Source organism: Larsenimonas rhizosphaerae (assembly GCF_023700005.1).
Classification (GTDB): domain Bacteria; phylum Pseudomonadota; class Gammaproteobacteria; order Pseudomonadales; family Halomonadaceae; genus Larsenimonas; species Larsenimonas rhizosphaerae.
In genome coordinates this window covers 288,358-403,700 of sequence record NZ_JAMLJK010000001.1, presented here as the reverse complement: position 1 = coordinate 403,700, position 115,343 = coordinate 288,358, and the positions used below count along the sequence as shown (strand labels likewise).

General features: G+C 59.8%; 100 protein-coding genes and 1 pseudogene (1 of these 101 running past the window's edge). 45 read left to right on the top strand and 56 right to left on the bottom strand.

Annotated elements, in window-relative coordinates:
- The first annotated feature begins 47 nt into the window (after positions 1-47).
- From NAT21_RS01790 to NAT21_RS01775, 4 genes and pseudogenes are all read left to right on the top strand, one after another.
- The gene (locus tag NAT21_RS01790) at positions 48-1,796 is read left to right on the top strand and encodes an IlvD/Edd family dehydratase (RefSeq protein WP_250935203.1); all 1,749 of its coding nucleotides are present in this window, start codon (positions 48-50) and stop codon (positions 1,794-1,796) included.
- A gap of 63 nt (positions 1,797-1,859) precedes the next feature.
- Positions 1,860-2,825 (top strand): annotated as a pseudogene (gene araD1, locus NAT21_RS01785) (AraD1 family protein); the annotation flags it as partial.
- Positions 2,826-2,891: 66 nt separating this feature from the next.
- Positions 2,892-4,469, top strand: coding sequence for an aldehyde dehydrogenase (NADP(+)) (locus NAT21_RS01780; RefSeq protein ID WP_250937948.1), 1,578 nt, complete (start codon positions 2,892-2,894; stop codon positions 4,467-4,469).
- 519 nt (positions 4,470-4,988) lie between these two features.
- The gene (locus tag NAT21_RS01775) at positions 4,989-5,930 is read left to right on the top strand and encodes an ATP-grasp fold amidoligase family protein (protein ID WP_250935202.1); all 942 of its coding nucleotides are present in this window, start codon (positions 4,989-4,991) and stop codon (positions 5,928-5,930) included.
- Between the two features lie 552 nt (positions 5,931-6,482).
- Here NAT21_RS01775 and NAT21_RS01770 read toward each other — a convergent pair.
- On the bottom strand, positions 6,483-8,732 hold the full coding sequence (locus NAT21_RS01770; protein WP_284732693.1) for a glycoside hydrolase family 3 N-terminal domain-containing protein: 2,250 nt from the start codon (positions 8,730-8,732) through the stop codon (positions 6,483-6,485).
- Between the two features lie 135 nt (positions 8,733-8,867).
- Here NAT21_RS01770 and NAT21_RS01765 point away from each other — a divergent pair, with 135 nt between their 5' ends.
- Positions 8,868-10,061 carry an L-dopachrome tautomerase-related protein gene (locus NAT21_RS01765; protein ID WP_250935200.1) on the top strand — a complete coding sequence of 398 codons (1,194 nt, stop codon included), beginning with the start codon at positions 8,868-8,870 and terminating at the stop codon, positions 10,059-10,061.
- 66 nt (positions 10,062-10,127) lie between these two features.
- Here the strand turns inward: NAT21_RS01765 and egtD are convergent, their stop codons facing one another.
- Together egtD and egtB are read right to left on the bottom strand one after the other, a co-directional pair.
- The gene (egtD, locus tag NAT21_RS01760) at positions 10,128-11,105 is read right to left on the bottom strand and encodes an L-histidine N(alpha)-methyltransferase (RefSeq protein ID WP_250935199.1); all 978 of its coding nucleotides are present in this window, start codon (positions 11,103-11,105) and stop codon (positions 10,128-10,130) included.
- 48 nt (positions 11,106-11,153) lie between these two features.
- Positions 11,154-12,455, bottom strand: coding sequence for an ergothioneine biosynthesis protein EgtB (gene egtB / locus NAT21_RS01755; RefSeq protein WP_250935198.1), 1,302 nt, complete (start codon positions 12,453-12,455; stop codon positions 11,154-11,156).
- Between the two features lie 209 nt (positions 12,456-12,664).
- On the opposite strand from egtB, the gene NAT21_RS01750 reads away from it, so the two are divergent.
- Together NAT21_RS01750 and NAT21_RS01745 are read left to right on the top strand one after the other, a co-directional pair.
- Complete coding sequence (locus NAT21_RS01750) at positions 12,665-13,879, top strand: CynX/NimT family MFS transporter (protein ID WP_250935197.1); 1,215 nt, start codon at positions 12,665-12,667, stop codon at positions 13,877-13,879.
- 68 nt (positions 13,880-13,947) lie between these two features.
- Complete coding sequence (locus tag NAT21_RS01745) at positions 13,948-14,163, top strand: hypothetical protein (protein WP_250935195.1); 216 nt, start codon at positions 13,948-13,950, stop codon at positions 14,161-14,163.
- 3 nt (positions 14,164-14,166) lie between these two features.
- Here NAT21_RS01745 and NAT21_RS01740 read toward each other — a convergent pair whose 3' ends face one another.
- The 3 genes from NAT21_RS01740 to NAT21_RS01730 form a co-directional block, all read right to left on the bottom strand.
- Positions 14,167-15,546 carry an N-acetylmuramoyl-L-alanine amidase gene (locus tag NAT21_RS01740; RefSeq protein ID WP_250935193.1) on the bottom strand — a complete coding sequence of 460 codons (1,380 nt, stop codon included), beginning with the start codon at positions 15,544-15,546 and terminating at the stop codon, positions 14,167-14,169.
- A 163-nt stretch (positions 15,547-15,709) separates the two neighbouring features.
- Positions 15,710-17,470, bottom strand: coding sequence for a methyl-accepting chemotaxis protein (locus tag NAT21_RS01735; RefSeq protein ID WP_250935191.1), 1,761 nt, complete (start codon positions 17,468-17,470; stop codon positions 15,710-15,712).
- A gap of 123 nt (positions 17,471-17,593) precedes the next feature.
- The gene (locus tag NAT21_RS01730) at positions 17,594-17,845 is read right to left on the bottom strand and encodes a hypothetical protein (protein WP_250935189.1); all 252 of its coding nucleotides are present in this window, start codon (positions 17,843-17,845) and stop codon (positions 17,594-17,596) included.
- 340 nt (positions 17,846-18,185) lie between these two features.
- Between NAT21_RS01730 and NAT21_RS01725 the strand changes: the two genes are divergently transcribed.
- Genes NAT21_RS01725 through NAT21_RS01715 form a run of 3 tightly spaced genes read left to right on the top strand, consistent with a single transcriptional unit; the run spans position 18,186 to position 20,279 of the window.
- Entirely contained in the window at positions 18,186-18,554 is a 369-nt protein-coding gene (locus tag NAT21_RS01725) for an ArsR/SmtB family transcription factor (RefSeq protein ID WP_250935187.1), read from the top strand.
- Entirely contained in the window at positions 18,526-18,936 is a 411-nt protein-coding gene (gene arsC, locus NAT21_RS01720) for an arsenate reductase (glutaredoxin) (RefSeq protein WP_250935184.1), read from the top strand. The genes NAT21_RS01725 and arsC overlap by 29 nt, the downstream gene beginning before the upstream one ends.
- A gap of 38 nt (positions 18,937-18,974) precedes the next feature.
- Positions 18,975-20,279 carry an arsenic transporter gene (locus tag NAT21_RS01715; RefSeq protein ID WP_250935182.1) on the top strand — a complete coding sequence of 435 codons (1,305 nt, stop codon included), beginning with the start codon at positions 18,975-18,977 and terminating at the stop codon, positions 20,277-20,279.
- A gap of 40 nt (positions 20,280-20,319) precedes the next feature.
- Here the strand turns inward: NAT21_RS01715 and NAT21_RS01710 are convergent, their stop codons facing one another.
- The gene (locus tag NAT21_RS01710; protein ID WP_250935180.1) at positions 20,320-22,371 is read right to left on the bottom strand and encodes a sensor domain-containing protein; all 2,052 of its coding nucleotides are present in this window, start codon (positions 22,369-22,371) and stop codon (positions 20,320-20,322) included.
- A 171-nt stretch (positions 22,372-22,542) separates the two neighbouring features.
- Between NAT21_RS01710 and NAT21_RS01705 the strand changes: the two genes are divergently transcribed.
- From NAT21_RS01705 to NAT21_RS01695, 3 genes are all read left to right on the top strand, one after another.
- A complete protein-coding gene (locus NAT21_RS01705; protein WP_250935178.1) occupies positions 22,543-24,687 on the top strand; it encodes a CHASE domain-containing sensor histidine kinase in 2,145 nt (714 codons plus the stop codon).
- Between the two features lie 105 nt (positions 24,688-24,792).
- The gene (locus tag NAT21_RS01700) at positions 24,793-25,614 is read left to right on the top strand and encodes an SDR family oxidoreductase (RefSeq protein ID WP_250935176.1); all 822 of its coding nucleotides are present in this window, start codon (positions 24,793-24,795) and stop codon (positions 25,612-25,614) included.
- 312 nt (positions 25,615-25,926) lie between these two features.
- Positions 25,927-27,102 (top strand): MFS transporter, encoded by a 1,176-nt coding sequence (locus tag NAT21_RS01695; protein ID WP_250935174.1) that lies wholly within the window; start codon positions 25,927-25,929, stop codon positions 27,100-27,102.
- Positions 27,103-27,186: 84 nt separating this feature from the next.
- Here NAT21_RS01695 and polA read toward each other — a convergent pair whose 3' ends face one another.
- Complete coding sequence (gene polA / locus NAT21_RS01690; protein WP_250935172.1) at positions 27,187-29,955, bottom strand: DNA polymerase I; 2,769 nt, start codon at positions 29,953-29,955, stop codon at positions 27,187-27,189.
- Positions 29,956-30,015: 60 nt separating this feature from the next.
- Positions 30,016-30,774 carry a DUF3050 domain-containing protein gene (locus NAT21_RS01685; protein WP_250935171.1) on the bottom strand — a complete coding sequence of 253 codons (759 nt, stop codon included), beginning with the start codon at positions 30,772-30,774 and terminating at the stop codon, positions 30,016-30,018.
- Between the two features lie 171 nt (positions 30,775-30,945).
- On the opposite strand from NAT21_RS01685, the gene NAT21_RS01680 reads away from it, so the two are divergent.
- From NAT21_RS01680 to speA, 7 genes are all read left to right on the top strand, one after another.
- Entirely contained in the window at positions 30,946-31,185 is a 240-nt protein-coding gene (locus NAT21_RS01680; RefSeq protein ID WP_250935170.1) for a DUF2782 domain-containing protein, read from the top strand.
- Positions 31,186-31,313: 128 nt separating this feature from the next.
- A complete protein-coding gene (locus NAT21_RS01675; RefSeq protein WP_250935169.1) occupies positions 31,314-32,261 on the top strand; it encodes a homoserine kinase in 948 nt (315 codons plus the stop codon).
- A 134-nt stretch (positions 32,262-32,395) separates the two neighbouring features.
- Entirely contained in the window at positions 32,396-33,190 is a 795-nt protein-coding gene (locus NAT21_RS01670; protein ID WP_250935168.1) for a glycosyltransferase family 2 protein, read from the top strand.
- A complete protein-coding gene (locus NAT21_RS01665; protein WP_250935167.1) occupies positions 33,187-33,474 on the top strand; it encodes a lipid-A-disaccharide synthase N-terminal domain-containing protein in 288 nt (95 codons plus the stop codon). The genes NAT21_RS01670 and NAT21_RS01665 overlap by 4 nt, the downstream gene beginning before the upstream one ends.
- A gap of 59 nt (positions 33,475-33,533) precedes the next feature.
- Positions 33,534-35,333, top strand: coding sequence for an ArnT family glycosyltransferase (locus NAT21_RS01660; protein WP_250935166.1), 1,800 nt, complete (start codon positions 33,534-33,536; stop codon positions 35,331-35,333).
- Between the two features lie 138 nt (positions 35,334-35,471).
- Entirely contained in the window at positions 35,472-36,095 is a 624-nt protein-coding gene (locus NAT21_RS01655) for a hypothetical protein (protein ID WP_250935165.1), read from the top strand.
- Positions 36,096-36,184: 89 nt separating this feature from the next.
- Positions 36,185-38,101: a biosynthetic arginine decarboxylase gene (gene speA, locus NAT21_RS01650; protein ID WP_250935164.1), complete on the top strand. Its 1,917-nt coding sequence runs from the start codon at positions 36,185-36,187 to the stop codon at positions 38,099-38,101.
- A 15-nt stretch (positions 38,102-38,116) separates the two neighbouring features.
- On the opposite strand, the gene NAT21_RS01645 is transcribed toward speA, so the two are convergent.
- From NAT21_RS01645 to NAT21_RS01635, 3 genes are all read right to left on the bottom strand, one after another.
- Positions 38,117-38,497: a septal ring lytic transglycosylase RlpA family protein gene (locus NAT21_RS01645; protein WP_250935161.1), complete on the bottom strand. Its 381-nt coding sequence runs from the start codon at positions 38,495-38,497 to the stop codon at positions 38,117-38,119.
- A 50-nt stretch (positions 38,498-38,547) separates the two neighbouring features.
- The gene (locus NAT21_RS01640; RefSeq protein ID WP_250935159.1) at positions 38,548-39,213 is read right to left on the bottom strand and encodes a fumarylacetoacetate hydrolase family protein; all 666 of its coding nucleotides are present in this window, start codon (positions 39,211-39,213) and stop codon (positions 38,548-38,550) included.
- A gap of 158 nt (positions 39,214-39,371) precedes the next feature.
- On the bottom strand, positions 39,372-39,764 hold the full coding sequence (locus NAT21_RS01635) for a hypothetical protein (protein ID WP_250935157.1): 393 nt from the start codon (positions 39,762-39,764) through the stop codon (positions 39,372-39,374).
- Positions 39,765-40,026: 262 nt separating this feature from the next.
- On the opposite strand from NAT21_RS01635, the gene NAT21_RS01630 reads away from it, so the two are divergent.
- Both NAT21_RS01630 and NAT21_RS01625 read left to right on the top strand, forming a co-directional pair.
- On the top strand, positions 40,027-40,581 hold the full coding sequence (locus NAT21_RS01630; protein ID WP_250935155.1) for a cytochrome b: 555 nt from the start codon (positions 40,027-40,029) through the stop codon (positions 40,579-40,581).
- A gap of 33 nt (positions 40,582-40,614) precedes the next feature.
- Positions 40,615-41,205 (top strand): YceI family protein, encoded by a 591-nt coding sequence (locus tag NAT21_RS01625; RefSeq protein ID WP_407658245.1) that lies wholly within the window; start codon positions 40,615-40,617, stop codon positions 41,203-41,205.
- Here NAT21_RS01625 and NAT21_RS01620 read toward each other — a convergent pair.
- From NAT21_RS01620 to nikA, 5 genes are read right to left on the bottom strand one after another with little or no spacing between them, the layout of a single operon-like run.
- Positions 41,180-42,007: an ATP-binding cassette domain-containing protein gene (locus NAT21_RS01620; protein ID WP_250935153.1), complete on the bottom strand. Its 828-nt coding sequence runs from the start codon at positions 42,005-42,007 to the stop codon at positions 41,180-41,182. The genes NAT21_RS01625 and NAT21_RS01620 overlap by 26 nt on opposite strands.
- On the bottom strand, positions 42,004-42,747 hold the full coding sequence (locus NAT21_RS01615; protein WP_250935152.1) for an ATP-binding cassette domain-containing protein: 744 nt from the start codon (positions 42,745-42,747) through the stop codon (positions 42,004-42,006). Before NAT21_RS01615 ends, NAT21_RS01620 begins: the two co-directional genes overlap by 4 nt.
- On the bottom strand, positions 42,744-43,631 hold the full coding sequence (nikC, locus tag NAT21_RS01610; RefSeq protein ID WP_250935151.1) for a nickel ABC transporter permease subunit NikC: 888 nt from the start codon (positions 43,629-43,631) through the stop codon (positions 42,744-42,746). The genes NAT21_RS01615 and nikC overlap by 4 nt, the downstream gene beginning before the upstream one ends.
- Positions 43,628-44,614, bottom strand: a complete 987-nt coding sequence (gene nikB / locus NAT21_RS01605) for a nickel ABC transporter permease subunit NikB (protein ID WP_250935150.1) — start codon at positions 44,612-44,614, stop codon at positions 43,628-43,630. Before nikB ends, nikC begins: the two co-directional genes overlap by 4 nt.
- Positions 44,607-46,232 carry a nickel ABC transporter substrate-binding protein gene (gene nikA / locus NAT21_RS01600; RefSeq protein ID WP_250935149.1) on the bottom strand — a complete coding sequence of 542 codons (1,626 nt, stop codon included), beginning with the start codon at positions 46,230-46,232 and terminating at the stop codon, positions 44,607-44,609. The genes nikB and nikA overlap by 8 nt, the downstream gene beginning before the upstream one ends.
- Positions 46,233-46,373: 141 nt before the next feature.
- Between nikA and nikR the strand changes: the two genes are divergently transcribed.
- Positions 46,374-46,847, top strand: coding sequence for a nickel-responsive transcriptional regulator NikR (nikR, locus tag NAT21_RS01595; RefSeq protein ID WP_250935148.1), 474 nt, complete (start codon positions 46,374-46,376; stop codon positions 46,845-46,847).
- A gap of 11 nt (positions 46,848-46,858) precedes the next feature.
- Here nikR and NAT21_RS01590 read toward each other — a convergent pair whose 3' ends face one another.
- The 6 genes from NAT21_RS01590 to amaB form a co-directional block, all read right to left on the bottom strand.
- Positions 46,859-47,239, bottom strand: coding sequence for a hypothetical protein (locus NAT21_RS01590; protein ID WP_250935147.1), 381 nt, complete (start codon positions 47,237-47,239; stop codon positions 46,859-46,861).
- 99 nt (positions 47,240-47,338) lie between these two features.
- A complete protein-coding gene (locus NAT21_RS01585) occupies positions 47,339-47,698 on the bottom strand; it encodes a hypothetical protein (RefSeq protein ID WP_250935145.1) in 360 nt (119 codons plus the stop codon).
- Positions 47,699-47,757: 59 nt separating this feature from the next.
- Positions 47,758-48,078 (bottom strand): hypothetical protein, encoded by a 321-nt coding sequence (locus NAT21_RS01580; protein ID WP_250935143.1) that lies wholly within the window; start codon positions 48,076-48,078, stop codon positions 47,758-47,760.
- Between the two features lie 127 nt (positions 48,079-48,205).
- Positions 48,206-49,486 (bottom strand): L-pipecolate oxidase, encoded by a 1,281-nt coding sequence (amaA, locus tag NAT21_RS01575; RefSeq protein ID WP_250935141.1) that lies wholly within the window; start codon positions 49,484-49,486, stop codon positions 48,206-48,208.
- 69 nt (positions 49,487-49,555) lie between these two features.
- Entirely contained in the window at positions 49,556-51,001 is a 1,446-nt protein-coding gene (nhaC, locus tag NAT21_RS01570; protein WP_250935139.1) for a Na+/H+ antiporter NhaC, read from the bottom strand.
- 97 nt (positions 51,002-51,098) lie between these two features.
- Positions 51,099-52,592 (bottom strand): L-piperidine-6-carboxylate dehydrogenase, encoded by a 1,494-nt coding sequence (gene amaB / locus NAT21_RS01565; RefSeq protein WP_250935137.1) that lies wholly within the window; start codon positions 52,590-52,592, stop codon positions 51,099-51,101.
- 148 nt (positions 52,593-52,740) lie between these two features.
- On the opposite strand from amaB, the gene NAT21_RS01560 reads away from it, so the two are divergent.
- The 3 genes from NAT21_RS01560 (at position 52,741) to hglS (ending at position 56,413) form a co-directional block, all read left to right on the top strand.
- The gene (locus tag NAT21_RS01560; RefSeq protein WP_250935134.1) at positions 52,741-53,655 is read left to right on the top strand and encodes a LysR family transcriptional regulator; all 915 of its coding nucleotides are present in this window, start codon (positions 52,741-52,743) and stop codon (positions 53,653-53,655) included.
- Between the two features lie 118 nt (positions 53,656-53,773).
- On the top strand, positions 53,774-55,045 hold the full coding sequence (locus tag NAT21_RS01555; protein WP_250935132.1) for a 2-aminoadipate transaminase: 1,272 nt from the start codon (positions 53,774-53,776) through the stop codon (positions 55,043-55,045).
- Positions 55,046-55,057: 12 nt separating this feature from the next.
- Positions 55,058-56,413: a 2-oxoadipate dioxygenase/decarboxylase HglS gene (gene hglS / locus NAT21_RS01550; protein ID WP_250935130.1), complete on the top strand. Its 1,356-nt coding sequence runs from the start codon at positions 55,058-55,060 to the stop codon at positions 56,411-56,413.
- Positions 56,414-56,417: 4 nt separating this feature from the next.
- On the opposite strand, the gene NAT21_RS01545 is transcribed toward hglS, so the two are convergent.
- Entirely contained in the window at positions 56,418-56,873 is a 456-nt protein-coding gene (locus tag NAT21_RS01545) for a DUF3237 domain-containing protein (RefSeq protein ID WP_250935128.1), read from the bottom strand.
- 174 nt (positions 56,874-57,047) lie between these two features.
- Between NAT21_RS01545 and NAT21_RS01540 the strand changes: the two genes are divergently transcribed.
- The 3 genes from NAT21_RS01540 (at position 57,048) to NAT21_RS01530 (ending at position 59,628) form a co-directional block, all read left to right on the top strand.
- A complete protein-coding gene (locus NAT21_RS01540) occupies positions 57,048-57,980 on the top strand; it encodes a DNA/RNA non-specific endonuclease (protein ID WP_250935124.1) in 933 nt (310 codons plus the stop codon).
- A gap of 113 nt (positions 57,981-58,093) precedes the next feature.
- Positions 58,094-58,597, top strand: coding sequence for a nodulation efficiency, NfeD-like protein (locus NAT21_RS01535; protein WP_250935121.1), 504 nt, complete (start codon positions 58,094-58,096; stop codon positions 58,595-58,597).
- Positions 58,597-59,628 carry an SPFH domain-containing protein gene (locus tag NAT21_RS01530; protein ID WP_250935119.1) on the top strand — a complete coding sequence of 344 codons (1,032 nt, stop codon included), beginning with the start codon at positions 58,597-58,599 and terminating at the stop codon, positions 59,626-59,628. Before NAT21_RS01535 ends, NAT21_RS01530 begins: the two co-directional genes overlap by 1 nt.
- 7 nt (positions 59,629-59,635) lie before the next feature.
- Here the strand turns inward: NAT21_RS01530 and NAT21_RS01525 are convergent, their stop codons facing one another.
- Positions 59,636-60,430 (bottom strand): transporter substrate-binding domain-containing protein, encoded by a 795-nt coding sequence (locus tag NAT21_RS01525; protein ID WP_250935117.1) that lies wholly within the window; start codon positions 60,428-60,430, stop codon positions 59,636-59,638.
- 124 nt (positions 60,431-60,554) lie between these two features.
- On the opposite strand from NAT21_RS01525, the gene NAT21_RS01520 reads away from it, so the two are divergent.
- Together NAT21_RS01520 and NAT21_RS15460 are read left to right on the top strand one after the other, a co-directional pair.
- On the top strand, positions 60,555-60,881 hold the full coding sequence (locus NAT21_RS01520; RefSeq protein ID WP_250935114.1) for an EthD family reductase: 327 nt from the start codon (positions 60,555-60,557) through the stop codon (positions 60,879-60,881).
- 77 nt (positions 60,882-60,958) lie between these two features.
- On the top strand, positions 60,959-61,093 hold the full coding sequence (locus NAT21_RS15460) for an NUDIX hydrolase (protein ID WP_284732641.1): 135 nt from the start codon (positions 60,959-60,961) through the stop codon (positions 61,091-61,093).
- A 20-nt stretch (positions 61,094-61,113) separates the two neighbouring features.
- On the opposite strand, the gene NAT21_RS01515 is transcribed toward NAT21_RS15460, so the two are convergent.
- From NAT21_RS01515 to NAT21_RS01490, 6 genes are all read right to left on the bottom strand, one after another.
- Positions 61,114-61,842: an amino acid ABC transporter ATP-binding protein gene (locus tag NAT21_RS01515; protein ID WP_250935113.1), complete on the bottom strand. Its 729-nt coding sequence runs from the start codon at positions 61,840-61,842 to the stop codon at positions 61,114-61,116.
- Positions 61,823-62,479, bottom strand: a complete 657-nt coding sequence (locus NAT21_RS01510) for an amino acid ABC transporter permease (RefSeq protein ID WP_250935112.1) — start codon at positions 62,477-62,479, stop codon at positions 61,823-61,825. The genes NAT21_RS01515 and NAT21_RS01510 overlap by 20 nt, the downstream gene beginning before the upstream one ends.
- Positions 62,476-63,156, bottom strand: a complete 681-nt coding sequence (locus NAT21_RS01505) for an amino acid ABC transporter permease (protein ID WP_250935111.1) — start codon at positions 63,154-63,156, stop codon at positions 62,476-62,478. Before NAT21_RS01505 ends, NAT21_RS01510 begins: the two co-directional genes overlap by 4 nt.
- 3 nt (positions 63,157-63,159) lie before the next feature.
- Complete coding sequence (locus NAT21_RS01500) at positions 63,160-64,002, bottom strand: transporter substrate-binding domain-containing protein (protein WP_250935110.1); 843 nt, start codon at positions 64,000-64,002, stop codon at positions 63,160-63,162.
- Positions 64,003-64,359: 357 nt separating this feature from the next.
- A complete protein-coding gene (locus NAT21_RS01495) occupies positions 64,360-65,109 on the bottom strand; it encodes a 2OG-Fe(II) oxygenase family protein (RefSeq protein WP_250935109.1) in 750 nt (249 codons plus the stop codon).
- 44 nt (positions 65,110-65,153) lie between these two features.
- Positions 65,154-65,954 carry a CmcJ/NvfI family oxidoreductase gene (locus tag NAT21_RS01490; RefSeq protein ID WP_250935108.1) on the bottom strand — a complete coding sequence of 267 codons (801 nt, stop codon included), beginning with the start codon at positions 65,952-65,954 and terminating at the stop codon, positions 65,154-65,156.
- Positions 65,955-66,106: 152 nt separating this feature from the next.
- Here NAT21_RS01490 and NAT21_RS01485 point away from each other — a divergent pair, with 152 nt between their 5' ends.
- From NAT21_RS01485 to NAT21_RS01475, 3 genes are read left to right on the top strand one after another with little or no spacing between them, the layout of a single operon-like run.
- Positions 66,107-67,024, top strand: a complete 918-nt coding sequence (locus NAT21_RS01485) for a LysR family transcriptional regulator (protein ID WP_250935107.1) — start codon at positions 66,107-66,109, stop codon at positions 67,022-67,024.
- Between the two features lie 60 nt (positions 67,025-67,084).
- Complete coding sequence (locus tag NAT21_RS01480; RefSeq protein WP_250935105.1) at positions 67,085-67,996, top strand: polysaccharide deacetylase family protein; 912 nt, start codon at positions 67,085-67,087, stop codon at positions 67,994-67,996.
- 51 nt (positions 67,997-68,047) lie between these two features.
- Positions 68,048-68,698, top strand: coding sequence for a DUF1275 family protein (locus NAT21_RS01475; RefSeq protein WP_250935103.1), 651 nt, complete (start codon positions 68,048-68,050; stop codon positions 68,696-68,698).
- A gap of 19 nt (positions 68,699-68,717) precedes the next feature.
- On the opposite strand, the gene treA is transcribed toward NAT21_RS01475, so the two are convergent.
- The 8 genes from treA to NAT21_RS01435 form a co-directional block, all read right to left on the bottom strand.
- Complete coding sequence (treA, locus tag NAT21_RS01470) at positions 68,718-70,433, bottom strand: alpha,alpha-trehalase TreA (protein ID WP_250935101.1); 1,716 nt, start codon at positions 70,431-70,433, stop codon at positions 68,718-68,720.
- Between the two features lie 208 nt (positions 70,434-70,641).
- On the bottom strand, positions 70,642-72,435 hold the full coding sequence (locus NAT21_RS01465) for a GMC family oxidoreductase (RefSeq protein ID WP_250935099.1): 1,794 nt from the start codon (positions 72,433-72,435) through the stop codon (positions 70,642-70,644).
- Entirely contained in the window at positions 72,432-73,838 is a 1,407-nt protein-coding gene (locus tag NAT21_RS01460; protein ID WP_250935096.1) for a c-type cytochrome, read from the bottom strand. Before NAT21_RS01460 ends, NAT21_RS01465 begins: the two co-directional genes overlap by 4 nt.
- Positions 73,839-73,841: 3 nt before the next feature.
- A complete protein-coding gene (locus NAT21_RS01455) occupies positions 73,842-74,570 on the bottom strand; it encodes a gluconate 2-dehydrogenase subunit 3 family protein (RefSeq protein WP_250935093.1) in 729 nt (242 codons plus the stop codon).
- Positions 74,571-74,741: 171 nt separating this feature from the next.
- Complete coding sequence (locus NAT21_RS01450) at positions 74,742-76,526, bottom strand: EAL domain-containing protein (protein ID WP_250935092.1); 1,785 nt, start codon at positions 76,524-76,526, stop codon at positions 74,742-74,744.
- 55 nt (positions 76,527-76,581) lie between these two features.
- On the bottom strand, positions 76,582-78,087 hold the full coding sequence (locus tag NAT21_RS01445) for a YifB family Mg chelatase-like AAA ATPase (RefSeq protein ID WP_250935091.1): 1,506 nt from the start codon (positions 78,085-78,087) through the stop codon (positions 76,582-76,584).
- A 231-nt stretch (positions 78,088-78,318) separates the two neighbouring features.
- The gene (locus tag NAT21_RS01440) at positions 78,319-79,884 is read right to left on the bottom strand and encodes an alkaline phosphatase D family protein (protein ID WP_250935090.1); all 1,566 of its coding nucleotides are present in this window, start codon (positions 79,882-79,884) and stop codon (positions 78,319-78,321) included.
- A gap of 134 nt (positions 79,885-80,018) precedes the next feature.
- Positions 80,019-80,363, bottom strand: coding sequence for an accessory factor UbiK family protein (locus NAT21_RS01435; RefSeq protein WP_250935089.1), 345 nt, complete (start codon positions 80,361-80,363; stop codon positions 80,019-80,021).
- 283 nt (positions 80,364-80,646) lie between these two features.
- Here NAT21_RS01435 and NAT21_RS01430 point away from each other — a divergent pair, with 283 nt between their 5' ends.
- The 5 genes from NAT21_RS01430 (at position 80,647) to glsB (ending at position 84,649) form a co-directional block, all read left to right on the top strand.
- Complete coding sequence (locus NAT21_RS01430) at positions 80,647-80,985, top strand: P-II family nitrogen regulator (RefSeq protein ID WP_250935088.1); 339 nt, start codon at positions 80,647-80,649, stop codon at positions 80,983-80,985.
- A 33-nt stretch (positions 80,986-81,018) separates the two neighbouring features.
- Entirely contained in the window at positions 81,019-82,266 is a 1,248-nt protein-coding gene (locus NAT21_RS01425; RefSeq protein ID WP_250935087.1) for an ammonium transporter, read from the top strand.
- A gap of 151 nt (positions 82,267-82,417) precedes the next feature.
- Positions 82,418-82,756: a P-II family nitrogen regulator gene (locus NAT21_RS01420; RefSeq protein WP_250935086.1), complete on the top strand. Its 339-nt coding sequence runs from the start codon at positions 82,418-82,420 to the stop codon at positions 82,754-82,756.
- A gap of 189 nt (positions 82,757-82,945) precedes the next feature.
- Entirely contained in the window at positions 82,946-83,581 is a 636-nt protein-coding gene (locus NAT21_RS01415) for a peroxiredoxin (RefSeq protein ID WP_250935085.1), read from the top strand.
- 141 nt (positions 83,582-83,722) lie between these two features.
- A complete protein-coding gene (glsB, locus tag NAT21_RS01410; RefSeq protein WP_250937946.1) occupies positions 83,723-84,649 on the top strand; it encodes a glutaminase B in 927 nt (308 codons plus the stop codon).
- Here glsB and NAT21_RS01405 read toward each other — a convergent pair.
- The 3 genes from NAT21_RS01405 to NAT21_RS01395 form a co-directional block, all read right to left on the bottom strand.
- Positions 84,646-85,440, bottom strand: a complete 795-nt coding sequence (locus NAT21_RS01405; RefSeq protein ID WP_250935083.1) for an aspartate dehydrogenase — start codon at positions 85,438-85,440, stop codon at positions 84,646-84,648. The two genes, glsB and NAT21_RS01405, sit on opposite strands and share 4 nt — an antisense overlap.
- A 161-nt stretch (positions 85,441-85,601) precedes the next feature.
- Complete coding sequence (locus tag NAT21_RS01400) at positions 85,602-87,275, bottom strand: BCCT family transporter (RefSeq protein WP_250935081.1); 1,674 nt, start codon at positions 87,273-87,275, stop codon at positions 85,602-85,604.
- Between the two features lie 203 nt (positions 87,276-87,478).
- Positions 87,479-88,816, bottom strand: a complete 1,338-nt coding sequence (locus tag NAT21_RS01395; RefSeq protein ID WP_250935079.1) for a deoxyguanosinetriphosphate triphosphohydrolase — start codon at positions 88,814-88,816, stop codon at positions 87,479-87,481.
- Between the two features lie 147 nt (positions 88,817-88,963).
- Here NAT21_RS01395 and NAT21_RS01390 point away from each other — a divergent pair, with 147 nt between their 5' ends.
- Positions 88,964-89,632: an IclR family transcriptional regulator gene (locus NAT21_RS01390; RefSeq protein ID WP_250935076.1), complete on the top strand. Its 669-nt coding sequence runs from the start codon at positions 88,964-88,966 to the stop codon at positions 89,630-89,632.
- Between the two features lies 1 nt (position 89,633).
- On the opposite strand, the gene ntrC is transcribed toward NAT21_RS01390, so the two are convergent.
- From ntrC to glnA, 4 genes are all read right to left on the bottom strand, one after another.
- Positions 89,634-91,046, bottom strand: a complete 1,413-nt coding sequence (gene ntrC, locus NAT21_RS01385; protein WP_250935074.1) for a nitrogen regulation protein NR(I) — start codon at positions 91,044-91,046, stop codon at positions 89,634-89,636.
- Entirely contained in the window at positions 91,036-92,109 is a 1,074-nt protein-coding gene (glnL, locus tag NAT21_RS01380) for a nitrogen regulation protein NR(II) (protein ID WP_284732640.1), read from the bottom strand. Before glnL ends, ntrC begins: the two co-directional genes overlap by 11 nt.
- A 164-nt stretch (positions 92,110-92,273) precedes the next feature.
- Positions 92,274-92,849, bottom strand: coding sequence for a DUF4124 domain-containing protein (locus tag NAT21_RS01375; protein ID WP_250935073.1), 576 nt, complete (start codon positions 92,847-92,849; stop codon positions 92,274-92,276).
- Positions 92,850-92,947: 98 nt separating this feature from the next.
- Positions 92,948-94,357: a glutamate--ammonia ligase gene (gene glnA / locus NAT21_RS01370; RefSeq protein ID WP_250935072.1), complete on the bottom strand. Its 1,410-nt coding sequence runs from the start codon at positions 94,355-94,357 to the stop codon at positions 92,948-92,950.
- A 610-nt stretch (positions 94,358-94,967) separates the two neighbouring features.
- Between glnA and typA the strand changes: the two genes are divergently transcribed.
- The 3 genes from typA (at position 94,968) to NAT21_RS01355 (ending at position 99,610) form a co-directional block, all read left to right on the top strand.
- Complete coding sequence (gene typA / locus NAT21_RS01365) at positions 94,968-96,797, top strand: translational GTPase TypA (protein WP_250935071.1); 1,830 nt, start codon at positions 94,968-94,970, stop codon at positions 96,795-96,797.
- 150 nt (positions 96,798-96,947) lie between these two features.
- Positions 96,948-98,246, top strand: a complete 1,299-nt coding sequence (locus tag NAT21_RS01360; protein WP_250935070.1) for a diguanylate cyclase domain-containing protein — start codon at positions 96,948-96,950, stop codon at positions 98,244-98,246.
- Positions 98,247-98,359: 113 nt separating this feature from the next.
- Positions 98,360-99,610, top strand: a complete 1,251-nt coding sequence (locus NAT21_RS01355; protein WP_250935069.1) for a dicarboxylate/amino acid:cation symporter — start codon at positions 98,360-98,362, stop codon at positions 99,608-99,610.
- 71 nt (positions 99,611-99,681) lie between these two features.
- On the opposite strand, the gene NAT21_RS01350 is transcribed toward NAT21_RS01355, so the two are convergent.
- The 3 genes from NAT21_RS01350 to NAT21_RS01340 all read right to left on the bottom strand — a co-directional run bounded on the left by NAT21_RS01350 (position 99,682) and on the right by NAT21_RS01340 (position 102,000).
- Positions 99,682-100,293, bottom strand: a complete 612-nt coding sequence (locus NAT21_RS01350; RefSeq protein ID WP_250935068.1) for a glutathione S-transferase family protein — start codon at positions 100,291-100,293, stop codon at positions 99,682-99,684.
- 164 nt (positions 100,294-100,457) lie between these two features.
- On the bottom strand, positions 100,458-101,057 hold the full coding sequence (locus NAT21_RS01345) for an FMN-dependent NADH-azoreductase (protein WP_250935067.1): 600 nt from the start codon (positions 101,055-101,057) through the stop codon (positions 100,458-100,460).
- Between the two features lie 163 nt (positions 101,058-101,220).
- Positions 101,221-102,000, bottom strand: a complete 780-nt coding sequence (locus NAT21_RS01340; protein WP_250935066.1) for a ferredoxin--NADP reductase — start codon at positions 101,998-102,000, stop codon at positions 101,221-101,223.
- Between the two features lie 136 nt (positions 102,001-102,136).
- Between NAT21_RS01340 and NAT21_RS01335 the strand changes: the two genes are divergently transcribed.
- Positions 102,137-103,060, top strand: a complete 924-nt coding sequence (locus tag NAT21_RS01335; protein WP_250935065.1) for a LysR family transcriptional regulator — start codon at positions 102,137-102,139, stop codon at positions 103,058-103,060.
- Between the two features lie 170 nt (positions 103,061-103,230).
- On the opposite strand, the gene NAT21_RS01330 is transcribed toward NAT21_RS01335, so the two are convergent.
- The 4 genes from NAT21_RS01330 to NAT21_RS01315 all read right to left on the bottom strand — a co-directional run bounded on the left by NAT21_RS01330 (position 103,231) and on the right by NAT21_RS01315 (position 112,143).
- Positions 103,231-105,372 carry a methyl-accepting chemotaxis protein gene (locus NAT21_RS01330; RefSeq protein WP_250935064.1) on the bottom strand — a complete coding sequence of 714 codons (2,142 nt, stop codon included), beginning with the start codon at positions 105,370-105,372 and terminating at the stop codon, positions 103,231-103,233.
- Between the two features lie 251 nt (positions 105,373-105,623).
- Positions 105,624-107,780 (bottom strand): methyl-accepting chemotaxis protein, encoded by a 2,157-nt coding sequence (locus tag NAT21_RS01325; RefSeq protein WP_250935063.1) that lies wholly within the window; start codon positions 107,778-107,780, stop codon positions 105,624-105,626.
- The gene (locus tag NAT21_RS01320) at positions 107,758-109,665 is read right to left on the bottom strand and encodes a methyl-accepting chemotaxis protein (protein WP_250935062.1); all 1,908 of its coding nucleotides are present in this window, start codon (positions 109,663-109,665) and stop codon (positions 107,758-107,760) included. The genes NAT21_RS01325 and NAT21_RS01320 overlap by 23 nt, the downstream gene beginning before the upstream one ends.
- A 297-nt stretch (positions 109,666-109,962) precedes the next feature.
- Complete coding sequence (locus NAT21_RS01315) at positions 109,963-112,143, bottom strand: methyl-accepting chemotaxis protein (RefSeq protein WP_250935061.1); 2,181 nt, start codon at positions 112,141-112,143, stop codon at positions 109,963-109,965.
- Between the two features lie 349 nt (positions 112,144-112,492).
- Between NAT21_RS01315 and NAT21_RS01310 the strand changes: the two genes are divergently transcribed.
- Positions 112,493-112,867 (top strand): hypothetical protein, encoded by a 375-nt coding sequence (locus tag NAT21_RS01310; RefSeq protein ID WP_250935060.1) that lies wholly within the window; start codon positions 112,493-112,495, stop codon positions 112,865-112,867.
- Between the two features lie 25 nt (positions 112,868-112,892).
- Here NAT21_RS01310 and NAT21_RS01305 read toward each other — a convergent pair whose 3' ends face one another.
- The 3 genes in view from NAT21_RS01305 to NAT21_RS01295 are tightly spaced (at most 38 nt apart) and all read right to left on the bottom strand, a layout consistent with a single transcriptional unit that may run on beyond the window.
- Positions 112,893-113,657: an amino acid ABC transporter ATP-binding protein gene (locus NAT21_RS01305; protein WP_407658244.1), complete on the bottom strand. Its 765-nt coding sequence runs from the start codon at positions 113,655-113,657 to the stop codon at positions 112,893-112,895.
- A 38-nt stretch (positions 113,658-113,695) separates the two neighbouring features.
- Entirely contained in the window at positions 113,696-114,796 is a 1,101-nt protein-coding gene (locus NAT21_RS01300; protein ID WP_250935059.1) for an amino acid ABC transporter permease, read from the bottom strand.
- A 2-nt stretch (positions 114,797-114,798) separates the two neighbouring features.
- Positions 114,799-115,343, bottom strand: partial view of an amino acid ABC transporter permease gene (locus NAT21_RS01295; protein WP_250935058.1) — the 3' portion only. 646 nt of this gene lie beyond the right edge of the window; the window shows 545 of its 1,191 coding nt (coding positions 647-1,191); its start codon lies beyond the right edge, outside the window — the gene reads right to left on this strand; its stop codon occupies positions 114,799-114,801.

Genomic DNA, 115,343 nt, shown 5'->3' with positions numbered 1-115,343 from the left:
TGATTGCGCCACGTTTTATTTGACCGGGCCCGCCCGAGGAGAGACCAATGAGTCAGGACAATAAACCCCGCCTGCGCAGTGCCGAATGGTTTGGCACCGCTGACAAGAACGGCTTCATGTACCGCAGCTGGATGAAAAACCAGGGCCTGCCAGACCATGAATTTCACGGCAAGCCGGTCATCGGCATCTGCAATACCTATTCCGAGCTGACCCCCTGCAACGCTCACTTCCGCGAGCTGGCCGAACACGTCAAGCGCGGCATCTGGGAAGCCGGCGGCCTGCCTGTCGAGTTCCCGGTCTTTTCCAACGGGGAGTCCAACCTCCGGCCGACGGCCATGCTGACCCGCAACCTGGCCAGCATGGATGTCGAGGAAGCCATTCGCGGCAACCCGATTGATGGCGTGGTGCTGATGGCCGGGTGCGACAAGACCACCCCCGCCCTGCTGATGGGCGCCGCCAGCTGCGATGTGCCGGCACTGGTGGTCTCCGGCGGCCCCATGCTCAACGGCAAGCACAAGGGCAAGGACATTGGCTCGGGCACCATCGTCTGGCAGCTGTCTGAAGAGGTGAAATCCGGCCGGATGAGCCTGGATGAGTTCATGGCCGCCGAAGCCGGCATGTCCCGCTCCGCCGGCACCTGCAATACCATGGGGACCGCCTCCACCATGGCCTGCATGGCAGAATCCCTCGGTGTGTCCCTGCCCCACAACGCTGCCATTCCGGCCGTGGATGCCCGTCGCCAGGTCATGGCGCACCTGTCCGGTAACCGCATTGTCGAAATGGTCAATGAAGGGCTGTGCCTGTCGAAGGTGCTGACCCGCGGTGCGTTTGAAAATGCCATTCGTACCAATGCTGCCATCGGCGGCTCCACCAACGCCGTGATCCACCTGAAGGCCATTGCCGGACGGATCGGTGTGCCGCTTGAAATGGATGACTGGACGCGCATCGGCCGCGACACACCCACCATCGTGGATCTGCAGCCGTCCGGCCGGTTCCTGATGGAGGAGTTCTACTATGCGGGCGGCCTACCGGCCGTGCTGCGCCGGCTGGGGGATGACAACCGCCTGCCGGCCCCGGACGCCCTGACCGTCAACGGCCGGACCCTGTGGGAAAACGTCTGCGACGCGCCGCTTTATAACGAGGACGTTATTCGCCCCCTGGATAACCCGCTGGTCGCCGATGGCGGCATCTGCATTGTCCGCGGCAACCTCGCCCCCAACGGCGCAGTACTGAAACCCTCCGCCGCCACGGCAGAACTCATGACGCACCGGGGACGTGCAGTGGTCTTTGAAAACCTTGAAGACTACAAGGCGCGCATCAACGACCCGGATCTGGATGTCACCGCCGAGGATGTGCTGGTCCTGAAGCACTGTGGCCCACGCGGTTATCCGGGCATGGCCGAGGTAGGCAACATGGGCCTGCCCGCCAAGCTGCTGGCTGAAGGCGTGAAGGACATGGTGCGCATCTCGGATGCCCGCATGAGCGGCACCGCCTACGGCACCGTGGTGCTCCACGTCTCGCCCGAAGCCGGTGCCGGTGGGCCGCTGGCCGCCGTACAGAATGGCGACTGGATCGAACTGGACTGCAAGGCCGGCCGCTTGCACCTCGAGGTCAGCGATGACGACATTGCCAGCCGTCTGGCCGACACCCAGCCCAGGGAAGCCTCACGTCTGCTGGCCAGCACAGGCGGCTATCGCGGCCTTTATATCAACCATGTTCTGCAGGCCGATGAAGGCTGCGACTTCGACTTCCTGCGCGGATGTCGCGGGTCCGATGTCCCCCGCCATTCTCACTGATCGGCACGCCATTTTCTGCCCTGCACGGCGCGCCCGGGCGCGCCCCTGTCGGAGACACCCCTTATGCGATTGATTCAGTTCTCAAGTGCCAACGGCCCCCGCGCTGCGATAGTCGAAGGTCATGCCACGGTCCGCCCGATCGAATTTGAGGGCGGCACGCTGGCCCTTGTTCAGATGGCGATCGACAGCGGCCAGCCCATTGATGCCGTCATCAGCGGGCTGGCAGGTGACCACACCCTGGACTACGACACTCTGATTGAAGGGGGCCAGCTTCTGAGCCCCATTACCCACCCTGATCCGGCCCACTGCTACGTCACCGGTACCGGACTGACGCATCTGGGCAGCGCCGATACCCGGGCCTCCATGCATGGCGCACTGGAAGAAAGCGAGCTGACCGATTCAATGAAAATGTTCAAGCTCGGGGTCGATCACGGTAAACCCGAGACAGGACAGGTCGGCGCACAACCGGAATGGTTCTACAAGGGGGATGGCAGCATCGTGGTATCGCCGGAACAGGCCATCCCGACACCGACCTTCGGGCTCGACAGCGGTGAAGAGCCGGAGCTGGTCGGCATTTACGTCAACGACGAAAAGGGCCAGCCCTGGCGAATCGGCTACGCCATCGGCAACGAATTCTCGGATCACGTTACCGAGCGGCAGAACTACCTGTGGCTGGCCCACTCCAAGCTGCGTCACTGCAGTCTTGGCCCGGAGCTGTTCATTGGTGAGCTGCCGACACATCTGGAAGGCACCAGCCGCATCATTCGCGATGGCAGAACACTGTGGGAAAAGCCGTTTCTGACCGGCGAAGCCAACATGTCCCACAGCCTCGCCAACCTGGAATATCACCATTTCAAGTATGCCCTGTTCCGCCGCCCGGGTGACCTCCACCTGCATTTCTTCGGTACCGCCACCCTGAGCTTTGCCGATCAGATCACGCCGTCTGCCGGCGACCGGTTTGAAATACACCTGCCGGCGCTGGGGCGGCCACTTCGCAACCCACTGACACTGATGGATGACACCCCGCCTCAGCGTATCAAGGCGCTCGTCAGCACGACTTCCTCACTCGACACACTCGCAACAGGAGATACCTCCATGCATGTAGATGGCGTTCAGTTGATCGGCAAGGATCAGCAGCGCGGCAGCCAGTCCGCGATACAGGCCGTCAACCCGGCGACAGGCAACACACTGGAGCCCGAATGGGCCGGCAGTAGCCAGGACGATGTCAAGCGCGCCTGCCAGCTGGCCGACGAGGCCCTGGATACCTACCGGGAAACCTCGCTGGAAGCCCGAGCCTCGTTTCTGGAAACGATTGCAGAGGAAATCGAACGCCTGGGCGACGCATTGATCGAACGTGCCATGGCAGAATCCGGCCTTCCGGAAGCGCGCCTTACCGGTGAGCGAGGCCGTACCTGTAATCAGCTCCGGCTGTTTGCCCGTGTCGTCCGCGATGGCGAATGGCTGGATGTTCGCATCGACCCGGCGCAACCCGAGCGCACGCCCATGCCCCGTGTCGATCTGCGTCAACGCAGCATCGCACTGGGCCCGGTTGCCATCTTCGGCGCCAGCAACTTCCCACTGGCCTTCTCCGTCGCCGGAGGAGACACCGCTTCGGCTCTGGCGGCGGGCTGCCCGGTCATCGTCAAGGCGCACAATGCCCACCCGGGGACCTCCGAGCTGGTCGGCAAGGCCATTCAAAGGGCCGTGGCACGGTGCAATCTGCCGGAAGGTGTATTCTCGCTGCTTTATGATGCCGATACGGCCATCGGCCAGGCACTGGTCACTCACCCATCCATCAAGGCAGCAGGGTTTACCGGCTCTCGCAACGGTGGCATGGCCCTGTGGCAGCTGGCACAGAACCGCCCGGAACCCATTCCCTTCTACGCCGAGATGAGCAGCATCAACCCGGTCTTCCTGCTGGGTAACGCCCTTGAGCAGCGCACGCAGGCCCTGGCAGAAGGGTTCGTCAATTCACTCAACATGGGGGCCGGTCAATTCTGTACCAGCCCAGGGTTGGTCATTGCACGGGAAGGCGAGGCGCTGAACCGCTTCATCGACGCCGCTGCCAGCGCGCTGAAGGCACTGCCCTCCCATACCATGCTGACCCCCGGCATTCATGATGCGTATGAACAGGGGGTGGCTCGCTTGGCGGCTCACTCGCAGGTACGTAGCGTAGCCCGGGCCGACAGCAATGATCAGCCCAATGCCTGCCGGCCACAGCTGTTCTCGACCGATGCGCAGGCCGTGATCGCGGATAAGACCCTGCAGGAAGAAGTCTTCGGAGCCTGCTCCCTGATTGTTGCCTGCAGCAGTGATGAAGAAGTGCGGGACGTGGCGCGCGCGCTGGAAGGCCAGCTGACCGTGACCCTGCACATGGATGAAGGTGACCAGCAGGCGGCCGGCCAGCTGTTGCCGATCCTGGAGCGTCGTGCCGGCCGACTGCTGGCCAATGGCTGGCCTACCGGCGTGGAAGTCAGTGATGCCATGGTCCACGGAGGGCCCTTCCCCTCTACCTCGGACAGCCGTACCACCTCGGTTGGCACCGGGGCCATTGAACGTTTTCTGCGCCCCGTATGCTACCAGGACATACCGGAGCCGCTTCAGCCTGAAGCGCTCAAGGCAGGTAATCCCCTGTCACTGAAGCGTCTGGTGGATGGGCAAAGAGAAGCCTGATCACCTCGCAGATCCAGCCAGGCCCTCCCCATCGGGAGGGCCTTTTTCTGCAACAGGCGTGATACTTCAACTTACATTAAGCTCATCAAAAAACACACTTTGACGGCGTAGGAAGGTAGGAAAAAACAAAAAAATCACCCTGATGGCGTGGCAGACGCAGACTGAAAAACCCTATTAATGCGATTAATTTTTATTTAATGTTTTTTGTTATCTCAGGTTAAGTTTTCGGCAAAATATCCTGAAACAATGCTTTTATCTGGCACTTTATTATCAACCTCAAGAAAGCTAATCCTTTAGTACCAGCCACTAGAGCCATCACTATCCATCTAAAATCACCCTCTTAAACCAAGCCACTCATCACTAACGCTTGTTTACATTTAAACGGCTGATATGTAAGCAATTCGGCACACTACCCTAACCAATCCCCCTATATCGTTTCCTTAAGTAACTAAAAGGTATTTATACATTTCTCGCTTTTGATGCCCAACAGCGCGAAGTGCTTTACAGGGAACGACTATTATGCGCCGGCTTCTTCTCTCCTGTCTGACCGAGAAAATGCGTTATCGGGTGCTCTACCTGCTGAATCATAAACGGCGGTTGAGCTTTTCAACGCCCCGCAGCTTTACAGAAAAACTGTATTGCCGCATGTATCAGCCGCTGCCCGAGTTCTCACGGTTGGCGGACAAGTTTGCCGTTCGCAGTTATGTGCAGGAGAAACTGGGCGAGAGTGCTCTTATTCCCCTGTATAAAAGCACGCGTCATGTCACGCTCGATACCTTTGCCGATCTGCCGGAGTCCTTCGTAATGAAGTCCACTCATGGCGCCGGCCAGGTACGTATTATCCATGACAAGTCGAAGGAAGACCTGGCGAAGCTGGCTGAAGAGGCCAACGGCTGGATGGAAAAGGCCTATTCGCGCTATGAAAAGCATTATCAGCGCATTACGCCCCGCATCATCTTTGAAAAGCTGCTGCTGCGCAGCAACGGGCAGCCACCGGCCGATTACAAGATTCACATCTTCAATAATGGCAAGCGGCAGTTCGAGTTTATCCAGCTGATTGATGGCCGCTTTGCCAAAACGACCCAGGACCTGTTTCTGGCCGACTGGAGCCGCCCGCACTTCAGCCGCAACAACCGGATGCCCGGTAGTGATTTGCCGGAAATCGTCGACCGTCCGGCCGAACTCGATCGCATGATGGAGCAGGCTCGTGAGCTGGCCGCGCCCTTTGGCTACTGCCGCGTCGATTTCTACCTGTTTGAAGGGCGCGTTTATTTCGGCGAGCTGACCTTCACCCCGGGGGGCGGCAACCTGCGCTTTATCGACCCTTACTGGGACATGGTGCTGGGCAGCTACTTTGCATGGCCGGACGAGCCGGAAGATGGCACACCGCTGACGACCCGTTATCGTGTGGGGAAGCGCCTGAGGCAGTTGACCGGCACGTTTCAACAGCACACCAACTAAGGCGTCATCGTTGAAAGCAGCTCTGGCTGCCTGGTCCAGGCGGAAGTGCCGAAAAAAGACCCGCCAAAAAAAAGCCACCCAAAGGGTGGCTGATAAAGACCGTGACTAGCTTGATGAGGAGATGAGCCACAAAACGCCCTGATGCGTCGTGTGTCTCAGCGGTGACGTTGCCGTCATCGCCATCAAAAGATAACCATTCTCATTGAATGACGCAAGCAAAAGAGGACCAGATTAGTCCTCTTTATTGCAACAAAGTGTAATGCCCGCCCATATTCCGCATCACTTTCCGCTTCTCGGCCCTCTCTCCTGTATTGAACCTACACCGGCTACCTCTGGATAACCTGCTCAATGCCGAGAAGGCGTAGCGGACACGGACCGCTGATGGCCAAAAAAAAGCCACCCGAAGGTGGCTGATAAAGACCGTGACTAGCTTGATGAGGAGATGAGCCACAAAACGCCCTGATGCGTCATGTGCCTCGGCAGTGACGTTGCCGCCACCGCCATCAAAAGATAACCATTCTCATTAACTGACGCAAGTAAAACAGGACCAGATCAGTCCTGTTTATTGAAATGAAATGTTATCGCATCAGAGGTATCCGACCGCCCGCCGACGTAGAGATGGTATTCACCGTCATCAAGCCGCTGGTTACCCATCGCATCCTCATACCGCAACGAAGCCGCCTCGATCACGAAGCAGACTGTTTCTGCGCCGCCAGGCACAAGCGTTATACGCTTGAAATCAATCAGTTCACGTACCGGCCGGACCACGTCACCGGCGGGACCTCGCAGATAAAGCTGCACCACTTCCGTGGCCTCATGGGCACCGGTATTGGCGACCGTCACACTCACCACCAATGACTCGGAAGCCCGGATGCAGCGGGACGACAGGGCTCGATGCTGATAGACAATCTGTCCGTAGGTCAGACCATGCCCAAAGGGATAAAGCGGTGTATTGGGCATATCCAGGTATTTCGAGGTGTATTTTTCCTCCGGATCCAGGGGGCGGCCAGTGGAAAAGGCGTTGTAATGGATCGGAATCTGACCTTCATCACGCGGAAAGGTCATGGGCAGGCGTCCACTGGGGCCTGCATCCCCCATCAGGAGTCTCGCCAGCGCATGGCCTGCCTCGATGCCCGGCCACCAGGCATGAAGAATCGCACAGGGCAACTCATCCAGATCGCTCAGCACCAGCGGACGGCCACTGAATGTGACAACGGCACAGGGCGTGCCGGTGGCGATCACCGCACGGGCCAGCGCCATCTGGCGGCCCGGCAGGCCAATACGAGCACGACTGGCCGCCTCGCCGCTCATGCTGTTGTCTTCCCCCAGAGCCAAAACAACCACATCGCTGGTACGAGCCAGTGCCGCGGCTGCTTCGATGTCATCGGCGGAGGAGACATCGCTCTCAAGCGGCACGCCGCAACAGTAGTCCAGAGTCACCGCCTCCCCCAACCGCAGTGCCAGACCATCATGCAACGAGACCGCGTCCTCTGCATGGCCATTGCCATGCCACGGCCCGAGCATGGCCGCGGCATCCTGCGCCAGCGGGCCGATCACGGCCATCCGGCGTATATCGTTGGAAAAGGGCAGCACGCAAGGCTCGTTCCTGAGAAGAACGCAGGCCTTTTCAGCCAGCTCTCGGGCAGCCAGACGGTGGGCCGGGGCCAATAGCAGGGCCTGCTCCCGAGCAGGGTCGCTGTAACGGTAGGGATCATCCAGCAGGCCGAGAGCCGCCTTGACGCGCAGGATCCTGCGCACGGCCATGTCTATCCGCTCAAGAGAAACGGTGCCTGCCTCAACCAGCCCCGCAAGATGCTCCAGAAAGATGCCATCCTGCATCGCCATGTCTACCCCGGCCAGCACGGCCTTTTGCCCTGCCTGACGCGTATCGGCGGCAACACCATGATGCACCAGCTCCATGATGGCGGTGTAATCGGTCACGACCAGCCCTTCGAACCCCCACTCCTGACGCAGAACCTGCTCGAGCAGCCAGCCGTTACAGGAGGCCGGTACGCCGTTGAGGCTGTTGAAGGCGGTCATGAGCGATGCACAGCCTTCATCGATGGCGGCCTGAAACGGTGGAAGGTACACCGAACGCAGCCGCCATTCGGACATGTCCACGGTGTTGTAATCCCGGCCGGCCTCCGCAGCGCCATACCCGGCAAAGTGCTTTACGCAGGCCGCGACGGTATCCACCTCGTCGGGTGCGCTCCCCTGCAGCCCGCGGACCTGCGCCCGCGCCACGCGACAGCCAAGCAGGGTATCCTCGCCGGCACCTTCCATCACCCGGCCCCAGCGCGGATCCCGAGTGATGTCGACCATCGGTGTAAAGGCCCAGTGCAGCCCGGCAGCACTGGCTTCCGCGGCGGCAATGCGGCTGGCGGCTTCGATCGCATCCATGTCAAAACTGGCCGCCTGCGCCAGTGGGATCGGGAAGATGGTGCGAAACCCGTGAATGACGTCATAACCAAACAACAACGGAATACCAAGGCGTGTATGTTCGACGGCCTGCTGTTGAAGCCTGCGAGTGAAGTCGGCATCGAAGGCATTGAATACCGACCCGACCCGGCCGGCCTTGATCTCCTCTTCGACATCCTCCTTGAGCGAAGGGCCGGTGGTATCTCTATCACTGGAAAACTGGGTCATCTGCCCCACTTTTTCCTCGAGCGTCATGCGAGACAGCCACTGTTCGACCTCGCGGTCGATATGCTCGCGGTGCTCGGCGGACAAGTTCATGAAGGTGGATGCCATGACATGCTCCCTGGCCAGAACGGATGAAACAAGGGGCCAACCGGGACGCATCATCATCTCGCCCCTGCCTGTTGACCGGCATGATTCACCCTGGCTCACCAGCGCCGGTCAGGCCAGCGGCCTGACGAAGCAGGATGAGGCGGTCTACACTGCCACGATACCTTCGATACAGGACACCCCCGTTCCATGCGCCTTACCTCTGCATCCCTTTGTCTGGCCTCTGCCCTGCTGACCCTGCCCCTGGCGGCATGGGCAGCTGAACCGGCCACCTCTGACGTGGCGACAGATCGACCCGCAGGGCAGTTGATTCCGGTTTTCGCCTTTCATGACCAAATGCCCACGGGGATCACCGTAACTCGTGATGGTCGCCGCTTTGCAAGCTACCCCCGCTGGGGCGACGGCAACGCCTTTACAGTGGCTGAACTGAAGGATGGCCGGGAAATCCCCTGGCCGAGCAAGGCCATCAATCGCCCGGACATCCAGCATCCGAACGATGCACTGATCAGTGTTCAAAGCGTCGTGGCACCGGGAGATGGCAATGTCTGGCTGCTGGATACCGGCACATTGCCCGACAAGGGCTATGCCGCCAGCGGTCAGGTCAAGGGTGGGCCGAAACTGGTGGCCGTGCGACTGGCGGACAATACGGTCGTGCGAACGCTGCCGGTACCGCCCGAGGCAGCCACCGCGACGACCTACCTGAACGATATGCGTTTTGATTTCAGCAAGGGCAAGGCCGGCGTGGCGTACATGACCGACTCCTCGTTTACCGGCCCTGGCGCCATCATCGTGATGGATCTGGCCAGCGGAGACGCCTGGCGCGTTCTGGACGGTCACCCATCGACCCAGGCGGACCCGGCCATGGTGCCCATCGTCGAAGGCCGGCGCATGACCGCCACAGGCAAGGACGGGCAGCAGGTCGTACGCCGAGTGCCTGCCGATGGCATCGCCCTGTCGCCGGACGGCAGCACCCTCTATTACTCGGCACTGACCGGTCGACACCTTTACAGCGTCCCGACAGCTACCCTGCTGGATCGCCATATCACCGAGGAAGAGGCGGCGCGCACTGTGACTGATCTTGGGGAAAAGGGTGCCTCGGACGGGATGATCATGGATAACAGCGGGCATCTATACGCCACGGATTACGAGCATAATGCCATCCACCGGCTGGACACTCGCACCGGCGACTGGAGCACCATCGCCCATGATCCTCGCCTGCTATGGCCTGACACGCTGTCCATTGGCCCGGATGGGGTATACGTAACCGCCAACCAGCTTCACCGTCAGGCCGCCTTCAATCAGGGCAGGGACCTGCGCCAGCCGCCTTACATGCTCTACCGCCTTGATATGGACGCCGAGCCGGTCGCGCCTGAAAACCGCTGATGCCCCGTTCCTGTCCCCTGCACCGGAACCTCCCGGCGCAGGGGGCAGGACAGCGACACTTACCGGTCAGATAGCTTCCGAGCGAACCAGATAATGCACGCTGAACAACCGATTTTGATCGTGCCACAACGCCCTTGATTCAAACCCGGCCTGCTCGGCCATGCTCAGAAAGCCTTCATCGGAATACTTCCACGAATTTTCCGTATGGATGCTCTCGCCTTCACGGAAGGGAATCCGGCGCCCACCAATCATCACCACCTGATTAAGCTGGCTGACCAGATGCATTTCGATGCGCGAATGCGCCTGGTTCAGAAAGGCGTGATGCGTAAAGCGCTCCGGGTCGATATCGCTGCCCAGCTCATTGGCATAGCGCGTCAGCAGGTTTCGATTGAACGCGGCAGTCACACCGGCGGCATCGTTGTAGGCCGCCTCCAGAATATCCGGGGACTTCATTCGGTCGATTCCGATCAACAGCCCGCCACCCTCAGTGAGCATGGAGCGTAGATTGATCAAAAACTGCAACGCCTCGGCGGGCTCGAAGTTACCGATACTGGAACCGGGGAAAAAGGCCACCGGATGGCCGGCCCCCTTCAGCGCCTCGGGCAATCGCAGCGGTGTGCTGTAATCCGCGCAGGAGGCATGCACATCAAGCCAGGGGTAGTCAGCTGCCAGCCGGCGGGTGCTTTCCAGCAGAAAGGCACGGGAGATATCCACCCCGAGGTAATGGTCCGGGCGGGTCGCCTCCAGCAGCGTGCGCACCTTGCGGCTCGCCCCGCTGCCCAGTTCGACCAGTGTCGCGCCCGGCCCGATGATGCGGGCAATGTCCTCGGCGTGATCCGTCAGAATCTCTTCTTCCGCACGTGTCAGATAGTACTCGGGCTGGCGACATATCCGGTCAAACAGCTCCGAGCCGTGATGATCATAAAAGTACTTGGGGGAGGCCCACTTGGGCGAGTCGGTCAGCCCGGCAATGGCGTCTTCCAGAAAGGTATTGCATGGATCAATCGTGTCCTGCTGATCGTGAAAGCACACTGCGGTTTCCATGGTACAACTCCTGCAAGAGGTCAAGGCCCGCCGGAGGCGGGCCGGCAATTACGTCAGATCCCGCGCCAGCCTGAGACCTGAAAAGGCCCAGCGGGCATCGGGGGGAAAGAAGTTGCGGTAGCTGTCACGAACATGATGCTCAGGTGTCGCGCAGCAGCCACCGCGCAGAACCATCTGGCCGGACATGAACTTGCCGTTGTATTCACCAAGTGTTCCCGGCAGAGGGGCAAACCCCGGATAGGGACGAAAGGCACTGGCTGTCCATTCCCAGATATCGCCGTACATCTGTACCAGGGCCTCATCACTTGCGGCAGCGGCTACCGGTTGATACTGCCCCTGTCCCTGAAAATGCCCGGCGACCGGATACTCCTGCGCGGCGATTTCCCATTCGGCTTCGACAGGCAGTCGGGCACCGGCCCAGCGGGCAAAGGCATCTGCTTCAAAGAAGCTGACATGGCATACCGGAGCGTCCGGGTCGACGGGCTTCAGCCCACCCAGCGTCATGTGGTGCCATACGCCGTCGTGACGCGACCAGTAAAGCGGTGCCGTCCAGCCATGGCTGCGACGAGCCGCCCAGCCATCGGATAGCCAGAGTTCAGTGCGCTCATAACCGCCATCGGCCATGAAGGCCATGTACTCGGCGTTGGTTACCGGACGGCGCGCCAGCGAAAAGGCCGCTTGATATACCCGGTGCCGTGGTGTTTCACAGTCGAAGGTAAAGCCGGTTTCCGGGTCACGCCCGATCTGGCGTACGCCTTCGGGAAAATCCACCCAGCCCTGAGGCCCGGCCGCATCAGCCGAGGGTCTGGCGGCGTCGCTACGGTAGACCGGATGCAGGGGATTCATACCCAGAATGTGCTTGATATCCATCACGAGCAGCTCCTGATGCTGCTGTTCATGATGCAGTCCCAGTTCGACCCGATGCATGATCTCTTCCCGAGCATCTTCCGGCGGTTCACTCAGCAGAGCGGTCATCGCCTGGTCGACGTGCGCACGAAAGGCATGCACCTCCGCCACGGTGGGACGTGACATGGTTCCCCTCAGTGCGCGGGGAAAGGGCGCACCGTGCGTTTCATAATAGGAATTGAACAGGTAATCGAAGGCCGGGTCGATCGGGGTATACCCGGGCAGGAAAGGCTTGAGCAGGAAGGCTTCAAAAAACCAGCTGACATGGGCCAGATGCCATTTGGGCGGACTAACATCCGGCATGCTCTGAATCACATAATCTTCGCACGCCAGCGGTCGGCATATCGCCTCGGACGCCTCGCGCACCTGCCGATAGCGCGTCAGCCATGTGTCCACGCAGGGCGTTTCATCGGGAACAGACGTCCGTGAACCTGATTGCGACATCACTTCCTCCAGACCAGCATTTCATTTGCGCACCGTGACGCTGCACGACGCCATCCCTTCAGCGTAGCCAGGCCCGGAATTTTGGATGTAGTGTTTCGTAACCATCCCGGTGTCCTTCCACCAAAGAACAATCCCATGACGGCTCCGGGCGCCTCGCGGCAAGGAACCACATGCTAGAATGCGCCGGTCCCTTCGTTCATCGAGCTGTCATGTCTGCGTCAACATCACGTTCCATGCCCTCCTCACTGTGGCTGGTTGCCTTCGTACTGATTGCCCTTAATCTGCGGGCGCCGATTGTGGTCATCGGCCCCATCCTGGAACCCATCATGTCGACGTTGTCGATCGGTACCAGCACCGCCAGCCTGCTCACGACCCTGATGATTCTGTGCTTCGGCCTGCTTTCTCCGTTGGCACCGATGGTGGCCGGTCGACTGGGGCTCGACCGCGCGCTGGCCCTGGCGATGATCGCCGTGGCAGTAGGGGGGCTGTTTCGAAGCGTGCCAAGCATCAGCCTCATGATGGCGGGAACGATACTGGCGGGCTTTGGCATTGCCTGCGGCAACGTATTCATGCCAGGGCTGGTAAAGCGCGATAGACCGGAACGCATCGGACCAACCATGGGGATTTATACCGTCGTGCTGGGCATCGGCGCTACGCTGGGTTCCGGCACCGCGGTCATGCTGACCCATGCCTTCGGCACCTGGACGGCCCCGATCCGGCTGTGGGCCCTGCTCGCCCTGCCGGCCTTTGCCATCTGGGCATGGTTTGGAAGCGCCAGACAAGGGCGTGACAACGCGGAAACACCGGTCCCGATTACCGCTCTGCTCAAAAGTCGAGTGGCCTGGACACTGACCTGCTTCATGGGACTGCAATCGCTGGGGTTTTATACGATGCAGACCTGGCTTGCCAAGGTCGTGATCGATGCCGGCGTCAGTGCTGACAGGGCCGCGCTGATGGTCTCCACCATCAATCTGGTCAGCATGCCGGTGAGCTACATCGTGGCCCGCACGGCCGCGCGCAGAGCGCGCCACAGCCTGTTCATTCTGATACTGACCGCCCTGATCGGCACAGCGCTGGCAGGCCTGCTGCTGGCCCCCACGGCACAGCCCCTGCTGTGGGCGGTACTGCTGGGCACCGGTCAGGGGGGCTGTTTTGCCATTTCCCTGACGCTGATCGTACTGCGGGTTCGTCATGCCGAGCATACCGCAGCGCTGTCCGGCATGGCACAAAGTGTGGGCTATCTCATGGCGGCCTGCGGGCCGCTGCTGTTCGGCATGCTGCACAGCCTGACCGGCCGGTGGCAGGCATCGCTGGTCATGATGATCGTGTTCCTGATCGGGCAAAGCGTGGCGGGCGTTCTGATCGGTCGCCCTCACCTGGTGGAGGTCAAGGCATCAAGCCCAGCCGATCGAGGCCGTAAATAGCCTCGTGGCCTGACCGACAGCGGACGCTCCCTGTTGCCCCGGCCCGCGTTCACCCGGGAGACACCACCATGAACACTATCACTCATGCCGCCTTCACCGGCGCGATGGTGCTGCTGATGGGATACCTGACCAGCAGCGTCATCCTCGATAATTTCTTCTTTTATGACTGGCCTCTGGCCCTGCGATGGCAGGTTGCCGGCCTGGGTCTGTGTGCCTGGTTCAGTACCACTGCCGTACTGGGCATCACCGCGCTTCGCCGCAGCAGATCAGGCCAGCGTCACTGAGATTCAGGCACTGGGAATGATCAGCGTATCGCCTGGCTGAATGGCCCGGCCACCGGCAAGGTGGTTGGCCTGCTTCAGCGTGCGAGTGCTGACGTCATGGCGTGCGGCAATCACTGACAGGGAATCCCCCGGGCGCACGGTATAGCGATTCCTTCCTCCGCCAGGCACCGGTTCGCCAGGATGCTCCTTCTGCCAGGCCAGCAGGGAGCCCATAGGTGGCAGGTGCGTGAAGTGATCCTCGATGCCATCGGCAATTGCACGCCCCATATTGTGCTGAAAACTGCTCGAAGCCAGCAGGCGCTCCCCCGCCGCATTCGACAGAAAATCGGTTTCCACCAGCAGGGACGGAATATCCGGTGAGCGCAGTACGGCGAAGTTGGCCTGCTCCACACTGGACTTGAAGATGCGGTTGACCTTGCCGATCTGTTTGAGCAGATCCCGACCGGCTGACAGCGAATCACTGATCTTGCTTTCAAGACTCAGATCCACCAGCGTCTGACGAATCTCCTTGCTGCGCCCCTTCAATGACAACGGCGTGCCGTTGCCTCCGACCATGCTCGAATGGTTTTCCCGTGCGGCCATCCAGCTGGCCATGGTAGACGATGCGCCGTGCGGCGACAGGGCAAAGACCATCGTACCCCGCGGCCTGGAAGAGCTGACCGTGTTGGCATGTATTGATACAAAAAAGTCGGCCTTGTGACGCCGGGCGATATCAACACGCTTTTCAAGCGGGATGAAGTAATCCCCGGTACGGGTCAGAAAGGCATCAAATCCCGGTGTGCGGTTCAGCGTCGCCACCACCTGGCGAGCAATTCCGAGCACTACCGTCTTTTCCTGCACACCATTGTCGCCATGGGCTCCCGGATCATGACCGCCGTGACCGGGGTCGATGGCCACCACGATATCGCGCACTCCCCCCGCAGCGGGTGTGGCCGGATGGGCTGGCGTGCTCGCCGACTGCTGATCGGCCAGGGTCCTGATCGGGTCACTGGAGGTCAGGCTGACCCGGATATGCTCGCCACGCCCGGTGGATTCCGTATCAATTTCCGGCCGGCCGGGGGCGGCGTTCAGATCAAAGACCATGCGAAGGTCACGTCCGTGGCGCGTACCGGAACGCACACCGTCTATCACCGTCCCATCGAAGGCACTGCTGGATGGCTCGGCCGTGCCCAGTGTCGTTCCTGGCAGGTCCAGTACCAGACGCTGGGGATTCTCAAGCGTAAACAGGGAGGGGTCAGTGGATGACGAAACCTGAAGATCCACTACCGTGGTGCCGTCACCGTGACGGACCTGAATCGACGACACCTCGCCTGCCAGAGCAGGCCCACAGACCAGCACCATCAGCCCCAGACACACAGTTAAACCACGACAAAGCAATGACATACCGAAATAATCTTGTTGAGCAACAAAGGGAGCAGAAAATACCATCGCCGTGTCCACCCGAATAGGGGTGTCCTGTCAGCAAGGCGCACAACGCTGTGAGTAATTGTTGCGCGACCACGAAAAAGGGCTGCCCGAAGGCAGCCCTGAGTACAATAAAACGGGGTTAGAACTCGGTCCAGTCGTCGTCGTTGTCGACCGTTGCCACTGATCGTTTGGCGGGCTGGGCGGGCGTTTTGGCTACCGGGGCGCTGCTCGCCGGAGCCAGTGCGCGCGTTGCGGTCGGCTTTTTGGCAACAGGCCTGGACGGTGCTGCCGGCTGATGCGACCTGGAGGGGGAATCGGCCTTGACCGCCGGGCGCTTCGGAGTCATGGGGCGGGTATTGTCCACCTTGAAGAAAGCCATCTGCTGAAGCAGTTCGCGGGCCTGATCTTCCAGTGACTGGCTGGCAGCAGTAGACTGCTCGACCAGGCTGGCATTTTGCTGTGTCACGCCATCCATCTGGGAGATGGCCGTATTGATCTGGTCGATCCCCTGCGCCTGCTCCTTGCTGGCAGTCGCGATTTCACTGACCAGGGTACGTACCTGACTGACGCCACTGGAGATTTCATCCAGGCTTTGTCCAGCCGTCACCACCAGCGCCGAACCGGCTTCTACCCGCACCACACTCTGCTCGACCAACTGCTTGATTTCACGCGCGGCATCGGCACTGCGGCTGGCCAGTGTTCGTACTTCAGAGGCCACAACGGCAAACCCACGCCCCTGTTCACCGGCACGCGCGGCTTCAACGGCAGCATTCAGTGCCAGCAGGTTGGTTTGGAAGGCAATGGTATCGATCATGCCCACGATACCGGCGATCTGCTGGCTGGAGGCACTGATCTCGGACATCGCACCGACAGCTTCCTGCGCAACGCGACCGCCGTTCTCTGCCTTCTGACTCACTCCGTTGACCAGTTCATCAGCCCGCGTGGCATTATCGGCATTCTGGCGTACCGTGGTGGTGATCTCCTCCATCGAGGCCGCCGTTTCTTCAAGGCTTGCTGCCTGCTCCTGGGTACGACGGTTCAGGTCATTGTTGCCCTGACTGATTTCCGCCGACGACATGCTGACGGAATCAGCATTGAGCCGTACCGCGTTGACCACCTCGGCCAGCTTGAGCTTCATGCCCTGCAGGGCGCCCAGCATATCGCCGAATTCATCCTTGCAGGTCACATCGATATCCGCATCCAGCCGCCCTTCAGCGAGGGATTCGGCAAATTCACGCGCCTTGCTCAGCGGCATCATGATGCCGCGGATCAGCCAGAACGCCAGAGCGATCGCAAGACCAATGGCCAGCGCCATGGTGCCCATCAGCAGGGTGCTCATGAAGGCATAGTCGGACTGACCGGTTTCGAAATTTTCTGCTGCCGCGTCCACGTTGGAGTCGATGACCTGCTCCAGATCGGCAAGCACCAGACCGTAGTCGGCACGTACTTCATCACTGAGTACGCGCTCGGCCTCTGCAAACTGACCGGCAGCGGCGAGGTCCAGGGCGTGGTTAAAGTTGTTACGCAGGGTGGCAACATGCTGTTCATAGCTGTTTCGTGCGCCCTGCTCACGAGCATCAGGCACACTCGCCTTCTTGTATTTGGCCCAGTCGCCATCCACTTTCTGAACCTGGGCATCCACCTTGGCCCTTATAGCCGGGATCAGGGCGGGGTCTTCGTTGATCAGGGCTGCATTAAGCTGAATACGGTTCATCAGGATGCCGTTGTTTACCACGCCAAGCATCTGAATGGGGATAAGGTTATTGGTATAGGTGTCGCGCAGATCTTCCTGCCCCTGCCGGGAAGAGTAGATACCCAGGGCTCCCACCCCCACCAGCAGGGCGACACACAAGCCCAGACTGGCAGCCAGGCGTAACTTGACGCTTCGATTCAGAAACATGAGACGGTCTCTCCGAATTCAGGCACTCGAGGGATTTTCAAGCGCTCGGGCACGCTGCAGTGATAATGGGTGATGTAGCCACCGCACGATCCAGTGCCTGGCTTACTCTCTGGGAGTTACGGCTCAGCGCGCAAAAACTGGAGCAGTAATTGCTAAAGAACCTGTCAGGATGTCAGTGCCCATCTGCCAGTGCCTGTCGTCATGGCCCGGAGCCCCCGTGGCAAGCGGCTCATGACTGTTGTCGATAGCGTATTCAAGTGAAAAATGCCCTCGGTGATAGCAAGGATTATCTCGCTGCCAACGGAGTTCAGGCACATACTTCAGCGCATCGATGGGATTGCCTGAAAAGAAACCTGACAGGATGTCGGGTGACATGGATGTTTTACACAGGACGTGTGTCTTATCTTACGGCCCGGTTGGCAGGTTCGCTCTCAGTGCACCTGCCAACCGGGCCGTTTTTATGTCGGTGAAAGGAACTCCCTGGACATATCATGCGAATTCTTGTCGTTATGTAACCCCTTGCTGCAGGTTAAGGGGGTCAGTCCATGGCGACGGGTATGGTGTCATTTCGCATGGATGCGCGGTGCCGGGAGAGCAACCGGATATTGCTTTATTTCGGCACCACTTCCTGCTTCCCCCGCCCGCATCACACTACCGTGCGGTACCTTCAAACAGTGGATTGCGCTGCGCGCCATATGTCCATAAACTTGGACACATGGACTCAAATGATGCCGTACCTCTGTTTGCCGCGCTGGCCCAGCCCACACGACTGGCTGCGTTTCGATTGCTGGTCACTCACCTGCCGGCAGGCTTGCCCGCAGGGGATATCGCCCGCCGACTGGATGTTCCACATAACACCATGTCCTCTCACCTGGCGGTGCTTGAGCGGGCAGGACTGGTCTCCAGCCAGCGCCAGAGCCGCCTGATGATCTATCAGGCCCGGCTGGAGCGCGTGAATGACATGATCGACTTTCTGGCCCGCGACTGCTGTGGCGGCCATCCGGACCTGTGCCAGCCCGCAGGCAGCCTATCTTCTACCCACACGGGAGACCCCCATGACCAGCCGGATCTATCACAACCCTGACTGCGGGACGTCCCGCAATACACTGGCCATCATGCACGCCTCGCAGCAGGCACCGCAGGTCATAGAATACATGACGACCCCGCCCGATCGCCCCACGCTGGTTCGGTTACTGGCCGACATGAACATGGCGCCTCGCGAGCTGTTGCGCCAAAAGGAATCGGTTTATACCACTCTGGGGCTGGATGATCCGATGCTTTCCGATGAACATCTGATTGATGCCATGCTGGCGAATCCCGTGCTGATCAACCGCCCCATCGTGGTGACCCCCCGCGGCACCCGACTGTGTCGCCCCTCCGAGGCCGTCATGCCCCTGCTGGATACCCCGGTGACCTCCTTTACCAAGGAAGATGGCGACACGATTGTCTTTCCTTCAGCGCCCTGACAAGCATTGATCACGCACCACATCGGGAAGAATGCGGCATGACAGCTTTCATTATTTTCATCATCACATTGACGCTGGTGATCTGGCAGCCCAGGGGGCTGGGTATTGGCTGGAGCGCCGCTGGAGGCGCGCTGGCAGCACTGGCCATGGGCGTGGTGACCCCCGGAGATGTTGAAACGGTCTGGCATATCGTGTGGGACGCCACCTTCACGTTTGTGGCGCTGATCATCCTGTCACTGATTCTGGATGAAGCAGGATTCTTCGCCTGGGCGGCCCTGCATGTCACGCGCTGGGGCCGCGGTAACGGCCACGCCCTGTTTCTCCTGATCATTGTACTGGGAGCGGTCATTGCAGCGTTTTTTGCCAATGATGGCGCGGCGCTGCTGCTGACACCGATTGTGCTGGCCATCCTGACCCGGTTGAACGTATCACCGGCCGCCTCGTTCGCGTTCATCATTGCCACCGGGTTCGTGGCCGACACCACCAGCCTGCCGCTGGTCATCTCCAACCTGGTCAATATTGTCAGCGCCAACTTCTTTGACGTGTCCTTCACCCGATACGCTCTGGTGATGGTACCGGTCAATCTGGTCTCGCTTGCCGCTACCCTGCTGGTGCTCTGGTGCTTTTTCAGGCGTGCCCTGCCAGGCCGCTACTCGCTGGAAACCCTTGAGCGTCCGGCCTCTGCCCTGCGGGACCGGGCGGTATTCTTCGCCGCGTTTCCACTTCTGGGACTGCTGATCGCGGCCCTGTTTCTGACAGCACACCAGCAGTGGCCGGTCAGTGTCCTGATGGTGCCGGCGGCTCTGATACTGCTGGCCATCGCCGGCCGGGTGGGGGTTCGCGCAGCACCGGTCATTTCGGTTCGCCAGGTGCTGATTTCGGCTCCCTGGCAGATCGTGCTTTTTTCGATGGGAATGTATCTCGTGGTATATGGCCTGGGGCAGGCATGGCTGACGGAATATGCCGCCATGGCCCTGACCTGGCTTGGCAGCCATGGTCCGGCAGTCGCCACTCTGGGTACCGGTATCGCCGCGGCGCTTCAGGCGTCGATTGTCAATAACATGCCATCGACCCTGATCGGGGCGCTGGCCATAGATCAGGCCCAGGTATCGTCACTGACGCGTGAACTGATGGTCTATGCCAATGTGATCGGCAACGACCTGGGGCCCAAACTGACACCGATCGGCAGTCTGGCCACTCTGCTGTGGCTGCATGTGCTCAGCGGCAAGGGGCACCACATCGGCTGGGGACAGTACATGAAGACAGGGCTGATTCTGACACCGCTGGTGCTGTTGTCTTCCCTTCTGGCGCTGCTGGGCTGGGTATGGCTGCTTCATCATTGACGAAGGCCCGGCACGGCTGCTGGCGTGAATGACGCCGCGTTCATCGACAGGACGGCTGCATCGACATGGGATCGACCGGACGGCCAAAGTAGAATCCCTGTAGATGGGAGCATCCTTCACGCTCCAGTACGCCGGCCTGTTCAAGGTCCTCGACACCTTCAGCAGTGATCTTGATGCCCAGGCTGGCCCCCAGACTGGCAATGGCCTTGATGATGGCCCGGGCCTGCTGGCTGCTGCATATTTCGTTGACGAAGCTACGATCAATCTTGATCCGATCGAAGGCAAAGGAACGCAGGTAATGAAGCGATGAGTAACCGGTACCGAAATCATCCAGCGCAATACTGACGCCGAGATCCTTCAGGGCTCTCAATGTATGAATATTGCGCTGACTGGTATCCAGCAAAATGGACTCGGTAATTTCAAGCTCAAGTCGTGAAGGCTCAAGTCCGGACAGGGCAAGTGCCTTGCGCACCTGCTCCACGAGAGTAGAGCGCTCGAACTGCACCGGGGACAGGTTGACGGCCACCGTTAGATGATCAGGCCATGTGGCCGCTTCCCGACAGGCCTCCTGCAGAACCCACTCCCCGATGTCATGAATCGCCCCGATACGCTCGGCCACAGGAATGAATTCCATCGGTGAGACCATGCCACGCTCTGGATGCCGCCAGCGAAGCAGGGCTTCCTGACCCGATGCCGCATGGTTGCCGGCCTGCATCACCGGCTGGTAGTACAGCACCAGTTCCTCTCGCATCAATGCCTGGCGAAGCTCGGTTTCCATGCCCAGTCGCTCGCAGGCAGCGTCGTGAAGCTCCGGCGTAAAGCAGGCCCAGCGCCCACGGCCACCGCGCTTGGCCTCGTACATGGCCATGTCGGCTGCCTTCATCAGTTCTTCTGACGTATCGATCAGCTCGGAGGTAATGGCCACGCCGATACTCAGGCCGATCTGAAGGGAATGATGATCGATTTCAATGCCTCGCTGGCACTCGGCCAACAGGGTTTCGGCCCGCTTTACCAGATCACCCATGCACCGACAGTTCGGCACGATCAGGGCAAATTCATCACCACCAAGCCGCGCCAGTATTTCATGAGGCGTCAGGGCACTACTCAGACTTGAGGCCAGCTCGGCCAGCACGGCATCGCCGATGTGATGCCCCAGTACATCATTGATGTCCTTGAAGTTATCCAGATCCACCATCAACACGCCCGTCGGCATCTGTCGCAGGCTTCCGGGTTTCAGTGCCTCATCAAGGTAGTGAAGAAATCGGGCCCGGTTGGGCAGGCCGGTCAGCACATCATGGTGTGCCATGAAATTGATATTGGCCTGGTGCTCGTGAATTTCGGTGACGTTCTCGATCAGGTACAACAGATAGTCGCTGTCATCGGTCTCCTGATGGATCGACAGCACCTTGCACTTGAGGTGCTGTACCCCGTGGGCTCCGTGATGTAAAAGCAGGGTTTCCTCGGAGGCACCGATGTCTGCGACACGTCTGGCCTGCGGAGCAAGCCGCATGATCAGCTCGCCCACGGAAGGAAGGGTGTCATCTTCAACCCGGTGCCCTTGCATACTGTCGAGTACGATATCGCCGGTGGCCAGGCTCTGCACCAGCACATGCATCGGAATATTGGTAATCACGGCCTGAAGAAAGGTCGATAGTTCGGCAAGCTCAAGGTTGCGGCGTGCGGTATCTTCATGTGCCAAGGCCAGCGCCCTTTCACGATGTCGACGCTCGGTGATATCACGGGTTATCTTGGCAAATCCGATCAGAAGGCCGTTATCGTCATACACCGCATCAATGACGACGCTGGCACAGAACGGCTCTCCATCGTGGCGCAGCCGCCATCCTTCTTCCTCGAAACGGCCATGACGCCGTGCATGCACCAGATTTTCATGGGGCTGGTTTCTTTTACGATCCTGCTCGGAATAGAAGATACTGAAATGGCGGCCAATGATGTCTTCCGGCGTATACCCCTTGATGCGACAGGCGCCGGTATTCCAGTTCATCACATGCCCTTCCGGGTCGAGAAGGTAAATGGCGTAGTCAACAATGTTGTTGACCAACTGCTTGTAGATACCGTCGTCACTGTTATTCATGGCGTACCATCTGTTTTCGTCTCGGGGCGATACATTACTTTTCTGCCTGCTCTTTCGAGTATCGACCACTGCTTGAATGTATTAAGTGTCAAGTAGCCCGCAAATCACGATATGAAGATATATCGCAGCGCGCCGATAAGGCTTTCATGGCTGGCTCAGGTGACCTCACACATGCGTACATTCAAACTTTCCACTCCGTTTCGCGGGCTTCCCTGGGCTGCTGCAGCCGTGATCATGGTGGCCACTCTCATGCTGGAGCACTGGTACGAACAGCAGCGTGATCAATACGCCCAGCAGGCCTTTACGGCCATTGCTCAAGACACGACCAACAACATCAAAAGACGCATGCATGATCACGAGCTGATTCTCAGGGGCGGCGCGGGGCTGTGGGATGCCAGCGACGAGGTCAGCCGAAAGGAATGGCGTCAGTATTTTGATCGCCTGTCGCTCGATGAGCATTACCCGGGGATACTCGGGTTCGGCTATAGCCGGATTCTGACGCCAGAGCAGGTTCCTGACTTTGAACGTCAGGTACAGGAAGAAGGGTTCAGCAGCTTCAAGGTGCACCCGCCCGGCAATCGGACGCTTTACAGCTCCATTCTCTACCTGGAACCATTTTCGGGCCGTAACCTCTCCGCGTTCGGCTACGACATGTATTCTCAAAAGACCCGCAGGGCAGCGATGGAGCGGGCTGTTGATCTCAATGAAACCGCCATGTCGGCCCGGGTAACGCTCGTGCAGGAAACCGATGACGAGGAAATACAGGCCGGCATGCTGATCTATGTCCCGGTCTACAAGGAAGGGTTACCCGTTGCTACCCGGGAAGAGCGCTGGGAAGCGCTGAAAGGCTTTGTTTACAGCCCATACCGGATGGGTGATCTGATGAAAGGTGTAGGCTATGGCGATGTCGGCTTCAAGGTATTTGATGGTAACAAGCCGGACCGTAACAAGCTGATGTATGCCTCATTCGGAAGCGAAGATTTTGATGGCAAAACCGCTCGCTTTCATAGTGTTGTGACGATGTCCTTTTTCGGCCGCGACTGGACCCTGTGCTATTTCAGCCGGCCTCGTTTCGAAAACAAGTATGCCTCTCAGGCCGAGGAATTGATTCTGCCCGCCGGCATGGCACTGGCCCTGCTGGCCTTCATTCTGGTTCATGTCCTGATCAATCGGCAGCAAAAGGCAGAACAGCTGGCCAGGCGCATGACCCGAACCATTCGTCACAACGAACGAGAGCTGCAGGAGGTCAAGGACCGTCAGGCCCGAGTACTGGCCGGCAGCAGCGATGGCTGGTGGGAGCATAACCTGGAAGAGGACAGCGTCTATTTTTCCGAGCGCTGGTGGTCGCTTCTTGGCTACGAAAACGACATGCCGGAGGATTCGACCATGACGCTTGAAGCCCTGATGCATCCGAATGATCGTGCCAGGACCATGGCTTTTTTCAAGGCGCTGCTGTCCTCTGACGAGATTGACTTCAGCACCGAATTTAGACTTCAGCACAAGGATGGTCATTACACGCCGTTCCTCTCCCGGGGGATGGTCCAGCGCGACCATAACGGCAAGGCCATTCGCATCAGTGGGGCCAATACCGATCTGACCGAACGAAACCGGGTTGACGAGATGAAGCGCGGGTTTGTCTCCACCGTGAGCCATGAACTTCGCACGCCATTGACCTCGATTGCCGGGTCGCTGACGCTGATCGACAGTGGCGCCCTGGGCGAAATACCTGACCCGATGAAACCCATGTTCGAGGTGGCCCGCCTCAACAGTGAACGGCTGACCCTATTGATCAATGATCTGCTGGACATGGACAAGCTGCTGGCGGGCAAGATGACACTGGAACTGGCCGAATATGCTCTGGACAGCCTGGTGGACGAAAGCCTCAAGGCCAATCTGGGCTATGCTGAAAAATTCAGTATTCAGCTGGCCGCAGACCGGATTGATCCGGTACGGATCAATGTGGATGCCCTGCGATTTCAGCAGATCATCTCCAACTTCATCTCCAATGCCATCAAGTTTTCCCCTGCCGGAGAGCAGGTGCGGGTGCACTCGCACGTCGACAGTAACCAGGTCACGGTGTCCATTACCGACCTCGGCCCGGGCATTCCTGAAGAGTTTCAGGAACGGATTTTCCAGAAGTTCTCTCAGGCCGACACCTCGGATACCCGTACCAAGGGCGGCACCGGGCTGGGGCTGGCCATCGCCCGCGAGCTGGCAGAGCACATGAATGCCACTGTCGGGTTCGATACAGTCCAGGGCGAAGGCTCGACCTTCTGGATCAAGCTGCCCTGCACACCGGCACCGGCGCAGGCATAAGGCGCACCACGCCGCTTACCTGGTTTGCAACACGACAGCCGTCTACTACCTTTGTCGAACAGGGCGTCAGGAAGATGCCCTTTTACCGACATCAGGGAGCAGAACATGACCCGACTTGCACACCGTATTACCGTGATTACCGGTGCCGCGACCGGTATCGGACAGGCCACCGCCCACCTTTTTGCCGAACATGGCGCTACCGTCATATGCGCCGACAGGAACATCGATACGCTGAAGGCCACTGTTGAAGCCATCCAGGATGCCGGCGGCCAGGCGCAGGCCCATGAGCTGGACGTATCCAGTGAGGACGCAGTAAAGGCCTTTGCCGACGCCGTTCGACGCGAGCATGGCCACATTGATGTGCTGTTCAACAATGCCGGCATTGATCAGGAAGGCGGTAAATTGCATGAATACCCTACCGAGCTGTTTGACCAGATCATCAGCGTGGATCTTCGTGGCACCTTTCTGGTCAGCAAATACCTGATCCCTCTGATGCTGGACAACGGCGGTTCGATCATCAATGTTTCGTCCATGTCCGGACTGGCTGCCGATCTGGACCGTTCCGGCTATAACGCAGCCAAGGGAGGCATTACCAACCTGACCAAAGCCATGGCGATCGATTACGGCCGTCACCGCATTCGCGTCAATGGTATTGCTCCCGGCACGATCGAAACACCGCTGGTCGATAGCCTGGCCGGCGAGCCGGATGATGACGATGGCAAGAAGTTTCGCGATGCCCAGACCTGGGTCACCCCGCTGGGCCGGCTCGGCAAGCCCCGCGAAATGGCCTCTGTCGCACTGTTTCTTGCCAGTGACGATTCAAGCTTTGTGACCGGTGAGACCATCCTCGCCGATGGTGGCGTGATGGCATATACCTGGCCTGGCAAGATGCTGTTTGAAGCGGGCTGGAAGGAATCCACTGAATAAGTCTGCTGCCTGAATTATTGCGACAGACCAGAAACGGGCGGTACCGGTCTCGGGCCCGTGCTGCCCGTCTGCATGTGCCAGCGCCCTGTATCCACGAATGGACGCCAAGCAGGCATCGCGCCAGTGACAGCAGACTGGCTGGCGAACGAATGCGACTATCGTCTAAAATCGACACCTTGTATATTCCGACGGCGCCATCTACCTGCCCTGCCGGCTTGCGTCGCCGAACTACCCCCGCCCTGCTCACCCTTGCCTGATACGCGGTCATTGACTGCACTGCGGGTAGAGCCTGTCACATACGCCTGAGGTTTCATGACCCGTCACACACACCCTCTGCTCGTTTTGCTGGCGCTTGCCACCGGCGGCTTCGCCATCGGCACGACCGAGTTCGCCACCATGAGCCTGCTGCCCTTCATTCAAAGCGACATGGCCATTTCACCCTCCACGGCCAGCCACGTCATCAGCGTTTATGCACTCGGCGTGGTCATCGGCGCGCCGGTCATTACAGTGCTGGCTGCCAGGATCGATCGCAAATGGCTGCTTCTGGCGCTGATGGGGCTGTTTGCGATCGGTAATGGCCTGAGCGCCGTCGCGTCGGACTATGGCTCACTGATTCTGTTTCGCTTCATCAGCGGCCTGCCTCACGGCGCCTATTTTGGCCTGGCCGCGCTGATGGCGGCATCGGTCGTTTCAAGCGGCAAGCGCACCCGGGCAGTCGGCATGATGATGATGGGACTGACGGTCGCCACCATTGTCGGGGTGCCACTCGCCACCTGGCTTGGCAACGTGTTCGGCTGGCGTTTCGGCTTCTGGCTGGTCACCGCACTGGCCCTGCTGACGGTAGTGATGATCGCCCTGTTTGCCCCGAAAACCGGGGTAGCCACGGCGCAAAGTGCCAAAAGCGAACTGCGCGCCCTCAGCAACAGTGCGGTGCTGTTGACGCTCGCCATTGGTGCCATCGGCTTTGGCGGCATGTTCGCGGTATACACCTATCTAACCGCCACACTTGATCACGTCACCCATATGTCAGCGCATGCCATGCCGCTGATTCTCGCCATATTCGGGCTTGGCATGACGGTGGGCAACGTGATTCTGCCCCGCTTCGCCGACCGCTCCCTGATGCCGACGGCAGGCGGGCTACTGCTCTGGAGCGCGGCAGCACTGGCAGCGTTCCCGCTGGTTGCGGATAACCCGGTGCTGATTGCAATCGATGTGTTCTGCATCGGCATGAGCGGTGCGCTCGGCACCATTTTGCAGACGCGCCTGATGGATGTGGCGGGCGAGGCACAAAATCTGGCTGCCGCGCTCAATCACGTCGCCTTCAACATGGCCAACGCCCTCGGGCCGTGGCTTGCAGGCCTTGCCCTGGCCTTCGGCTTCGGCTACCGCTCGACTGGCGTGGTCGGCTGTTGCCTGGCCCTGGGCGGCCTCGCGATATGGGCAGTGGCTCGCCGGCAGGAAAAACGTCAGCGTCACGCCGCCGCGTGATCATTCAAGCGCACGTCGAGCCGTAAAAAAACCGGGGCCGCCTGAAAAGGCGGCCCCGGTTGCGTTTGAGCCCCTGACGCGCAATCAGTGCGCTTCTTCCCAGTTTGCGCCACTCTCGGCATCCACCACCAGGGGCACGCTCAGCTCACCGGCACACGCCATCCGCTCACTGATGTCGGTCTTGAAGGCCTCGACCTGTTCGGTTTTCACTTCAAACACCAGTTCATCGTGCACCTGCATCACCATCCAGGCATCGAAGGCGCCTCCCGCCAGCCATGCATCAACGTCAATCATGGCACGCTTGATGATATCGGCCGCGGTTCCCTGCATCGGGGCATTGATGGCAGTACGCTCTGCCGCCTGGCGACGACCATGATTACGCGAGGCAATATCGGGGACATACAGGCGCCGGCCAAAGACGGTTTCGACATAACCGTTTTCAGCAGCATCGGCCCGCGTGCGCTCCATGAAGGAGGCAACGCCCGGGTAGCGGTCAAAATAGCGCTCGATGTAGGTCTGGGCCTGGTTGCGTTCGATGTTGAGCTGGCGTCCCAGCCCCCAGGCGCTCATGCCGTAAATCAGCCCGAAGTTGATGGCCTTGGCACTGCGACGCTGATCCACGCTCACCTTGTCCACCGCCACATTGAACACTTCGGCGGCCGTGGCGCTGTGGATATCCAGGTTGTTGGCAAATGCCTCGAGCAGCCCCTTGTCGCCCGACAGGTGCGCCATGATGCGAAGCTCGATCTGCGAATAGTCTGCCGCAACGATCGAATAGCCCTCGCGGGCGATAAACGCGGTACGAATCCTGCGACCTTCCTCGGTACGCACCGGAATGTTCTGCAGGTTCGGGTCGCTCGAGGACAGCCGGCCGGTGGCGGTCACGGCCTGATGGTAACTGGTGTGAATGCGGCCGCTTTCGGCATTGACCAGCTGCGGCAGCTTGTCGGTATAGGTCGAACGCAGCTTCGAAAGTCCGCGATGCTCCATGATCACCTTCGGCAACGGGTAATCCAGCGCCAGCTCTTCCAGTACCGCCTCGGCGGTTGACGGCGCACCCTTGGGGGTCTTCTTGATGACCGGAATCTTCTGCTCATTGAACAGGATTTCACCGAGTTGCTTGGGCGAACCGAGGTTGAACTCCCGACCGGCCATCTCGAAGGCGTCCTTCTCCAGTGCCGTGATCCGCTCTCCCAGCGTGCGGCTCTGCTCGCCGAGTTTTTGGGTGTCGATCAGAACACCGGTGCGCTCCATTCGGGTCAGTACCGGAATCAGCGGACGCTCCAGCGTGTCCAGCACATCAGCCAGCCGACCGGCCTGTTCTACCCGTGGCCTCAGAATGTCATGCAGCCGCAGCGTGACATCCACATCCTCGCAGGCGTAGGGCATGGCCTGCTCAAGGGCAATCTGATTGAACGTCAACTGTTTCACGCCCTTGCCGGCAATCGCCTCGAAACTGATCGTTTCATGGCCCAGATACTGGCGGGCCAGGTCGTCCATATTGTGGCGAATGACCGTGGAATTGAGCACATAGGACTCGAGCATGGTGTCGACCAAAGGGCCCCTGACGGCAATGTCATAACGCGCCAGCACTTCAATATCGTACTTCAGGTTCTGCCCGATCTTGGTGATGGCCTCGCTGGTCAAAAACGGGGTCAGGTCATTCAATACCCGGGTACGGTCGAGCTGGGCCGGTGCATCCAGATAATCATGCGCGACCGGTACGTAGACTGCCTCGCCCGGCGCCAGCGCCATGCCAATACCAACGATCTCGGCCTCCATGTAGTTGAGGCTGGTGGTTTCCAGATCAAAACAGAAGGCATCCGCGGCCTGCAGTCGCTCAAGCCAGACCTGCCAGTCGGCCTCGTCAAGGAGGGCGCGATAGTCCTGCTCGGCCAGGTCGAACCCGGTCTGACGCTCGGGTTCAGGATCGGCAGCCGGTGCGGCCTCCGACGCAGCAGGCGCATGCTCCGTGCCATCGTCCGCCAGCTCATTGAGCCAGCCCTTGAATTCAAGCCGTGTATACAGCGTTCGCAGAGCGGCGTTGTCCGGCGCAGGCGGCGTCAGGTCCGTCAGGCCCACCGGCAGATCGCAATCGACCTTGATGGTGGCAAGCTGATAGGACAGGAAGGCCTGATCACGGTGCTCGGTCAGCTTTTTCGGCAGGGTCTTCGCCCCCCGGAACCCAAGGGTAGTCACCTTGTCCAAGTCACCATAAATGGTGTCCAGCCCACCATTCATGCCGGTCAGCAGTGACAGGGCCGTTTTCTGCCCGACCCCCGGTACGCCCGGGATGTTGTCGACGCTATCGCCCATCAATGCCAGATAATCAATGATCAGCCGTGGCGGAATACCGAACTTTTCCTCGACACCAGCCTCGTCCAGAAGCTCGTTTTTCATGGTATTGACCAGCGTGACGTGGGGGCTGACCAGTTGAGCCATGTCCTTGTCACCGGTGGAAATCACCACATCATGGCCATCACGGGTAGCCTCGAAGGCCAGCGTGCCGATCACGTCATCGGCCTCCACCCCCTCAATGCACAGCAGCGGCAGGCCAAGGGCGCGCACACACTCGTGCAGGGGCTCGACCTGTGGGCGCAGATCATCCGGCATCGGCGGGCGATGCGCCTTGTACTCGGGATAGATCTCATCGCGGAAGGTCTTGCCCTTGGCGTCGAACACCACCGCCATCGGGCTTTCCGGGTACTGGCGGATCAGGCTTTTGAGCATCGATACCACCCCGCGGACCGCCCCGGTCGGGGTGCCGTCAGCAGCCGTCAGCGGCGGCAGGGCATGAAAGGCGCGGTACAGGTAGGAGGAACCGTCGACGAGGACGATCGGAATAGCGGCCATGGGAGCTCCCGTCGGCGAACAATCGGAAAACCCCCATGATACGGAACCGCCGGGACCCTGTCAGGCTGCAGGCGTCAATTGCGCCAACAGGGCATCCCAGAAGGCAATACGGCTGTCGACGGCATCAATGGCTGCCTGCATGGCCTGCTGCTGCATGTCGACATCATCGCCGACCAGCTCGGCCAGCATTTTTTCTGCCGCGGGCCCGTGGTTGTCGGCATCAAGCTCGATATGGCGCTTGAGGTAGTACACAAAGGTCGGCACGTCCTCGTTGTCTACCTGCCAGGCCGACAGTAACCGGGAGAACATCTCGGGAATGATGTCTTCCCGACCATGCAGGAAGTACGCTGCGACGACATGAACCGGCGCATTCATCGCCACATCAAGCGTATTGCCGACAAAGTCGATGACTGCTGGCGGCGTGTCCATCGCCCGCATTACCCCGATCGGATCCTGCCCTTCGCGCACCTCGCTGATGAACCGCTCGATTGGAGCCACGTCAGCGTGCACTTCCTCCATGGCCTTGACGTACAACTCGAAATGACTGCTGTGGCCGCCGGTGCGATTCCGATCGGTTTCCTCACCGGTCACGATCTCGTTGATGAGATGCGCAGCATCCGGATAGCGGGGCGGCACCCACGGCAGCCGGGTGCAGGTCAGTTCATTCTGCAGTCGCTTGGCCAGCGTCATGAAGTCCCATACTGCGAATACATGCCACTGCATCAGCTCTCTGAGTTGATCCTGGTGCGTCAGGGCGTTGAAGACCGGATGGTGGAACAGAACCTGCTTGCGCGCGTCGAGGTGTTGTACTGTCGTCACGTGTGCGACTCCTTCAATAGTATAAAATGCGACCTTTCAATGGCCCGAATATCTACGCTGACGTGTAACATATGACAACGGGTCGATAACAAAACCTTATCACGGCCGAAAAATACACCTAATAAAGAATTATTTTATACTTGCTCTTGCGGCCCCTTCAGGACCAACGTCATGAACTACTCCAGCATACTCCTTGTTGCACTGCTTTTTCTGACCGGTACAACCACGGCACTGGCAAAGGATCCTTCTGCACCGCAGGAATATCGTGATAACGGCGCGCTGTACGCGGTTGCCGTCACGACGGAAGACGGCACGCGCCAGATACTTGTGGATACCACCGGCGACGGCAACTTTACCCCCTACACCGGCAGCGAGCCCGTCCCGCCACCGGAGTGGACAAGCACCAGATAGCCGCTCATCGCACATCGGAAAGCATATTCTCACCGTGGCAAGCCGCTTGATCCACGGGGTAGAATAGCCCGGCGTTCACGCTCCTCCGTACTGTATGGGAGGTGCCATTTCACAATCGGCGAGACATCATGGCGGTTTTTACACCCTTGCAGTACGACCAGGTCAGCGATTTTCTGACGCGTTACAGCGTTGGTGAACTGACCCGACTGGACGAAGTGGCCAGCGGTACCGAAAACTCCACTTTTTTTGTCACCACCGACCGTCAGGCGATGGTACTGACCCTGTTTGAACAGGGCGATCAACAGGAACTGCCTTTTTTTGTCGAACTGCTGGACTTTCTGGCCGTTCGGGAGCTGCCGATCCCCGGGCCGATCCATGATCGGGAAGGCATCGCCCTGCAGCGCCTGGCAGACCGGCCAGCCCTGCTCTTTCCCCGGCTGCCGGGCCGCCATCCGGATACCGCAACCCTTGCCCAGTGCCGCGCCATTGGCGACACCCTGGGCAGAATGCACGACGCCTCACGCCATTTTAAGGGCAAGCGCCCCAACCCCAGGGACCTGCGATGGATCAGCGCCACCTACCCACGGGTGATGGGGTATCTGAATGCTGAAGATCAGGCCCTGATGCGCGATGAAATCGATGCCTACCGCTCCACTCTGAGCCTTGATGCCGGTCTTCCACAGGGTGCACTGCATGGCGATCTGTTTCGTGACAACACCCTGTTCGAAGGTGACCGGCTGGGCGGGCTGATCGATTTCTATAACGGCTGCACCGGTGACCTGATCTTCGATCTCGCCATCGTGATCAACGACTGGTGTTCCAATGATGATGGCAGTCTGGACGAACAGCGCTATGACGCCATCATGAAGGCCTACCAGGAGGCACGCCCCTTTGAGGCCGCCGAACACACTCACTGGCCGATGATGCTGCGCATGACGGCACTGAGATACTGGCTGTCCCGGCTGCTGGTCGTCTATGTCGATGCACCTGCCCATGCCCTGACACCCAAGGACCCCGCGCAGTACCGGGCAATCCTGAAATCACGCAGCCGCATGACACCGCCTCCGCTGGTCTGACCGGCCTGGCGTTATACTGCCGAGAGGCAGGGTGATAAGGAAGTGTTAAGCTGCCAACAGTAACGTCAGTACAGTGCCATGTCGTGACAGTCATGCCATGGCGCCTCCATCTGCCCTGCTTATTGGATATTCGCATGACTACCACCCCGCCCGATGTCTCTGTCCTGATCCCGGCCAAAAACGAATCCGGTAACCTTGCTGCCCTGCTGGACGCTGTTGAACAGGCGCTGGCAGGCCATGCGTTCGAAGTCATCGTGGTCGACGATGGCTCGACCGACGATACCTGGCCCATGCTGATGCGCTATCAGGCCGACCACGCCTGGCTGCGCCCGCTACATCACGCCCGGAGTGCCGGTCAAAGCACCTCGGTATGGCAGGCGGCCTGGGCCGCCAAAGGCACCTGGCTTGCCACCCTGGACGGAGACGGCCAGAACGACCCGGCCGACCTGCCGGCCATGCTGGATATCATCAAGGCACGCTCCCTGGCGCTACTGGCCGGTCACCGGACCCATCGTCAGGATGACCAGATCAAGTTGCTGTCCTCGCGCATTGCCAATGCCGTACGCAGCTGGCTGCTCAAGGATGAAACGCCCGATACCGGCTGTGGCATCAAGGTAATGCAGCGCGACGCCTTCCTGCGCCTGCCCTACTTCAACCACATGCACCGTTTTCTGCCGGCGCTGATGCGCGCTCAGGGGCATGACATCGACTCTCACCCGGTACGCCATCACCCCCGCGGCGCTGGTGCCTCCAACTATGGCACGCTGGACAGACTGCGCGCCGGCCTGCTGGATCTGCTGGGCGTGGCCTGGCTTGTTCATCGCAGCCGCCTGCCGGCCCCGCTGGAACAGCATGTTCATCAACGCACCGAAAGCACCGCGGAATCAGGCCATCAGCCACCCCCGCCGCACACCCGGGTGCCCTCATGAGCTGGCTGGGTACGGAAACCTTCTGGATTATCGTCGGATTTGCCGGTCAGGCCCTGTTTTCTGCCCGCTTTCTGATTCAGTGGCTGGCCAGTGAAAAGGCCCGCAAAAGTGTCATGCCCAATCTGTTCTGGTACTTCAGCATCGGTGGCGGCGTGGTGCTGCTGGCCTACGCCATTTACCGTCAGGACCCCGTCTTCATTGCCGGTCAGGGAGCGGGACTGCTGATCTATTTCCGCAACATGGCCCTGATTCGTCAGGAACGCCGGCGAAACGCCACCTCATAGCATCTGTGCCGGCGACGTTCCTCCGATCCCTGCCGTCGCCGTGATACAAGGAGAGTTTCATGCAGGCTCGCCCGACCTCCTGGCTGACCCGCCATCCCCTGCCCTGGCTTACCCTGTTGGCGCTGGTCGTACTGGGCCTGGGTCTGGGTTTCAGACACCCCTGGCCCGCCGACGAACCCCGTTTTGCCCTGATCGCTCAGGAAATGCTGACCACGCACCACTGGCTGTTGCCTCATCGAGCCGGCGAACTCTACCCGGACAAGCCGCCCGTTTTCATGTGGTCGATCGCGCTGGGACTTTGGGTATTGAAGGCCTTTTCGGTGCCCGGTGCGGAAAGGATTGCCTTCTTACTGCCCTCCCTGCTGGGTGGTGTGGGCACACTTGCCCTGATGACCGACCTGGCCAGGCGATTTTACGGGCCCCGTATTGCATGGCTGGCCGGGCTGACCCTTCTAAGCACTGTCCTGTTTACCCTGCAGGCCAAGACAGCCCAGATAGACATGTGGGTCACCTTCTTTGTTACCGTGGGCCTGTACGGCCTGATACGTCATATTCTGCTAGGCCCGGATTCGCGCTGGTGGCACCTGGGCTTTTTTGCGATGGGCGTAGGCATTCTTACCAAGGGAGTGGGCTTTTTGCCGCTATTGATGCTGCCGGTATGGATGATCTTTTTAAAGACCGGCAGTGGCCACCGCACGCTGACACCCCTGTCGCTCAAACTGCTGGGCACCGGGTTGCTGGCACTACTGGCGCCGCTTTTGATGTGGGGCATCCCGATGATTCTTTATACCTCGCTTGGCCACGCCGAGCCGGAGCTGGCAGCCTATCGGGACAACATCCTCTTCAAGCAGACCGGACAGCGCTACGCCGATAGCTGGCACCATCTTGAACCCTGGTATTACTACCTGGTCAGTGTCCTCCCCTGGGCCTGGTTGCCATTGACGCTGGCCCTGCCCTGGACGGTACCCAACGCATGGCGCCGCCTCAAGCGACGCGATCCTCGACAGTGGCTGCCGCTGGGATTCGTGATCCTGATGGTGATCTTCTTTTCCCTGAGTCCTGGCAAGCGTGGCGTCTACATGACACCTGCCACGGCCATGTTCGTGCTGGCCTTTGCCCCTGCCCTGCCTGCGCTGCTGCGTCGCCCCCGGCTCAACCAGCTGGTCTGGGGTCTTGTGCTGGTTCCCGGCCTGCTGATCGGCCTGATCGGTATTGCCGGGTTATCCGGCCTGCCGGTCATGGCAAGACTTGAGGCCGAGCACGGGTTCGCGCCCTGGGGATGGTGGACCGCGCTTGGACTATTGTCCGTACTGATTGCTCATCTGATACCGTCCCGGCGCGGGCTGGTGGCCTTTGGCCTGTGGAGCGTCATGTTCTGGGGATTGTGGTCAACCTGGGGCTATAAGGTCATGGACCCGGCACGTTCGACCCAGGCGCTGATGAAGCAGGTGGTCTCCATGACATCGCCTGATACCACGCTGGCTCTGCCGGACTTCGATGAGTCGATGGTACTGCAGGCGCGCCAGCCCGTGGTTCAGTTTGGCTACGATACGCCGGAGCCGGATCAGCTGCTGGCCCTGGTCGCCTGGCTTGATCAGGCGCCCGAGACCCGGGCAGCGCTCATGAACGAAAAGGCCCTTGATCATCTCGAGTGTCCCGCGCCGGTCACGGCAACCCGGGTGCCGATTGCTGATCGCCATCAGTGGTGGCTGGTACGTGCCGTTGATGTCGCGGGCTGCAGGGCCGATGCCACGGCCGCCCCGGTGCTGACCGCGCCGACGACGCTGCCCCCGACCGGTGACAAGGCAACTCCCCCCGGCCCGCCAGCAACGGACGGGGCCGACACGACGCCAAACTGAAGCCTGGCTGAACGGGAGTGAATGCACGCACAGTGCTGCTGTCCCACTCCCGTGCAGGCTATTTTTCCCGTGGTTCATGAAACCTTAATCAACCACGGGCATGCTTGGCATATTTCCTGTCGAAAAAAGGCATTCCTGATGGCTACCGCACTTTCACTGACCCGCTTTCTGCCCTCTCGAACCTTCGTCAACAACAACCGTGACGGCCTGGCCCTGATGGTACTGTGGGCCGTTGGCGTCTCGCTGTGGCAACCCCTTCAGGCACTTTCCGGGGCGCTCGGCCTGACTTCGCTGGAGTCCACGGCGCTGTGGGAAGGTATTGATCATACCCACAGGCTGATCAACGTCGGCACGCCGCTGGTGCTCGTACTGGGTGCAGCAATGGTGTACCGCTGTGCACGTCGACTGCGCTATACCGGCAATGTGGCCCAGCGGGTCGCCCGGATCTGGACGCTGCTGCTGGCACTGACGATGGTGGGCAATGTAAGCGTTGCCAACGCGCTGACCATCGGGCTGGTGCTGGGCGCACTGGCACCACTCATCAAGGGTCGGATTACCCGACGCAAGGCCGCCACAAGCGCCGCATGGCTGTTTGCCGCAATGACATTCTTCGGCGTGGGCGCCCTGGCCATGTGGGCGATTCCGCTGGTCGGCAGCATGTTGTGGCGGGCTTCCCAGTTCAAGACCAACGATTATCGAGCCATGCTGACAGGGTCGGGCATGGCCCTGGGCAGCTTTGTCCTGGTCAGCCAGTTGCTTTAGGCTGAAGGTTTTCGTGCATAAGGCCGCCCTCGAGGCGGCCTTGTTGTATGATGCCGACCCGCATGTGATAGACCCGTTCAGGAGCCCCCATGACGTCATCCTCTTCCATCCCTTCCGAGCCCCAGGCTCGGCGTACCTACAATATTGATCAGTGGGGCAGTGGCTACTTTGACGTCGATGCACGCGGGCACGCGCTGGTGCGTCCGTTCGGGGACAACGGTACCCCCGCCCTGTCACTGCGGGAACTGACGGATCAGCTGACCGATGCAGGCCTGCGCCTGCCTGTTCTGGTACGGTTTACCGATATCCTGCATGACCGGGTCGAGAAGCTCTGTGAAGCCTTTGATCAGGCTATCAGCGAACAGAATTTCGGCGGTCATTACACCGCGGTCTATCCCATCAAGGTCAACCAGCAGCGGCGGGTCGTTGAAGAGCTGCTGGCCACTCCGGAACGGGGCCGGGGCAGGGTCGGCCTCGAGGCCGGCAGCAAGCCGGAACTGCTTGAAGTGCTGGCGCTGTCGTCCGAAACCGCCAGCACCATCGTCTGCAACGGTTACAAGGATCGCGAATACATCCGGCTGGCCCTGATGGGAGAAAAGCTGGGGCACCGGGTGTATCTGGTTGTGGAAAAGTACGCCGAAGTGCAGCTGATTCTGGAGGAAGCCCGTACCCTCGGCGTCAGCCCGCGTATCGGTGTACGGGCGCGCCTGATGTCGATCGGCAAGGGTAAATGGCAGAATACCGGCGGCGAAAAGTCCAAGTTCGGCCTGACCGCGGCGCAAATGCTCGACATCGTCGGCCAGCTCAAGGCCGAAGGTCAGCTCGATGCCCTGCAGCTGGTACATTTTCACCTGGGATCACAGATCGCCAATATTCGTGATATCCAGCGCGGCCTGCGCGAATGTGCCCGGTTCTATCAGAGCCTGTATCAGGCCGGCGCGCCGGTCTCGGTGGTGGACGTTGGTGGTGGACTGGGCGTTGATTATGAAGGCACCCGCTCACGCAGCTTCTGCTCGATGAACTACTCGATGCGTGAATATGCCAATAACGTGGTCGCGGCCTTTCGCCAGCTGTGCGATGCCGAAGGGCTGCCCCATCCGGATATCGTATCGGAGTCCGGTCGGGCACTGACGGCTCACCACGCGGTACTGATTACCAATGTGATCGAGGAGGAGCGCCAGCGTGCGCCGACCCTGCCGACGCGCACCGACGGTGATCCGCAGCTGGATACCCTCTGGCAGGCACTGGAAGGGCTCCGCCAGCAACCGGAGGCACGCCAGCTGCTGGAATACTTTCACGACCTGTCCCAGGCCATGAGCGAGCTTCAGGACCGCTTCGTCCACGGCAGTGCCACCCTTGCTCACCGTGCCGAGGCCGAGTCCGTCTACATGGCGGCCAGCCAGACCCTTCGCCATCAGCTGGATGCCCGCAATCGTGCCCACCGGGATACCCTGGATGAACTGGACGAAAAGCTGGCCGACAAGCTGTTTGTCAATTTTTCACTGTTCCAGTCCGTGCCGGATGTCTGGGGCATTGATCAGATCTTTCCCATCCTGCCACTGACGAGCCTCGATAAACCGGCCACTCGCCGGGGCGTCATCCAGGACATTACCTGTGATTCCGATGGGCGAATCGATCAGTATGTGGATGGCCAGGGCATTGAAACCACCCTGCCACTGCCGGAATGGGAAGAGGGCGAGCCACGACTGCTGGGGATGTTTCTGGTCGGCGCCTATCAGGAAATTCTGGGGGATCTGCACAATCTGTTCGGCGATACCGATTCCATCGACGTTCAGCTGGGCAGCGATGGCCAGTGGCAACTGGGTACCCGCATCCAGGGTGATCGGGTCGCGGATGTGCTGCGCTACGTCAACTTCGATGTCGACAGGCTACGGGAGCGGTTCCGCCATCAATTGCTGCGCAGCGATCTCTCCGGCAGCGACAGGGCCCTGTTTCTGGAAGAGCTGGAAGCAGGCCTTGAAGGCTATACCTACCTCGAGCATTAAGCCATCGGGCAGACTTCAGCGCTGCCCGACCACCTCGATACTCACCGGCGCCACGCCGGCCTGGATCAATCCGATACGCCTTGCCGCAGCCGGTGTCAGATCAATGATGCGACCGCGGCCATAGGGGCCGCGGTCATTGATGCGAACCGTGACCTGGCGACCGGTGTCCTGCCGGGTAACCCGTACCCGAGTGCCAAACGGCAGGGTACGATGCGCCGCCGTCAGTGCCGATAAATCAAGACGCTCTCCGCTGGCCGTCAATCGGCCACCATAGCGTTGTGCGTAATAGGTCGCGTTCCCCCGCTCGGTGGCTCCCGTGCCCGAACCGGTCATGTTCGAACCGGCACAGCCCGCCAGAAGCGAGGCCAGCAGCAGGGGAAGAAAACAGCGCTTCATGTGCTCTCCAGCAGGTTGTCGTTTTACGCCGTCGGGCATGTGTGTCAGTGCTATACCGTGGCCGTATCGAGAAACAGCCAGTCATCAATGGCCATGGTCAATCGCGCCTGCTGCGGCAACACGCCAACGCCCTCGGGAGTGCCGGTCAGAACAACATCGCCAGGCTCCAGCGTAAAACAGTGGCTTATTTCGGATACCAGTTCGGCAACCGGAAACAGCATTCGTTCGGTATACCCACGCTGACGCAGCTCACCATTGATATCCATGGAAAACCCGAGCTGCTGCCAGTCGACGAAACGCCCCTTGACCGACACAAACGGGCTCAACGGACAGGCGCCATTGAATCCCTTGGCACGCTCCCAGGGTTGTCCTCTGGCCTTGAGTTCATCCTGCATGTCACGCAGGGTCAAATCCAGTGCGAGCCCCATGCCGACAATCGCCTCGCGGGCCGCGTCAGGCGAAGCCTCGTGAAGACGTCGCCCGATCAGCAGGGAAAGTTCGGTTTCAAAATGGACCGTCCCCAGATGGCGTGGCGGCGCGATCGGTTTGGCAAGGTCGACCACGCTTGAGGCCGGCTTGATGAATAAAAGCGGCTGGTCCGGTACGTCATTTCCCAGCTCGCGAGCATGAGCAGCATAATTGCGCCCGACACAGACGACCTTGCCGATATCCTGGCCGAACACCTTGCCATCAATGAAACGAGGGGCAAACGCCATGAGAAGTCTCCTTGTTGATCGCTACCCGCCATACTAGCGCGCCCGACGGTCATGTGAAGGCGCATGAATGACTATCGCGCTCATTGAGTACGTCTTGTCAGCGTGATCAGTCCATGAAAAAGCCGGCCCGGGAGCCGGCATTGATGCATGCTGTTCGGTCAAAGCCCCAGCGCGCGCTCCAGCTCGGCGTCACGCCCATTGACGTGGCCCATCGGGTCCACGGTCAGGGTTTCGTTGTCACGCTGAAACACCACATCGGACTGCTCGGTGCCGCTTACCTCCCAGCCGGCTGTCTGCGCACGGTCGATGATCGTGATCGGCACGGCCCACACCTGGCCGGTAAACAGCCGCCAGCGCTCACCACCGGGCTGACGAATGCAGACCACCGCTGTCTGCTCGCTGGTGCCGGACGGCCCGGTGGTACTGGCGCTGGTTCGCGCGACCACCTCCATGTCGTTCGGGTCACCACACAGGGCAAGGGCCTGCTCTTCGGTGGCATGCTCCGACAACCGGATAACATCCTGATCGGGAAAAATAATGGCATAGCGCATGGTGCGACCTCATGAACGTCGACAGGGAGTGTCGTGACTATAGCCTCATCATGCCACGCCCAAGGGCCGGGACACGGAAAAAACACGACGATCGCCCTGTTGACGGGCGTCTGACCCGATGGACCATGAGCACCAGGCGTTAAATTCATCGTCGAGCACGTTTTAAAACGATTTTTTCGATTCCAGCCCTGGTTTTAATTCACTTCCTGTCATCGCTGCAGAGCCTTACTCTGCTTGAAAAGCCTACAGAGACGTTATTGCCATGCCCGCACCCGTTGCAAGGCCCACCCGGTGGCCACTGACCAGTCGCATGCTTCACGCCATCAGCGCGCTGGCGGTATTCGGCATGTTCGCCAGTGGCTGGTGGATGACCTCGCTGGGTTACTACGACAGCTGGTATCACCGAGCGCCCTGGTGGCATAAATCCTTCGGCCTGACCCTGCTGGCGCTCACGCTGTGGCGAGTCATCACACGACTTCTCACTACTGCGCCGCCGGCGCACGGGTCGGCACTTGAACAGCGCGCGGCCCACGGCGGGCACCTGCTGCTTTACATACTGCTGTTTTCCGTCCTGTTGACCGGCTATCTGATTTCCACCGCGGAGGGATCAGGCGTCAGCGTATTCGGCTGGTTCACCGTACCGGCACTCATTACCCCCTTTCGGGATCAGGCAACGATCGCCGGCAGTATTCACTGGTACTGCGCCTGGGCGCTGGTCATCCTGGCGACGGGACATGGCCTGTTTGCACTCAAGCACCACTTCATTGACCGGCACGACACCCTGACTCGAATGTTTTCCGGGCGCTCGCGCCACTGACGTTTTTCTTCCACTGTTGTACAAGGAGCATGCATGATGACCCCACTTCGCACCGGCCTTGCCGCCTTTGCCCTCTCTGCCGTCGCCGCCACACCGGCTCTGGCCGCAGACTACAAGATCGACACCGAAGGCGCCCACGCCTTCATCCAGTTCAAGGTCAGCCACCTGGGCTACTCCTATGAACTGGGGCAGTTCCGCGATTTTGACGGTTCCTTTACCTATGACCCGGATGACGTCAAGGCATCGAAGGTCAACGTCACCGTTCAGACAGACAGCCTGGACACCAACCATGCCGAGCGGGACAAGCACCTTAAAAGCGCCGAGTTCCTCGACGTCAGCAAATACCCGACGGCCACCTTCGAGTCCACGCAGTTTGTTCCCGGCGATGACAAGAATGAGGGCGAACTGAAAGGCAACCTGACCCTGCATGGCGTGACCAAACCGGTCACGTTTGAAGTCGATCGCATCGGTGGCGGAGACGATCCGTGGGGCGGTTACCGCCAGGGGTTTGAAGGGGAAACCACCATCCAGCCGGCCGATTTCGGTATCGATATGGTCAAGAAGCTGGGGCCGGCCTCTGAAAATGTCGAGCTGTACATTACCTTTGAAGGCATTCGTCAGTAACGACTGTCGACTCCCCCTGAACGCCGCCCCCCGGGGCGGCGTTTTTCATGGTGCCCGCCGGTGGAAGTGCCGGAAGCACCGCCGCTTCAAGTGCACGCGCCTCCGGATGGGTAAACGCCTCGCCGGCCTGCACGTCATCAATCAGCCGCCCTCCCTGCATCACCAGCACCCGTGAACACAGACGCCGGGCCAGTCGCAGGTCATGAGTAATGAAGAACAGCCCCATGCCGCTGTCACGGCACTGCGTCGCCAGCCAGCGGGTCAACTCCACCTGCAGTACGGTATCGAGTCCGGACGTAGCCTCATCACAGATCAGCAGGGAAGGATTGATGGCCAGCGCTCGCGCCAGGCACACACGCTGCAACTGCCCCCCGGAAAGCTGATGCGGCCGGCGCCGTGCGTACTCGGCCGGTAGATGCACGGCGTCCAGCAGCGAGGTCACACGTGCCCACCGGGCAGCATGGGACAACCGACTCAGGTGGCGCAGGGGCTCATCGATGATACGGGCCACGGTATGACGAGGATTGACGGCCCCGGGGGCATCCTGAAAGACCCCTTGAACCTGCTGTCGGAATGCCTGACGGCCGGCCCGATGCCTGAGCGATACCGGTGCCCCGTCATGAAATATTCGCCCTTCTGTCGGGGTTTCAAGCCCCAGCATGATGCGTGACAGGGTGCTCTTGCCCTCGCCACTGCCCCCCACCAGTGCCACACGCTCGCCAGGTGCCAGCGTCAGAGACACATTATCCAGTACGCAACGTGTGCCATAGCGGTGACTGATGGCGCTTAGGGTCAGGCTCACAGGGGTTCCTCGTCGTACAGGGCATGGTGGGCAGCAAGCAACCGCCGGGCCGCATCACTGCTCGGCGCGCGGCACAGCGTTTCCGGCGTGGTGGATTCAACCAGGCGCCCCTCACTGATGACATGCACCTCATCAGCACAGGCATTGACCACGCCCAGGTCATGGGTAATGAGCAGTACACCCATGCCGTGCTCCCGCACCACGGTCTCGATCAGCGACAGACTGCGCTGGCAGGAACGAGGGTCCAGATCCGAGGTGGGCTCATCTGCGATCAGAAACGACGCCTGCTGCATCAACCCCAGCGCCAGCATCATTCGCTGCAGCATTCCGCCAGAAAGCTCAAAGGCGTAGGTGTTTCGTACCTCCGGGGCGAGGCCCGCATCCTCCAGTGCAGCGGCGATGCGCTGCCTGGCGGCATGGCCCCGCACGCCGACGGTTGCCAGTGTTTCCAGAGCATGCGCCTCCATGGTCATCAACGGATTAAAGGCGCTGCGCGGATTCTGCAACAGGCTGGCCACCTGCGGCATGCGGCCATCCCGGGTGCTCAGCACACCTCCTTCACGTGTCAGCGTCGGTGGCAGGGCACCTGCGAGCGCGGCAGCAGTCAGGGACTTGCCTGCCCCGCTTTGCCCCACCAGCGCCACCGTGCGCCCCGGAGTCAGGCACAGACTGATCCGATCAAGCAATCGGAGTGAGCCGTGATACACGCTCAGGGGGGACAGCGTAGCCGGGCCGCTCATGGGTGAGCCTCCGCCAGTACAGGATCGAGACGGTCGCGAAGGCCATCACTCAACAGATTGAACGCCATCACACTGATGAAAATGGCTGCGCCGGGCCAGAAGATCAGCGCCGGGCTCGACCAGATGACCTCACGGGCATCGCTGATCATCACGCCCCACTCAGGCGTCGGCGGGGCAACACCCAGTCCCAGAAACGACAGCGCCGCCACATGCAGCATCATGTGACCCAGATCCAGCGTTAAAAGAATCAGGACCTGCACCAGCACCGTTGGCAGCATGTGCTCGCGAAAGATGGCTGCACCGCCCGCGCCGGATAATCGCGCGGCCTGCACGAACTCCCGTTCCCGCAGGGACATCACCAGCACCCGCACCACGCGTGCGTACCAGGCCCAGTGTGTCAACGACACCGCAATGATGACACTGCTCATGCCCGGGCCCAGCACGCCGATCAGACACATGGCCATCACGAAGGTCGGCAGGGTCAGAAACAGGTCGGCGGCCCGCATCAGTACCTGATCGATACGCCCACCGGCCAGCCCGGCCACGCTACCAACGACCAGTCCGATCGCCAGTACCAGCCCGAGGATGGCCGCCACGGTACCCAGTGACAGCCTGGCACCATACAGCAGGCGCGAGGCCACATCCCGACCCAGGGCATCGGTACCCAGCCAGTGCTCGCGGCTGGCCGGTGCCAGTCGGTGAAGAATATCAACGGCATCAGGATCCATCGGCGCCAGCCAGGGCGCAGCCATCGCCATGAAGACCAGCACGACCACCAGCACCCCGCCAATGCGCACGCCCCAGGTCGAGGACCTGAACAGGCGCGACCAGCCGCGTCCGGACGCAGGTGACACGGGGCGCCGATACAACAGGGCTTCCTTCATGTCATGTCTCCGGAAGGGGTGACACGGTGACGACGGATGCGCGGATCAAGCCAGGCATGAACGACGTCCACTCCCAGATTGGCCAGCACGTAGACCAGTGTCATCAACAGCGTAAAACACTGCAGAACCGGGAAGTCCCGGTTGTGAATCGCCTCCACGGCCAGACGACCCACGCCGGGCCAGGCAAAGATGTTCTCGATGACAAAGGCGCCGCCAATCAGCTCACCAATAGCCATCCCGGATGCTGTCAGCAACGGCAAGAGGGCATGGGGCAGCACATGGGCCCGAAGCTGCCGCCCCGACGACAGCCCACGCAGCCGAGCGTAGTGAACATGGCGCTGAGTCCGGGCTTCAAGCAGCGAGGTACGAAGCATCCTGGCATTGATTGAAATGGTCATCAGTGAAATCGCCATGGCCGGCATGACAAAGTGCAGCGGGCCGCCATATCCCATCGGCGGCAGCCACTCAAGCCAGACGGAAAACAACAGCACCATCAGAAAGCCGAGCCAGAAATTCGGCATCGAGACACCGAGAAAGGCAATGAAGCGCACCAGATGATCCGGCCAGCGATCAGGATAACTGCCGGCCAGCAGGCCCAGCGCTACGCTGAAGATCGCCGTGACCACCAGCGCCACAGCGACCAGCGACAAGGTGGCGGGCAGGTAATCAAGCAGCATCGCCAGCACCGGCTCGCCACTGATGAAGGACGTGCCAAAATCCAGGTGCAACGCGCCCCACAGCCAGCGGCCATACTGCTGCACCAGGGGCAGATCAAGGCCCAGTCGATGCCGGGCCTCCATCAGGGCCTGGTCGGTCGGCGTAATACCGGACAGCCGCAGATAATCCATGGCGGGGTCGCCACGCCCGACATGCAGCAACACGAAGATGATGACCGACACCAGCAGCAACAGGATGGGCAGCAGCGCCAGCCGGCGCAGGGCCAGCTGCCAGAGCGGCTCGAACCGCCGGACAGGCTCAGTCATGGGCGGGCGCCCTTTCGGCGGGGGTCATGTCAGCGAAGGGAATATCTTCCATGGTGTCGCCAAAGCGCACATTACTGACCCGGTCATTGCTGACAGAGCGTGAGGTGATGAAGGAAATCGGCAGGTAAATGGCCTGGTCATGCAGGGTGGTCAGAATATCCCGATACAGTGACTGGCGCTGTTCCGGGTTCTGGGTAGTCAGCACCCTGCCGATATCCCGATCCAGCGCGCCCTTCATGGGCAGCCCCTGCTGCGCCTGATAATCAGCATGCGCCGGCACGCGCATGGAGCTCAGATAGGCATGAGGCTCGTAGGGTGCGCCCCAGGTATCGCTGTAGATCATATTGAAATGGCCGTTTTTCTGCCGTTTCATCAGCGCGCCCTCTTCCTCGCCCTGCAGTCGAACCTCTATGCCAATGGCTCGCAGGTTGGCCTGAACCACCTGCGACATCGACTTCTGCAACGGGTCTTCGCCATCAAAGTACAGTGACAGCGTAAGCCGCTGACCGTCCTTCACCCGAATACCGTCATCGCCGGACGTCCAGCCCGCTTTCTCAAGCAGGGCGCGCGCGCGTGCCGGATCAAACGTGCGGGTCGGCAGGTCGATATCGGCATAGGGAACGCGGGATGAAAACAACCGGTAGGCAACCGGCTCGGCCCCGTAGAGCAGCGCCTTGACGATCGCGGGCCGATCCACCGCGTACTCGATGGCCTGACGAACCGGCAGCGCATTCGTCGGGAAACGCTTGCTGTTCATGACGAACGTACGTGTCGCCAGCGGCTCGGAACGGCTGGCGGTAAAGCGCGGGTCATGGCTCAACCGCTGAAAGCTGTCCACCGAAATCATCCCGCGAGTGCCCTGCACCATATCGATCTGCCCGGTCTCGAGCGCCATGGCCCGAGTATTGGGATCATTGATGACATGGATATCGACACCTGAAAAGGCGGGCATCGTGCCCCAGTAGTGCGCATTGCGGCGAAAATGATCCACTCGTCCGGGTTCGCGGCCACTGAACACCCAGGGGCCGGTTCCCACCGGCGCAGACAGCTGGCACTGCGTGCCACTGCCCGCCGCGCCCAGCACGCTCGGCGAGGCAATGCGTAGTGGCCGAATCAATGACAGTTCCATCAGGGTGGGATAGTACGGATGCTTGAGTACCAGCTGGACGGTATGCGCGTCCACGACCGTGACGTGATCAAGCTGATTGACCAGTGCCAGCCAGTCATGACGTGCCCGGCAACCAAGCACCGCGTCGACGTTGGCCTTGACGGCAGAGGCATCAAACGGTGTGCCATCGGAAAAGGTCACATTCTGACGCAGGGTAAAGGTATAGGTGCGACCGTCTTCCGACAGTGCCCAGTCGGTCGCCAGCCAGGGCTCGATTTCTCCCTTGTGATAACGCACCAGCGGCTCATACACCATGGCCTGAGCCACCATCTGATTGGCACCATACCCCTGGCTGTTCAGTGGCCCCACATCGTAGGGCCATGCCGTACGAAGTACCGGGGCCTGGTCCCCGCTGTCGGCTTCAGCCGCCATCACTGTCGAGGTACCGGCCATAAGACACCAGACCATTACTGAAAGAGTGCGCACCCACCGCGCCGTCTGCTGCTTCATGAGCGTCGTGTATCCGTACCGGCAAGAGAAAGGGAGAAGTGGGTGTGGAGCCTAGCGAAGCCCTGATATGATGTCTATCCAAATTCCTCATACTCGCGAGCCTGAATCAACGCGGCTCGTGCCGAGTCACAAGGAGCCGACATGCAGCGGGTGACGATTACTCTGGATGATGAACTGCTGGAAGCCATCGATGAGCGGGTGCGATCCCACAACTATCAGGGGCGTTCCGAGGCGATGCGGGACCTGCTGCGAACGGGACTTCTGGATTCCAGGCAGCAACAGCCGGGGACGTCACGTCACTGCATGGCCACGCTCAGCTGGGTCTTCGATCACGGTACCCGAGATCTGGCGCAGCGGCTGTCGCATCTGTTTCATGTCCACCATGCTCTGATCCACACCACCCTGGAGGTGCCACTGGATCATGATCACTCACTGTCGGTGGCCGTATTGAAAGGGGAAAGTCAGCGCGTTCATGCGCTGACAGAGCGGGTCATCAGCGAGCGGGGAGTACGACATGGTCGCGCCTTCATGGTGCCGATCGACCCGGATATCGAGGAACATCTGCACGGGGATCAGATAGAGCCCCACACTCACTGGCGAGTGCGGGACAGCTAGGGACATGCGGGTCAGTCATGCAGGTGGTCGTGCACGTCGTCGCCTATCTGGCCATTGTCATCCAGAGCATGCAACGCGCCAACGATCGACGTCACGTCTTCGTCGATCAGTTCCTTTTGCCGCATGAAGAACTGGTAGCTCAGTGACAGGGAACGGCGCTTTTCAGCACGGTCCAGAAACTGCTCTTCGAGCTGATGCGCATGGTGCTCGATACGATCGGCCAGCAGACTGGACTGGCCGTTCTGGCACACCACGTCCATCAGGGCGCGCACTTCGACCGATAACAGATACAGCTGGTGAACATTACGAGCCTGAATCTGATGGGAAGTCGAAATATTGTCGTCCAGCAGATCAATCTGGCCCAGATTACAGTGAGTCGTTGCATCGGACATGAGTCATCTCCTCAAGACAGGCCCCGTCAGCATAAATCAGCGAGGGGGCCCTCTGTACCCTGTATCCACTCCCTGCGACGGAATGCCGCCGCCCTGCCTTCAGCCGGCCCAGCGGCCTGACCTTTCATACCCTTGATAGCTCAGTGAACCCTTACTGTCGATCTTGCAGTCAAGGTTCATCATGGCGTTACCCTTGCCGTACAGGGTGACTTCCAGATCAAACGGTTCGCCCTTCTCATAGCTGTCCATGTTGTCGGAGCCATAGGGAAGGTCCTGCAGTTTCGGCTCTTTTGCCGTCGCCTGATCAATGCACTGCTGCGCGAGCTCACTGGTCGGCTTTTCAGGCGGCGCAGCCTGAACGGAAGCACTTAAAAAGCCCAACATCAGGGCACCTGTCACTGTCAGCATCGGCTTGTGCATAAACACTCCTTGTAATCCTGTCATCGCCTGCACCTTCATGGTGCCTTTTCAGCGTAGACCACCCGGCGCGTAACACACATCACTCATGACCGATTGGTTCATTCCACCGGCTGACCACCCAGCTTGTAGCCCTGATACGTCACGGTGCCCTGCGCATCGATATGGCACTGCAGGTTGTAATAGCCATTGCCCTCTCCCAGCAGACTCACCTCAAGGTGATAGGGGTGACCGGTGGCATAACGCACAACGTTGCTGTGTGCATAGGAAAGCCCCTGCAGCGTCTCGTCCTGCGCCTGTGCTGCACTGACGCAGTGCTGAACGGTATCGGGCTGTGACGACAACGGCTCATCGGCACTCGCGGACTGGCTGAGAGGTACAAGGGCAACGGCAGCGGCGAAAACAAGGGCAACACGGGTCATGGCAGTCTCCAGAGGGAATTGAACATCCAGGCACCTGCAAAGGCAGGCGCCTGAACATTGGAGGCGTGTTTCTCGCCATGGTTCAGTTTCAATAAAGAAAAGTTGTCGCCACTGCCACCTCTGACGATCACATGGTCACGCGCAAACACTGCCCCACATGATAAAGCGTGAATCCGCTCTCATAGGCCAGACTCCAGAGCGGCCGGGAGGCAATGGCCTTGTGGGTCTTGATCGGCAATGGCATGAGACTGTCATCTCCGGTCGTGATGAACTGTGCAAAGCCCTGCCCCACGACGGTGCCCGTCGTCACACCACGCCCGTTATAGCCGCAGGCGGCCAGGATGCCCGGCAACGGTTCAAACAGTCGCAGGGTGTGATCCGGCGTAAATGCCACATTGCCTGTCCAGGTGTATTCCCACTCGACCGCGCCCAGTGCCGGAAAATAAAAGGACGCCACCCGATCGGCCCAGCACTTGAGATAGGCATGCGGGCGGCGCTCTCCACTGCCCAGTGATCCCAGTACCAGCCGCCCCTCACTGTCGCGCCGAATACTGGACAGCACGGTTCGTGTATCCCATGCCCCCTGCCGGTCCGGCAGGATGCTGTCGGCCACCTCACCACTGAGCGGCTTCGAAGCCACCTGCATGTAATGCCCGGTAAAGAACTGGTGTTTCACCCAGTTCCAGTCATCCTGGGTATAGGCGTTGGTTGCCATGACAACACGATCGGCCAGCACACTACCGGCAGCCGTCCGGACGCGCCACCGGTCGCCGTCACGCTCGATACCGGTCACGCTGCTGTCGGTAAACAGTGCCGCCCCCTGAGCGCAGGCGGCCTGAGCCAGCCCCCGGGTATACTCGGTGGGATTGATGGTGCCGGCCCGTTTGTCCAGCAGGGCGGCAGCAATTTTTGGTGTGCCGGTCAGTCGCTCACAGTCCGTTCCCGTGACCAGCTCGACCGGCGCACCTCGCGCCGTCAGCTGATCGCGACGGCGAGCCAGCTCGTTGCACCCCTTCGGATTGTGCCCCAGGTGCAACGTGCCGGTGCGGGTCGCATGGCAGTTGATCCCGTAACGCTCGATCAGCTCAAAGACACGCGCGGGTGCCTCGCCCAGCACCCGGTTGGCTCGCTCACCGTCTTCCGCCCCCAGCGCCGCCACGATATCGTCAGGCGGCACCCATAAGCCGGCATTGACGAGCCCGACGTTACGACCGGATCCGCCGGTCGGAATCCGGCCTGCTTCCAGCACCGATACGGAGATCCCGCGCTCCGCCAGATGAAGCGCCGTCGACAGCCCGGTAATGCCGCCGCCCACCACACAGACCTGGGTGCTGATATCACTGTCCAGTGGCGCTGTTACGGGAGCCTGCTCCCGTGCACTCGCTTCCCAAAGACACTTCTCCTGCATGATACGCCACTCCTTCAACAGGCCGGTTCATCGTCCCCGGCCGAAACCATCATGATGCTTCATCACTGCTTATGCCGGAGACGGCTGACTGGCCGATGGCGGCGCCGTTGACGGGGCGATCGAGGGCTCCGCCTCCGGTATGAACCTGCCGATCAGCGCCCAGAACAGCCCGATCAACGGAGACAGCCAGCAGGCAAAGGCAAAGGGGGCGTACAGAAGTGTCGGTACGCCGATGGTCGAAGCCACAAAGGCACCGCCCATGTTCCAGGGAATCAACGGGGAGAGCAGCGTGCCGTTGTCTTCAATCGAGCGGGAAAGCGTCGTCGTGCTGTAGCCCATCTTCTGATACTGGCCACGAAGCAGGCGGCCCGGCAGCACCAGCGTCGTATAGACATCACCGACGACAACGCCCACCGAGGCTGTCGTGGCTGAACTGGTCAGCACAAGACTGAATCGACCACGGGTCAGTTTCGACATGTATTTCATGATGGCATCGATCGTGCCGTAGGCTTCCAGCATGCCGGTAAAGCTCAGGGCAAACAGGGTAAGCGTGACCACCCAGGCCATGGACATGACGCCCCCGTTGCTCAGCAGCTGATCCATCGCCGCATTACCGGTCTGACTCTCATAGCCGTTCTGCATCACGCTGACCACGGTGTGCAGATCGCTGCCCTGAAGCGTCAGTGCGATGATGCCGCCGGCCGCCGCACCGGCAAAGATACTGGGAAAGGGCGGCAGCCTGGCCACGGCCATGCCAATGACCATGACCGGCGGAATCAACGTGATCCAGCTCAGGGTAAAACTGGACGCCAGCGTACTGCGCAACACCGCGATGCTGTTGGTATCGGTGACCGAGTCGGCGTAGCTCATGCCCAGCCAGGCATACAGGGCCAGCGCAATGGTCATGGCGGGAATGGTGGTCGCCATCATGCCCCGAATGTGGCTCCACAGATCGGTCTCGCATACCGCCGGAGTCAGGTTGGTGGTGTCTGACAGCGGGGACATCTTGTCACCGAAAAAGGCACCGGAGACCAGGGCCCCTGCGGTCAGGTGCACGGGAATCCCCAGCCCCTGACCGATGCCCATCAGCGCCAGGCCCAGCGTGCCGATGGTGCCCCAGGAGGTGCCGATGGCCAGCGATACCAGCGCGCTGATCAGACTGGTGGCTACCAGAAACAGGCCCGGGGACACGAGTTCAATGCCGTAGTAGATCAGAGTGGGCACGGTGCCGGAGAGTATCCATGAACCGATGACCATCCCGACGGCCAGCAGGATCAGGATCGCCGGGACACCGAGCTTGATGACCTCAAGCATCGATGCCTCCATCTGCTGCCAGCTGACGCCCTTGATGCGCGCAAAGAGCGCACAGATGATGATCCCGCAGGCCAGCGGGATATGCGGAGTAAAATCGTTGAACACGAAGAACTGCACCATCAGCAAAGAGACGGTCAGCAGCAGCGGAGCCAGTGCCATTGCAAGCCCTGGCGTCTTCCCGATACGAATATTGCCTGTCATGGCGCGCCTGCCTTTTATCATTGTTGTGACGTAGGCGGCCCCGGCATCCTGTGGACTGACGGAACCGCCTGGGTGCCTGAACTACAGCGTTACCGGATCAGTCGAACCGGATACCCTGCGCCAGGGGCAGCTCGCGGGAATAGTTCACGGTATTGGTCTGGCGACGCATGTAGCTTTTCCAGATATCCGAACCGGACTCACGGCCGCCGCCGGTTTCCTTCTCGCCTCCAAAGGCACCGCCGATTTCGGCACCGCTCGGCCCAATGTTGACGTTCGCAATTCCGCAATCACTGCCCAGCGCCGAGACGAAGGTTTCAGCCTCGCGGACATCCGTGGTGAACACGCATGAGGACAGGCCCTGAGGCACGTCATTGTTCATGGCCAGCGCCTCGTCGAACTCGCTGTAGCTCATCACATAAAGGATCGGAGCAAAGGTCTCGCTACGAACCAGATCAGTCTGCTCCTGCATTTCAACGATCGCCGGCCGCACGTAGAACCCCTCTGGATACTGATCCTCCAGCAGACGCTCGCCTCCGGTGACTGTCGCACCCTGCTCACGCGCCTTGCCAAGCGCAGACTGCATCTGATCAAAGGACTGGCCATCAATCAGCGGGCCGACCAGACTACCGTCCATCGGGTCACCAATGGTGACGTTGGCATAGGCCTTCTTGACCCGGGCCAGCACATCATCGCGAATGGATTCATGCACAATCAGACGACGCAGGGTGGTGCAGCGCTGACCGGCCGTTCCCACGGCAGAAAACAGAATGGCGCGAACAGCCATGTCCAGATCGGCACTCGGCGCCAGGATCATGGCATTGTTGCCCCCCAGCTCCAGAATGCTGCGACCGAAGCGCGAGGCAACGCGTGGTGCAATTTCGCGCCCCATGCGCGTGCTGCCGGTAGCGCTGATCAGCGGAATACGCCTGTCATCGGTCAGTACTTCACCGGACTCGCGTCCACCGATCACGACCTGGCTCAGATCCGCTGGCGCATCGTCACCGAATTCCTTCACAGCCGCATCAAGCAGGGCCTGGCAGGCCAATGCACACAGCGGCGTCTTCTCGGAAGGCTTCCAGATCAGGCTATTACCGCATACCAGGGCCAGCGCCGCGTTCCACGCCCAGGGGGCTACCGGGAAGTTGAAGGCCGTAATCAGACCGATCGGGCCCAGCGGGTGCCAGCTTTCACGCATGTGATGGCCCGGGCGCTCGGAGGCAATGGTCAGACCGAAAAGCTGCCGTGACTGCCCTACGGCCAGGTCACAGATATCGATCATTTCCTGCACTTCACCCAGCCCTTCCTGGTAGATCTTGCCGCACTCAAGCGTCACCAGACGGCCCAGATCATCCTTGTGCCGGCGAAGCTGGTCGGCAAACAGGCGAACCAGCTCGCCCCGGCGAGGGGCAGGCACCTGACGCCAGGCCTCGAAGGCTCGCTGGGCACGGTCGATACGGCCCTGGGTAACGTCGGCGGATTCGAAGGCCACACGGCCAAGCTCACTACCATCGGTCGGAGAGGTCACTGCGTAATCGCCGCCCTGATACTGCTGGCTTGATACGCCAAGGCGCTGCATGAGGTCATTGATCATCTGATAGGCTTCCTGTGCTGCTGATTCCAGGCGGATAAACGCTGCTGCCGCCTCGTGAGATTTATCTCAGTATCACCATGACACTTGACCCCGCTCAAACGACGTTTTATACGAAGTTCATTCCTTTTTTTCGCAACCAGAGGTGCTCATGTCACGCCCCCGCCTGCCCACCCTGATCGCCATGCAGTGTTTTGAAGCCTCGGCCCGTCATCTCAGCTTTACCCGGGCTGCCGATGAGCTGAATCTGACCCAGAGCGCCGTCAGCAAGCAGGTCGCTCAACTGGAGTCACTGCTGGAACACCCGCTGTTTCTCCGCGTTCGCAAGCGGCTGCAGGTCACGCCGGAGGGGTCGCTGTACCTGACGGAGGTACGCAAGACGCTGGCTCAGGTAGAGATGTCAACGCGCTACATGCAGTCCTATGGCGGCCAGAGCGATGTACTGAGCGTCAGCACCCTGCCGACCTTCGGCGCTCGCTGGCTGGTACCGCGACTGAACGGATACCGGCTGCGCCATCCCACCACCTACCTGGACATCAGTATTCGCTCCGACCCGTTCGACCTTGAAGACGAACGGGTCGATGCTGCTTTCTTTTACGGGCGCGGTGTCTGGCCAAAGGCCGAATGTGTCCGCGTGCTGGATGAAGAGCTGGTGCCGGTCTGCGCCCCCGGCCTGCTGCCAGCCCAGGGCTTTTCCTCCCCCCTGGAGCTGACGCAACTGGTGCTGCTGCAAAGCGCCTCCCGGCCGGAGGCGTGGCACACATGGTTTGCCGAGCAGGACTGCTATACCGAACACAGCTATCATGGCCCGCGCTTTGATACCTTCGAGATGCTGCTGAGAGCGGCCCGCGTAGGATGCGGCGTGACTTTGGTACCCCGCTTTCTGGCAGATGAGGAAATTGCCCGGGGCGAGCTGACGGTCGCCTGGCATCATGCCATCAAAAGTCAGGATGCCTATTACCTGGCCTATCCGGAACACAAGGGAGAGGTCGCCAAGGTCAAGGGGTTCGTGACCTGGATCCTGGAACACCTGGAACGCCCGACCCTTTTTCCGGCCATTTCCTGACGGCCGGGCAAAAGCCGACTTTTTGGAATGACCCACCCGTTTTTTTTCGCTTGAAGGTGCTGATGCCTGCCTGATCTGATAACAGCCACTTACTCGCTGCGTTCAAGGACAGCCGCTCATGGACATGCCATATATCAGCCAGGCTCTTGGAGTCGTACATCCGGTGTGCATTGCACGTGGGAACAATGCCGAAGTCTGGGATGAACAGGGCAAACGTTACATTGATTTCATCGGCGGCATTGGCGTGCTGAACCTTGGCCACGGCCACCCGGCAGTGCGCGAGGCAGCTCATGCCCAGATCGACACTCTGATGCATGCGGCATTCAATGCCACGCCCCACCGGGGTTACCTTGATGTGGCCGCCCGGCTCGCCACCTTTGTTCCGGTGTCCTATCCGCTGGCGACCATGCTGACCAACAGTGGGGCCGAAGCCTGTGAAAATGCGCTCAAGGTGGCCCGGGCGGCGACCGGCCGGCAGGCCGTCGTCGCCTTTGACGGCGGCTTTCATGGCCGCACCCTGGCGGCACTGAATCTCAATGGCAAGGTGGCGCCCTACAAGAAGGCCATGGGCACCCTCCCCGGCCCGGTTTATCACCTGCCCTACCCCAGTCCGGACAATGACATCAGCGCACACGAGGCCACCCGCGCCTTCGAGCGCCTGGTCAGCGTCGAGCTGCCCGTTGAAGATATCGCCTGCATCATCGTGGAACCCGTGCAGGGTGAAGGCGGCTTCCTGCCACTGTGCCCGGTGTTCGCCAACACCCTGCGTGCCCTGTGCGACCAGCACGGCATCGTGCTGATTCTTGATGAAATCCAGTCGGGCTTTGGCCGCACCGGCCAACGGTTTGCGTTCTCGCGGCTCGGCATCGAGCCGGATCTTCTGCTGATCGGCAAGAGCATTGCCGCCGGGCTGCCACTGGCGGCAGTGGTCGGGCGCGAAGCCCTGATGAATGCCGTGCCCAAAGGGGGCCTGGGGGGCACCTTTTCCGGAAATGCCGTCGCCTGTGCAGCAGCCCTGGCCGTCATGGACGTCATGACGGAAGATCAGCTTTCCCGCTGGGAAGCCCGGCAGTCACAGGCCATCCGTCAGGCCTGGCAACGCTGGCACGACAGCGGCCGCTACCCCATGCTGGGAGCACTGACCGGCGTGGGGGCCATGCGTGGCATTGTCTTCAATGACACGGAATCAGCCACTGGCAGCGAGCACCTGATGGCATTGCTTCAGGCAGCACGCCAGCGGGGGCTTTTGCTGATGCCCAGTGGGCGCAGGCGTCACGTGCTGCGCCTGCTGGCACCGCTGACCATCGAACCCGAACTCATGGACGAGGGATTGTCTATTATCGAACAAGCCCTCGAGTCACTGATTACCCGCGAATGCCATCTAATCTGACAGGAGATTGTCATGCGGCCTTACCTTGATCCTGACGAAATTCGTGATCGCTTCTCAAAGGCGATGTCTGACATGTATCAGCTGGAAGTGCCCCAGTACGGTACCTTGCTGAAGCTGGTTGACGCGGTAAATCGCGAAACCCTGGACCGCGACCCGGACCTGCATGCTCGCCTGTGTGACCAGCAGGAACTGGCTCGCCTGCGAGTGGAACGCCATGGCGCCATCCGGGTCGGCACGGCCAAGGAGCTGGCCACCCTGCGCCGCCTTTTCGCCGTCATGGGCATGTTTCCGGTCGGCTACTACGACCTGTCAGAAGCCGGCGTGCCGGTACATGCCACGGCCTTCAGGCCGATGGATGACGCCGCCCTCAAGCGCAACCCGTTCCGCCTGTTCACCTCGCTACTGCGTCTGGAACTGATCGAGGATCAGGCCCTGCGCGCCCGGGCCAGCGACATTCTGGAAAAGCGTCAGATATTTACCGAACGCGCACTTGAGCTGATCACGATCTTTGAACAACAGGGCGGTTTGACCGACACGGAAGCAGACCAGTTTGTCTCGGAAGCACTCGAGACATTCCGCTGGCACCAGCAGGCCACAGTGGACCATGCCACCTATCAGGCACTGGCACAGGAGCACCGGCTGATCGCGGATGTGGTCTGCTTCAAGGGTCCCCACATCAACCATCTCACGCCACGCACACTGGACATCGATGAAGTGCAGCGCCGCATGCCGGACGTCGGCATCACGCCCAAGGATGTCATTGAAGGCCCACCCCGTCGCCAGTGGCCGATCCTGCTGCGCCAGACCAGTTTCAAGGCACTCGAGGAATCGATCGACTTTGCAGATCATCACGATGGCACCCATACGGCCCGCTTCGGTGAAATCGAGCAGCGTGGCGTGGCGCTGACGCCCAAGGGCAGAGCCTTGTATGACCGGCTGCTGCGCACAGCCAGAACCCGCACCGAGGGCCTGGCCAACGAGGCACATCAGCAGGTACTGGCCGAGGTATTCGAAGCATTTCCGGATGATGTCGACACACTGCACCGGGAAGGGCTGGCCTATTTCGATTATCACCTCAGGGATCGGGCCGGCCTTTCCGGGCCTGTCAATTCCGACACCCTGAAGGCCCTGATCGAGCAGAATATCGTCCGTGCCGAGCCGATTACCTATGAGGACTTCCTGCCGGTCTCTGCGGCCGGCATCTTTCAATCCAACCTGGGCGGACGCAGCGATCACAGCTACGAAGGCAATGCCAACCAGGCCGCCTTTGAAGCCGCACTCGGAGCCGAGGTTACCAGTGAACTGGACCTTTATGCCCGGCGTGAACAGGCATCGATCGACAGGTTACGCACCGAGCTGACGGGATAAGGCATCACGCCGGAGCGTGTCCCTTCACGACCACCTGCCAGAAGGCCAGCCGGATGATTCCCGGCTCCTGGCAGGTGTCGGCACGCATCCGGCCTATCATCATCTGATGGCTCTGAACCGGATCACGGCTTCGGAAACGGGCCACGGTCTCGCCCTGCCATATACCGGGCGACACTTCGCAGGAAGTGCCTTCGTTGGTGATTTCAAGCACTACGCCATCCTCCCGCTCGACCAGATAATGGGCACTGATTTCAATCCGGGTACGGCTTACCTGAAAGGCCCAGTCTGCCCCGCCAGGCAGGATGGTTCCGGACAGGCCGGGACCGCTGAACCGGCCGCCTTCAATGGCAAACATCAGGCGCTCTCCCTGGCCGGTGTGACCCAGTTCATGTGGTGGCGCCACATGGACTTCGGCTTCGGCCAGAAAGCTCAATGACGGCAGGCTGTTCCAGGTGGCCATGATATTCCCCGCTGAGTGAAGGCATGTACAGGGCAGAGCCTACCGGAGCAAATATCAATGAAACATAGGTAATTGGTCACGAATACCATCCGCCGTCACCATGTCGGGAGCACGTGCAAAACCGGCAGATAGTGCCATTCTGGAAGATACATTTATCCTGCACAGGCCGTACTCATGTCCGCTTCCCCCGTTCGCCTTGCCGACCTGACGCCCATCGATCCCACACCCGACCCGACGTCACCCTCGGCGGTGGCTTCATTTGCTCCGGCCATGACGCCCGGCTCGGCACTCGAAGGGCGCACCGGCTATAACGCAGACTTCCTGGAAGGCTTTACCGTGCCGATGCCCGTGGTCACCGACAGGGCACCGGGAGACGTTACCCCCGTCGACGGCCGTGATGATGGGCGGCTGGATTACACCCACTTCTCGATCGTGATGAACCGCCCGCGGCGGCTGGCCTTTTTTACTGCCTTCAATCTGGATGGAAGCCAGCTTCGAAGCATTCGTCGCGGCAACGACCGGTGGGTGCTGGATAGCCGAATACCGGCAGATGCTCAGTGTGGCGAAGCGCTGTATGCCCGCAATCCGCTGGACCGAGGCCATCTGGTCCGGCGGTCGGCCGCCTGCTGGGGCACGCTGGCCGAACAGGCCAATCAGGATACCTTTCACTTCACCAACTGCACGCCGCAGATGGCCGCCTTCAATCAGCAGACCTGGCTGGGGCTCGAGGATTATCTGAAGGATAACGCCGCCAGGGGCTCGGGCCGACTCAGCATCTTTACCGGACCGGTATTCAAGGATAGCGACCGAACATACCGGGGCGTACGCATCCCTGAAGCCTTCTGGAAAGTGGTCGCCTTCATCAGGGACGATGGCCGCCAGAGTGCTACGGCCTACCTGATTACCCAGGACAGGGAGCTGAATGATGGCCTGGGGCTGTTTTTCGGCCAGTACCAGACCTTTCAGAAAAGTATCCTGCACATCGAGACACTGACCGGGCTGGATTTCGGCCCCCTGAGCCACCTGGACGGTTTCAGCAATGAAGAACGAGCGACGGGCACCCGAGTGGAGGCCGTGATTCACCAACTGGGGGATATTCGCGTTTAAGGTCAGACACGCTACTGATCATGCAATGCATCAGCTGCTCCTTGAACAGGAATATATGGCATGATCGGTACACTGACAGCAATCAACCCTGCCAGGTGCAGGCGGGAGGCGTGATGAACTGGAACGACAGCTGGGTCTGGGCGCTGATCGCCCTGCTGCTGGCCGGCATGGAACTGATGCTGGGCGCCGGCTCGTTTGTATTTCTCGCTCTGGCGGCAGCAGCACTGGGTGGCGCCGTGCTGGCCGCCTTCGGTGGTTCGATCGTATTGCAACTGATCGGTGTGGGGCTATTGGCCGGTGCGCTGGTGCCGCTGACCATCAAACGCCTGGGACGGCATACGACTCCTGCGGCGACCGGCTATGGCACTACCGGTACCGGTGTCGAACACGGCCGGTATTACCTGACCCATCTGCGCGATTTTGATCACGCTACCGTGATTACCCTCAAGGGAGACAGTTTCCGGGTGCGTGACCTGCACGCACCCCACCGGATCATTGCCCCCGGCACCGAGGTACGACTGGATCACTTTGAGGGCACTACCGCGATCGTCACGCTTGAGGCGGCCGCCGTCATCCCCGACATGAGCACCAATGACACCCCCAGGGAACCACTCTAATGAACCTGCTGCAAAGTCCTGCCTTTCTCATCGCCCTGATCGTACTGGTCATCGGCATCATCATCGTTGCCAAGGGGCTGGTTATCGTCCGTCAGTCGGAGGTGATGGTGATCGAGCGTCTCGGCTCCTTCAACCGCCTGCTTGAAAGCGGCATCAACTTCATCATTCCGTTTATCGATCAGCCTCGCGCCATTGCCATGATTCGCTACAAGCGCAGCGGCGATGACTATATCCCGATTGCCAGTTTTGAAAACCGGATCGACCGGCGCGAAACCGTCATGGACTTTCCCGGTCAGCCGGTCGTAACCACGGATAATGTCACCGTCCGCATCAACGGGGCGCTGTATTTCCAGATCATCGATCCGCGCGCTGCCGTCTACGAAATCGAAAATGTCAGTCAGGCCATCGAAGTACTGGCCAAGACCACGCTGCGTTCGGTGGTCGGCAAGATGGAACTCGATCGTATCTTCGAATCCCGCAGTGAGGTCAACGACAAGATTCAGGCAGCCATGGATGATCCCTCCAATAAATGGGGCGTGCGAATCACCCGGGTGGAAGTGCAGGACATCCACATGCCGGAAGAAGTGGAAGACGCCATGCGCCTTCAGATGGCGGCCGAGCGAAAGCGCCGCGCCACCGTGACCGAAGCGGAAGGAGAAAAATCCGCGGCCATTGCCCGGGCTCAGGGGGAACGTGAATCATCCATTCTGAATGCCGAAGGCGACAAGCAGGCCACCATTCTGCGAGCCGAAGGCGAGAAGCAGTCGATCCGGCTGGTGCTGGAGGCACTGGGCAGCGACCCCGAGGACAAGCGCACCGTAGTGAGTTATCTGCTGGGACAGAATTACATCAAGACCCTGCCGGACATGGCAAAACACGGTGAACGCATTTTCGTACCGTATGAATCATCGGCACTGCTCGGCTCGATGGGCATGTTCCGGGAGCTGACCGGCACGCCGGATGCCCCGAACACGCCCCCGGATTCTGGCCTGGCCCGCGCCGCCATGGGCGGGGCCGGGTTCGGCGGCTAGCCAGAGATCAGGACGACGGCACCGTCCCGATCCAGTGGGTGGCTATTTTTCCATACTCGCCCGTGGCGGTGCTCAGATGCAGCCACTGATCCACGTACTGTTTCCAGTCCATGTCACCCCGGGGCAGCAGATAGGCCTTCTCGCCGTATTGAAGCGGCTCCCCGGGATTGACGGCACACAGTTCCGGCATGTGCTGTTGCTGATACAGCGCCTCGGAGGCATCGGTGATCATGACGTCAGCGTGCTTATCCACCAGCTGCTGAAAGATGGTGACGTTATCGTCATACAGCGCCAGTGAGGCGTCCGGCAGATAATGCCGCACAAAGGCTTCATTGGTCCCACCCGGTGGTTCGATCACACGCACGTCCTGATGATTCAGTTGCTCAACGGTGCGATACCGCGCCACATCATCACAGCGCACCAGGGGAATCTTGCCATCGGTGCCGAGTGACTCCGCATACCAGGCCTTGCGCTGACGCTCAAGCGTGACGGAAATCCCGCCCACCCCGATATCGCAGCCCTTCGCCACAAAATCAGGCATCAGCGCCTTCCAGGTAGTTGGCACCCACTGCACACGTGCCCCGATACTGTCGGCCAGTGATCGGGCCATATCGATATCGATCCCCTCATACTCACCATCCGGGCGGAGGTAGCTGTAAGGGCGGTAATCACCGGTAGTGCATACCCTGAGCACCCCACGTTCGGCGATCTGCTCAAGCCGGTCATTCGATGAATCCGGCGCAGCCTGGGCCTGGGTACTCAGCAGTAGCATACCCAGCGTCGATAGTACTGTTTTATTCATTATTGTCGGTCTCTTGCACAAAAGGTCCGGGGCATTGTCTCAATCCCTGAAGATAGTTCTACCTTGTGCTGAAAGACCAGTACCACCATTCAATCTCATACACTGACTTCAAAAGGCCTGTCCCATGAGTTCCTCCGACACCGTCACGCTTTATATCGTCTACACCGGCCATCAGACGGACCGATTCGACCGTGACTATTACGTCAACACCCACCTGCCGATGGTACGCGCGGCCTGGCAGGAGCACGGCCTGCTGCAGGCCTCGGCCCTGTTCCCGGCAGAACCGCCCCATGACAGCATCGTTGCCGTTGCCGTCTGCGTATTCAAAAGCGAAAGCGCCCTTCAGGCCTGCCTGGATGCTCCGGCCACCGGCCCGGTCACGGCCGATGTCAGCAACTTCACCGACCTGATGCCAGGCATGCATCGCACGGTACCGCTGTTCACGGAATAGAGTCTGCAGGCTCGGCCGGGGCAGGCAGGCATCACGCTCAGCCCGGCACGGGCCAGCGGATCGGCCAGGGCGGCGGTGTGGCCTCGGAAGGCGAGGATATCGACGTGCTGGAGCTGCCGCTTGAAGAGGCGCTGGCCATGATCACGCGAGGCGAGATCATGGACGGCAAGACCATTATGCTGCTTCAGCATGTGGCCCTGCGACAGAGGTGAAAGACCATGTCCTGCGGCGGTTACCGGACCGCCGACAGGAACTGCTGCAACTCGGGTGTCCTGGGCTGAGACAGCACTTCTCTTGAGTCCCCCTGCTCATGAATTCGCCCCTGGTGCATGAACACCACCCGGCTGCCCACATCACGGGCAAAGCTCATTTCGTGGGTCACCAGAATCAGGGTCATCCCGTCCCTGGCCAGCTGTTCCAGCACCTTCAGCACATCGCCTACGAGCTCCGGGTCAAGCGCCGAAGTAATCTCGTCACACAGCAGCACCTTGGGCGACATCGCCAGCGCACGGGCGATGGCAACCCGCTGCTGCTGGCCGCCGGACAACTGCTCCGGCCAGGCATCAAACCTGTCCGCCAGCCCGACACGCTCAAGCATGCGGCGCGCCAGCCGCGAGGCCTCCCGCTCGCGCTCACCCCGCACAATCATCGGTGCCAGCATCACGTTTTCGCCCACGGTCTTGTGCGGAAACAGATTGAAGTTCTGAAACACCATGCCCACGTTTTCACTGAGCAGCGCCGGCGCCATGCTATTGGCATCCAGCACCTGGCCATTGATTTCAATCCGGCCGCTGTCGTGCTGCTCCAGCTGATTAAGGCAGCGCAGGAAGGTACTTTTACCCGACCCGCTGCGCCCGATGATCGATACAACCTCGCCGGCAGATACCTTGAGATCGATGCCTTTCAGCACTTCAAGGTGGCCAAAGGACTTGTGAAGGGCATCAACGCGAACCAGTGACATTGAGCTTTTTCTCCAGATGACGGGCATAAAGGGACAGGGGATAACACAACAGGAAATACCCCAGTGCGACCAGGGCAAAGATCAGAAAGGGTTTGAAGGTCGCGTTATTGAGCATGGTGCCGGTGCGGGTCAGCTCGACAAAACCGATGATCGATGCAAGTGCCGTTCCCTTCACGACCTGTACCGAAAACCCGACCGTCGGAGCAATCGCCAGCCGCAGCGCCTGCGGCAGTATCACATGGTGCAGGGTCTGCAGCCTGCCAAGGCCCAGCACTCTGGCTCCCTGCCACTGGCCGGGCGGAATCGCCCGAATGCAGCCCTGCCAGATGTCAGTCAGAAAGGCGCTGGTAAACAGCACCAGGGCAAGTGTCGCGGCCGTCCAGGCCGAGACCTGAATGCCCAGCGCGCCCAGGCCGAAAAAGGCCAGAAACAACTGCATCAACAGGGGCGTGCCCTGGAAAAGCTCCACATAGGCCATTACCGGCCACTGCACCCAGCGAGAGGGAGACAGGCGAATCACCGTCAGCAGCAGCGCCACTACCCCGCCTCCGATAAAGGCGATCAGGGACAGCACGACGGTCCAGCGCATCGAGAGCAACAGGTTGCGCACGATATCCCACAGGGTGAAATCCATCATGAGGAAGGCCTCCCCTGACGCCCGCCCAGAAAGTGCCAGCCGGCAAGCCTGAACAGCTGCCGCATACCGATCGACAACGCCAGGTAGATCAGTGTGGCCAGGATATACGCCTCGAAATTACGGAAGTTGCGCGAGGCAATGAAGTTGGCCGCCCAAGTCAGTTCCTCGACCGAAATCTGCGAGATGACGGCAGACCCCAGCATCACGATGATGCATTGATTGGTCAGCGCCGGATAAATCTTTCGAAGGGCCGGCACCAGCACCACATGGCGGTAGGTCTGACGGCGGGAAAGCCCCAGCACCCGCGCAGCTTCAAGCTGCCCCTTGCCGATGGACTCGATGCCCGCCCGCACGATTTCCGTGGCATAGGCGGTCAGGTTCATGGTCATGGCGATCAGTGCTGCCACCCAGGCCTCAAGTGAGACGCCCAGCGCCGGCAGGCCGAAGAAAATGAAGAAAAGCTGCACGATAAAGGGCGTATTGCGCACCAGCTCGACGTAGGCCTGAATGCCCCAGCGCACACCGGCCGGCCCATTGAGCTTCAGCCATGCCAGCACGCTGGCCGCCGTGATACCCACCAGCGTAGCGACGGCCGTAAGTGATATGGTGGTCGCCACGCCAGCGGCAACCTCACCTCCGTACGGAGCGAGCGCGCTGAAATCGAGTGCCATTGCCATGACTCAGTGTCCGCCAGCCGCGTCAAAATCAGCCGGCAGTGGTGCCTTGAACCATTTCTCGGACAAGGCGTTGAACGTACCGTCGCTCATGCCGTCCTGAATCAACTGATCAACACGGGCCAGCAACTCGGGGTTATTCTTCGCCACCCCGATGTAGCACGGCGAATCCTTCAGCGTGAAGGCCAGCTCCGGCACATGCCGCCCCCCTCGCGCGGCAATCGACGCCGCGACCTGGTTGCCGGTGGCAATCAGGCCGACCTGGCCGGACAGAAAGGCCGAGATGGTCGTTGCATTGTCCTCAAAGCGCTTGATGACGGTATTCTCGGGCGCCACCTTCGAGAGCTCGATATCCTCCAGTGCCCCTCGGGTCACACCGATGGTTTTCCCCGCGAGATCTGCCGGGGCCTCAATGCCATCATCGCTGTCGGTTGCACCATCACCGAACACACCGAAGAAAAAGGGAGCGTACTTGTCGGAAAAATCGATGGCCCTTGCCCGGTCAGGGTTCCGCCCCAGACTGGAAATGACCAGATCCACCTTGCCGGTCGTGAGATAAGGAATCCGGTTCGCGCTCGTCACCGGCACCAGTGACAGATCCAGCTTCATCTGCTCGGCCAGATAGCGCGCTGTATCGATATCGTAGCCCTGTGGCTGCATATCGGCGCCGATGGAGCCGAAGGGCGGAAAGTCCTGAGGCACCGCGACCCGCAGGGTGCCGCGTGACTGGATATCATCAAGGCTGGACGCCTGGGCCGGGCCACTCAGCGTGGCCGCCAGTGACAGGGTTGCAAGCGTTGCACCCACCAGGTGGGCAGCAAGGGTCAGAAAACGACGGCGATCGGTCATGGGGCACTCCCGGTGATAAGCGCTTTATCCAGCCTTCTGGATGAAACGATGATTTTTCTGGGTTATTCCATGAAACGAACGTTGCAATCACTGTGCCATGTTTCGCCTTTTACCACGGCCAACATCAGCTTGCGTCCTGCCGGCCAGCCGAAGAGGGCTCCATTCATCACGGCAGCCGCCTGCATGATCGCCCATGGTGCAGCGCCCTTTCCCCCGATGCACCAGAAACGCTCATGCGACGCTTCCTGAAAGTCGGCCTCCCTGCAAGGCGTTATTGACGGCACTGTTTTCATGCCTCAATACAAAGAAACCCGGCGACAATGCGCCGGGTTCTTCATGGGGACTGCTGTTGAGTGCCTAGTAGAGGATGTCACTGCGAATGATGTACTTCGCGCCCGAGGTGATGAGCTCGCCGGAATGAATGCAGTGCAGGGGATGCTGACCATGAGGAAAGCACAGTACTCCGCCCTTGGGGGTCGAGACCGACACGGTAGTAACGTCATCCCGTGACTGCGCCGGACGACCAGGGTTGCTCTTGCTGACCAGAAACTCGGTCCGGCCGCCTTCATAACCATCACTCAGGAAAATGAGGTAGGTGTACTGGCTCATGAGCCCGGGATAGGCGTCCTGAACAATCCTGTTATCGATGACGCGACTGCCCGGCCAGGCACCGTCACTATGGGGTTTGAAAAAGTCCCCTGTTTCATAACGATAAAACCTGAAACGAGCGTTCAACCCCTTGGCGCTCTCGCCATCCACCTTGTCAGTCACCAGGTGTCTGGAACGTGCCCACAAGGTGCTGTCCACGGCCTCGCTGACAATCCAGTTGACATTATGGTTGTGGCGAACGTTATGGGGCAGCGAAACGGGAGAATCCTGATCGAACCCCATTTGCTCGGCCATGCGTACGAAATTGTCTGCCTCGCTTGAACTCAGCACGTTGAGTAACTGAAAGGCACCGGGCACTTCAGGGATATCGCGACGCGAGACCTGCTCCGGATCATGGGCTTCAAACAGCAGATCCGGATCGCCCGCATCACTCCAGATCGGCAGGGGATCAGCATTGAACCCGCGTTCATGGCCGACGATATAAATGGCTTCACTCATGACAACTCCTTGATATATGAATCCAGCGTTCAGCAGGCAACCCGTCAGTCGGGATAGCGCACCAGTGCCCGACTCTCGATGCTCTGCCTGGGCCGTGCGTTGGGAGACGGTCTGGAAAGCGTGGCCGAGGTATGGGGCACCGGCACCCGCTTGCCACTGTCGAACGCATTGAAAATAACGGCTTCCTCCGGCGACATCCGCGACTGGTACCACCAGTGGTGATCCGGACTGTGTGTCAGCCCCTGAATCTGCCCCTGGCGGTCGGGATAAATGATGTCGATATTGACCCAGTCCTGCGCTGCCACCGTGGCAGTATCCACAAAAACCAGGGGGTCAAGCTCGGCGGGGTAAGCGACCGGGCGCCACAGATTGACGATGCCGAAATGCCCGTCGGCCCAGTCCGCGGCGCGTGACGCCTCAAGGACGTCAAACAGCCGTTGCCGTCCGGCATCGCGGGCGTAGTCGGTATGGACGTGCTGTGCCGGCCGGCGATGGCCATCCACGCCTCTGAGCGTATGATCGAACACCACGACCTCGCTGGCCCCCAGGGACTGCGACAGAAAATCGGCAACCGCCCTGCTGTAGTGCTGCTCGCGCACGGCTTGCTGCGTCACATCCATGGCCAGTTCCTGCGCCTCGACAAACGCCACCCCCTGCTGGTCGAAGGTAGGCGCCCTGTCGGCGCGAACATCGTGGAGCGTGACTTCAACACGGTCGTGCTCGGGCTCGATACGCTTGCCGGTTTCTCCCTCGGGGTCCACCAGAATCTGCAGTGGCGCCGCCTGCCTTACCTGATAATTGATCCAGGCCCGCTCGCTGCGGGAAGCCCTGTCCCTGTCCGTCATGTCACCCAGCCTCCTGGCGAATGAATCACCTTGCCGGCAGCATCGGCTGCCTCACAAGAACTGCATCTGCAACAAGGCTAGGCCATGGCCGGTGATGACAGAACGGCTAGAATGGGAATTCATTATTCCTGTAGCTGCAATAATCGAGTGCCATGAACGATCTGACCCTGAGACTGAAAACCTTTCAGAAGGTAGCCGAGCACCACAGTTTCTCTGCCGCGGCAAGGGAGCTGGGCATCGCCGCCTCGACCGCAACGCGCTATATCGGACAGCTTGAACGCCAGCTGGGTGAGCCATTACTCATTCGCTCTACCCGGCAGGTCCGGCTGACGGCAGCCGGTGAATGCGCTCTCAAACGCATCGGCACCATCCTCGAGCAGTTCGATCTGATGGATCAGGACTTGAAGGCCGCGGGTCAAACCACCTCGGGCACACTGCGAGTCTCCGTACCCTGGCGCTACACCCGCCTTTATATTGCACCGCTGGTGCGGGAATTCATGGTGACCTATCCCGAGATCACCCTGCACATCATCAGCAGTGATCACTGGGTGGACCTGATCGATGCAGAGTTCGATGTCGCAGTACGCATCGGCCACCTGGAAGACTCGTCACTGATTGCGCGAAAGATTGCCGATCAGCAGTTCGTGCTGGCGGCAGCGCCGGCCTACCTGAACCGCCACGCCGCCATCACTCGCCCGAAGGATCTGGCCGCGCACACCCTGCTGACCTTCGACTACACCACGGCCAGCCATCACTGGCAGTTGAAATACAAGGGGCACACCTGCCGCATTCCCATTCGTGACGGCATGCTGCGCTCCAACAATGCCGATGTACTGACAAAGGCCGCCCTCGACGGTGCGGGCATCGTGTTACAGCCATGCTGGGCCATCAGGGACGAGCTGGACAGCGGTCAACTGACCCCGGTGCTGGGCCAGCATGAAGTGACCTCGACACGCTTTGAAAGCGGTGTCCATGTCGTATTTACCCAGGAAAATCGCGCCAATCCCTGCGTCAGGGCGTGGGTCGACTTCCTCATGACCCATGCCGACCGCATGGTGCTCAATCAATAGCGCGGCGTGCCTGCTGACCAACTACCCTAGAGGTCATCGTTTACTGTCCTGGACCTTCGCATGCAGACACCTCCCCTTGCCCATCACGGGCGCTTCGATTACCGCGCCATCACCGACCGGGACACCCACCGCTGGCCGAAGGACGCCACACTGGCCGTGTATATCGGGCTCAACCTGGAACATTACGCCTTCGGCGAAGGCCGGGGAGTGGGCATCGCGCCGCCTGCCCCGGAGGGTGAGCCGGATGTGCTCAATCATGCCTGGCGGGAGTACGGTAACCGGGTCGGTGCGTGGCGCTGCCTGGCACTGTTCGAGGCCCTGTCATTGCCCGTGGGCGTGATTGCCAATACTTCCCTGCTGGATCACTGCCCATCGCTGCTGGACGCCTTTCATGCACGAGGGGATGAACTGATCGCTCACGGCCATACCAATGCCGAGCGCCAGGGGCAGATGCCCGTCGCGCAGGAACGGGCCCTGATCGAACAGTGCCGTGCCCGGCTGGCCGAACGGTACGGCTCACCGCCCACCGGCTGGCTGTCACCGTGGATTTCGGAAAGCAGGCACACACCGGACCTGCTCGCCGAGGCCGGGTTCGGCTACACCCTCAACTGGGCGCATGATGATCGCTCGACGCCGCTGACTACCCGGCATGGCACACTGTGGTCAGTGCCCTACCCCCAGGAGATCAACGACATTCCGACCATCTCGACACACCGGGTCAGCATGACGGAATTCTGTACCATGGCCCGAGACCAGTTTCACGAGCTGCTCGAACAGTCCCGCCACCAGCCACTGGTCATGGGCATCGCCCTGCACCCGTTCATTGTCGGCCAGCCCTTTCGACTCAGGCAGCTGCGCACCCTGCTGACGGAGCTTTCCCGGTACGGCACTGAAGAAGGCGTGTGGTGGACCACCCCGGGGCAGATTGCCGCACAATGTACCGGCACCCTCCCCGTAACGGCGCATCAGTGACCCGCTCATGCCCCGTGAGTACGCCCTGACGCCATTTGCAGAGAGACCTTCATGCCACGCAAGCTGATTCCCCTGCAGGCCTTTGCCCTGCTGTTCATGGTGGCCGGGGCAACCGATGCGCTGATCTACCGACACAGCCGCGACCTGCTGGCCGTCTACATGACCGGCAATACCTCCCATGTGGGCCAGCATCTGGCGCTGGGCGACGGGGCGGGCACCCTGCCCCTGCTGGGCGTCATCGCTACCTTCTTTTTCGCAACCACCGCAGGCGCCTGGCTTGGTGACCGGGCCGGACTCTGGCGAGCCACACTCATCATGCTGCTGACCGCCACGCTGGTGACCGCGGCATGGGCGCTGGCCGAGACCCGGGGCTATTCATATCGAACCGTGCTATGTATCGCTGCCGGAATGGGCATGCTGAACCAGGTCAGCGCCCGGGAATCCGGTGTGACCTTTCTGACCGGGATGCTGGTACGGACCGGGCGCGCCGTGGCGTCAGGTCACTTTCGGGAGGTATTTACCGGCCTGATGCGCTGGATGGCCATGATTGCAGGTGCCGCCATCGCCACCGTGCTGGACGAGCGCTACGGTGAACACAGCCTGCTGTTCATTATCGGCGCACTGATCGCCGGCGCCATGATGACCACCGGCTACGTCATGGCCATACGGGCAGACACCGCAAAGGCCGAGGCGGGGCGCTGAACACACCCCGCCCACGGAGTCAGGGCGCCATCATGGCCCCCGAGGCTGCCTTGATCTGACGGGTGAAGGCGTTTACTGCCTGCTCTTTCTCAGTGGGAGCAGACGGTGTGACCTCTGCCCCGTAGGTCGCCAGAAAATCCATCATGACGCCATTGGTCCAGCCGAAGCCATCCACCACCTCATACTCGCCACCGCCGCCAATGCCGGCCTGCTCCACATCGTACTTTTCGACCAGCTTGCCGGTCTCGGCGTAAACATCCTCGACCGTTTTCATGAAGCGCGTCGCGATGGTGCGGGCCAGCACCGGCTGGTCATAGCGGGCCAGGCCACGTACTGCCAGCCACTGCAGCGGTGCCCAGCCATTGGGCGCGTCCCACTGCTCGCCGCTATGGCGCGTGGTCGTTACCAGTCCACCCGGGCGCAATAGCCGGGCACGCACCACATCAGCGGTGGATTGTGCCTGAGCCGGGGTGGCCACCCCAAAGGCCAGCGGATAGACCATCGCCGCTGATACTGCATCGCTCAGCATCCCCTCCTGCCAGTTGTAATCGGTATAAAACCCTCCGGCGGCGTCCCAGAACACGGTATTGATCGCATGGCGACGCACCACGGCACGCTCGGCAAAGGCTTCGGCCTTGCCGGCATCACCCTGCACGGCCCAGGCCTGGGCCAGCGTTTGCTCGAGGTTGAACATCAGGGCATTCAAGTCCACCGGCACGATGGCCCGGGTATTGACCGTCGTCTGATGCTCGCCATCGGCCATCCAGCGCGTACTGAAGTCCCAGCCGCTTTCGGCCGCAGCCCGCTGGTCACGGTAGACCTCACTGCTCGGGCGGGTCGTCTGAGCGGCCAGTTGCGTCTCAACCCGCCACGCCTCGGCCCGCGGCCGGGCCTGACCGCCGGTATAGCGATTAAGCACCATACCGTTCGGTAGTTTCACCACATGCAACGCCGCCTGGCCCGGCGCCAGCGTATCCGCTCCACGCATCCACCAGGAGTATTCGGCCATCAGCTGGGGCAGGTAATGGCGATAGACCCGATTACCATCCTTCGCCGCCAGCAGCTGCACCATCGCCGCAAAGAACGGTGGCTGACTGCGGGTAAGAAAGTAGGTGCGGGTGCCGTTGGGAATGAACCCGTACTGATCGATCAGCCAGGCGAAGTTCTCGACCATGTCCCGGGCCAGGTCCATCCGGTCACTGCGGACCAGCCCCAGCAGCGTGAAGTAGCTGTCCCAGTAGAACATTTCGTTGAACCGCCCACCCGGCACCACGAACGGATGCGGCAGACCGACCAGGCTGCTCCAGGGGTTGTCCGCCACCTCACCCGATTCCCGGGTCAGCACCGGCCAGAGGTTGATGATGTGCTGTTTGATTGGCGTCCCGGCGGGCTCTTCCAGATGGCTGTCATTCTCTGGCGGCATCTGAAAATTGGCGGCCACAAAGGCTTTCAACGCCTCCCTTGGCATAGGGCCGGTGGTGGTCTGCTCCTGGTAGTCGGCCACGATGGCGGCCGGGTCGCGGGTCGGTATCAGATCCACCACGGTCTTGCCATCCGGGTAAAGCTCCGCACTGGCAATGGCCGTCATGACAGGCCCCCAGCGGGTTTCCGGCGAATCCGCCGCCGTCTTGGGTACTGGCGGACTGGAAAGGGCCGCGCAGCCTGAAAGCGCAACGGCAAGCCCCAGCACCGACAGCCATCTGGTCGATGCGCGCAGGAAATGATGGTTGGACATGAGAACTTCCCCGATGAAGAGCATTTTTGTGTAGTGAGTGATTACATTAGAGACACCTTACAGGATGGTCTACCTGCGGCAATCCCTCCTCTGCACCTTTGGTCGGGGTCGGGTAGTACGCTCGCTGCCATCCCGCTCACGCTGATCCATTACCCATCACCCAAAACGGCCCCGCAGGGCCGTCTTGATTCGCTGTCAACAATAGACCTTATGCCTTTTCCATCAGCGGTCCTGGTGCCTTCAGGTAGCGCTCGCGGATGTGTTTCGCCGACCAGTAGGTGAGCGCCGCCACGGTGCCGGTGGGGTTGTGCTGCATGTTCTGCGGGAAGGCACTGGCCCCCATGACGAACAGGTTATGTGCGTCCCAGTGCTGCAGGTAGCGGTTAAGCACCGAGGTCTTCGGATCGGTGCCCATGATGGCGCCACCGGTCAGGTGCGTTGACTGATAGTGCGACGGGTCAAAGTGATCCCCCACCTGCTTGAAGCTCTCGGTGTGATAGTCCGGCTTGAGCTCGGCGACAATCTCACGCATGCGTTCGGCCATGAACTGGGTCATGCGCATGTCGTTGTCCTTCCAGTCGTAGGTCATGCGCAGCAGCGGGTCGCCATGCGGGTCGGTGTAGGTCGGGTCGAGATCCAGATAGACGTCCCGGTAGGACATGTTCGTCCCGGTCGTTCCGAGCATCATGTGATGGCCATAGTGCTCACTGGCATTTTTCTTCCACTCGCTGCCCCAGCTCGCCGAGCCCGGCGGCGTCCGAATGGCGCCGATCGCCCCACCCGGCCCCTGGGTGGTGTAGATATAGGAGCCACCAATGAACCCGTGACTGGCTGTATCAAAGGTATCCGGGCTGAAATCATCGATGACCTGACCACTGCCCCCCGCGGAAATGAACGGGTTGAACTGGTGATCCTTGAAGTACATGTCGATCGAGCCGGTGATCTGGTAGGAAAAGTTGCGCCCCACCACGCCGGTATTGGCGACGGGATCGTACGGCTTGCCGATCTCCGACAACAACAGGATCCGAACGTTGGACAGCGGGAAGGAGGCCAGTATCACCATGCCTGCCGGCTGGAAGGTTTCCTGCCCCTCGCCGTCCCGATACACCACGCCCTTCACGGTCTCGCCGTCATCACTCTTGACGATCCGCGTCACCTCGCAGTGGGTGCGATAGCTGAACGTCTCGCGTTGCTTGAGCGCATCCAGTACGCAGGTCTGCGGTGAGGCCTTGGAGTAGTTGAGGCAGCCGTAGTTACTGCAGAACCCGCAGAAGTTGCATGGCCCCAGCTGCATTCCGTAGGGATTGGTCCAGGCCCCGGACACGTTGGCCGACGGGTACGGGTACGGGTGCCAGCCCAGTTTTTTCGTGGCCTCGGTGAACAGCGTATCCGTCAGGGTGCGCGGCAGGGGCGGTAGCGGAAACGGGTTCTGGCGCGGCCCCTCGAACGGGTTGCCACCGTCAATGATTTCACCCTGCACATTTCCGGCCTGACCGGACAGCCCGGCAACCTTCTCGAAAAAATCGTAATGCGGCTCCAGCTCCTCGTAGGTGACGCCATAATCCTGGATCGTCATGTCCTCGGGCAGAAAACCGGGCTCGAAGGTGCGATCGGCAAAGCTCTTGAGGGACAGCTCGGTGGGCGTTGCCCGATACAGCACGCCGGTCCAGTGAGAACCGGCGCCCCCGACACCATCTCCCGGATGGAATGTGGTCCAGTGCCGCTGGGGCAGCGCCTCTTCGTCGGCGTTGCGCCGAATCGTGACCGTGCTTTGCTTCGGACGCTGCATCATTTCCAGACGCACACCGTACTTCAACTCGTCAGCGGGCTTCGGATAGAGGAAATCCTCCTTGGTGCGGTCGCCACCGCGTTCGAGTGCCACGACGTTCAGCCCGGCATCGGTCAGCTCCATGCCCATGATGGATCCGGTCCAGCCGAGGCCGATGATCACGGCGTCGACGCTGGGCAATGTTTTCATCGCCGAATTATCCTTGTCGTTCATGATGAGTGCGCACTCCCTGTGTCAGCGGCGTGCTGTGATTCACTGTCTGGTGCCCCGCTGAAGCCGCTGCGTTCATCCATTGATGCACGTACCTGTTGAACCTGTTCGGCCGTGACAGCTCCGCCGGTATTTCCCCAGCCGGCACGAACAAACGTGGCCAGATCAGCCACTTCCTGATTCGATAGCCGCCAGCCAAAGCCTGGCATCATCAATGCTTCCGGCTTTTGCGGTGTAGAGGGCAGCTGGGCGCCATTCAAAATGGTATGAATCAACGCCGTCGGATTGTCTGCATTGGCCTGACTGTTGCCTACCAGAGAAGGAAACACCTCGGAAGCGCCCTGCCCGTTGGCAAAATGGCAGGCATTGCAGTTATCCAGGTAAAGCGCTTCACCGCTGGACAGCGACGTGCCGGTACTCAGGTGCTGCTCCGTGGCCTTGATGTCGGCGTCGGCAGGTGCCTTGCCATGACCCCGGGGCACGGGCAGGCTCTTCAGATAGGCGGCGATCGCGCCCAGATCCTCGCTCGAAAGATGGGATGTGCTGTTGACGATGACCGAGGTCATTTCACCACTGACGGCACTGTGCGCATTACGTCCGGTGGCCAGGTAATCCACGATATCCTGGCGGGTCCAGCCGGCAACGCCCTGGCCGGTACCCTTGCCCCTGAGGCTGGGCGCCCACCAGTCATTCAGGTCCGCTCCGGCGAGATAACTGTCCCCCTCATCATCACCCAGAGCCTTCTCCTGCTGGAACAGCCCTCGGGGCGTGTGGCAACTGCCACAATGCCCCAGCCCTTCCACCAGGTAACGCCCGCGATTGATCTCGGCGGAATCGCCCTGGGTCGGCGTAAAGGGAGCCTTGTCGGCAAACAGCCAGTTCCAGACGCTCATGCCCCACCGTTGATTGAACGGGAAGCTAAGCGCCGTCTGCGGAGGCTGATGGTTCACCGGTGTCACGCCCTGCATGAAGTAAACGTAAAGCGCGTGCACGTCCTGATCGGTCAGACGGGCATAGGACGGGTACGGCATGGCCGGATAAAGATGGCTGCCATCAGCGCGCTTGCCGTCACGCAGCGCCGCCGCAAATTCGGCCTCGGTGTAATTGCCGATACCGGTTTCAGGGTCCGGAGTGATGTTGGTTGAATAGATACTGCCCAGCGGGCTCTTGATCTCCAGCCCTCCGGCGAAGGCCTTGCCTTCCGGGGCGGAATGGCATGCCACACAGTCACCGGCACGGGCCAGATAAGCGCCCCTGGCCAGCGCCTGGCTATCGGGCCGGGCATCGCCCTGTGCATACGTCATCCCCGGCGCCATGGCCCCGGCCAGCAGGGTGCCGGTCAGCAGCGCGAGGGCATCGCGGCCGCGTTTAGAAGCAATGGTATCGTTCCCATAATAAAGTTTCATGAATCAGCCTCGCTCGCCGTTCAAACTTACCGGACCCAGAGGATAAGGCTGATCGTACTGATCCACCCACTCGCGGAAACTGGCACGCGCGCCTGTGAAGCCCAGCATCTTCCAGCCCACCATATGGCGATTGCCGCCATGGATCGGATCGGACAGGAACCCTTCCCGGGTGTTTTGCAGCAAAAAGGCAAAGAACGTGCTGCTGGGAAGGTTCGCGATGCCCAGCGCATTGAAATCCGGTGTTCCCTTCTCAAGGGCTGAAAGCACCTCGGTGCGCGTTGCCTTGTCGAGGGCTGCAAAGGGCTTGCTGAAATGACGACGGCAATGGGCATCGGTAGCACGAATGCCGAGGCGATACACCGCTGCGGGCGTATGAGGCAGCTGATAGCCCATTTCGGCGGGCGCATCGGTGCGGAACGGCCCCTGCATGTACCAGTGTTCAGCCTGACCGTACCCGCCGGCCAGCTCCCTGTCGATGAATACGGGGACATGGGCATCCAGCGCCCCGGGGCCCGTATCGTCTGCCGGGATCAGCAGGTCCGTGGCCGACAGAATGAACTGCCACTCTTCAGAGGTAAAAAAGGTCGGATAATAATCATGAAGCGGCGGAGCCTCAGGCGCTGCCGCACTGGCCCTGAAGGCCAGGCTGGAGCCAACGCTGACTGCGGGAATACTCAGCAGTGAGTTACGCATGAACGCGCGGCGCTGACGATTGCGAGGTGCATCGGTCATGGGGGGTCTCGGTCAATGGTTCGTGTGCCCCTTTCTGGAAGGGCTGGCATGCATGGCTGTTACAGCCTGCTGCAGACGTTCTACTATACGCCTTATTGAACCATAGCTTAACGACCTTCAACCGATCATATCGAGAAATTGCTCATATGAAAGGCCCCGCCCCGCCCGCCCTTACCCGGCGAGCGTGTCATCACAGCCGGCGACCAGCGCGAAGGCTTCGGCTTCCGGCATGGGACGAAAGAGGTGATAGCCCTGCGCGGCGTCACAGTGCATGGCGCGCAACAGTGCCAGCGTCGGCTCGTTTTCGATGCCCTCGGCCACGACCTTCAACGCGAGGAAATGCGCCATCTCGACGATCTTCTCGACAATGAACCGGCTGGCAGGGTCGGTGGCGATATCACTGATCAGATACCGGTCAATCTTGATGACATCCGTGGGCAGGCGGCGTAGATAGTTGATGTTGCTGTGGCCCGCACCAAAGTCATCGATGGACAGCCGAAACCCCAGTGTCTTGAGCTCGATAAGCGTGGCCACCGCCCGGGTGTTGTCGAGCAACCCTTCGGTTTCAAGGCATTCAAGCTCCAGCCATTCGGCCCGGGCCTGCTCCTTCTCCAGAATGCGACTGAACATATCCACCATGCCGTCATCCAGCAGATTAGAGGTGGAAATATTGATGGCAATCCGCGCAGTGCCACCCGCGAGGTAACAGGTACGGGCCATGGCGGCGGCCATTTCAAACACACGGTACGTCAGCGGATTGATCAGGTTGGTCTTGTCGACCAGGGAAATGAACTCTCCCGGCGGAATCATCCCGCGGCGTGGATGGTTCCAGCGAAGCAACGCCTCAAGCCCCACGATCCGGTTGGTCTTCAGATCCACCTTCGGCTGGTAGACCATGAACAGATCCTGTCGGGCCTCGATGGAAGTTGCCAGCTCGATCATCAACTGAAGATGCTCACGCTGCTCATCATCGTATCCCGCACGGTAGCCCAGTACCTTCATATCCATGGACAGGGCCGCATGCAGGGCATTCAGCGCCTTGCGATAGACCTCATGGCCATCCATCGCGAGGGTATCGAAGTCATGAACGCCTGCATGCACATCGAGTCGAATCGGAATGGAGCCCTGGTGATAGTCCTCCATGCGATCAGAGAACAGGTCGATACACTCAAGCGCCGCGGCCCGTTGTGCAAAGGGCACAACAAAGGCAAACCGGGACGGCGAGACGGCGTACAGAGGCCACTCGCTCGGCATCAAAAGCTGTAGAAGGGCCGCCACATCGCAGATCAGGGTGTCGGTGGCCACGCCTCCAAAGCTGCTGGTGATGTCGTTCATGTAATTGATATCGATGGTCGATATCATGAACAGGCTGTACCGCTCGGCCTGGGCTGCCGGCTGCATCATGTCACCCAGATCCTTGCGCAGCTGATGGCAGTTCGGGAACAGCGTAATGGACTCCACCATTCCAAGACGATGGCGGGCCTCCAGTATGTCCGTGGCAATATCTCCCAGCATCCGCAACTGCCGTGCCTGCGTACCCGTCAGTCTCCGGGGTTCATAGTCGATCGCACAGACGCTGCCAATGGCATGCCCTTCGCTGGTAATCAGCGGCACACCGGCATAAAAACGAATATTGGGGGCCCGAATGACCAGCGGGTTTTCTTTCACTCGCTCATCCTGGGTGGCATCCTCGATCACGGTCAGCGCTCGGCGGGCCACGGTATACTTGCAGAACGCATTTTCCCGGGAGGTCGAGGCACAATCAAACCGGGTGCGGGCCACTATCCACTGGAGTTCATCCCCCACCAGTGTCACAAGCCCGGTAGGCACACCAACCAGCTCACAGATCAGCTCACTGACGCGGTTCAGTGAGGCACTGGCACCCAGCCTCGCCTGCCGCTCGGCTTCAATCGCGGCAAGCCGTGTCGATTCAACCAGGGTCAGATCACTCAACATGTGCACATCCTCACCGTCGTCATGCCACGGATAGTGTCAAGCAGGTTATAGATCATCACCCTCGTCCCATCATTCGATCAAGCTGTCGATAGCCGATGGCCTCCATCAGCTGCGGCTGACTTACGCGCGCCTCACCGGCCAGATCGGCAATGGTCAATGCCACACGCAGGACCCGATGGTAAGCACGGGCCGACAGGTTCAGCCGCGTCAGTACCTCGGTAAGCCACAGGCGCTCCGGTGCCCCCAGACCACAGGCTGCTTCGAGCGGCGTGGGGGGTAGATGGGCATTCAATACACCACGTTCCTGCTGCCGGGCACGGGCGGCCACGACCCGCTGACGCACCACGGTCGAGCTTTCACCACTGCGTACGCTGGTCAATTGCTCCGGCGGCAGGGCCGGCACCTCGATCTGAAGGTCAATACGGTCCAGAAGCGGCCCGGACAACCGTGCCTGATAACGCTGCACCTGCTGCGGTGTGCACTTGCAGGCCTGTCGGGGGTCTCCCCGGTGGCCACACGGACACGGGTTCATGGCAGCGACCAGTTGAAATCGGGCTGGATAATGGCGGTGATGGCTGGCTCGGGCGATATGAATCGCGCCGGACTCGATCGGCTCACGCATGACTTCCAGCACCTTGCGATCAAACTCCGGCAGCTCATCCAGAAACAGAACGCCCTGATGGGCCAGAGAGATCTCGCCGGGCCGGGGCTTCGAGCCACCGCCGACCAGTGCGACAGCACTGGCCGTATGATGAGGTGCGCGAAAGGGCCGCTGCCCCCAGCGCTCGAGAATATCAAGCCCGCACACGGAGCGGATCGCCGCCACCTCCAGACATTCACGCTCCGACAAGGGCGGCAGAATACTCGGTAACCGGCTGGCCAGCATGGTCTTGCCGGTTCCTGGCGGCCCGGCGAACAGCAGGTTATGCCCCCCGGCAGCCGCTATTTCCAGGGCGCGCCTGGCCTGATGCTGCCCGCGCACCTCGGCCAGATCTGCCTGGGGAAGCTGCGCGCCAGGCGCCTCCGTTCGCTGGTACGGGGGGATGCGGGTCTGCCCCACCAGATGCGCCACCACCTCAAGCAGGTCGCCGGCAGGATGAACGGCTAGATCACCGGCCAGAGAGGCCTCATCGGCATTGCGGCTCGGCAGGATCATGGAATGCCCTGCATCACAGGCCGCCAGCGCCGCCGGCAGCACACCGGTCACACCGCGCAGCTTGCCATCCAGCGCCAGCTCACCCAGACATTCGACCGTCGCGACCGCCTCTCCCGGTACCTGGCCTGAAGCCACCAGAATGCCAAGGGCAATCGGCAGATCGAATCGCCCGCCCTCCTTGGGCAAATCCGCCGGAGCCAGGTTGAGTGTGATCCGTCGAGCAGGGAATTCGAACCCTGAATTGATCAACGCACTACGCACCCGCTCCCGACTTTCCTTCACGGCGGCTTCCGGCAGGCCGACAATGGCAAGCCCCGGCAGCCCGTTGGAAAGATGTACCTCGACCAGCACCTGAGGTGCGTCAAGCCCGACACTGGCACGGGTACGGATGATGGCAAGTGACATAGGCTGGTTCCTGCACAGACGATACACGGTTAAAAAATATGCTTTCGCCTTATATCGTCAGGAAGCCGTTTCTCTGGATGCCCGATAGGAAATCGCTGATGCCGGGTATCCATGCGTGCCGGGCAGGCGGATACCACGAGGCGGGGCGACTAAACGATACCTGCCCATGGCCCCGAAGTGCGGGGCCATGGGCAGGCAGATCAGCCCTTCATTGAAGGACAGCAGGCCCTGTCAGGCGTATTCGGGGGTCAGCGCCTGCTGATAAAGCCGGGTGCCGGCGCTGTCTTTCAGGGTGACGGTCAGCACGTTGCTCTCGCCCTCCAGATCCACCTGGCCGAAGAACTGATATCCCCGGGACGGGGGCAGGTTCTTCTGGCCCTCGGGCGGGGCCTTTTGAAACATCACCTGCGGGCCGAAGGTATTGTCCAGGCTGCCCGGGCCAAAGGTGCCGGCATGCAGCGGCCCGCTGACAAACTCCCAGAACGGGGCAAACTCCTTGAAGGCGGCCCGCTCGGGCGAGTAATGATGAGCGGCGGTGTAATGCACATCGGCGGTCAGCCAGACGACGTTTCGAATGTGGTTATCCCGAATGAAGGTCAGCAGCCGGGCCATTTCCAGCTCACGACCCAAAGGCCGGCCGGGATCGCCGTTGGCAATGGCCTCGAAATCGCCACTGTCACCATCAGGCACCAGCAGGCCGATGGGCATGTCCGCAGCGATGATTTTCCAGGTCGCGGTGGACGCGGTCAGGGCACGCTTCAGCCAGTCGAACTGAGTTTCGCCGAGAAAGGCCGTCGCCGGCGAGGCGTCGGGCTGTAGATTGGTGCTGTTGGGCCCCCGATACGTGCGCATGTCGAGCATGAAGACCTCCATCCCCGGCCCGTAGGGAAACTTCCGGTAGATGCGCTGCGGCGCGTCGGGCGCCATGCGGGTGGGGGTAAATTCGAGGAAGGCGCGGCGGGCACGCTGGGAGAGTAATGCCACGTTTTTCTCGCTGTAACGGTCATCGGCGAGCACCTCCTGGGGGTACCAGTTATTGAGTGTTTCGTGATCATCCCATTGCGCCAGCATCGGTACGGCGGCATTGAAGGCCCGAACGTTGCGGTCCTTCAGGTTGTAGGCGTGCTGACCGCGATATTCATCGAGGGTTTCTGCCACCTTGCGCTTGGCCGGCGTCATCAGATTGTTCCATACGCTGCCATCGTCGAGCATGACCCGCTCCTCGAGCGGGCCATCGGCGTATACGGTATCGCCTGAATGAATGAAGAAATCGGGATTGACCTTCAGCATGGCGTCATAAATGGTCATGCCGCCTCGAGCTTCATCGATCCCCCAGCCCTGCCCGACCACATCACCGGACCATACCAGGCGGATATCCCGGGCACGCGTCGGTGCCAGTGGCAGTGTGCCGGTTACCGGCTCACTCAGGGCGCGGTGATCTCCCGGCGATTCGAACCATACCCGGTAGTAGAGGTGATCCCAGCCGCGCAGTCCTGTGGCATCGAGCTTGCCGGCCAGGCCGGTTTCCGGCAGAAGGCCGAGTCGCGGCAGCCGTCGTGCCTGCTTGAAGGCCGGGTTGTCGGCAATCTCGACATGCATGAAGGCTGCCCGATCCGCCTGGCTCCAGAGCACGGCCCGGTCACTCAGCACATCGCCGCTCATGACCCCGGACACCGCCTGCGGCCGGCGATGTTCAGCCAGCACGATCGCCGGGGCGCCGAGAATGCCCGTTCCCAACAGCCCTGCGCCGGCACCGGCCTTGAGCCCCCATGACAGAATGTTCCTGCGTTTCACCATGATCTACCTCCCGGGTTGGTGGCCGAAAGTGTGGTCAGCAGGCATGACAGTCTGAGGTCAGGCCGGTGACGAGCCCATGACGCAGGTATAAAAAAACCCCGCACGGTGGCGGGGTTACAGCATGGTTCACCGAATCAGGCAGCGCCTGGCGAGCCACTTTCCGGGGCAGCCGAGGTGTCTTCACCCAGATCGCTTTTGGCTTCGGCATTGGCGGTCGTGGTGGTCTTGCCACGCAGGCTGTCCAGCTGGGATTCCATACTGGCGACCTGCTGCTCCAGTGCCTCGACACGAGACCGTGTGCGCTGCAGCACATCCATCATGATGTCGAAATCTTCTCTGGATACCAGATCAAAGCGATCAAAGGTGCTTTTCATTGCACTTTGTACACTGCGCTGAATATCTTCAGGCGCATGCGATACGTCCTGCAGACGATCGCCCAGTTGCTGGGCAAAGCGACTGAATACATCCCTATTGGCCATGGTCGTTCCCTCATTGTTCAACTATGTGCTCTACAGGATACGCATGACGACCGCAAAACGCCTAATGATCCACATCACTCGCCTCATGCACCCCCACAGTGCAAGTACGCCCCACTCGCCCCAAAAGAGCCTCCATTTGGTGCGTCGCGCCAGCGCCCTGTGCACCACAACGATACACAGCCGCACCACTCTGAATCCAAGTGGTTGATTAAAAAGGAACAGGGTATGCATTGGCATGGTGCCTGCCATGTTTTACCAGGAGACACCTCAAGGAGAACAAGGCATGAAGCTTGTCACTGCCATTATCAAGCCATTCAAACTCGACGATGTGCGTGAGGCGCTGGCCGATAACGGCGTTCAGGGCATCACTGTCACCGAGGTCAAGGGGTTTGGCCGACAGAAAGGGCATACCGAACTCTACCGCGGCGCAGAATACGTGGTGGATTTTCTTCCCAAGGTAAAAATAGAAGTCGCTGTGGATGACAGCCGGGTGGAGGGCGTTCTGGACGCCATCTGTCAGGCCGCCAACAGCGGCAAGATTGGCGACGGCAAACTCTTCGTTACCCCTCTGGACAACGTGATTCGTATCCGTACCGGTGAGCACGGCCCCGATGCGGTGTGATCTCCCGGAGAACGCCATTCAAGGAACAGGACCATGAACGATCTGATCGAAGTCAAATACGCACTTGATACCTTCTATTTTCTGATGACCGGCGCGCTGGTGCTATGGATGGCTGCAGGCTTTTCCATGCTCGAGGCAGGACTGGTACGTGCCAAGAACACGACCGAAATCCTGACCAAGAACATCGCACTGTTCGCGATTGCCTGCACCATGTACCTGCTGGTGGGCTACCACATCATGTACTCGAGCGATGCCGGCGGCTTTATGCCCAGCCTGGGCTTCCTGATCGGTGCCGAACATACGCCGGAAGAGGTACTGGCCAGCGGAGGTGATGTTTATTACTCCGCACGTTCGGACTTCTTCTTCCAGGTGGTATTTGTGGCCACGGCCATGTCGATCGTCTCCGGCGCGGTGGCAGAGCGCATGAAGCTCTGGGCATTCCTGCTGTTCTCCGTGATCCTGACCGGCTTCATCTACCCGATTCAGGGGTACTGGAAATGGGGCGGCGGCTTCCTTGATACCGCCGGCTTCCAGGACTTTGCAGGCTCAGGTGTCGTGCACCTTTGTGGTGCCACGGCAGCCCTGGCCGGGGTTATCCTTCTGGGCGCTCGCAAGGGCAAGTTCGGCAAGAACGGTCAGATCAACGCCATTCCGGGGGCCAACATGCCGCTGGCAACACTGGGTACGTTCATCCTGTGGCTCGGCTGGCTGGGTTTCAATGGCGGCTCCGAGCTCAAGATTTCCGATATCGGTGAAGCCAACGCGGTAGCGCAGGTCTTCGTCAACACCAATGCCGCTGCTGCCGGGGGCGTGCTGTCTGCCCTGATTCTGGCGCGCCTGTGGTTCCGCAAGGCGGACCTTACCATGGCGCTCAACGGCGCTCTCGCCGGCCTGGTGGCCATCACGGCGGAGCCGCTGGCTCCTTCTGCCCTGGGCGCCACTCTGGTTGGTGCGGTAGGCGGGCTGATCGTGGTTATCGCCATCGTCTCGCTCGACAAGCTTAGAATCGATGATCCGGTCGGTGCGATCTCGGTACATGGCGCGGTAGGTATCTGGGGGCTGCTGGCAGTGCCACTGTCCAACGTTGATGCCACCTTCAGTGCTCAGCTGCTTGGCATCGCCACCATCTTTGCATGGACCTTCGTGGCCAGTCTGGTGGTCTGGGCCATCATCAAGGCCGTCATCGGCCTGAGGGTCAGCGAAGAAGAGGAATACGAAGGCGTCGATATCACCGAGTGCGGCATGGAAGCGTATCCGGAATTCATCGGCAGCAAAAAATAAAACGATTGTTGAGCTGGCGTGCTCTCCTGGCCCCCTTGCGGGGCCTTTTTTCATGATCAGGACAACGCATTTTTGTGGGAGTGCAAAAGCCGTTGTATGCTTATGCACAAGCAAGGGATACACCCTTATCGATACCGCAGGGAGAGAAGCAATGAAACTGGTCTCCGCCATAATAAAACCGTTCAAGCTTGATGACGTTCGTGAATCCCTTTCAGAAGTAGGTGTACAGGGCATCACCGTCACCGAGGTCAAGGGATTCGGCCGACAGAAGGGGCACACCGAGCTGTATCGTGGCGCCGAGTACGTGGTCGACTTTCTGCCCAAGGTAAAACTTGAAGTGGCCGTCGATGACAGCATGATCGATCAGGTGATCGAAGCCATTACCAGTGTGGCCAACACCGGCAAGATCGGTGACGGCAAGATTTTCGTATCTCCGCTGGAACAGGTTATCCGTATCCGTACCGGCGAAACCGGCAAGGATGCGGTCTGACACGCGGTTCTGATGATCTGCAACGCGCCTTCGGGCGCGTTTTTTCATGTCGGTAACACAACGCCACTTGAGAAACGGGCCAATCACCACAATGCTTGTCTCATGGACGTTCCTGTCAGCCTCTACGCTTTCGGCGCATGCGCAGAACGCCTTCCTGTTCATTGATGCAGAACCCTGAAGGAGGTTTTCATGGCACTTCGATTGGGCGATACCGCACCGGACTTTACCCAGGACAGCACCGACGGCCCCATCCGGTTTCACGACTGGGCAGGCGACAACTGGGTGATCCTGTTTTCGCATCCGGCCGATTTCACACCGGTATGCACCACGGAACTGGGTGAGGTCGCCCGCCTGAAACCGCAGTTCGAGCAGCGCAACGTCAAGGCGATAGGCCTCTCGGTCGATTCTCTGGAAGAGCACGGCCAGTGGGGCAACGACATTGAGCGTACCCAGGGCTGCGACCTCAACTTTCCGCTGCTGGCCGACAGCGACCGCAGCGTCAGCACGCTGTATGACATGATTCACCCCAATGCCGACAGCACCAATACCGTGCGTTCGGTATTCATCATCGATCCGCAGAAAAAGGTCCGTTTGACGCTGACCTACCCAGCCAGCACCGGGCGCAACTTTACCGAGATCCTGCGGGTGATCGACAGCCTGCAGCTGACCGATGGGTACAAGGTGGCTACGCCGGTCAACTGGACTGACGGCGACGACGTGATCATCGTGCCCTCGGTGGATAATGACACCGCCAAAACCCTCTTCCCGAAAGGCTGGGACGAGAAAACACCTTACCTGCGCGTCACGCCGCAGCCCGACAAGTAAGTAACAGACTGACGTGCCTCGCTCCGGCCTGCTCCCCTCACGGGACAGGCCGGGCAACGTTGACCATTCAACGCTTTATTGTCCGCCAAAGCGCGGTACACTCGCCGTCTCAGAGAGCCACTGGCGGTGAGTACCCCCTTCATGCAGTCCCTCCTTAAAACAATTCTTGATGATGTACGCCCCCTGCTGGGTCAGGGGCAGGTAGCACGTTATATCCCGGCACTGGGTGAAGTAGATCCCAACCAGCTGGGGATCGCGGCCATGGGCGTTGACGGCCAGCTTTTTACTGCCGGTGCGGCGGATACCCCGTTTTCGATTCAGAGTATTTCCAAGGTGTTCAGCCTCGTGCAGGCGATTCAGCACTCGGGCGAGGACATCTGGTCACGGCTGGGGCATGAGCCTTCCGGCCAGGCCTTCAATTCACTGGTACAGCTTGAGTTCGAGCAGGGCCGGCCCCGTAATCCGTTCATCAATGCAGGCGCACTGGTCATTGCCGATATCAACCAGTCACGCTTTGCTGCACCCATCCTGTCGATGCGGGATTTCGTACGTCGCCTGGCCGATAATCCGACCATCATTTCCGACGATGTCGTCGCGCAGTCCGAGTACCAGTACCGCTCACGCAATGCCGCGATGGCGTATCTGATGCAGTCCTTCGGCAATTTCAACAACGAGGTTGAAGATGTGCTGAGAAGCTACTTCCACCACTGTGCGCTGGCCGCCAGCTGTGTGGATCTGGCACGTGCCTTCTCCTTTCTGGCCAATCAGGGGCGCTGCATTCACAGCGACGCCCAGATCGTCAGCCCGCGCCAGACCCAGCAGATCAATGCCATCATGGCCACCAGCGGCCTGTACGATGAAGCCGGCAATTTTGCCTACCGCGTGGGACTGCCGGGCAAGAGCGGCGTGGGCGGCGGCATTGTGGCCATCGTTCCCGGCCGGTTCAGCCTGTGCGTGTGGTCCCCCGAGCTGAATGCCAGTGGCAACTCCCTGGCAGGCATGGCGGCCCTCGAACGGCTGAGCGAGCAGATCGGCTGGTCGGTGTTTGCGCCGGTATCAGGTCGCTAGATCAGGGCCGGCGTGACCAGCCGACGGCAGGCACGCACCACGGACAGCGCAGCCAGCGTAGAGGTTTTTGGATTGGCCTCCAGGGGATAACCGCTCAGCTCGATGGCAAACTCGCCAAACCGTCCCGTTGCCACAATACGGTGGGTATTGCGGGTGGTATGCGGGTCTACCACCAGCCTGACCGTCGTCGCTTCCATACCGACACCGGCCAGAGCGACCGTGGCAGCGACATTGGCATTGGCCGGAAACAGCAGCGCTGCCTCGCCGGCGCTGCCTTCAAAGAACACGGCAGGCTCCGTGACCCTGTCCAGCGCGACCAAAGTATCAGCATGGCTTCCCTGCCAGCTTCGCGGCGCCTTGCGCGCTTCATAGGTGACCGTATCCAGCCCGCCTTCTCTGGCAGCCGCCAGACCGTCCATCCCGGCGACCGCGCCGGCCAGTACTTCAAAGCGGCTGCTTCCCTGCTCTGCCGCCCTGCAAAGCTCCGCATACAGGGTCGGATCAGCCAGCGCACCCACCGAAATCACCGCCAGCGACCAGCCCTGCCTCAATACATCCGCGCCGTGGGCACGAAGGCCGGGCTGACCGGCACATTCAAGCACCAGTGCCGGTACCACGCGGCACGCTGCCACGGACGACACTACGGCAATGTCATCGCCCAGTTCGCGCTGCAGCGCCTCACAGGCCGCGGGATGCTCGATGATGCAGTCAAGTACCACGCCTTCAGGGAGCAGACGATGAACCTCGCGCCCCATGGCCCCATAGCCGATCATCATGATGGTGTGTGTCATTGGTTGCCTGCGCCTCCTGATGCATCGCGATATTGATTCAAGATACCTGTCCTGCATCAACATACTGTCTCCGCGTCTGTGCGACTACCGCCTGAGCGCCATGCCAGGCATAAAAAAAGACGCCCGAAGGCGCCTTTTTGTCATGCAGAGCCCAAAAGCACTCAAGGCGTATCGGGGCCCTTGTCACTGCGGGTCAGCGATGCGCCATTTTCATCGTTGACTTCTTCCCAGCTGCCTTCCTCGGTCCAGGGGTCGGCTTCGGGAAATTCCTGGATATTGATCTGCGGATCGTCGTAGTGCGGCTGATAACGAAGGTCAAAGCGCGCCGCACGCACGGTTGAAATCATCAACAGCACAGCCACAACCAGCAAGGGCACACCACTGACGACAGCCGCGGTCTGCAGCGTGCTCAAGCCCCCCAGAAACAGCAGCGTCATCGGCAGAATCGACATGGCAAAGGCCCAGAACAAGCGATTCCACCGCATGGGCTCACCGGTTTCATCCATCTTGTACTCGACCACCGATGCCAGAATGTAGGAGATGGAATCAAAGGTGGTGGCAGTAAAGATCACCAGCAGGATGGTGAATACGGCAATCACCAGCCAGGACAGCGGCAACGAATTCAACACCGCGAGGATGGCGGCTTCCGGCGACTGATTATTCAGAATCGACACCACATCCAGCGCATCGGTCAGCTGCAGGTAGATGGCGTAGTTACCGAGGATACTGAAAAAGAGCGCACAGCCGAGGGTGCCGAAAAAGAGCGAGCCCGCCACCATGGTACGAATGGTCCGACCTCTTGAAATACGCGCGATAAACAGCCCCACGGTCGGTGCAAACACCAGCCACCAGGCCCAGTAGAAGATCGTCCAGTTTTCAGGAAAGCTTGATTTCGGAAAGCCCTGCAGATTACCGAACGGCTCTGTCCAGGTGGCCATGTGGATCAGGTTCTGCGCCATGGTGCCAATGGCATTCAGACCGGTCTTCAGCAGGAACTGGGTCGGCCCGACCACCAGCACGAATGCCAGAAGCCCCAGCGCCAGCCACAGGTTGATATCCGACAGCAGCTTGATGCCCTTGCTGAGCCCGACATAGGCACTGCTGGCGAAGATGATCGTACACACCATAAGAACCAGAAGCTGAGTGACCAGATTGGTGGGAACACCAAACAGCACGCCGAGGGACTCATTGATCAGGGGCGCCAGCAGGCCAAGCGAGGTCGCGCCACCCCCGAGCATCCCGAAGATGAACAGGATATCGACCAGCTTGCCCAGCCACCCATGGGCCAGGGTTTCACCCAGCACCGGCAGCAGGGCTTCACTGATGCGAAGCACGGGGCGCTTTCTGACGTACACGAAATAGGCAATCGGCAGGGCCGGTACCAGATACATCGACCAGGCCAGCGGCCCCCAGTGGAAGATTCCATAGGTTGTGGCCCAGGTCACGGCCTCTTCCGAGAATGGCTCGGCATTGAACGGAGGGGCCTGCATGTAATACACCCACTCGATCATGGACCAGTACAGAATGGCCCCACCGATGCCGGCGCAAAAAAGCATCGCAGCCCAGGACAGGATATGGAACTCGGGCTTTTCCTCAGGCTCACCCAGCTTGATCTGGCCGATGTCGCTGAAAATGATATAGATCATGAAGCCAAATGAACTGATCCCCAGGGCCAGATACGCCACCCCGAAGTTATCTGTTACATAGTTCTTCGCCTGTGCGACCCAGCTTGCTCCAAGTGTTGGAAAGGCCACCAGCGGCACTGTTGCCGAGAAAAGAATAAGAAGAACACCAAAAAACAACACCTTGTCGATACGAGAAAACGCACTGCCCATACAGGGGATTCCTTTTTTGTAAGAGAAGCGCGCGACAGGCATACAGACGAACCGGCAGGGCCTTTGGATCAAAAGGCCCTGCCAGTTAACCCGGTACGTCCATCACGCACACCTACTCAGGAGAGTATTTTAATGTGCCTTGTATAACAACCCGTTATCCATTTTCGCTTTCATTAGATCATGTCGTTATGGATACGTATCCTTCAGTCCCCTTTCAATCGTCCTCCCATCTCCTGCGCCAGATCCACGGCATAGTGATCCGTCATGCCGCCAATGAAGTCCAGCATCCGCCGGTAGCTTGCATACAGCGACCAGGACGGCAGTGGCGTGTTTTCACCTATCAATGCCAGCACGCGCTCATGCTTGAAACTCGACTTGCCGGTGGTGTGCAGTTCATGCGCTGCGCCGATGAAGGCCTCCAGCAAAATGCCCAGAGTGGTATAGGCCCCGATTTCCAGCTTTGCCTTGCGCGGATTGCGAAAGATACGCTCCCGGGCGATCTGCTTGGCCTGACTGACGCCCCAGTGCAGGTCCGGGTGACACAGCTCCAGCAAATCACTTTCAAGGGCGCCGCCAAGCAACGAGGCTTCGTGATCAATGAACGCACGAGCCACTTCGTTAACGGCACGCTCCATGGCTGCACCACGCAATACGGCGATCTGCCGCCGACGTGAAGCCCCCTCCTCCTTCATGCGCAGATAGTCCTCAGGGATGGTGCCGGCAATGCTGATCAGCACATCAGCCACCTCGTCAAAGGACAGAATCTCCATCTCGAGACCATCTTCCAGGTCGAGCAATGCATAACAGATGTCATCGGCGGCTTCGACCAGATAGGCCAGGGGGTGGCGGCACCAGACATCGTCATCCCGCTTCAGCAGACCCAGCTGCTCCGCAACGCTTTCCAGCAGTGCCCGCTCGGACTGATAGGCACTGAACTTGCCGCTGCGTCCGGCCTGCGTCACGGTCCACGGATACTTCATCATTGCTCCGAGGGTGGGCAGGGTCAGGCGCATTCCGCCACGAAACTGGTTGTACTCCACCTGGGTCACCACCCGGAACCCCTGGGCGTTGCCTTCGTAGGTCAAAAGATCCTGCACCTCCTGCTCAGACAATCCGTCAAACAGGGCCGGCTGACTGGCCAGGGTGCGACTGAACCAGTCACGAATGGCATATTCCCCCGCATGGCCAAATGGCGGGTTGCCGATATCGTGCGCCAGACACGCCGCCTGGACGATGACACCGATATCGGCAGGCGTCACATGAGCCGGCAGCCGAGAGGCCAGCCCCTCGGCCACCATCATGCCCAGGCTGCGTCCCACGCACCCGACTTCCAGCGAATGCGTCAACCGGGTGTGGATATGATCGTTCTCGGTCAGCGGATGGACCTGGGTCTTGCGCCCAAGACGGCGAAAGGAACCGGAAAAGACAATCCGGTCAAAGTCCTTGTGAAACGGTGACCGCCCGACTTCCCGCTCGGAACCGGCGGGCTTGTCATTGAGTCGGGCCGGGGCCAGAAGGCTGGCCCAGCGCATGGAAGACATGAGTTATTCCGCTGGCAAATGAATGAAGCGCTATTCTGGCACCGCTCTACCGGCCCTGCCAGCCAGGGGCACCTACTCGACCAAAGCGCAATGGTCGAGCGGTTTCACCTGACGCACCCTTGCAGAACATTCACGGAGATATCGCACATGGGCCAACAGCGTGTGGAATCAGTGGAGCGTGCGTTGACGTTGCTCAATACATTTTCTTCACGAAAACATATATTTACCCTGACCGAACTATCGCAGCATACCGGCTTTTATAAAAGCACGATCCTGAGGCTGGCGAGTTCGCTGGAGCGTTTTGGCTATCTCACCCGGGACACGGCCGGGGTTTATCATCTGGGTCCGGCCCTGGCTCGACTCGGTACTCTGGCCAGCGACCAGCATCCGGACATGGAAACCCTGATTCGCCCCCATCTTGTTCAGCTGAGAAACCGTACCCGTGAGACCGCGTCCTTCAGCACCCGTGACGGAGATACCCGCATCTGCCGCTTCCGTGAAACGGGCACCCATGAACTGTGCCACCTTGTCGAAGAAGGCAGCCGGTACGCGCTGGACAATGGCGCCACTGCACGCATGTTCGATGCCCCACGTGATCAGCTCGTGCACGTCTCCCGGGGAGAGCGCACGTCCTCACTAGCCGCCGTGGCCGTGGCCCTGCGGGACCAGCAGGGGCGCCATCATGGTGTACTGGCACTGACCGGGCTCGACGAACGCTTCGACGAGGCCACCGTCGCGCTCTACAGCGATCTGCTTTTACAGGCCGCTGACCAGCTCGGGGCACAGCTGAGCCACTTTCAGGTACCGCCGCGATAGGTCAGTCCCCGTCGGCCAGAGCCGGCAGCAATGTCTTGAGCTTGCGCGTCAGGGTATTGCGCCCCCAGCCCAGCAGCTCGGCGGCTTCCCCCTTGCGTCCGCCGGTATGCTTGAGTGCCGTTTCGATCAGAATCCGTTCAAAGTCCGGAACGGCCTGTTCGAGCAGGTGGGTATGGCCTGCAGCAAGTGCCTGGTCGGCCCAGCCTCGGAATGCCCCCCGCCAGTCATCGGCATACCCTGCGTCCTGGCTGATATCACGCAGCTCAGGCGGTAGATCATCAATCAAGATTTCCCGCCCGGAGGCCATGACTGTCAGCCAGCGGCAGGTGTTTTCAAGCTGGCGTACATTGCCCGGCCAGGGAAGCGAGGCCAGGTGCATTTCGGCATCACGGGTCAGCACCTTGGACTCGGTGGACAGTTCCCTGGAGGCCTCGGCCAGAAAGTGGTGAGCCAGCCGGGGAATGTCTTCCCGGCGCTCCGACAGCCGCGGCAGATGCACGCGAATAACGTTGAGGCGGTGAAACAGATCCTCTCGGAAGCGGCCATCCTCGACCAGCGACTCCAGATGCTGATGAGTCGCGGCGATAATGCGTACATCGACCTTGACCGGGGTATGCCCGCCGACGCGATAAAACTCGCCATCAGCCAGCACACGCAACAGTCGTGTCTGGGTTTCTGCCGGCATATCCCCGATCTCGTCAAGAAACAGGGTGCCGCCATCGGCCTGCTCGAAACGCCCGCGTCGCTGAGAGGTTGCCCCGGTAAAGGCGCCCTTTTCATGGCCGAACAGCTCCGATTCCATCAGATCCTTCGGGATGGCCGCCATGTTGAGGGCAATGAAAGGAGCCCGTGATCGCGGACTGTGCTGGTGCAGTGCCTGGGCCACGCGTTCCTTGCCGGTCCCGGATTCGCCATTGATCATGACCGTGATGTGCGACTGGGACAGCCGGCCGATGGCACGAAAGACTTCCTGCATCGCCGGCGCCTCGCCGATGATTTCGGTGGTCAGACTTTCGGGAATATCCAGGGGCGCCTTGCGCTCGCGGGCATGCGCTACGGCGCGCCGCACCAGAGCCAGCGCATCATCGACATCAAACGGCTTGGGCAGGTACTCGAATGCGCCGCCCTGATAGGACGCCACGGCACTGTCCAGGTCTGAATGTGCGGTCATGACAATCACTGGCAGTTCCGGATAACGCTCCCGGGTTCGCGCCATCAGATCGAGCCCGTCCACACCGGGCATGCGAATATCGGTAACCAGTACATCCGGCGGCTGGCGCGCGATGGCTTCAAAGGCGGTCTCGGCACGTTCGAAACTTTCCACCTCCAGATCCGGGCAGGCCAGTGTGCGTTCCAGTACCCACCGGATGGCCCGGTCATCGTCAACAATATAAATGCGTGCGCTATCGGTCATGGGCAGTACGCTCCTTCTCTGATGGGGTCGGTTCCAGGGGGATCAGCAGACGAAACAGGGTTCTGCCCGGCTCGGAATCGCACTCGATCAAGCCGTGGTGCTGATGCAGGATGGACTGGGCAATGGAAAGCCCCAGCCCGCTGCCCTCGGCACGGCCAGAAATCATGGGATAAAACAGGGATTCGCGCAGCTGCTCCGGGATGCCGGGGCCGTTGTCGATAATGGATACTTCACATACCAGGCGGTGCCGTTCGGCGCCCAGCGTGAACTGTCGACGGGCGCGAGTCTTGAGTATCAGCCTGGGCGACTCGGTGCCACTCTCCTCCAGAGCCTGTACGCCATTGCGAGCCACATTCAGTACGGCCTGAATCAACTGGCGCTCATCGCCTACAAGCTCGGGCAGACTGGGGTCGTAATCGCCCACGAAGCAGACACGATTCGTTTCCGCGCGAAGCAGCGTGCGCACCCGCTCCAGCACGGAGTGAATGTTCAAGGGCAGATGCTCGACCATGACGTTGGGGCCAAGCATGCGATCCACCAGATCCCGCAGCCGGTCGGCCTCCTCGACAATGATCCTGGTAAATTCCACCAGACTGTCATCTGGCAGGTCCCGCTCCAGAAGCTGTGCTGCGCCCCGAATGCCACCAAGCGGATTCTTGACCTCGTGAGCCAGCCCCCGCGTCAGCACCTTGACCATTTCCTGGCGCGCTACCAGCGCCTCTTCCCGGGAAATGCGCATCAGGCGATCCCGGGCTTCGAACTCCAGCAGCAGTTCATCCCCGGACAGGGGAGAAGCGGTGTAATCCACCGTAATGCTGCCGCCGTTACTCAGCGTCAGAGGCACCTCGCGCTGCGTATACGGGTGAAGCGTCGCCAGCGCCTGCCGCAATCGAACACCGATATCGGAATGTGCATCTTCGAGGCACTCAAGGCCTGACTGCCGGACACGAAGCAGGCTGATGCCCAGCATGGCCTCGGCCGCCGGGTTCATCCACCGAACACGTAACGCCCCATCGAGCAGTACTACTGCGGTGGTGAGATTTTCTAGCAGCCGTTGGTACATCCTGTTCCCCGTCAGCGTGATTCACTGTGGTAGTGCAAGAAACGCGCCACTATTGGCACAACCGGCATAACATGCGCGCCGAGAGCGCAAAGGATAAAGGACCGGGCGCCAATGATGCACCATCAAGGTGCAAGGAGGATTTCCCTTTATTTCCGAATGCCCGCTCAGGGGGTATTAACACCTGAAACACCGCCAACCGGACCCTGTCCAGCCCGGCGATTGACTCGGGCACGGTGCACAAACACCGTCACCGGTGGGGTACGACGCAACACGTTGCCCTGGCGGTCGAGCATTTCGGCCTGCAGGGTATGCTCGCCCCGCTCGACTCCGGAAACCATGAAGACCGTGGCATGCAGCGCCGACTGGCTGACGCGCCCATCCAGCATCAGCCGAACCCGATGCACTTTCTCAAGTGCAGGCACCACCGTTACGGAGACCTGGATATCACCGGCATAGCCAGGCGGAATCGTCGACTCGTTCGCCGGTGAATCAATCACAAAGCGCCGATACGCTGATGCAGCGTCCTGCTGAACCGAGGCAGACGGCGTTGCCATCCCCTTGGGTACGGCAGGTACCACGCCGGGCGCAGGTACCGATACAGGGTTGCCTCCCGGCAGGGGATGGTCGGAAAAGTGCACCTGTCCCTGTTCATCCACGGTGCGATATACCGTGGCAGCCTGGGCACCCCATGCCCCTGCCAGCAGCAAAAGCGCTGCGATGCCTGCCCCTTTTTTCCTCATGACACTCCTCGCCTGCCTGCCGCCCGATCAGGGCGTGTACTGCGTATTTCAGCACAAAAAAAGCCCCGCCGAAGCGGGGCCTTTCGATAACACAGCGATCAGAGGCTGTAGTACATGTCGAATTCGATCGGGCTCGGCGCCATGCGCAGGGCCGTTACGTCTTCTTCCTTGAGCTCAAGGTAGGCCTTGATCATGTCATCAGTGAACACACCACCTTCGGTCAGGAAGGCGTGGTCATCCCTGAGCGCCTGCAGGGCTTCTTCAAGGCTTGAAGCCACTGTCGGTACGGCTTCGGCTTCTTCTGCCGGAAGGTCGTACAGGTTCTTGTCCATCGCGTCGCCAGGATGGATCTTGTTCTTGATCCCGTCGATGCCGGCCATCAGCATGGCAGAGAATGCCAGGTACGGGTTGGCCGTCGGGTCAGGGAAGCGCAGCTCGACACGCTTGCCTTTCGGGCTGGAGGTATAGGGAATACGCAGTGATGCAGAGCGGTTACGCGCGCTGTAGGCGAGCATGACCGGCGCTTCAAACCCAGGTACCAGACGCTTGTAGGAGTTGGTGGACGCGTTGGTAAACGCGTTCAGGGCACGTGCATGCTTGATGATGCCGCCGATGTAGTAAAGCGCAGTTTCAGACAGACCCGCGTACTCATCACCTGCAAACATGTTTTCGCCGTCTTTCCAGAAAGACTGGTGAACATGCATGCCGCTGCCGTTGTCGCCAGCCATCGGCTTGGGCATGAAGGTGGCCGTCTTGCCGTACGCGTGCGCCACGTTGTGGATCACGTACTTCATGGTCTGAACTTCGTCAGCCTTCTTGACCAGCGTGTTGAACTTCACGCCGATTTCGTTCTGACCGGCGTTGGCCACTTCGTGGTGGTGTACTTCAACGCTCTGACCCACGGCTTCGAGGGTATTACACATTGCACCGCGAATGTCGTGGAAGCTGTCGACCGGCGGTACCGGGAAATAGCCACCCTTCACACGCGGGCGGTGGCCCATGTTACCGCCTTCACCGGTGGTGGAGTCGGTTGACCAGGCGCCTTCTTCGGAAGAGATCCGGTAGAACGAGCCCTGCATGTCGGTCTTGAAATGCACTTCATCAAAAATGAAGAACTCAGGCTCCGGGCCGAAGAAGGCGGTATCGCCCAGGCCGGTGCTGTTCAGGTAGGCTTCGGCGCGCTTGGCGATGGAGCGCGGATCACGCTCGTAGCCCTGCATGGTGGCCGGCTCGATGATGTCGCAGCGCAGCACCAGCGTGGGGTCTTCGGTGAACGGGTCAAGATAGGCAGTGCCATCCTGCGGCAGCAGGATCATGTCGGACTCGTTGATGCCCTTCCAGCCTTCGATGGAGGAACCGTCGAACATCTGACCAACTTCGAAGAACTCGTCATCAACGGAGCGGGACGGGATAGTGACGTGATGTTCCTTGCCCTTGGTATCGGTAAACCGCAGGTCGACCCACTTGACGTCGTGCTCTTCAATCAGGGCAAGCGTTTTATCTGCCATGGTATTCCTCCAATATGAGCCTGGCTCGAGATGGCGTATGTAATGCTGCAACGAACTAACGGATATAAAGTGTAGTCGGCGCCTTGTTTGAGTGCAGACTGCCTTTTGACTGTGCAATTGCAATGCATTGAGCGTGCCAAAATGGGGCGAGGGATCACATGCAATATGCAAGTATCTGTTTTAAAGCATAAATCAAAATACAAAAATGCCTTTCTTCACCGAAACACCGTCCTGCCATCGCTCGGATCTCTCTGGCACGGCCATGACATGCACCAATATGGCACATAATGAATACCGAACGCTCCCTCCTGGTGCAACACACCCTGACAGAGAGGCTGACGGCCTGTTTCAGCAGGCCAATACGCTACAACCAGGTCGATTGCGTAAAATTAAGTGCTTCTTGGCTTGAAGCCAGGACCGGAACCCACGACAATAGCGACCACTTCGATGCCCGGCATCGATGTCTTTAAAAGCAGGTGTGGCTGTTTCGTGGTTTGCAGGCCTGCCGCAAGGAGACACGCAGTACCCCCGCAGCAGATGCCGCATCTCATGACAAGCACCCGTGGCGCACTCCTACTTATCTGGCGCCCCTTCCTGACAGGACCCCGTTGTGATCGAAAAGCTTCGTAATATTGCCATCATCGCGCACGTCGACCATGGCAAAACTACCCTGGTCGACAAACTGCTCAGCCAGTCCGGTACGCTGGACCGCAAGGCAGAAGGCCAGGAACGCATCATGGATTCCAATGACCAGGAAAAGGAACGTGGTATTACCATCCTGGCCAAGAATACCGCGATCCGTTGGCAGGCCCCCAATAACGAGGATGTCTACCACATCAACATCGTGGACACCCCTGGACACGCTGACTTCGGTGGCGAAGTCGAGCGCGTCATGTCCATGGTCGATTCCGTACTGCTGCTGGTCGATGCCGTTGACGGCCCGATGCCGCAAACGCGCTTCGTGACCCAGAAAGCCTTCGACCAGGGCCTGAAGCCGATCGTTGTGGTCAACAAGATCGATCGTCCGGGCGCACGTCCTGACTGGGTTGTCGATCAGATCTTCGATCTGTTCGATAACCTGGGTGCCAGCGATGATCAGCTCGACTTCCCGATCATCTACTGCTCCGCCCTGAACGGCATTGCCGGCATGGACCCTGAAGATCTGGCTGACAACATGGATCCCATGTTCCAGGCCATCGTCGACATCGTCGAGCCGCCCAAGGTCGAACTTGAAGCACCGTTCCAGATGCAGATCTCTGCCCTGGACTACAACAGCTATGTCGGCGTTATCGGCCTGGGCCGCATCAAGCGCGGCAGCGTCAAGCCGAACCAGCAGATCACGGTTGTCACCAAGGAAGGCGCTACCCGCAAGGGCAAGGTCGGCCAGGTCATGACTCATATGGGTCTGGACCGTGTACAGACCGATGAAGCCACCGCTGGTGACATCATCTGCATCACCGGTATCGAAAATCTGGCGATTTCCGACACCCTGTGCGACAACAGCGCCGTGGAAGCCCTGCCGCCGCTTACCGTTGACGAACCTACCGTGTCGATGACCTTCCAGGTCAATGATTCGCCGTTCGCGGGCAAGGAAGGCAAGTACGTGACCAGCCGTAATATCAAGGACCGTCTTGATCAGGAGCTGATTCACAACGTGGCACTGCGTGTTGAACAGGGCGAAACGCCCGAGAAGTTCAAGGTCTCCGGCCGTGGTGAGCTTCACCTGTCCGTACTGATTGAAAGCATGCGTCGCGAAGGCTTCGAGCTGGCCGTGGGCCGTCCCGAAGTCATCATCAGGGAAGTCGACGGCGTCAAGCAGGAACCTTACGAAGAAGTCATCATCGACTGTGAAGAGCAGCATCAGGGCTCGATCATGGAAGAACTGGGCTATCGCAAGGGTGAAATGACCAACATGAACCCGGATGGCAAGGGCCGTGTTCGTCTGGACTTCATCATTCCTGCACGTGGTCTGATCGGTTTCCGTGGTCAGTTCCTGACCCTGACTTCCGGCACCGGTATTCTGACCAGCCGCTTCGATCACTACGGCCCGCTGAAGCCCGATGCCTCCATCGAGCGTCGCAACGGTGTACTGGTCTCCATGGTCGGCGGCAAGGCACTGGCATACGCGCTGTATGCCCTGCAGGATCGCGGCAAGCTGATCATCGACCATGCCACGGAAGTCTACGAAGGCATGCTGATCGGTATCAACAACCGTGCCAACGACATGGTGGTCAACCCGACCAAGGGCAAGAAGCTCGATAACATGCGCTCAACGGGTAATGACGAGAACATCGTTCTGACACCGCCGATCAAGTTCACGCTGGAACAGGCCATCGAGTTCCTGGATTCAGATGAACTGGTGGAAGTTACTCCGCTGCACATCCGTCTGCGCAAGAAGCACCTGACGGAAAACGAGCGCAAGCGTTTCAAGAAAAACTGAACACGTTCAGCGTTTGACATGAAAGGGGCGCCCCACCGGGGCGCCCCTTTTTTTATGCATTATTCCTGTTTTGTAACCTGATCCCTGTCAACCGCCGGACTCTTGCGCCGATAACAGGTTATTGCCCAATGAACACGCCTCAGGTGCCCAATGATTCACGACCCGGATGCCCTCCGCCCGCGCGAAGCAGTGTTGCAACACCTGCTTGACGGTATTACAGAATTCATTGTTCTGAAGGATGGCAAGGGGCGCTGGCTTGTTGCCAATCAGGCCGTAGTGAATACCTATGGCCTGCAGGACCTCGACTTTCTCGGCAAGACCGACCTGGAATTACTGGCCCTGCGGCCGGAGCATGAATCCGCCTACCGCTATAACATCAAGACAGACGAACAGGCCTGGGCACATGGCAGTGCGTTGACGGTGTACAAGCAGTTCGAGATCGACGGGCGCATGAATACCTGGGAAGTGGTCAAGCTTCCCCGTTTCACGCCGGATGGTGCACGCGATCAACTGCTCATCGTCAGCCGAAACATTACAGACCGGGTAGAAGCAGAGGCGGCCCTGCGCGACAACGAGCAGAAGTACCGCCTGATCGCCGAGAACATGACTGATATCATCGGCACACGCAATGCAAGGGGCATCCTGACCTATCTCTCGCCCTCTCTCGAGTATCAGTTAGGCCACCGCCCGGAAGATTACGTGGGGCGTCAGCCCGGCCGACTGATTCATCCCGACGACATGCTCATTCTGCAGCAGACAAGCCCCACCGACATAGGTTGCCTTGATGTCCATACCCGGCCGGTACGTTGCCGGCTTAAAAACAGCGCTGGTGAATATCGCTGGTTTGAAATTACCCGTGCCCTGACCCGGGAGCAGAACACCTCCAGCTACCAGGTGGTATTTGCCTGCCGGGATATTCATGAGCGAGTACATTACGAACAGCAACTGCAGGACATGGCCTACAGGGACCCTCTGACCGGCGTAGCCAATCGACGCCAGTTACTGGACAGCCTGCAGGACCTTATCAATACCACGCCCGCCAGACTGGCCGTACTGTATCTGGATGTTGATCATTTCAAGGGCATCAATGATCACTTCGGCCATGACATCGGCGATGAGCTCCTGATATCACTGGCACACCGGCTTGGCCAACAGACCGGCGGCAACGACCTGGTGGCACGCATCGGTGGCGACGAGTTCGTGGTGGTGTTGAGCAATACGGATCATGAAAAGGCCCGCCGAGTGGCCGATCAACTCTGCACCACACTTGCCAGGCCCTGGCATATCAAGGGCAGCGAATACCGCACGACCTCCTCCATTGGCATGGCGTTTTATCCCGACGATGGGCAGCATGTGCATACCCTGCTGAACCGGGCAGACCAGGCTCTTTTCCGCGCCAAGAATGCCGGGCGTGCCTGCGTCATGGTATATGACCCCACCATGCGCTGACTCTCACCGCCCGACTTTTGTATTACCCCCACGCATCGTTCCTCGAAACAGGTAGTCTGACGCACCTGAAGCCGCCGGTATTTCACTGACGGCCCTGAAAGAGGAAGGCCCACGTGCCACGGAACAAGGCGTCATCTCATTTTTATCAACGCATCCCCTTGTGGGTAAGGATTCTTGCAGGCCTCGCCCTCGGCGCACTGACAGGCGCCCTGTTCGGCGAACAGGCCAGTGTTCTGAAACCTCTTGGAGATATATTTATCAGCGCCATCAAGATGTTGATCGTGCCGCTGGTATTTTCAACACTGGTGGTCGGTATTACCGCCATGCGCGATCCGAAGAAAATGGGCCGTATCGGCAGCAAGACCATTGCCCTTTATCTGTTGACCACGGCGTTTGCCATTGCCATCGGCCTGCTGGCAGCCTGGCTGTTTCAACCCGGCACGGGACTGTCGCTGTCCTTTGACACGCCGGTGGATGCGAAGGAAGCGCCTTCGCTGGTCGATATCCTGGTAGGCCTTGTGCCCCAGAACCCGATTGATGCGCTGGCATCCGGCAATATTCTGCAGATCATTGTCTTTGCCATCGGCCTCGGGATATCGCTGACGCTGATTGGTGAAAAGGGCGAACCGGTTGTACGCGTATTCGAGAGCTTTGCCGAAGCCATGTACAAGCTCACCGAGCTCGTCATGGCGTTCGCCCCCTTTGGCGTATTCGGCCTCATGGCCTACGTGGCCGGCAATTATGGTCTGGATGTGCTGCTTCCCCTGGCCAAGGTCATTGGCGTCGCCTATGCCGCCAGTATTGTCCATGTTCTGGTCGTATATTCAGGCCTGCTGAAACTGCTCGGTGGACTCAACCCGGTGCGCTATCTGCGTGGCAGCCTGGATGCTCTGGTCGTGGCGTACTCGTCAGCATCGTCTTCCGGCACGCTGCCGGTGTCCATTCGCTGCGCGCAGCGCAATCTGGGGGTTTCGGAAGGGGTTTCCGGATTCGTCCTGCCGGTGGGCGCGACCATCAACATGGACGGCACAGCCATCTATCAGGGCGTTGTAGCCGTCTTCGTTGCACAATTGACCGGAACCGACCTGTCGATGGCCGATTACGGCATGATCATCATGACCGGCACACTGGCTTCGATCGGTACAGCGGGTGTGCCCGGTGCAGGCCTGATCATGCTCTCGATTGTGATGTCTCAGATCGGCCTGCCGCTGGAGGCCATTGCAGTCGTCGCCGGTATTGACCGGATTCTGGATATGGCGCGTACCAGCGTCAACGTGGCCGGTGATCTGATGGTCACTACGCTGATCGGCAAGAGTGAAGGTGAACTGGATCTCGATATCTACAACCGCAAGGATACGGTCTAACCTGACAGCGATTGCGTGACGCCCTGATGATCCAGCCGCTGCCTCCGATTTCACGACGGAGGCAGCGGCGCTCAGCAGGCCTCGCGTCGTCGGGCACGTTCAAAGGCCGGCCGGGCAATCATCTCGCTGGTATAGGCATCGAGCGTTTCGGGCAGCTCGTGTTTTACCATGCCACGGGCCCACGCAAGAGTCTGCGCAAGGAACAGGTCCGCCAGTGACAACGCGCCGGTCACATGGCCCTGGCCGTCAAAGCGTCTCATCAATGCCTGCATCGCCTTGTCGAACTCCCACCTTGCCACGGGGATGATATCGTCGCGGCGCTGTGCTTCGGGCAGCAGAAATGAGTGCTTGGCCTGTGTCCAGAGCGGCTGCTCGAGTTCGGTCGTAATAAATGACAGCCATTGATCCACTACCGCCTGGCCGGCCGGATCGGCAGGCATCAATCGGTGCTCCCCATCGCGAACGGCCAGATAGCGGCAAATGGCCGCGGACTCGAACAGGGTCAGATCCCCGTCACACAGGACAGGTACCTTGCCGTCCGGATGGCGCGCGAGGTGCTCTGGCTGCTGACCTGCCCCCGACTTCAGGTCCACCATCCGATACTCGTATTCAAGCGAAAGCTCCTCAAGAACCCAGGCCACGCGCGCGGAGCGCGAATGGGGATAGCCATACAATACGATCATGATCGACTCCTTTGATGCCTTGAATGGTGCTACTGCCATCCTGCCTGATTCAGGGTAAGCCACAGACCATATTCGTGCCGTCCAAAAAAAACACCGCGACAGGCGCGGCGTTTCATGGTCAAGGGCGCTGATGGGCGCCGAGGCAGGACTGATGGCTCAAAAGCTCAAAGCCACTGATCAATGGCATCGCGTGCCTGCGACTGCGCACTTTCGGCAGACTCCGGCCCCATGGCCAGCCCCTCCGCGTAGATAATCTCGACATCGCTGATACCGATAAAGCCCAAAAACGTCCGCAGATACGGGGCTACGAAGTCTTCCGGTGAATCCTTGTGAATCCCGCCGCGCGTCGTCAACACCAGCGCACGCTTGCCATCAATCATCCCTTCAGGGCCGTTTTCCGTATAACGGAACGTCACACCGGCGCGGGCAACAAGATCAATGTAGGCCTTGAGCTGGATGGGCACCGAGAAGTTATACATTGGCGCCGCCATGACGATAACGTCGTGTGCCTTGAGTTCGTTGATCAACGCATCCGACAGGTCCAGTGCATCCTGCTGGCGCGGTGTCAGGGTGGCATCGCTCGGCCGCATGGCACCGACCAGCTCACCATCCAGCATCGGAAGCGGATTTTCAGCCAGATCACGCACGGTGACACTGCCCTGGCCATGGGTTTCTTCCCACTGGGCAATGGTGTGGTCAGCAAGCTGGGCAGACTGGGAAAACGTGGAAAGAATACTGGATTTCAGGACCAGAAGACGTGACATGATGGCTTCTCCGGGTGCGTCGGCACCGTAAGGCAGGTAGTTGAAGCCATCTTACTGTTCATTAAATCGAATGAAAAACGGATAAAATCCGCGGATACATTCGATTTAATCATACAAAAGGCGCCCGAAGGCGCCTTCTCATACCAAGGGACCCAGCCACGATCTACTTTTCGACAAAGGCACGTTCGATCACGTAATCGCCCGGCTCGCCCATCCGCGGAGATACCTTGAACCCCAGCTCATCCAGTACCTGGCTGCTTTCATCCAGCATGGCCGGGCTACCACAGATCATTGCCCGATCCTGCTTCGGATCCATAGGCGGCAGCCCCGTATCTTCAAACAGCTTGCCGGTACGAATATGGTCGGTCAGACGTCCCATGGTCGGGTAGTCTTCACGAGTCACGGTCGGGTAGTAGACCAGCTTTTCGCGGATGTCATCACCCAGATACTCGTGCTCGGGCAGTTCTTTGGTAATGAACTCCTGATACGCCAGCTCGTTGACATAGCGCACGCCATGAATCAGCACGATCTTGTCGAAGCGCTCATAGGCTTCCGGGTCCTGAATCAGGCTCATGAACGGCGCAAGCCCGGTACCGGTTGAAAGCATGTACAGGTTACGGCCCGGCAGCAGATCATCCAGGACAAGGGTACCGGTCGGCTTGCGGCTGACGAGCAGGGAATCCCCGACCTTGAGGTGCTGAAGGCGTGAGGTAAGCGGGCCATCCTGTACCTTGATCGAGAAGAACTCCAGGTGATCCTCGTAGTTCGGGCTGGCTACCGAATAGGCACGGGCCAACGGCTTGCCATCCACTTCGAGACCGATCATCACGAACTGGCCGTTCTTGAAACGCAGTGTACGCTCACGCGTCGTGGTAAAGCTGAAAAGCGTGTCGTTCCAGTGATGAACGCTCAGAATTTCTTCTGTTGAAAACTTGCTGCTCATGCCGCGGTATCCTTTGAAGTACAGGCACCCGTATGAATGTGCCGTAAGAGTCTGGCGCCAGTGTAGAGAAAGAATCATTATCCGTTAAATGAATTGTTTAAATATTAAATATCCATTCTGCAGATAAGGGGCCGCCATGCGATTTACGCTACGCCAGCTCGAAGTATTCATTGCCGTAGGCCAGGTTGAAAATGTGTCCAGGGCTGCCGGCACACTGGCCCTTTCCCAGTCGGCCACCAGCACCGCACTGGCCGAACTGGAGCGGCAATTTGACTGTCAGCTGTTCGACCGAATCGGCAAGCGCCTCAAATTGAATGCCATGGGATTTCAGCTACTGCCCAAGGCCGTGTCGCTGCTCGACCGGGCCGAGGAAATTGAAGAGCTGCTGCGAGGACAGACCGGCGTCGGCTCACTGGATATCGGTGCGACCCTGACCATAGGAAACTACCTGGCCACCCTGCTGATCCGTGATTTCAAGATTCGTCACCCGGACAGCCGCGTTCACCTTCACGTCCGCAATACGTCCACCATCATCGAGCGCATCGTCCATCATGAGCTGGACCTTGGGCTGATCGAGGGCGACCTTCAGCATCAGGACGTCATCATGCAGCCCTGGGTGGCAGATCACCTGAGTGTGTTTTGTGCACCCGGTCATCCCCTGGCGCATCAAAGCGTATCCATGGAGCGATTGCTCCGGGAGGAATGGATCATGCGGGAGGAAGGCTCCGGCACGCGACGCACACTTGAGCAGGCCATGCGCCATCGCCATCAACGCTTTGAGATACAGCTGGAGCTGGAGCATACCGAGGGGATCAAGCGGGCAGTAGAAGCCGGGCTGGGGATTGGCTGCATCTCTCGCCTTGCCCTGAAGGATGCCTTTCGTCGTGGCAGCCTTGCCCCCATTCATACACCCGACATGGACCTGAGCAGACAGTTCTATTTCATATGGCACCGGCAGAAGTACCTGACCGCCGGTGTACGTGAGTTTCTGAAATTGTGCCGAGACATGACGGCCAACGCACACAGCAGTGACGATATCGTGTTACCGCACGCACCGTAAGCCCATAAAAAAAGCGCCGACAATGTCGGCGCCCAAAGAGAAGATCCTGCGCATGGCGCTGGGCTTCTCGGCGACATGGTGCGATGTCACCCAACGCCGCACCATTTATTACAGCGCCATGCGCTGTGATATCCCGCTACATGCCTTTCTCGTGCTCCTCAAGGTGCCGATCATGCATGGTCATAATGCTGTTCATGATCACGAACAGGGGAACGATGTACTGCCGATGATCCGCCTGATGACGACGCCCCGTTGAACGCTGCGTCGCTGACCTTGAATGTTCCTACTATTTCGGCCAAACGCGCCGCTTCTTGACTAAGTGCGTCCGATGCCGCAGCAGATTCTTCAACCAGAGCCGCATTTTCCTGCGTCATCTGGTCAAGCTGGGATACAGCCTGGTTGACCTGCGAGATCCCGGTATTCTGCTCGTTGGCCGCAGTCGTGATCTCACCGATCAGATCATTGACCCGCTTGACCTGCTCAACGATGTCACCCATCTGCTGACCGGCATGCTGTACCAGCGTTTCACCGGTGGAGGTCCTTTCAACCGAGGCATCGATGAGGGTCTTGATTTCCTTGGCCGCCTTGGTGCTGCGGTTGGCCAGGCTACGCACTTCCTCGGCCACCACGGCAAAGCCACGGCCCTGCTCACCGGCACGCGCTGCCTCGACAGAGGCATTAAGGGCCAGCAGGTTGGTCTGGAAGGCAATGGCGTCAATCACGCCAATGATGCTGACGATTTCCTTCGACGAAGCGCTGATCTCCTTCATGGTGCCGACCACCTCGGCCATCATCGAACCGCCCTGTTCGGCAGAGCGTGCGGCATTCGAGGCAAGTGTCGATGCCTGACCGGAGGCGCCGGCAGAAGAGGCGACCGTGCTGGTCAGCTCTTCCATCGCCGCCGCCGACTGCTCAAGGCTTGCCGCCGTGTTTTCGGTACGCCGGGACAGGTCCAGACTGCCGGTGGAAATCTCGGCCGAGGACAGCCTCACGTTTTCGCTGCTGTGGCGCACATCAATCATGACTCGCTCGATCTTGTCGACAAAGGCATTGAACTGGGTGGCTACTTCTCCCAGCTCATTGCGACCGCCATTGGGCAGGCGCTGCGTCAGATCACCATCACCCGAGGCAATATTGCGAAGCCGTTGAGCCAGCTCACCCAGAGGCCGAGCAATACTACGACCCACACTCCAGATCATGGCAAGACCAATAGCAGCCACCAGAGCGCTGACCATGAGCATCCAGAACAAGTCACTTTTTGCCTTGGAAACCAACTGAGCCTGCATGGCGTTCAGATCCGCCAGAGCGGCCGACATCGGCAGCTCCATCATCAGGATCCAGCGTGTATTGGTACCAGCAACGTTAAAGGGCTGATAGAGCCGAATCATGCCACTGCTGTCATCGAGGGAGTAAACGGACTGTCCTGAAGTACGGACCTGCTGCAGCAACTGACGTGAATCGTCGGATACGATGCTTGATGCCTTTTTACCCAGAGAGGAAGCGTCAGCACTGTTGGCAATGACATTGTCGAGCGAGGTGATCAATGCAATATTGCCGGCGCCGTTATAGATCCCCTGATTGGTATCGACCAGAAGCTGCTGGATGAAATCAACCGCAATATCTCCCCCGATGACGCCTTTGAACGTGCCATCGACCATGATGGGTGCATTGAAGGAGACAAGCATGACCTGCTTGCCGTTCACGTCGAAGATTGCCGGATCAGTGATGCAGGCTTCACCGGTTTTTTTCGGACAAAGGTAATAGGCCCCTTTTTCCTCGCCGGCAGGCGTTATCTCCGTACTGTCGATTTCATCTCCCTGAACGATATTGCCTACCATGCCATCATCGTTGAGAAAGAATACCGGCATGAAGCGTCCGGATGCATCAGCATAGGGCGCTCCTTGCGCGCCGGCGTAATTGGCATCAGCGCCGAACGCATCAGGTTCCCAGCCCACATAGATATCACGCAGAAAGTCGTTTTTTCGAAGCACCTGCGTCAAAGTATCGACCATCTTGCGGCGGGCTCCGTCCTCGTCACTGTCGAGCGTTTCATTGGTAGCAGCGACCGTACTGACGATACTGAGCGCCTGGCCAAAGTTGGTATTGATGCGCGTGGCCTGCTTGGATGCCTCGGTTTCCAGTCGCGCCTTCAGCGACGACATCAGCATGTCCTTTGAACTTTCCTGCACGAAGGACTGGGTTTGCGACGCCGAGTAGGCGCTGTACATCAACATCGCCGCCACTACCGCCAGGATAGATGCCCCTGCCGAAATCGCCACGAAGTGCTTGACCGACTTAAAGCGTTTTATCATCTGAGTTCACCCTGCAAAGGTTAGCCGGCTTACAAGGCACGGAGCCGTCGTACGCCAACGCGGTTCACGGCCATGCTGGCTTGCAGTAGAGGTGTCGCATCGGAACCGATACGAGGCCATGAAGGAGTATTGAAACTATCGGCCTGAGTGAAACGAACCTTGAAGCTTTTCGCCTGTATATCTTCCTGACTGAAACGGCGCCCGAAGGCGCCGTTTCAATGATTTTATAAGCAATATTTGATATTTAATGGTCAAACATGCGCAGCCTCATCGTGGGTTCGACGAGAGGAATTCACGGGCCTGCCGCTGTCCGAGTGCGTCGACGGACCGCTACTATCCGGGCCACTGAACTCACTGACCCGGAACGTCCCGACAATTTCAGCCAGGCGCGCCGCTTCCTGGCTAAGTGCGTCCGATGCCGCAGCAGATTCTTCAACCAGAGCCGCATTTTCCTGCGTCATCTGGTCAAGCTGGGATACGGCCTGGTTGACCTGCGAGATCCCGGTATTCTGCTCGTTGGCCGCAGTCGTGATCTCACCGATCAGATCATTGACCCGCTTGACCTGCTCAACGATATCGCCCATCTGCTGACCGGCATGCTGTACCAGCGTTTCACCGGTGGAGGTCCTTTCAACCGAGGCATCGATGAGGGTCTTGATTTCCTTGGCCGCCTTGGTGCTGCGGTTGGCCAGGCTACGCACTTCCTCGGCCACCACGGCAAAGCCACGGCCCTGCTCACCGGCACGCGCTGCCTCGACAGAGGCATTAAGGGCCAGCAGGTTGGTCTGGAAGGCAATGGCGTCAATCACACCAATGATGCTGACGATTTCCTTCGACGAAGCGCTGATCTCCTTCATGGTGCCGACCACCTCCGCCATCATCGAACCGCCCTGTTCGGCAGAGCGTGCGGCATTCGAGGCAAGTGTCGATGCCTGACCGGAGGCGCCGGCAGAAGAGGCGACCGTGCTGGTCAGCTCTTCCATCGCCGCCGCCGACTGCTCAAGGCTTGCCGCCGTGTTTTCGGTACGCCGGGACAGGTCCAGACTGCCGGTGGAAATCTCGGCCGAGGACAGCCTCACGTTTTCGCTGCTGTGGCGCACATCGGTCATGACTCGCTCGATACGCTCCACAAAGGCGTTGAACTGCATCGCAACCCGCCCGAGTTCATGACGACCTACCACCGGCAGACGCTGAGTGAGGTCTCCTTCACCCGAGGCAATATCGCGCATGCTCTCGGCCACATCCGCCAGCGGCGAAGCAATACCGCGGCCGACCCACCAGATAAAGGCCAGACCGATACCCGCCACCACGGCACTGACCAGCAGCATCCCGAAAATATCGTTCTGCCGCTGATCGGCGAGCTTCGCCTGCATGGCATTAAGATCTGCCAGCACGGCGGCTTCAGGCAAACGAAGCACCAGTGTCCAGGTAACGCCTGTATTGCCGATCTCGAATGGCCGATACAGCTCGATCATGCCACTGTCGGCATCGGTGAAGTTCAGGGTCTTGCCGCTTTGACGCGCCTCGGAGATATGCCCCGCTGCGCTCGCGCCCAGCACGGCATCAGCCGACTTGCCCAGCTTGTCCTTGTCACCGGTAAAGGCCACGAGACGCCCCAGAGGAGCCACCAGCGCCATGCTGCCGGCACCGTTATAAAGCGCCTGGTTGGCATCACTCAGAAGCGTCTGAATGAAGTTGACTGACAGGTCGGTGCCGACCACGCCGCGGAAGGTGCCATCAACCATGATGGGCACATTGAAGGAGGTCACCATGACCTGCTTGCCGTCATAGTCATAAATGGCAGGGTCGATGACACAGATCTGCCCCTTTTCCTTCGGACACAGATAGTACTCTCCTTCACGTACGCCGGAGTCCATACGCTTCTGGCTATCCATGGTCCCGCCCAGCGGCAGCACTTCCACGTCACCGGTCGATGTGCGATACCACCAGGGCATGAAGCGCCCGCTTCCGTCATAGCCGTTGGTTTCCTGGCCGGCAAACTCGGCGTCGCTGCCAAAGGCATTGGGCTCCCACCCGATGAACGCGTCCAGCAGGGCCGGGTTCCTGACCACGGCCTGACGCACCATGGCCGACAGCTCATTACGAGTAATGTCCAGTACCGGGCCATTGGCACCGGCCGCCATCAGTTCATTGGCATGGGCCAGTTCCTTCGCAACGCTCAGCGCACCTTCCAGTTTCAGGTTGATCTGGCCGGCCTGATCAGAAGCCACCGAGGCCAGCCGGGCATCGGTGGTTTTCTTCAGCAGGGTTTCGGTACTGTCTGCCACCGTGGCTTCGGTACGTGTGGTCGAAACGTAGTTGTAACCCAGCAGGGCCAGCACCACGGCCAGAAGACAGGCCCCCGCTGCGAGCACGACAAAGTGCTTAATCGAGGTAAAGTGCTTCATCAGAATGATGTCCTGTAGTTGAACGAGAAGGTTTGGAGATGTGATGTGGTGCCGTGCGAGGTGCCCTGGCCGGTGTGGTGTCGTCGCTCAGGGTAAAAACGGCGATGATTTCGGCAAGACGCAGGGCTTCCTGACTGAGGGCATCGGAGGCTGCCGCAGACTCTTCCACGAGGGCGGCATTTTCCTGGGTCATCTGATCCAGCTGCGAGACCGCCTGATTCACTTGAGAAATACCGGTATTCTGTTCATTGGCGGCCGTATTGATTTCACTGATCAGGCCGTTGACGCGCTGTACCTGCTCAACAATGCCCTTCATCTTCTCGCCCGCCTGCTGGACCAGTACTTCACCATTTGCTGTTTTTGCCACCGAGGCATCGATCAGCGTCTTGATTTCCTTTGCAGCCTTGGTGCTGCGGTTGGCCAGACTTCGTACCTCTTCGGCCACGACGGCAAAGCCGCGGCCCTGTTCACCGGCGCGCGCCGCTTCAACCGACGCATTGAGGGCCAGCAGGTTGGTCTGGAAGGCGATGGAATCGATGACACCGATGATATTGACGATTTCCCTGGAGGATTCGCTGATATCACGCATGGTGCCGACCACTTCACTCATGACTTCTCCGCCTTCTTCAGCCGCTCGAGTGGCTTCAGAGGTCAACTCGGTGGCATGACGAGAGGATTCGGCCGAATTTGCGACCGTACTGGTCAGCTCTTCCATTGCCGCTGCGGATTCTTCAAGGCTTGCAGCGGTATTTTCCGTCCGGCGTGACAGATCAAGGCTACCGGTGGAGATTTCAGCGGATGCCAGCTTGACGTTTTCGCTACTGCCACGCACATCCAGCATGACCCGGTTGATCTTCTCGACGAAGGTATTGAACGATTGCGCGATCTGGTTGACCTCATCATCGCGCCTGGACAGCGGCAGCCGGTGTGTCAGATCACCGTCGCCGGTACTGACCTCATTCATGGCATCACGCACTTCGTGCATCCGACGGAAAATCGGAGTCAGGATGGCCCAGAGCAGCAGGGAGGCCACCAGACCCACCACGATCAGCGCGGCGATGGTGGTCTTGACGATACTGGTCAGGCCGGCCATGGCCTCGGTACGATCAAGGGCAATGACCAGCGTCCAGCTGGATCCCTCTACCGGATTGGCAAACAGCAGTACCCCCTGGTTACCAATGGATGTCTCCAGAATAGAGTGAGAGCGTCCCGCGTCCTGAAGCGATGCCATGCTCAGTCTGCTGTCCACATCCGCCAACGATTTCAGCACCAGGGAGCGATCCGGGTGTGCAATCACGGTGCCGGAATCATCGACCAGAAAGGCGTAGCTGTGTTCGGTGGGCCTGATGGAGTTTACATTTCTGGTCACGCTGTCCAGCCCGACATCACCGGCCAGCACGCCGATGACCTGGCCATCACGGGCGATGGGCTGTGCATAGGCCAGCGCCAGGCTGTTGGTCGAGGCATCCATGTAGGGTTTGGTGACAATCATGCTGCCTTTGGCCACGGCATCCTTGTACCAGGTGCGTTGTGTCGGCTTGAAATCCGCCGGGGGCACCCAGTCGCTGTTGGATACAAAGCGGTTGTCACCGTAGCCCATGTAAACCATGGAGAATCCGCCGCTTCGAGCCGCCTGCTTGAAACTTGCAACGGCATTATCCGACACTGCACCCGGGGCGGCTGCGGCCAGAATGGCCCGCTTGTTGGCATCCCAGTCATGAATGGACTGGCTGTATCCTTCACTGATGGATGACAGGTTGTTTTTAATGGAGGCATCGTTGTAGGCACTGGTCACCATATAGGTAGCCAGACCTGTCAGTGCAAGGGCCATAATGATAGTGGCGACACAGAACACCAGTATCCGGGCACGAATCGACGTCAGCATGGGCTTTTTCTCTCGTAGTAGCGCGGTACCACGCCAAATAAGGTGAAGTACCTCAGATAACGGCCCACACCCTGGGTCCTTGAGACAGGAGCCGATCACAACGTTGAAAATGCGTGATATACGATTAACTCCCGCGGCTGGCCGACAGCATTCAACCGGGTAAAAGGGCCTGTGCATCGGGAAAGATGCAGGCAAGGCAGGTGTCAGGCGGACTGATAAGCATCACGCCCACATGACGTGGGCGTGATATCTGAAGGGGCGGATCAGGAGACCGATCCGACTGGAGGCATCATCGCATCAGGATGACTGGATGAGCTCCTCTCGGGCTTCGTGATGCCTGACAGATGACGCTGAATGAGCGGCACGCCCCTGAGACGAGTAGGTAATAACGCTGGCATGCTCGCCGCGCTCGCCCAGATGAAATACGCCAATGATCTCGGCAAGACGACTTGCTTCCTGACTCAGTGCATCCGAGGCAGCAGCGGATTCCTCCACCAGCGCCGCATTTTCCTGTGTCATCTGATCCAGCTGCGAGACCGCCTGGTTTACCTGGAAGATACCGGCATTCTGCTCACTGGCGGCCGTATTGATTTCACCGATCAGCGCGTTGACACGCTGTACCTGCTCGACGATCCCCTTCATCTTATCGCCGGCCTGTTGAACCAGCACCTCGCCATTGGCCGTCTTTTCAACCGAGGCATCGATCAGGGACTTGATCTCACGTGCAGCCTTGGTGCTTCGGTTGGCCAGGCTGCGCACTTCCTCGGCAACCACCGCGAAGCCGCGTCCCTGCTCACCGGCCCGGGCCGCTTCCACAGACGCATTGAGGGCCAGCAGGTTGGTCTGGAAAGCGATGGAATCGATCACACCGATGATGTTGACGATTTCACGCGAAGACTCGCTGATATCTCGCATGGTCCCCACGACATCGCTCATCACTTCACCACCCTGCTCTGCTGCACGGGTCGCCTCGGCAGTCAGCTCGGAGGCGTGACGTGAGGATTCGGCCGAGTTTGCGACGGTGCTGGTCAGCTCCTCCATCGCGGCAGCGGACTCTTCAAGACTGGCGGCGGTATTTTCCGTTCGGCGCGACAGGTCAAGGCTACCAGTGGAGATTTCTCCGGACGCCAGCTTGACGTTTTCACTGCTGTCCCGCACGTCCAGCATGACGCGGTTGATCTTGTCGACAAAGGCATTGAACTGGGTCGCCACGGCGGCCAGCTCATTGCGGCCCGACACCGGCAGCCGCTGCGTGAGATCACCATCACCACTGGCAATATCCTGCATTCGCGCTGCGAGATTGCCCAGGGGTCGGGAAATACCGCTGCCCACCCACCAGATAAAGGCAAGTCCGAGTGCGGTTACCAGTGAGCTGATAATGAGCATGCCAACCAGATCCGTCGTACGCTGCTCATGAAGTTCCTTCTGCAACACCGCCAGATCAGCCATGACGGCCTCGATAGGCAGCTGCATGACCAGTGTCCAGGTAGCACTGGTGTCACCGATTCTGATCGGCTGATAGAACTCGATGATGCCAGTGTCATTATCGGTCATGCTGACCGCCTGACCACTTGTGCGCGCCTGATCCAGACGGCCAAGGCCGGAAGCGCTCAGCACGTTACTCGCGGGCTTGCCGAGCTGCGACGCGTCCCCGGTGAAGGCCACCAGCCTGCCAACAGGGGCCACCAGTGCCATGCGGCCGGCGCCATCGTAGAGAGCCTTGTTGGCCTGAACCAGCTCCGACTGAATGAAATCGACCGACAAGTCAGTACCCGCAAGGCCACGAAAGGTGCCATCTACCATGACAGGCACGGTGAAGGTTGCCACCATGATCTGCTTGCCGCCAAAGTCGTAGAACGCCGGATCAACCACACAGGGCTTGCCACTTTCCTTGGAGCACAGGTAGTACTCGCCACGCCGAATGCCAGAATCCATCATGGTAAGGTTTTCCATCCCGCCCTCCTCCAGCGACAGGACTTCCACCTCTCCCTTGTCATTGCGATAGGACCAGGGCCTGAAACGCCCGGTGCCATCGTAGCTGTCCGTGGTGCCGGCCGGCGCAACATAAGTGCTGTCGTTGCCCACGGCATTGGGCTCCATGCCAATGAAGGCATCCAGCACGAAGCTGTTATTGTGGACGGCCTGCTTTACCAGTGCAGACAGTTCGGGACGCCCGAAACCGTAGGTAGTATCCGAGCCATCAGCTTCGACGGCCAGCTCAGTGGCACTAGCCAGATCACCGGCAATGACCAGCGCCTTTTCAAGCTGTCGGTTTATCTGACCGGCACTGGAATCCGCCAGTATGGAGAGACGTTCATTGATACCGTCCTTCAATAGCCCGGTGGTCCGTTCGGAAACGGCCTCTTCGGTGCGCTGAGTGGCGATATAGTTGTAGACAAGAAGTGTAGCGACGACCGCCAGGATACAGGCACCCGAGGCAAGTACGACGAAGTGTTTTATGGACTTGAATTTTTTCATGTTTTATGGCCCACGCTGGTCTTGGGGAAGCTTGCTTCCTGGCTTGGGCTTCAGATGATTTCCGGATCTGAATCCAAAGCGTTCCCATTGGATAACGACGCCACCAGACATAAACTTGACAACCGCGGTACACTACTTTTGTTAACAGGGAGCAGCATCGAAGAGTCATGAGCACACGACCGACAGGCCCGTGATGCCGGACGGCGACGTGCTGCTGCGCAGCCCGCACCTGCACACATACATACCGCAACGGTTCGATACATCAATCCAGGGACAGCATTGAGCGGATTCGCTAGGATGTGCGTCCACATCACCGTGATGTGACCTTCTATCGACGACACAAAGAGCCATGAGAAACTTCTTCTTTCCCTACCGCCCCCTGTCCCGCCGCGTGATAAGCACCCTTCATGGGCTTGTTCAACTTGCCATTCTCGGCAGCGGTGGCTACTGGCTGTGGCTGGGAGGCCTTCATCAGGAACTGATTCGCTGGGGCACGGGGGTCGGCACCATGGTGGCTGCCATGGCGGTCATGCGGCTATTGGCCGAGCTGTGGATGCTGCCTCATTATCTGAAGGCACAGGTCATTGCCATGTCTGCCCGGGCACCGATCATTACCCGCGCCAATGACGCGCGTACCGGACGTCCGCCGGACGTCCGAGACATTCATGAAGAGGAAGGTGTGAGTGAAGCCCGCAAGGCCAGCCGTAAAAAGGCCTCGAAGTAATTCAGCCCCCGGCACCGGCAGGCGGTCAGTGGCCGAGAATCTGGCCGAGGAAGGCCCTGGTGCGCGGCGACCGGGGATGGTTAAAGAAGGTTTCGGGGTCGTTTTCCTCGATGATCTGGCCTTCATCCATGAAAATCACCCGGTCAGCCACGGTTCTGGCAAATCCCATTTCGTGAGTGACACACAGCATGGTCATTCCCTCCTCGGCCAGCTCGATCATCACATCCAGCACCTCCTTGATCATTTCCGGGTCCAGGGCCGAGGTCGGTTCATCAAACAGCATCACGTCAGGATGCATGCACAGGGAGCGGGCAATCGCTACTCGCTGCTGCTGTCCTCCTGACAGCTGCCCAGGATACTTGTGTGCCTGGTCGGCAATTTTCACGCGCTCCAGATACATCATTGCAGTATCAACGGCCTTTTTACGCGGTGTCTTCTTGACCCAGACCGGCGACAGGCAGCAGTTGTCCAGCACACTCAGGTGCGGAAACAGATTGAAGTGCTGAAACACCATGCCCACGTGCCGACGAATCTGTTCAACCCGCTTCACGTCCCGCGTCATGGTTATACCATTGACGATGACATCGCCCGCCTGGTGTTCCTCCAGATGATTGATGCAGCGGATCATGGTGGACTTGCCCGAGCCTGACGGCCCGCAGATCACGATCCGCTCCCCCTTGCGTACCGTCAGGTCGATATCCCTGAGAACGTGAAACTCCCCATACCACTTGTTGAGCCGTTGAAGCTCGATCATGGGTATATCCGATGAAGTAGTCTGCACACTGCCCATAACGCCCTCCTTTTCATTATTCTCGTGGGACACACCGGTCAATGGCCTCGATAAAGCCGGCGCTCGATGAACTGACTGTACCGGGACATTCCGAAGCAGAAGATCCAGTACACCAGCGCGGCAAACACGAAGCCTTCGATGGCAAACCCGAGCCAGCTTGAATCACTGGTACCGGCCTTGATAAGCGCCAGAAAGTCGAACAGACCGATGATCAGTACCAGCGTCGTATCCTTGAACAGCGCAATGAATGTGTTGACGATCCCGGGAATGACCAGCTTGAGCGCCTGAGGCAACACGACCAGCCCCATGCGCTGCCAGTACCCCAATCCCAGTGCCGCCCCGGCTTCACCCTGCCCGGATGGTATGGCCTGCAGCCCGCTGCGAACCACTTCAGCCATGTAGGCACTCCAGAACAGCATGATCCCCACCAGCGCCCGCAACAGCTTGTCGATGTTGAAGTCCTCCGGCACGAACAGGGGAAACATGACAGAGGCCATGAACAGCACCGTGATCAGCGGTACACCACGCCAGAACTCGATGAATACGACACATACGCCCCTGACCAGCGGCATGCTGGAGCGCCGCCCCAGCGCCAGCACAATACCCAGCGGCAACGACCCGACAATGCCGACCGAAGCAATGACCAGTGTCAGCATCAACCCGCCCCAGCGCCGCGTGGGAACATGCTCCAGCCCGAACCCGCCGGACAGCAGAAAAAAGGCCACCACCGGGAAAACCAGCAGCCCCACCAGCGCCGCTACTTTCTTGCCGGGCACGGCAGGCACCATCAGCCAGATACCCAGCACCACAAACAGCACGAACACGATATCGACACGCCAGCGTTGCGCCTCGGGATAAAACCCGTAGATCAACGAGCCAAGCCGCGTCTCGATATAGACCCAGCAGGCCCCATCACCACTACAATCGGCGCGGCTGTCCCCCACCCACTGGGCCTTGATCAACGCCCACTCGATGACAGGCACCAGGGCGTAGATGGCCAAGGCCCCGACCAGAAGCGTCACTAGGCTGTTGACGGGACCCGAAAACAGATTTTCATGCAGCCAGCCCCGCAGGCCCTGGCGGGAGACCGGCGGCTTGCGAGGAGAAATCAGTGATTCGCGAAAAAAGGATGTCGCCATGATCAGCGCTCCCTGAGCGCCGTACGCGCGTTGTATATGTTCATCAGCAAGGACACGAGAAGACTCAGTACCAGATACACCGCCATCGTCATGGCCATGATTTCAACCGACTGCCCCACCTGATTGAGCGTGGTGCCGGCAAAGACGGCGACCAGATCCGGATAACCGATCGCTGTCGCCAGAGAGGAGTTCTTGATCAGGTTCAGGTACTGACTGGTCATCTGAGGAATGATGACGCGCATGGCCTGCGGGATGATCACCTGGTTCATGGTCAGTCTCGGCGGCAGGCTGAGGGCCCTGGCAGCCTCGGTTTGCCCCTTCGGGACCGACTGAATGCCGGAACGCACGATTTCGGCAATAAAGGCGGCGGTATAGATCGACAGCGCAATCCACAGCGCCAGCAATTCCGGCAGTACCGTCAGGCCACCACTGAAATTGAATCCCTTGAGTGCCGGAACATCCCACTGCAGCGGGCTACCCGACACGAGGAAGACCATCACAGGCAGTCCGAGCACCAAAGCCGGAATGATCCATCCCATCGGCAGCC

Bases quoted from the DNA above. Each gene is read 5' to 3' on its own strand.
- NAT21_RS01790 (WP_250935203.1), top strand. From the start codon at position 48: ATGAGTCAGGACAATAAACCCCGCCTGCGCAGTGCCGAATGGTTTGGC.
- NAT21_RS01780 (WP_250937948.1), top strand. From the start codon at position 2,892: ATGCATGTAGATGGCGTTCAGTTGATCGGCAAGGATCAGCAGCGCGGC.
- NAT21_RS01775 (WP_250935202.1), top strand. From the start codon at position 4,989: ATGCGCCGGCTTCTTCTCTCCTGTCTGACCGAGAAAATGCGTTATCGG.
- NAT21_RS01770 (WP_284732693.1), bottom strand. From the start codon at position 8,732: ATGCGTCCCGGTTGGCCCCTTGTTTCATCCGTTCTGGCCAGGGAGCAT.
- NAT21_RS01765 (WP_250935200.1), top strand. From the start codon at position 8,868: ATGCGCCTTACCTCTGCATCCCTTTGTCTGGCCTCTGCCCTGCTGACC.
- egtD (WP_250935199.1), bottom strand. From the start codon at position 11,105: ATGGAAACCGCAGTGTGCTTTCACGATCAGCAGGACACGATTGATCCA.
- egtB (WP_250935198.1), bottom strand. From the start codon at position 12,455: ATGTCGCAATCAGGTTCACGGACGTCTGTTCCCGATGAAACGCCCTGC.
- NAT21_RS01750 (WP_250935197.1), top strand. From the start codon at position 12,665: ATGTCTGCGTCAACATCACGTTCCATGCCCTCCTCACTGTGGCTGGTT.
- NAT21_RS01745 (WP_250935195.1), top strand. From the start codon at position 13,948: ATGAACACTATCACTCATGCCGCCTTCACCGGCGCGATGGTGCTGCTG.
- NAT21_RS01740 (WP_250935193.1), bottom strand. From the start codon at position 15,546: ATGTCATTGCTTTGTCGTGGTTTAACTGTGTGTCTGGGGCTGATGGTG.
- NAT21_RS01735 (WP_250935191.1), bottom strand. From the start codon at position 17,470: ATGTTTCTGAATCGAAGCGTCAAGTTACGCCTGGCTGCCAGTCTGGGC.
- NAT21_RS01730 (WP_250935189.1), bottom strand. From the start codon at position 17,845: ATGTCACCCGACATCCTGTCAGGTTTCTTTTCAGGCAATCCCATCGAT.
- NAT21_RS01725 (WP_250935187.1), top strand. From the start codon at position 18,186: ATGGACTCAAATGATGCCGTACCTCTGTTTGCCGCGCTGGCCCAGCCC.
- arsC (WP_250935184.1), top strand. From the start codon at position 18,526: ATGACCAGCCGGATCTATCACAACCCTGACTGCGGGACGTCCCGCAAT.
- NAT21_RS01715 (WP_250935182.1), top strand. From the start codon at position 18,975: ATGACAGCTTTCATTATTTTCATCATCACATTGACGCTGGTGATCTGG.
- NAT21_RS01710 (WP_250935180.1), bottom strand. From the start codon at position 22,371: ATGAATAACAGTGACGACGGTATCTACAAGCAGTTGGTCAACAACATT.
- NAT21_RS01705 (WP_250935178.1), top strand. From the start codon at position 22,543: ATGCGTACATTCAAACTTTCCACTCCGTTTCGCGGGCTTCCCTGGGCT.
- NAT21_RS01700 (WP_250935176.1), top strand. From the start codon at position 24,793: ATGACCCGACTTGCACACCGTATTACCGTGATTACCGGTGCCGCGACC.
- NAT21_RS01695 (WP_250935174.1), top strand. From the start codon at position 25,927: ATGACCCGTCACACACACCCTCTGCTCGTTTTGCTGGCGCTTGCCACC.
- polA (WP_250935172.1), bottom strand. From the start codon at position 29,955: ATGGCCGCTATTCCGATCGTCCTCGTCGACGGTTCCTCCTACCTGTAC.
- NAT21_RS01680 (WP_250935170.1), top strand. From the start codon at position 30,946: ATGAACTACTCCAGCATACTCCTTGTTGCACTGCTTTTTCTGACCGGT.
- NAT21_RS01675 (WP_250935169.1), top strand. From the start codon at position 31,314: ATGGCGGTTTTTACACCCTTGCAGTACGACCAGGTCAGCGATTTTCTG.
- NAT21_RS01670 (WP_250935168.1), top strand. From the start codon at position 32,396: ATGACTACCACCCCGCCCGATGTCTCTGTCCTGATCCCGGCCAAAAAC.
- NAT21_RS01665 (WP_250935167.1), top strand. From the start codon at position 33,187: ATGAGCTGGCTGGGTACGGAAACCTTCTGGATTATCGTCGGATTTGCC.
- NAT21_RS01660 (WP_250935166.1), top strand. From the start codon at position 33,534: ATGCAGGCTCGCCCGACCTCCTGGCTGACCCGCCATCCCCTGCCCTGG.
- NAT21_RS01655 (WP_250935165.1), top strand. From the start codon at position 35,472: ATGGCTACCGCACTTTCACTGACCCGCTTTCTGCCCTCTCGAACCTTC.
- speA (WP_250935164.1), top strand. From the start codon at position 36,185: ATGACGTCATCCTCTTCCATCCCTTCCGAGCCCCAGGCTCGGCGTACC.
- NAT21_RS01645 (WP_250935161.1), bottom strand. From the start codon at position 38,497: ATGAAGCGCTGTTTTCTTCCCCTGCTGCTGGCCTCGCTTCTGGCGGGC.
- NAT21_RS01640 (WP_250935159.1), bottom strand. From the start codon at position 39,213: ATGGCGTTTGCCCCTCGTTTCATTGATGGCAAGGTGTTCGGCCAGGAT.
- NAT21_RS01635 (WP_250935157.1), bottom strand. From the start codon at position 39,764: ATGCGCTATGCCATTATTTTTCCCGATCAGGATGTTATCCGGTTGTCG.
- NAT21_RS01630 (WP_250935155.1), top strand. From the start codon at position 40,027: ATGCCCGCACCCGTTGCAAGGCCCACCCGGTGGCCACTGACCAGTCGC.
- NAT21_RS01625 (WP_407658245.1), top strand. From the start codon at position 40,615: ATGATGACCCCACTTCGCACCGGCCTTGCCGCCTTTGCCCTCTCTGCC.
- NAT21_RS01615 (WP_250935152.1), bottom strand. From the start codon at position 42,747: ATGAGCGGCCCGGCTACGCTGTCCCCCCTGAGCGTGTATCACGGCTCA.
- nikC (WP_250935151.1), bottom strand. From the start codon at position 43,631: ATGAAGGAAGCCCTGTTGTATCGGCGCCCCGTGTCACCTGCGTCCGGA.
- nikB (WP_250935150.1), bottom strand. From the start codon at position 44,614: ATGACTGAGCCTGTCCGGCGGTTCGAGCCGCTCTGGCAGCTGGCCCTG.
- nikA (WP_250935149.1), bottom strand. From the start codon at position 46,232: ATGAAGCAGCAGACGGCGCGGTGGGTGCGCACTCTTTCAGTAATGGTC.
- nikR (WP_250935148.1), top strand. From the start codon at position 46,374: ATGCAGCGGGTGACGATTACTCTGGATGATGAACTGCTGGAAGCCATC.
- NAT21_RS01590 (WP_250935147.1), bottom strand. From the start codon at position 47,239: ATGTCCGATGCAACGACTCACTGTAATCTGGGCCAGATTGATCTGCTG.
- NAT21_RS01585 (WP_250935145.1), bottom strand. From the start codon at position 47,698: ATGAAGGTGCAGGCGATGACAGGATTACAAGGAGTGTTTATGCACAAG.
- NAT21_RS01580 (WP_250935143.1), bottom strand. From the start codon at position 48,078: ATGACCCGTGTTGCCCTTGTTTTCGCCGCTGCCGTTGCCCTTGTACCT.
- amaA (WP_250935141.1), bottom strand. From the start codon at position 49,486: ATGCAGGAGAAGTGTCTTTGGGAAGCGAGTGCACGGGAGCAGGCTCCC.
- nhaC (WP_250935139.1), bottom strand. From the start codon at position 51,001: ATGACAGGCAATATTCGTATCGGGAAGACGCCAGGGCTTGCAATGGCA.
- amaB (WP_250935137.1), bottom strand. From the start codon at position 52,592: ATGATCAATGACCTCATGCAGCGCCTTGGCGTATCAAGCCAGCAGTAT.
- NAT21_RS01560 (WP_250935134.1), top strand. From the start codon at position 52,741: ATGTCACGCCCCCGCCTGCCCACCCTGATCGCCATGCAGTGTTTTGAA.
- NAT21_RS01555 (WP_250935132.1), top strand. From the start codon at position 53,774: ATGGACATGCCATATATCAGCCAGGCTCTTGGAGTCGTACATCCGGTG.
- hglS (WP_250935130.1), top strand. From the start codon at position 55,058: ATGCGGCCTTACCTTGATCCTGACGAAATTCGTGATCGCTTCTCAAAG.
- NAT21_RS01545 (WP_250935128.1), bottom strand. From the start codon at position 56,873: ATGGCCACCTGGAACAGCCTGCCGTCATTGAGCTTTCTGGCCGAAGCC.
- NAT21_RS01540 (WP_250935124.1), top strand. From the start codon at position 57,048: ATGTCCGCTTCCCCCGTTCGCCTTGCCGACCTGACGCCCATCGATCCC.
- NAT21_RS01535 (WP_250935121.1), top strand. From the start codon at position 58,094: ATGAACTGGAACGACAGCTGGGTCTGGGCGCTGATCGCCCTGCTGCTG.
- NAT21_RS01530 (WP_250935119.1), top strand. From the start codon at position 58,597: ATGAACCTGCTGCAAAGTCCTGCCTTTCTCATCGCCCTGATCGTACTG.
- NAT21_RS01525 (WP_250935117.1), bottom strand. From the start codon at position 60,430: ATGAATAAAACAGTACTATCGACGCTGGGTATGCTACTGCTGAGTACC.
- NAT21_RS01520 (WP_250935114.1), top strand. From the start codon at position 60,555: ATGAGTTCCTCCGACACCGTCACGCTTTATATCGTCTACACCGGCCAT.
- NAT21_RS01515 (WP_250935113.1), bottom strand. From the start codon at position 61,842: ATGTCACTGGTTCGCGTTGATGCCCTTCACAAGTCCTTTGGCCACCTT.
- NAT21_RS01510 (WP_250935112.1), bottom strand. From the start codon at position 62,479: ATGATGGATTTCACCCTGTGGGATATCGTGCGCAACCTGTTGCTCTCG.
- NAT21_RS01505 (WP_250935111.1), bottom strand. From the start codon at position 63,156: ATGGCAATGGCACTCGATTTCAGCGCGCTCGCTCCGTACGGAGGTGAG.
- NAT21_RS01500 (WP_250935110.1), bottom strand. From the start codon at position 64,002: ATGACCGATCGCCGTCGTTTTCTGACCCTTGCTGCCCACCTGGTGGGT.
- NAT21_RS01495 (WP_250935109.1), bottom strand. From the start codon at position 65,109: ATGAGTGAAGCCATTTATATCGTCGGCCATGAACGCGGGTTCAATGCT.
- NAT21_RS01490 (WP_250935108.1), bottom strand. From the start codon at position 65,954: ATGACGGACAGGGACAGGGCTTCCCGCAGCGAGCGGGCCTGGATCAAT.
- NAT21_RS01485 (WP_250935107.1), top strand. From the start codon at position 66,107: ATGAACGATCTGACCCTGAGACTGAAAACCTTTCAGAAGGTAGCCGAG.
- NAT21_RS01480 (WP_250935105.1), top strand. From the start codon at position 67,085: ATGCAGACACCTCCCCTTGCCCATCACGGGCGCTTCGATTACCGCGCC.
- NAT21_RS01475 (WP_250935103.1), top strand. From the start codon at position 68,048: ATGCCACGCAAGCTGATTCCCCTGCAGGCCTTTGCCCTGCTGTTCATG.
- treA (WP_250935101.1), bottom strand. From the start codon at position 70,433: ATGTCCAACCATCATTTCCTGCGCGCATCGACCAGATGGCTGTCGGTG.
- NAT21_RS01465 (WP_250935099.1), bottom strand. From the start codon at position 72,435: ATGAACGACAAGGATAATTCGGCGATGAAAACATTGCCCAGCGTCGAC.
- NAT21_RS01460 (WP_250935096.1), bottom strand. From the start codon at position 73,838: ATGAAACTTTATTATGGGAACGATACCATTGCTTCTAAACGCGGCCGC.
- NAT21_RS01455 (WP_250935093.1), bottom strand. From the start codon at position 74,570: ATGACCGATGCACCTCGCAATCGTCAGCGCCGCGCGTTCATGCGTAAC.
- NAT21_RS01450 (WP_250935092.1), bottom strand. From the start codon at position 76,526: ATGTTGAGTGATCTGACCCTGGTTGAATCGACACGGCTTGCCGCGATT.
- NAT21_RS01445 (WP_250935091.1), bottom strand. From the start codon at position 78,087: ATGTCACTTGCCATCATCCGTACCCGTGCCAGTGTCGGGCTTGACGCA.
- NAT21_RS01440 (WP_250935090.1), bottom strand. From the start codon at position 79,884: ATGGTGAAACGCAGGAACATTCTGTCATGGGGGCTCAAGGCCGGTGCC.
- NAT21_RS01435 (WP_250935089.1), bottom strand. From the start codon at position 80,363: ATGGCCAATAGGGATGTATTCAGTCGCTTTGCCCAGCAACTGGGCGAT.
- NAT21_RS01430 (WP_250935088.1), top strand. From the start codon at position 80,647: ATGAAGCTTGTCACTGCCATTATCAAGCCATTCAAACTCGACGATGTG.
- NAT21_RS01425 (WP_250935087.1), top strand. From the start codon at position 81,019: ATGAACGATCTGATCGAAGTCAAATACGCACTTGATACCTTCTATTTT.
- NAT21_RS01420 (WP_250935086.1), top strand. From the start codon at position 82,418: ATGAAACTGGTCTCCGCCATAATAAAACCGTTCAAGCTTGATGACGTT.
- NAT21_RS01415 (WP_250935085.1), top strand. From the start codon at position 82,946: ATGGCACTTCGATTGGGCGATACCGCACCGGACTTTACCCAGGACAGC.
- glsB (WP_250937946.1), top strand. From the start codon at position 83,723: ATGCAGTCCCTCCTTAAAACAATTCTTGATGATGTACGCCCCCTGCTG.
- NAT21_RS01405 (WP_250935083.1), bottom strand. From the start codon at position 85,440: ATGACACACACCATCATGATGATCGGCTATGGGGCCATGGGGCGCGAG.
- NAT21_RS01400 (WP_250935081.1), bottom strand. From the start codon at position 87,275: ATGGGCAGTGCGTTTTCTCGTATCGACAAGGTGTTGTTTTTTGGTGTT.
- NAT21_RS01395 (WP_250935079.1), bottom strand. From the start codon at position 88,816: ATGTCTTCCATGCGCTGGGCCAGCCTTCTGGCCCCGGCCCGACTCAAT.
- NAT21_RS01390 (WP_250935076.1), top strand. From the start codon at position 88,964: ATGGGCCAACAGCGTGTGGAATCAGTGGAGCGTGCGTTGACGTTGCTC.
- ntrC (WP_250935074.1), bottom strand. From the start codon at position 91,046: ATGACCGATAGCGCACGCATTTATATTGTTGACGATGACCGGGCCATC.
- glnL (WP_284732640.1), bottom strand. From the start codon at position 92,109: ATGTACCAACGGCTGCTAGAAAATCTCACCACCGCAGTAGTACTGCTC.
- NAT21_RS01375 (WP_250935073.1), bottom strand. From the start codon at position 92,849: ATGAGGAAAAAAGGGGCAGGCATCGCAGCGCTTTTGCTGCTGGCAGGG.
- glnA (WP_250935072.1), bottom strand. From the start codon at position 94,357: ATGGCAGATAAAACGCTTGCCCTGATTGAAGAGCACGACGTCAAGTGG.
- NAT21_RS01360 (WP_250935070.1), top strand. From the start codon at position 96,948: ATGATTCACGACCCGGATGCCCTCCGCCCGCGCGAAGCAGTGTTGCAA.
- NAT21_RS01350 (WP_250935068.1), bottom strand. From the start codon at position 100,293: ATGATCGTATTGTATGGCTATCCCCATTCGCGCTCCGCGCGCGTGGCC.
- NAT21_RS01345 (WP_250935067.1), bottom strand. From the start codon at position 101,057: ATGTCACGTCTTCTGGTCCTGAAATCCAGTATTCTTTCCACGTTTTCC.
- NAT21_RS01340 (WP_250935066.1), bottom strand. From the start codon at position 102,000: ATGAGCAGCAAGTTTTCAACAGAAGAAATTCTGAGCGTTCATCACTGG.
- NAT21_RS01335 (WP_250935065.1), top strand. From the start codon at position 102,137: ATGCGATTTACGCTACGCCAGCTCGAAGTATTCATTGCCGTAGGCCAG.
- NAT21_RS01330 (WP_250935064.1), bottom strand. From the start codon at position 105,372: ATGATAAAACGCTTTAAGTCGGTCAAGCACTTCGTGGCGATTTCGGCA.
- NAT21_RS01325 (WP_250935063.1), bottom strand. From the start codon at position 107,780: ATGAAGCACTTTACCTCGATTAAGCACTTTGTCGTGCTCGCAGCGGGG.
- NAT21_RS01320 (WP_250935062.1), bottom strand. From the start codon at position 109,665: ATGCTGACGTCGATTCGTGCCCGGATACTGGTGTTCTGTGTCGCCACT.
- NAT21_RS01315 (WP_250935061.1), bottom strand. From the start codon at position 112,143: ATGAAAAAATTCAAGTCCATAAAACACTTCGTCGTACTTGCCTCGGGT.
- NAT21_RS01310 (WP_250935060.1), top strand. From the start codon at position 112,493: ATGAGAAACTTCTTCTTTCCCTACCGCCCCCTGTCCCGCCGCGTGATA.
- NAT21_RS01305 (WP_407658244.1), bottom strand. From the start codon at position 113,657: ATGGGCAGTGTGCAGACTACTTCATCGGATATACCCATGATCGAGCTT.
- NAT21_RS01300 (WP_250935059.1), bottom strand. From the start codon at position 114,796: ATGGCGACATCCTTTTTTCGCGAATCACTGATTTCTCCTCGCAAGCCG.